The following is a 115,343-nucleotide window of genomic DNA, read 5'->3' as shown; positions in this document are numbered from 1 at the left end:
TTCGAAACAATACGGGGTTACGGTTGAACAGATCCAGACCTGGAACCAGCTATCGGGTGGCGGTGTTAACGTGGGTCAGCAATTGAAAATAATCAAGAAATAAGGCTTGTTCAAAAACCGATGATACTCATTGATACTACCTGCATCAGTGATGATGTGGCCGAAAAATTTTTTGTCTGTAATCTGGAAAAGTGCAAGGGTGCCTGTTGCGTCGAGGGCGATTTGGGGGCGCCCCTGGAACAATCGGAATTAGCGGTTCTGGACGAGATCTATCCGCTGGTAAAACCCTATCTGATGCCCGAAGGCGTTGACGCCATCGAAAAGCACGGTATGTATGAATCCGACGAAGAGGGCGGTTTTGTGACAACGACCATCGAGGGGCGCGAATGTGTTTTTGCTACATACGACAAACGCGGTATACTCAAATGCGGAATCGAGCAGGCGTATAACGACGGCAAAGTTGATTTCAAGAAACCCATTTCGTGTCATCTTTACCCGATCCGGATTACGAAATACGAAAGTTTCCACGCCCTCAATTATGATCGCTGGCCTATTTGCAGCCCGGCCTGCGACTTTGGCGAACACCTGGGCGTGGAGGTCTACAAATTTCTGAAAGAACCGCTAATCCGGATGTATGGACCGGCCTGGTACGGCGAGTTAGTAAAGGAAATTGAGGAAAAATAGGGAGCGACTTCAGGTAGTTATGGAACAGCGTGATTACTTCGAAGATGTTTATGACGTAGTCCGGCTCATTCCTTCGGGCCGCGTAACCACCTACGGAGCGATTGCCCGTTACCTGAGTCTGCGCGCGGGTGCCCGGATGGTGGGCTGGGCCATGAACGCGGCTCATGGACGGGATGTTCCGGCCCACCGGGTGGTCAATCGCATCGGTGTTTTGTCAGGGAAGCATTTTTTTGGCAGTCCAACGGCCATGCAGGAGTTGTTGATGGCCGAAGGTGTTGAGGTCCAGGACGATCGGGTTGTGCAGTTCAAGCAGGTATTGTGGGACCCCACCACTGAATTACACTAACTTCTTAAAGCAGTTTTGACCAGCGAACACTGGGCACTTCCAGAAAACAAGCCTGCATACTAATGACCAGATGATTGTAATCGTCCATTAGATTGGGCTTTTGCAAATACCCATTCGCTCCTAAACCGTAGGCTTTTTGCACCAGATCTTCCTCAATCGAGGTTGATAACATCACGGTAGGAATGTGCTTTAAAGCATAGTTGGTTTTGATGGCTTCAAGTACTTCTATTCCGCTCATCCGGTGCATATTTACATCTAAAATAATTAATCCGCACCGGGCAATTCGTTCTTCCGCATCGGCCCCATCGATCAGGCTATCCATCAATTGTTCACCATCTTCAAACTGTAGAATCTGGTGCTTGGCACCAACATTTTGAAAAGCCCGGTGAATAAATTGACGATCATCTTCGTCGTCATCAACAATGATCACACAGATTTTTCGCTGCAAAGAAGGTGAGTTCAATAACTTGGCCGACTGTGGCATTGTTGTAGTAATAAGTTCAAGATACGGTTATTCTTACTGATTAATAGAGAAAACACATCAATTGGTATCAAAAACAGAGCAGGAAATGATAAATTCTAAAAACACTAACTTATAAGTAAGAAATGGAAAGGTCTTAACTGATCTATTTTATTTTGCTCTCAGAATTAAAAATACAATTAATTAATGGATTTACAAATTTTTAAGATAACCCCGTCCGCCCAGATAGCGCATTTGGCGGGCAATCTGGCGGGTTCGCTTCTGGATGTAAGCCGATGGTTTTTTGATGGAAAATAAACGGGGATTGGGCAATACGGCAGCCATGCGGGCGGCCTCAGTTCGCGTCAGTGTTTGGGCCGAATGACCATAATACCGCCGGGAAGCGGCTTCAACGCCGAAGGTCAGCGGACCGGTTTCGGCAACGTTCAGATACACTTCCAGAATGCGTTCCTTGCCCCAGATCAATTCAATCAAAAAGGTGAAGTAGACTTCCAGACCTTTCCGAAGATAGCTCCGACCGCTCCACAAAAAAACGTTTTTAGCCACCTGCTGGGAAATCGTGCTGGCACCACGCGGCCGTTTCCGCCGTTTATTTTCTTTGATAGCATCCTGAATTTCGTCGAAATCAAACCCCCAATGGCTCGAAAAAGCCTGATCTTCCGACGCAATAACCGCCAGTGCGGCTTCTTTGGAAATGGCTTCGTAGGGCGTCCAGTCCTTATAAAGCTTGCTGTTCTGATCATCGGCTACGGCTTCCATCTTGCGCGAAATCATCAGGGGTGTAATGGAAACCGGCAGGTATTTCAGCAACACGACCCAGCCAAACGAAATCAGAAATAAAAGCGTCATCAGTTTGGCACCAACCCGAACGGCGCGTTCCAGCCACGGACGCGCACCAGCGCGCCGGGATTGACCCGAACGGGATGGAACCGGATTTGGGGTAGACGATCGCAAACGATTGACTTTAACGGGACGGGGCGTACTCATTAAACGCAAAAATAGCAAAGAGTGATGAGTTAAGAGGTACCAGTAAGGAGTTAAATCCGTCAGCGCGCGGCACGATAAGCTCCGTTTTTACGCTTAGTTCTTAACTAACAAACAAATCGGCGGCTACGCGATCGGCAAAAAGCTTTCCCGTTTCGGTTAAAGTGAGTAAATGGTTCTCCAGCAAAAGCCAGCCCTGGTTGTATAAGGTTTGTAATTCGGTTTGGCGGAGTACTTCAAAATCCGTTCCGGCCAGTGCCGTCAGTTCCCGTACATCACACCCCCATTTGGTGCGGATTCCGGTCAATAAATAGTCATTTACCTGATCGGCCTGCGACAACTCTTCGACCGTGCCGGGAATTTCACCCCGTTCAATGGCCCGAATATAGTGCGAGTTATGGGCAACATTATACTGACGACTGGGTCCGTTGAACGAGTGGGCGCTCGGACCGATACCGAGATACGGCCGTCGCTTCCAGTAGCTGCTGTTATGGCGGGCTTCCCAACCCGGGCGGGCAAAATTTGAGATTTCGTACTGCTCGTACCCTTTCTCCGCCAGCGAATTCACCAGCATCGTAAATTGTTCAGCCGCAAATTCGTCGTCCGCAGCCTGTAACCGGCCTTTTTTCTGCCAGTTTCCAAATACCGTACCCGGTTCAATGGTCAGACAGTAGGCCGAAATATGGGGCACTCCAAATGAGAGCGCTTTGGCAAGATCGTTCTGCCAGATACCGTGCGTTTCGGCAGGAACGCCATAAATCAGATCGATTGTCAGATTGTCAAACCCGGCTTCCTGCGCCAGTTGCACACAACTCCCGGCTTCCGCGGCCGAATGCGCGCGGTTCATCAAGCGAAGATTAGGCTCATGAAAGGACTGAATGCCAATACTTAACCGATTTACATACCGCCGAAAAAGCCGCAATGGTGCCATCGGATCGGGCAACCTGCCGACCAGATCATCCGGGTTGGCTTCGAGGGTAATTTCCGCATCTGACGCAATGGTATAAAACCGGTGGATCGTTTCAAAAAGCTGATCCAGTTCGGCTTCGTTCAGGAGTGACGGGGTTCCCCCGCCCAAGTAAATAGTCTCCAGATGACGGGTTGGCAAGTAGTCTTTTTGCAATTCAATTTCCCGGCAAAGCGCCGTAACCAGGGCGGTTTTTTGCTTTAAACTGGTACTAAAATGGAAGTCGCAGTAATGGCAGGCTTGTTTGCAGAACGGGATATGGACGTAAAGATGCATCGGCGAAACTACAAATCTTAGGCCGTTGAAGTTCCCGGACGAGTGGACATCCGGTTTGCGACGCAACTATCAAAGACTCTTTTCCAGAATAATCGTGGTGTGCGTGTTGGTGCCCGCAATGGTTCCAATGACATCGAAACCGTGCCGCAGATTCAGAATGAGCATGTCGCGCCATTGATTACGGGTATGCGTCCGAATGGTCTGATACCCTTTCGCCTTACACGCGTCATGTTGTCGGTTCATCAGTTCACCGGCGATGCCCCGACGGCGATAATCCGGACTAACACAGCCTAACCAGCTGTAGAAATGACCCGGTTTTCGCTGATAGCCCATTTTATACCCCACAATCGCCTGATCGTCGAGCGCCAGGAGGGTCAGCAAATGCCGGTTTCTGACGTCCTCAAATTCCTGAAGAAGCTCTTCGGATGTCTGTCCGGAAAAAACACGTTGATGCAAGTGAAGAATGCCCGGCAGAATGGCAGTGGGAGGAAACCCGTCGTAAATTTCGTAGTGAATTGGCATGCCCAAAGTTGGCACAAAACCGGCTCAAAATTTAGTGAACGGTCAAAGAAACGAAACTAACCGGGGGAGTGGCTTATTTTTCGGGGCACTTTTTGCAATGCTTCCCTTTCTTTTTCCATTTTTTGCAGCACTTTTTGAACACACAGTCCATCTCACCCATAAACGGATTTGTACCGAATTCTTTGGGTGTTGCTGTTAAAAACGGAAATTCAAACGATGTTTCAGTCATTTCATTCATGGCGCTTTCTACATTGCGCAACAAAAGTATTACTTATTTAGAATAAGTACAAATATACTTTTTAAATGGGTTACTAAAATCCCACTGCCGTTAACTCTGATTTTATGAAAGACCTGCTTTCAAGACTGAACCGACTTCGCCCCTACGCGCCTTTGCTGCTCCGGCTGGCCTTCGGTTATGAACTCATCGACGCGGCCGGCCACACGGCACTACACCCGTCCGAAGGCATTCCGGGCTACAGCGACTGGCTGAAAAGTCTGGGATTTCCGTTCCCGCTGCTGAGTGCCACCTTATCGGCTTATGCTGAATTTCTGGGAGCGATTCTGATGATTATCGGCCTCTGGACGCGCTGGGCCGCTTTTTTTCTGCTTATTAATTTTGGATTTGCTGTTTTTATGGGGCACGTCGCTATTCAGGATACGTATAAAAACGCGTTTCCGGCTATCAATTTGCTGGCAATGAGCGTATTTCTGCTCCTCAATGGACCCGGAAAACCGTCGATCGACGAAGGCTTATGAGGATTTTAAAGCTCAAATTCACCAGTCAGATACAGTTTTACCTGGCCACCGATTTCAACCCGGTCACCCAGTAATTTACACTGTAGAAAACCGCCCCGTTTTGAAACCTGCCGGGCCGTCAATTCCGTTTTGCCCAGTTTTTCGGCCCAGTAGGGAATGAGTGTCGTATGAGCCGAGCCCGTTACCGGGTCTTCGTCAATGCCGGATTGAGGGCCAAAAAACCGGGACACAAAGTCGACAGGGCCACTTTCCGTCGGATTCCCGGGCGCCGTCACAATCACGCCACGCGCCGGAATCGTCGCCAGTTCCCGGAAGTCGGGCTCCAAATCCAGAATCTGCTGTTCATTTTCAAAAACAATCAGGTAGTCGGTTTTTCCCTTCAGCACTTCCAGCGGTTTTATACCGCCCAGGCTCGCTTCCAGGGCTGGCGGCTGAATGGCAATGTGCGTGGTATCGGCCGGAAAATCCAGAATTAGCCAATCGCCTTCCCGCCGAACACGCAAAATACCGCTGCGCGAGTCGAAGGCGATATCATCCCCTTCCACGGTTTTTTCCAGAAAAAACACCACATAAGCCGACGCCAGCGTAGCATGGCCACAGAGGTCCACTTCGACGGTAGGCGTAAACCAGCGAATATGATAAGCGCCATTCCCGCCGTCGGTGGGAACATAAAAAGCCGTTTCAGCCAGATTGTTTTCAGCGGCAATACACTGCATGGTTTCGTCGGGCAACCATTCCGTCAACGGACAGACCGCAGCCGGGTTGCCGCCAAAAAGCTGGTCGGTAAACGCATCAAGTTGATAAAGGCGGATAGGCATAGTGAGTTTAGGATTTCAGCGGGTTGCTGGTGCAATTGATAATTGATTTTCTATCTTCTTCAATTGAGACACGTTAAATTCCCGTAGCGACGGAATTTTGAGCGTGGCGATGTCGAACTTAGGCTCATCAAACTCATAATCAGCCGGAACCGCTACCGTCATCATACCGGCCGCGTGGGCCGATTTCAGGCCATTCCCGGAATCTTCAAAGGCCACACAAAAGCGCGGTTCGACGCCCAACTTGCGGGCCGTTCCCAAGTAGACATCCGGGTGCGGTTTGTTGCGTTTTTCCAGGGTAGCCGAATGCCAGAGCGTAAAATACGACCGAATATTCAACCGATCGATAACGGCTTCGATCAGGTGCATGGGCGACGCCGACGCAATGGCCATCGGTATGCCGTGCTGCTGAAACAAGTCCAGAATGTCCGGAACACCCGGCATGGCTTGTGCATATTGTTCGATTTGCCCGTACACGTTCTGAATTATTTCAGCGCCCACTTCCTCCAAACTTCGGTTGGTCCACGGGTGTTTTTCGTACCAATACCGCACCACAGCATCGGTGGGCAGGCCGGTTGTTCGTTTGCACATTTCGTCGTCCATTTCCAGGCCAACCGTGCGAAATACCTCAATTTCAACATCCCGCCAATGCGGCTCCGAATCGACCAGAAGGCCGTCCATATCAAATATCGCTGCCTGAATCATTGTCTTTTCCGGTGCGGTTTTCCGGTTACGGTGGTTAGCGCGCAACATGAAGGCGTCCGTTCGCGCGGGGAACTGCACTGTAAACCGAAAACCGTCAACTCTCTTTAAATATCCGCTTGTTTAAACGGCTTAATATCAACACGTTCCCACACCTTGCCGGTAACATAAACCTCTGTCTGCAACCAGTTGTTCAGTTGCTCTTCCGAATCAAAATCCAGCAGCATCATCGAGCCGATCATCTTCCCGTCGGGGTCGAGCAAAGCGCCACCGAGGATAAAATGGCCAGCTGCTTTTAGTTGCCGTGCACCGTCGAAATGGTTCGGGCGAACCGCCAGACGCCGGTCGAGGGCCTGTTCGTCGGTATAATCGTAAGCGTGTAGAACGTAGCGCATAATTTTCAATATACGACAAAATAACACCGAAGTTGAGTCGAATAGTGCTTGTTTTTGTCCAAATCTAATCCTTTTCCTATTTTCTAGCTAATTTCATAGCTTAAAAGCGTACTAGCCTTTTATTCATCAATGAAACAACTCTTCATCGGATTGGGTTGCCTGCTGATTGTCAGGGCAACGGCCCAACCTCCGGCTCCCCTTTCCTCCCAACTCACCGTTGAAAAAATAATGCAGGACCCCAAAGTCTGGATCGGGACATCGCCCTCGGGAATTTTCTGGGCGGAAGATTCCAAAACGATCTATTTCAACTGGAATCCTGCGCAGGCGAAAGGCGATTCGCTTTATAAAATAACGCTGGGCGGAGATCGCAAACCCGTAAAAGTGGCCCCTGCCGAACGGCGAATTTTGCCGCCGGTGACGGGCGGAATTTACAACCGCGCCCGTAGGCTGAAACTCTACGAAAAAGACGGTGATTTATTTCTGCTCGACTGCAAACCGGAAAAAAATAGCGAAAATCCATTTCGGCAACTGACCAATACCGTTGAGCGGGAAAGCAACCCGGTTTTTTCGGGTGATGAGCAAAAAGTGGTTTTTGCCCGATCGAATAATTTATTCACGCTGGCGCTGGCAACGGGCGAACTCACCCAGATTACCAATCTTGATCCGGGTTCTAAAAAAGCGGACCCCAAAAGCAACGAGCAGGAAACCTGGCTCAAACGTGATCAGCTGGCACTCTTTGATGTATTGAAAGAGCGCAAAGCGAAAAAAGACGAGGGCGAAAAAATTACCAAAGCCGGCCAGCCCAGGCGCCCCAAGCAGTTCTATACAGAAGGCCGGACCGTGCAGAATCCGCAACTCAGCCCCGACGGCCGGTTTGTTACCTTTTCGCTGCTGAAGTCGGCGCAGGGAGCAAAAACCGCCCTGGTGCCGAGTTACGTGACGGAATCCGGTTTTACGGAAGATCTCACCGCCCGGACCAAAGTTGGCGCGCCATTTGGCAGCTCCGAATTCTACGTCTATGATATTGAGCGGGATACAATTCAGGCGGTTTCGACAAAAACGATTCCGGGCATCACCGATGCACCGGATTATGCCAAAACCGGCCCTTCACCGGCATCCGTTCCCGACAGCAACCGACGCGGACCATCGGCCGGCGAATCTACGGGAGATACCGCCAGGAAGACCAAAAAACCGGCAGAGCGTACCGTCACCATCAGCGGGCCAATCTGGTCGGAAGACGGCAAATACGCCGTTGTCATCGTTCGCGCTTTCGACAACAAAGACCGCTGGATTATGCGGCTCGACCCCGCTACGCGGCAATTAAAACTCCTTGATCGTCAGCGGGATGAAGCCTGGGTAAGTGGTTTCGGCCCCTTGACGGGAATGACCGGTTTTCTAGCCGATAACCAGACCTTCTATTTCCCATCTGAAGCGGACGGATATGCCCATCTTTATACGGTTAATGTAGCAACGGGTGAAAAGAAACAGTTGACAAAGGGCAAGTTTGAAGTGCAGCAGATTCAATTGTCGAACGACAAAAAACACTTCTACCTGACCACCAACGAAGTTCACCCCGGCGAGCAGCATTTTTACCGGATGGCTGTCGATGGCGGAGAGCGCGTCAAACTTACCACCATGACGGGGGCCAATGACGTAACCCTCTCGCCCGACGAAACGAAACTGGCGATTCGGTATTCGTACAGCAATAAACCGTGGGAGTTGTTTTTGATGAACCGCCGGGCGGCCCCGAATGAACCATCCCTGCAGAACAAAGGGCGGCAAAAACCGGCTCAGCCGTCGGCTCCGGTTCAGCTGACCCACTCCTTAACGCCCGAATTTCAGGCGTATCCCTGGCGCGACCCGGCCATTGTAACCATTCCGGCCCGCGACGGCCAGACCATTTACGGGCGGCTTTTCAAACCCGCCAAACCGAGTGGCAAGGCGGTTCTGTTTGTGCACGGCGCGGGGTATTTGCAAAATGCCCACAAATGGTGGAGTCAGTATTTTCGCGAATACTTGTTCCATAACTTGCTGACCGACAAGGGCTATACGGTGTTAGACATTGATTACCGCGCCAGTGCGGGCTACGGTCGGGACTGGCGGACGGGAATTTACCGGCATATGGGTGGCAAGGATTTAACCGACAACATCGATGCGGCTCAGTGGCTCGTCAAAACGCAGGGCGTGGATGCCAAACGAATTGGTTTGTATGGCGGTTCATACGGCGGTTTCATCACGCTCATGGCCATGTTTACGACGCCCGACGTATTTGCGGCCGGTGCGGCATTGCGCCCGGTTACGGATTGGGCCTCGTATAACCACGGCTATACCGCCAACATTCTGAACGAACCGTTTACCGACACGCTGGCTTACCGGCGAAGCTCACCCATTTACTTTGCAAATGGCCTGAAAGGTCACCTGCTCATTTGCCACGGCATGGTCGATGTGAACGTGCATTATCAGGATGTGGTACGACTGACCCAGCGGCTGATCGAACTGAAAAAAGAAAACTGGGAAGTAGCATCGTATCCGGTTGAAGATCACGGCTTTGTTGAACCAACGAGTTGGATGGATGAGTACAAACGAATATTAAAATTATTTGAAGAACGGCTTTAACCGACACGAACTAAGCGCTTTAGAGCGTTGTTACCTAAACGGGCGTTTTCTGACCGGGAACGCCATTTTCCTACTCTATTTTTACTCAGCATAGTCGCATGATGATTACTCGCAAGGAGTTTCTGACGTCACTCCTCCTGTCAACTACGGTCTTTTTGTCCGGTTGCACCAGCACGAAAAATGGCACCGACCCGACCCCGGAACCCGATACCTATTTAGTCAGTAGTGCCGAAATTGCTTCGTTGACCCGAACCCAGTTGGCGAGCCAGGTCAGTCAGCAGTTTCCGGCTCAGTATCAGGCGCTTCTTTCCGCCTTTCTGGTTAACGACGTCAAGGTTTACAAACTGGTGTATAATACGAAGTTGCCCGACGGAACAGCCACCAAAGCGTCGGGGGCCGTGCTCATTCCGACGTCGACCACGAAGCCCCTGGCACCCGTGCCCATGATCAGCCAGCAGCACGGCACGATTCTGAGCGATATCGATGCGCCATCGAACTTCGGCCCGAACAGTGATGCGGCTTTTGGTGGAACGCTGTTTGCGTCAATCGGTTTCATTATGGTTTGCCCGGATTACATCGGCTACGGCGAATCGAAGGCTTTTCCGCACACCTACGAACACCGCGAAGGGCTGGCAACGGCTTCGCTGGATATGATTCGGGCTGCGAAAGAATTTGTGAAGCAAAAATCGATCAAATGGGATAACCGGCTTTTTCTCACCGGCTACTCGGAAGGCGGTTATGCCACGATGTCGTTGCAGAAAAAAATTGAAGAAGAATTTCCGGCCGAATTCCCGCTGACAGCTTCCAGTATCGGTGCGGGCGCTTATCACAAGACGGCCTTCATGAAGTATATTATCAACGAAGAAACCATCGGAATTTCCAGTTATAACCGGTTGTATTTGTGGACGCTGCTGACCTACAACGATCTTTATAAATTGAATAAACCGATGAGTTATTACCTGAAAGAACCCTATGCTACGCAGGCCACTCAGAATGGTAAGAACATCACGATCAATGGCACCATCAGCAACATCTTTACCGACAGCTTTAAAAAAGCCGTGAATGACGGCACCGAAACCGGTTTTTTAAATGCAGTGAAAGACAACGATGTGTATGACTGGAAGCCTAAAACGCCGACGTATCTGTATCACGGCACCGCCGATAAACTGGTGTTTTATTTTAATACGCAGGACGCTTATGACGCCATGAAAAAGCGGGGCGCCACCAAAGTAGAAATAATGCCGATTAAAGACAAAGACCACGCCACGGCGGTTACCGATTATCTGTTAGGCACTTATATGTATTTTACCAGCTTTCAGTGACCAACGGCCAGCCAGGGAATCTGTAAAAATCCTCCTCACCAGGGAGGATTTTTTATTTTTTCCCAACAAATGGTTACGTCTGTCAGTTTATAGCATGAAAGACACAAAATAATTCCAACCAAAGTCATGAAAAAATTGTGGATAGTTGCTTTGCTGGCCGTATTCGGCTTTACAGCAAACGCGCAAACGGTGAAACAGGAAGCCAAGGAAACTGCGAATCAGGCTGGTCAAACCATCGATAAGGCGGCTGATAAAGTAGGCGATGAAGCGCGTGAAACGAAGCAGGATGTAAAAGACAAGTCCCGGAAAGCCGGTAAGAAAATAAACAAGGCAGCTGATGACGCGGGCGATGAGGTTCGGGAAACAGCAAAAGAAACGAAGCAAAAAGCGCGCGAAGCCAAACACAATGCCGGTAAGAAAATGGAAAAAACCGGTAAAAAAATGCAGGGCGATTCGTAAGCCTGAACAAGTTTAGTAAAAATGGTTAAAGAGGGTTGCGATGGAGAGTGGTTGAAACCCAAACTCCTCAAGCCATCTTTAACCATTTTTGCTATTTAATAGTCATCACTTCCCCGTCATTTTCTTGATAAAGGCTGTTTCGGCAGGAAGATAAGGTTCGCCGTTTTCTCGAAAAATATCGTGGAACCAGACGGGCGGCTCAGCCGTATAGGTTTTCTGCCACGAATCCCACGGGTAAATAGTGTTCGATTTCCCGGACACAAATCCCCAGTTAATCATTCCTACTTTCTCGGTTTTGGCGCTTGGCAGGCAGCCCGCAAATGTACTTTGTGCCGGTCGAGCCATATATTCCGTACAGATCAGAGGTCGGCCAAATTGTTTGAGGTCCCTGATCCGCTTTTCAAACTCGGCGGGTGGGGCATAATTGTGGAAGGTAATGATGTCGGAATTTTGGAACAGAAACCGGTTCATGTCATTCATCTTTTCAAGCGACGACCAATCGCCATTCCACGGTGCGGCCGTGATCGGCTGAGTTGGTTTTGCCTCCCGTGCCCACCCAAAACCGGCTTTCACCAGTTCAACACCGAGCTGCTGTTTCGTAGGTAATTCGGTTTTAATGGTGCCATTTCGGCCGTAGCTGTTGGCATTATCGTTATCGGGCTCGTTCACAATATCCCAGGCCAGCACTCGTTCGTCGGTTCGGAATGAACCCACCACATCTTTCACATAACTTCTCAGGCTCTCCCACTTGGTTTTGTCGCCCAGAATGACAGCACCAGGGCCTTGCACCCAGCCGGAATTATGACGTCCTAAAACCGGCTCATGCTGCTTGCCCAGCTTCGGCAGGGGGTCCCAGCAGGAGTCGAACAACACCAGCATGGGCCTGATCTTGTGTTTGGCGCAAAGCGCCAGAAATTGATCGATGCGCTTTTTAAAGCCTTCCGCGTCTTGTCGCCAGACCATATCATGCAGGAAAACCCGCATGGTATTCATTCCCAAATCTTCGGCATAGCCTAACTCCTTGTCGATCGTTTTAGGGTCAAAACTCTCCGCCTGCCACATTTCCAGTTGATTGATGGCATTGCTGGGCATATAATTACTTCCGACGAGCCAGGGTTGTTTAGCATACCACTCGTTGGCCTGCTTCGCCGTCCACTGCTGGGCCCTGATCGAAGGCGATAAGGCCGCCAGAATGACCACAAAAGCGATTCTGAAACTAAAGTTGATTCTGTTTTTCATAAAAAGAGGAAGTCCTGTCTTTTGTCAGACTACGAAACACGTCCGCAAGATCAAGTTTGAATGGCTTACGCAAAGGACGGAACCTCGCGCGAGGTTCCGTCCTTCTTTCGCACGCTGCCGACCACCCGGCCAGCGGGTATCAATTTGATGTTACTGAACCGAAAACCGGTATTCCGTCGTGGTTTTGTAGGTTTCACCCGGTTTGAGAACGGTACTTGGAAAGTTAGGCTGATTGGGCGAATCAGGAAAATGCTGTGTTTCCAGACAGAACGCCGACCGTTTTTCGTACGCCTTACCGCTTTTGCCCATTACTTTTCCATTCAGAAAATTGCCGCCATAAAACTGCACGCCCGGCTCGGTGGTCAGCACGTCCATGGTAATCCCGGTTTGGGGAGAAGTGACGGTGGCAATGACCCGCGGTTCGGTTGTCTGGCCACCGTTCAGCACGAAATTATGATCGAAGCCACCCCCGTTTTTGATCTGAATATGATCGGCATCCTGACGTTCACCAATGGCAACCGGTTTGCGCAGATCAAACGGTGTTCCATCAACCGGAGCCAGTTCGCCCGTTGGAATCAAGGTCGCATCGACCGGCGTGTACCGATCGGCCCTGATCTGTACCCGATGATCGGCCACGGAGCCGGAGCCTTCGCCATTCAGGTTGAAATACGAATGGTTGGTCAGGTTCACAACGGTATTTTTGTCGGTAGTCGCCTGATAATCGATTTTGATGGCGTTGTCATCAGTCAGCGTATACGTAACGTTGGCTGTCAGCGTACCCGGATACCCTTCTTCACCATCCTGAGAAACATACTGCAATTTCAGGACGTTGTTGCCAACCGGTGTAGCATCCCAGACCCGGGCATTAAAGCCTTTTTTGCCGCCATGCAGCGAGTTAGGGCCGTTATTTACGGGTAGCTTGTACGTTTTGCCATCGAGCGTAAACTGACCTTTGGCAATGCGGTTGCCATACCGGCCCACCAGCGTTCCAAAGAACGATTCCGTGGCCAGATAGTCATCGATGCTGCTATGGCCCAGCGTTACATCCAGCATTTTGCCGGTTTTATCGGGAACCAGTAAACTGACAATGCGGCCACCGTAATTCGTGATGGCGACTTTCATTCCTTTGGCGTTCGTCAAAACGAATAAATCCGTTTTTTTGCCCTCGACGTCTTTCTGGAAACGCGAACGCGCCGGCAAACCGCTTACTGAATCAGCGGCTGCTGTGCTTGTACTATCCGACATGGTGGAAGATTCTTGTTGTTTTTGGGAGTTATTACAGCCGGCCAGCATTCCCAGCAGGACGACCGAAAGAAAGTAGTGTTTCATGAGCGAGTTTAGAAGGTACTGGGTTAATACACCCGGATTATCAGACCGGATCACCGATCGGACCAAGCCGACTGTCAAATATCAAACTTATTTTGTAAAAACTATAAACCCAATTCACGTGAATTAATACCGGTATCCCTGGCCGACATGCGAAATAGCTCCAGAATCTCCTCATAACTGACTAATCGCCCACGGAGGTAATCCTGTTCTTCCGGGTCGGCAAACCCCTGTTTTTCGCGTAAATCCCGGATGTTTGCATAAACTGAGATCAATACATCCTGGAAAAAATCCATAAATTGCTGTTGCGTCATCTTCGTATGAAACTGTTAACCGTCCAACCATTTTAACCATCAAAATTATTAAATTCGTATCTTTGAGCATGAGCAACCGAGTTTCTGTTCAACTTTTTGGCATCACCCGCGAGATTGTCGGCTCGTCGGCCCTTACACTCGATCTGCCCCAACCCGGTCAGGTGGGCGAATTATTGAGTAACCTCAAGGAGCAATATCCCGCTCTAAACGGTTTGCGGTCGTTGTTGGTAGCCGTCAACGGTGAATACGCCGAAGCAGACCAGCCGCTGCATCCCAACGACGAAATTGCCCTCATCCCGCCCGTCAGCGGAGGCTAAAAATAGAACGATGAATGATGAACGATGGATGAGCTAACGCAGTAATTCATCGTTTATCATTCATAATCCAATCTCTACTATGGTTTCGATTACGACAGATCCCATCGATATGAATGCGGCCTACCAATACGTTTCGACGGATTCGGCCGGGGCCATCACTTTTTTCTTCGGAACGGTTCGCAACAGCACCAACGAGCGGCCCGTCGAGCGGCTGGAATATGAAGCGTATGACCGCATGGCGTTAACAAAAATGCAGGAAATTGCCGACGAAGCCTGCCAGCGCTGGAATGTTCGGAAATACGTGATCGTTCACCGCAAAGGTAATCTGGCCATTGGCGATATTGCCGTTTTGATTGCCGTGTCGACGCCCCACCGGGCCGATGCGTTCGATGCCTGCCGCTACATCATCGACACCCTCAAACAACAGGTTCCGATCTGGAAAAAGGAGATTTTTGAAGATGGACAGGTCTGGGTCGATGCGCATCCCTGAGGCTGTTAGAAGTCAAACTCCACGTGGGTTCGGGGTGAACGATTTTTGCTGACTTCACGCGGTTTGATCGCGTATTGCGCCATAATCGGGTAATGATCCGAAAATTTAATATCCCGATAAGTGATGTAATTGAGCGGTTCCAGAAAACGGGCGTTGTAGAACTGGTTGTCGATGCGGAGGAAACCCGGCGCTTTGTTGTAGCTAAAACCAAAGCCGCGACCGGCGTCTTCAAAGGCATTCCGGAGCACCCGGCGCAGTTTTCCGTACGTATAGCTGTAGGGCGTATCGTTGAAATCGCCACAGATAATAACCGGATGCGGACTGTTGCGGTAATATTCCTCCACTTTGACAATCTGATTCCGACGCATGGTCAGGCCCTGCCGGAGTTGCCGCAAGACGGTCCGCGTATTGCTTTTAACCTGATTCGTGGCCCGTTCATCCAGCATGCCGCCCACCCGGATTCCCATCGACTGCAGGTGTACGCTGATCACCCGAACCGTATCCTTGCCTACTTTTACATCGGCCCAAACCAGGCCGTTAAATTTATCGAAAACTTCATCCCCACGTCTGACAATCGGATAGCGCGAGAAAACCGCAACACCGAAAAATTTCCCCGGCCCGTCTCGCTCGGGGGCATGCAGGGTGGCATAATACGGATAACCGGCTTTCTCTAAACGCCGGATGGTTTTAAATACGACGGAGCTATTGTCATTATAAAATTCCTGAAAACATTTTACATCCGAAGGTTCTTTCAATACCCATTCAATCATGTTAATGGCATCATCCGGGCGCTGGGTATCGACCAGATCATACTTATTGAAACCCATCGCATTGTAGCTCATAATCTGAAGCGTCGGAAGTTTGCCGCTGTTGCTGTCCGGCCGGTTGTAGGTCAGTGTGCGTCGCCAGAAAGGAACCCCGATCAACATGGTAAGCACGGGCAAAATCGCCCGCCAGGGTCGTACCAATAGCCAGAACACGATAAAAAGCAGGTTGAATCCCCAGGCGATCGGCAGCGAAATCATCAGAATACTGGCCGTCCAGTGACCAATCGGCACTTCATAGAGCAGGTAATAAACCAGAAGTGTATACAGGAACAGCAGCAAATTCAGCGACCAGAGCAGCGACGAAAAAAACGAAGAAACCAGTACGCCAAGCCTAAGCGAAAATTTCATACGAACGAATCAGATGGGTGCGGATCAGGCAGACCGACTTTTTTCAGTAACGACAGATATAGGGCGTAGCGGTACAAAGTTACGAACGTTTGTTCGGAAAATAGCCCGTTTAATCAGCTGTAAAAAATGTTACAGGCAGTTCGGCAAATTGATTGGGAAACAATTCATAAAATACTTATCTTTGCAGCACTTATCAGCATTTGTGCATGGCAGGGAGTTTTTGACTCCCTTTTTTGTTAATTTATGGATGTAAAGGCGAAAGTCAACGAACTGTTACAGCCGTATCTGAACGAAGATCAGTATTTTGTCGTTGATATTCAGGTATCCCCTTCCCGTACTCGTGCTAAAATAACCGTCTTGCTGGATAGCGATACCGGAATCACTATTGAAGAGTGCGCAGGTATCAGCCGTAAGTTGGGCAACCAACTGGAAGAGCTGGAAGTATTTGACGGACAGTCTTTTACATTGGAAGTTTCGTCGCCGGGTGTGGACGAGCCCCTGGTTCTGAAACGACAGTACCTGAAAAACGTGGGTCGTGAAATACAAGTCTTGTTGAATGACGGGCAGATTCGCAGCGGTAAACTGGAACACATCGGTGAAGATCACATTGTGATTACGGAAACTCCGCTCAAAAAACCGAAGAAGAACGATCCGCCGATCGAACCAGCGGCCATTCCGTTTACTTATATTAAGAAGAGCACAATACAAGTTTCATTTAAATAAATGCGTATCGGTTTCAAAGTCATGTTTTCAGTTAGTTGTTTCTGTTTGTTCTGACTGGAAACCGGCAACTGAAAACCGTAAACTGAAAAACTGAAAACTGAAATTATGGATAGCGGAGTACTCATTGAGTCGTTTGCAGAGTTTGCACGGTCGAAAAATATCGACCGCCCGACCATGATCAAAATTCTGGAAGATGTATTCCGGACGATGATTCGCAAAAAATACGGCACTGACGAAAACTTTGACGTTATCATCAACGCCGAAAGTGGTGACCTCGAAATGTGGCGCACCCGCGAGATTGTGGATGACAATTCGGAAGACATCTGGGATTATGATAAAATCCCTCTGGCAGAAGCCCGCAAAATCCAGGCCGACTTTGAAGTGGGCGAAGAAGTAGCCGAAGAAGTTAAATTAGAGGATTTTGGCCGTCGGGTTGTCCAAACCGCCCGGCAAACGCTCATCCAGAAAATCAAGGATCTGGAAAAAGAAATCCTTTACGACAAATATAAAAATCAGGTTGGTGATTTACTGAACGCTGAAGTTTACCAATTGCTTAAAAATGAAGTAATTTTGCTCGACAATGAAGGCAATGAAATCAGCCTTCCCAAAAGCGAGCAGATTCCGAAAGATCGCTATCGGAAAGGAGAAACCACGAAAGCCGTCGTCCACCGCGTTGAAATGATCAACGGTACGCCCAAGATCGTTTTGTCACGGACATCGCCGGTATTTCTGGAGCGACTTTTTGAAAACGAAATTCCGGAGATTTACGACGGTCTGATTTCCATTCGCCGGATCGTTCGCGAACCCGGTGAGCGGGCGAAAGTTGCCGTCGAATCGTATGACGACCGGATTGATCCGGTCGGTGCCTGTGTCGGAATGAAAGGATCGCGGATTCACAGTATTGTTCGCGAACTGGGTAACGAAAACATTGACGTTATTAACTATACCGATAACTTTGAGTTATTGATTAGCCGGGCATTGAGTCCGGCCAAGATCAGTACGATGACAGTGGATCGTGAAGCCAAGCGGGTATCGGTTTTCCTGAAACCCGATCAGGTTTCGCTCGCCATTGGAAAAGGAGGTCAGAATATCAAGCTGGCTGGTCGGTTAGTCGGTATGGAAATCGATGTATTCCGTGATGTCGAAGGCCAGGAAGACGATGAAGACGTTGATTTGTCGGAATTCAACGACGAAATCGACAACTGGATGATCGAAGAATTACGCCGGGTAGGTTTGGATACCGCCAAGAGCGTTTTAGCACGTTCGAAAGAAGAACTCGTCCGGATGACCGATCTGGAAGAAGATACAGTTGAAGAGATTCTGGCTATTCTACGCCAGGAATTTGAGTAAAATGATGAACTATGGGGGATGAACGATGAATTAAGTCGATCCATTCATCGTTCATTATATATAGTTTATCATTAAAATGCTTTTTTCATTCTAAACCATTTGTATGGCAGAAGATAAATCCATGCGCCTTAGCCAAGTGGCAAAAATACTCGGAGTAGGTTCGTCTACTGTGGTGAGTCGTCTTTCTGCCAAAGGGATTAAGGTTGATAGTAACCCTAACGGCAAGATTTCTACGGATCAAGTGGAAATCTTGGCGAAAGAATTCGGTAATACTGAACTGTTGAATGGTGGAGCTGTTCGCAAACCAGCTTCAGAGACTTTTGTGCCCGAGCCCAAACGCCGGGAAGATGATGAGTTGCCGCAATATTTTCGTAATGAACCCGCCCGGCCCTCCCAGCCGGTGCCCCCTCAGCCTGTTGCCAATCCGGTCGTTCCCAAGCCCGTTTCTGTTCAAGAAACGCCGGTAACACCCCAACCGCAACCGGTTACTCAACCTGAACCCGTTGTAGCCGAAAAGATTACGACTCCAGAGCCGAGCCAGCCCAAACCGCAACCGGCCCCGGTAGCTCAGCCCGCCCCAATCGAAGCCCGTCAGCAGCCGACGCCGGTGGAACCCCGGGAAATTCCCGTGCCCGCACCTGCTCCCAAGCCGGAAGCAGTGGCTCCTGTACCCGTTATAGAGAATAAACCGGAACCCATTCAGCCTGTGACAACAACACCGGTTGAGCCCCCACGCCCAATCGAATCACCTCAGGTTGAAACACGTCCGCAAGTGACATCACCGGAAATTAAGGAACCCGCCCAGCCGGAAATTTCCAATCCCCGATTGCCGGGATTGACGGTTTTGGGTAAAATCGATTTAGAGAGAAAGCCCTCTCCGCAACGGTCGAACGACCCGAATGCACGGCAGCAACAACCGAACCGCAACGACGGTCAACGCACTAATGGTCCCCGACCGGATGGTTCGCGACCAGACAGTTCGCGACCCGATAACCGGCCCGGCCAGCAACCGAATCGGAATGATGGATCGCGGGACCGGCGGCCCGATCGCCCCGGCGAGCAAAACCGTCCCGGTGTTCAAGGGCAGGGTCAGGGCGGCAACCGCCCCGATCGCGACCGGAACCGGCCACAGGACAACCGGGGCCAACAACCTCCGCGTCCCGTTGAGCCACGGCCCGTTACGCCCCGGATGGAAGAAGCACCCGTTCGGCCTGAACCCGTTGTTGATCTGCCCATCGATGAGCCCATCGAAACCATCCGCGCCCGTGGCGAGCAGCTACGTGGTCTGACGGTTTTAGGTACCATCGAACTGCCTTCCGAACGCTCCAAGAAACAGAACGGACCCGTCGCTTCAACCGACGAACGCGATAAGAAACGCAAACGCAAACGCCTGCGTCGTGACCCGGTCAGTGGCGCACCGGCCGCCGGAGGAGCTCCTCAGCCGCAAGGCCCGGGAGGTGCACCCCGCACCCGTGATGCGAATGCACCGGCCAACCGTACGCAGCAACCAGGTCAGGCCAACAAGCCAGCCACGGGAACGGGCGCAGGAACCGCTAATAAAGGGAAAGCAGGAGCCCGGGGAGGCACCCGTGACCGCCGGGAAGAACCAACCCAGCGCGAAGTAAAAGATTCGATCAAGGCAACGCAGGCCCGGATGACCGGTAACAAACCGAACCGGGGTGCCGACCGTCGTCGGGATCGTCGCCAGGAACGTGCTGAACGCGAACGCGAACGGATCGACCAGGAGAACGAAGAAGCAAAAATCCTGAAAGTAACCGAATTCGTATCGGCCAACGACCTTGCGTCGCTGATGGATGTATCGGTCAACGAAGTTATTGCCACCTGTATGAGCCTGGGGATGTTTGTATCCATCAACCAGCGCCTTGATGCAGAAGCGATTACGGTTATTGCCGATGAATTCGATTACGAAGTGCAGTTTGTCTCCGCCGAAGAAGAAATTGAATCGGGCCTGGTCGATGAACCGGACAACGAAGAAGATCTGGTTCACCGCGCACCGATTGTAACCATCATGGGTCACGTCGATCACGGGAAAACTTCCTTGCTCGATTACATCCGCCGGACACGCGTTGCGGCTGGCGAAGCCGGGGGAATTACGCAGCACATTGGTGCCTATAGCGTAAAAACCACGGACGACCGCATGATTACGTTCCTTGATACGCCGGGTCACGAAGCCTTTACGGCCATGCGGGCACGGGGAGCGCAGGTAACCGACATTGTTATTATTGTTATTGCTGCGGACGACAGCGTCATGCCACAAACCCGCGAGGCAATTAACCACGCGCAGGTGGCCGGTGTGCCCATTGTTTTTGCCTTCAGCAAGGTCGATAAACCGGGTGCCAATACGGAACGAGTACGGGAAGAACTGTCGCAGATGAACATGCTCGTTGAAGAATGGGGTGGTAAATACCAGACACAGGAAATCTCGTCAAAATCCGGTTTGGGTATTTCGGAATTACTGGAGAAAGTCTTGCTCGAAGCGGAACTGCTCGACCTGAAAGCCAATCCGAATAAAAAGGCAACAGGTACCGTCATTGAAGCCGAACTTGACAAAGGTCGGGGTTATGTGACGACCATGCTTGTTCAGTCCGGTACGCTCAGACAGGGGGATATCGTGCTGGTTGGGGCTCACTTTGGCCGCATCCGTGCCATGACTGACGACATCGGCCAACGCCTGAAAGAAGCCGGACCATCGACACCCGTGCAAATCCTGGGTCTTCCCGGTGCTCCGCAGTCGGGGGATAAGTTCAACGTAATGGAAACAGAGCGTGAAGCCCGCGAAATTGCCAATAAACGCGAACAGTTATTGCGCGAGCAAAACCTGCGGACCCGCAAACACATTACACTGGAAGAAATCGGTCGCCGGAAAGCCATCGGTAACTTCAAAGAGCTGAACGTGATTGTGAAAGGTGACGTGGACGGTTCGGTGGAAGCCCTTTCGGATTCGCTGCTGCAACTTTCGACGGAAGAAGTACAGGTCAACATCATCCACAAAGCCGTGGGTCAGATTTCCGAATCGGATATTCTGCTGGCGTCGGCGTCGGATGCGATCATTGTCGGCTTCCAGGTACGGCCTTCGGTCAGCGCCCGTCGTCTGGCGGAACAGGAGCAGATCGAAATTCGCTTGTATTCCATCATTTACGATGCCATTGGCGAAATCCGGGATGCCATGGAAGGCATGCTGGCCCCAACGACCGAAGAAGTCATTGTTGGCAATATCGAAGTTCGCGATGTGTTCAAGATCAGCCGCATTGGTACCGTGGCCGGTTGTATGGTAACGGAAGGGATCATCAGACGAAACAACAAAGTCCGCGTTGTCCGCGACTTTATCGTGGTCCATACCGGCGAAATAAGCGCCCTGAAACGCTACAAAGAAGATGTCAGTGAAGTACGTTTTGGTTATGAGTGCGGTCTTAGCATTAAAAACTTTAACGATATTCAGGTAGGTGATACCATCGAAAGCTTCGAATTGAAAGAAGTGAAGCGGACGTTATAATTCACTAAGTTCGATACGATAAAAGCCTTTACTGCCATCTGCAGTAAAGGCTTTTTCAATATAGTGGCATTTTATGAAAATCCTTACTATCTCTGACCTCCACGGACGAAACAGCTGGCAGCAAGTCGATGTTACGCAGTATGATAAAGTAATTTTTCTGGGCGACTACACAGATAGTTACGAGCTTAGTGACCGGATTATCCTGGAAAACCTGCAGCAAATTATCGGGCTCAAACAGCAGTACCCCGACAAGGTGGTTTTGTTACTTGGCAATCATGACGCCCAATACCTACATTTTCCGCACTACCGCTGTTCCGGTTTTCGGTCGTCGATGCAACCGGCTCTGAGCGCGTTATTTACGGAACAGAAGTCGCTTTTTCAGATTGCCCACCAGCAAAATTCGTACGTATTTACCCATGCAGGGGTGTCTAATCGATGGCTGGCCCACTTGCCTAAAGGCGATCTAAGCTCAAAACTGGAACCAAATTTGCAGACGTTGGATCAACTGGCCACGGTGCTGAATGCAATGCACGAAGATCGGATGCTCCGAACATCTTTGTTTGATATCAGTTACTTACGGGGCGGTTATGAAGAAGCCGGAGGGCCTGTTTGGGCCGATAAACTGGAAACATCGACGGATTATATCGCGGGTTTGCATCAGATCGTTGGTCATACGCCGGTTCCCGAATTTGTAACCATTGGCGATCAAACCGGCTCAATTACCTATACGGATGTTTTGCAGACGCAGGAAGCATTCTACACGCTTGAAATAGTGAGTATATAATAGGCTTTCTCCGATTTATCGATGTAAATTGGTCAATCCGTGTCATCCGTATGCTATTCTTGCTAAATTCGTTAGAGTCAGAACAACATTGCTTTATTTGGCCGTTATAAAAGAAAATAATCGCTACAGCGAACCGTTTGAATGAGTTTCCTATATCCTTCGTTTCTGTTTGGGCTGCTGGCTGTCTCTGTCCCCGTCGCCATCCACCTGTTTAATTTTCGCCGGACTCGTCGGGTATTTTTTACCAACGTTGCCCTGCTAAAAACCGTCCAGACCGAAACCAAGTCGTTCCGGCGGTTGAAGCATTACCTGATTCTGCTGTTCCGGACGTTGTTTGTGATCTGCCTGGTGCTGGCGTTCGCGCAACCGTTTATTCCCAGCAAAAGCAAACTGGGTTTGTCACGGACCGGACTTACGAGCTTGTATCTCGATAATTCGTACAGCATGCAGAACGAGTTAAACCAGAAGCGGTATTTGGACATTGCCACCAGCAAATTGGACCAACTGCTTGGTTTGTTCCGTAACGCGACATCGCTGCAATTGATTACCAATGATTTCAGTAGTCAGGAGCAGGCCGTCGGTACCGCCGAAGCGCTGCGCGACCGGGTTACGACGGTTCGATTTGCCCATACGCCCCGCACTTTGCCCGACGTCTACCGGCGTCAGCTCAACCTGCTGGCTACGCATAACCCAACCGGACCCAATCAATTATTCTGGTTTTCCGACTTTCAGAAAAGTACCGCCGGCGATCTCTCCCGGCTGAAAATTGATACGACCAACCGGCTTTTTCTCGTCCCTCTGGAGACCCAGCCGACCAAGAATGTTTTTGTCGACTCCGTTTGGCTGAGTACCCCATTCATTCGCGAGATGCAGAATAACACGCTCAATGTTCGCGTCCGCAATAGTGGCGATGAATCCGTTCGTAATTTGCCCGTTAAGCTTTTTATCGACCAGACGCAGGTTTCAACGGCTTCCGTCACCCTGCCGGGCAAAGGAGCTGCCACGGCAACCCTTAATTTCAATGTTACCCAAAAAGGGTTTCGCCGGGGGCGGATCACGTTCGAGGACTATCCGATTACGTTCGACAACGAGTATTATTTTGTCATTCAGGCATCGCCTTCGATTCGGGTCCTTCATCTGTATGACCAGAAAACGGAAGCCAACTATATCGAGAATGTATACGGCAACGACAGTTTGTTTGTTCGCCGGAGTTTCAGTGCCCAGAATGTGGACGTTGGTCAATTGAAAACCGCCGATTTAGTGGTGCTGGAAGGCGTCAGTCAGGTGAATGGTACGCTGCGGAGCGAACTGGAGCGGTTTGTGCGACAGGGCGGGAGTTTAGTTATCATTCCCCCGACTACGCCTGATGCAACGGCCTGGTCTTCATTTCTTGCCAGTTTAGGGGTTGCCGGTTTACAAACTCAGGCTCCTCCCCTTCCGCCCACCCAACCGCTATCGGCTCCCAACCGCCAGAATCCATTTTTCCGTGACATTTTTGAGCAAACCAACCAGCAGGGCATCGAAAATCTGCCCAATGCCGTTCCGGTTTGGCAATGGCGGGTGGTGGGTGAGCGGTTGCTGACGTTGCGGAATGGAACGCCTTATCTGACGCAGTCCCGAACGGCTGGTTCGACGGGCGGACAGGTCTACATCTTTGCCAGCCCCTTGAATACCGAGTACGGTAATCTGGCTCAACATGCCCTTTTTGTGCCCATTATGTATAAAATTGCCGCACTGAGTGTCAGGCCACAGCGTACAGCGTATTCATTTGATGACAACACGATCGAAGTACCCGTCAGCAATGCATCGCCCAATTCCGTTTACAAATTGAAGCGGGACAAACTGGAAATCATTCCCATACAACGCGTCAATGGACAGCAGTTGCTGATGGAACTCCCCAAAAGCAATCAACTGAATGAGGGCCAGCAGCTGGCGTCGGGTTATTATGAGTTGCAATTGAACGGCAAGACCGAGAAATTACTGGCTTTTAATCACGGAAACCGGGAGTCGCAAATGGATTTTTACAAGCCTGACGAGCTCCGGCGCATCTTTGCCAACCAGCCGAATGTGGAGGTCTTCGACAGTATTCAGGACGATGATTTTGTGGAAGAACTGAGGCAACAAAACCTGGGCACAAACCTCTGGAAGTATTTTGTCATTGCCGCCCTGGTGTTTCTGCTGGCCGAAGTAGCGGTGATCCGGTTTATGAAGGGATAAGGTTTTATGTTTAACCCCTGTTTATTGCGCTAAGCATCACACTTTCCGTTCCCAAACCACAAAGTCAAACGCGACGGCGTGCCGCTCATCGGCTGGATGATGACGCCGGCTGATTTCCTGCCATTCCGATTTATCAAAATCCGGAAACCGGGCATCGCCTTCAAAGGAAGCTTTTACTTCCGTCAGGTACAGCCGGTCAGCAGTAGCAATCGCCTGCCAATAAATTTCGGCCCCACCAATTACAAAAGCTTCATCAATACCGGTTTTTCGGGCCTCTTCAAGTGCTTTTTCCAGCGAATCGACCATAACAACCCCTTCAGGACGGTAGTCAGGGTTGCGGGTAATGACGACATTAAGCCGGTTCAACAGCGGTTTTCCCAATGACTCGAACGTCTTGCGGCCCATCAAAACCGGGTGATGAGATGTCGTTTGTTTAAAGTACTTGAAATCGTCGGGCAAACGCCAAACCAACTCATTATCCTGACCAATAACGCCGTTTTCAGCCACGGCTGCAATTAAACTGATTACCATGGTTCAAATTTTATTCCCCCGAAAATAGTCTTCTACCATCATTTTTCGCTTGCCTTCGGCCTGTAGTTCATCCACCGACAGCCAGCCGTCGTCAGCTTTAATGAGCAGTATTTTTTTGCCATCGGAATAAGCCTCACCCGGTTCGGCAGGGAAGGGCGACTGGCCGGCCAACGAAACCGCATAGATTTTATAAATCTTCCCATTGATCCTGGTCCAGGCCGTCGGATACGGCGACATACCCCGGACAAAATTACGCACGGCTTCGGCCGGTTGAAACCAGTTGATCTCACAGGTTTCGCGGTGGATTTTGGGTGCTAATTTCAGTTCGCCGGTCTGCGGCTGCGGTTTGCGGGGGTACGTCCCCTCTTCAATGGCCCGGACGGTTTTCAGCACTAACGCGGCCCCTTTTTCCATTAACCGGTCGTGAAGGGTTCCGGCCGAATCGTCCGGGTGAATCGATTCGGTTTCCTGAAAAATCATCTGCCCGGTATCAATTTCTTTCTCGATAAAAAACGTGGTAACACCGGTTTCTCTTTCTCCGTTGATAACCGCCCAGTTGATGGGAGCAGCGCCCCGATACTGCGGCAGCAACGAGGCATGAAGGTTGAATGTACCAACCCGGGGCATGGCCCAAACCACTTCCGGCAACATACGAAATGCTACGACTACCTGTAAATCAGCTTGATAACTTTGTAATTTTTCTAAAAATACCGGATCTCGCAATTTTTCGGGTTGCAAAACCGGAATACCGGCGGCAACGGCTGCGCGTTTTACCGGCGATTCCGTCAGTTGTTGCCCCCGCCCCGAAGGCCGGTCCGGAGCCGTCACAACGGCCACGACTTGGCAGCCGTCGTCGAGCAGTTTGTTCAGGCTGGCCACCGCAAATTCGGGCGTGCCCATAAATACGATGCGAAAAGAATCACGTATCAAAACAGTAAATAGTTATTTGATCGAATTGCTGATTAGGACATTGGGAGAATGCTATGGAATTGTTATTTTTGTCTTCCTGAGTTCCACTATGAGTAGTCGAACAGCTATACATACAATTCCGCAGAAAGGCTCCTGACGCTTCCTACAAAGAAACAAGATTTTGTATGGAGAACGGTCAGCGAACCGTTCTTTTCTTTTTTGTAGCCATTTATCACCTGATAACGGGCTACAGTGGGTCTGTAGGGCCTCAGGAACGACGAAACCAAAGGCAAAGAAATTTATAGAGTAGATGTAACATGGGTAAGATTTCGTATTACACTGAAGAAGGTCTGAACCGGCTGAAAGCTGAATTGAACGACCTGAAGACCAAGGGGCGGAGCGATATGTCACGCCAGATTGCCGAAGCGCGCGATAAAGGTGACCTTAGCGAAAATGCTGAGTATGATGCCGCTAAAGATGCGCAGGGATTGCTGGAGATGAAGATTTCGAAAATGGAGGAAATTGTTTCCAACGCCCGGCTTCTGGATGAATCGTCGATCGATGCGTCGCTGGTGTCGGTTTTATCGACTGTTAAAATAAAAAATCGCAAAAACGGGGCTACGATGACCTACACCCTGGTTTCGGAAGAGGAAGCGGATTTGAAATTAGGTAAAATCTCCGTCGGTTCGCCCATTGGGAAAGGATTGCTCGGCAAAAAAGTAGGCGACACCACCGAAATTAAAGTACCCGCCGGAACCCTGGAATTTGAAGTACTCGAAATTGGCAGATAGAACTTAAAGTAAAAAGAACCGCGTGGGCAGCCCCGAACCATGAAAGTTCCCAGGAGCTTTTGATTTTTCGGGGCCGCCCACGCGGTTCATTATTCATTTATTCGCATGGCTTCTATCTTTTCCCGAATCGTTACTGGTGAAATACCGGCTCATAAAATAGCCGAAACCGACGATTACCTGGCCTTTCTGGATGTGTTCCCGATTGTTAGAGGTCATACGCTGGTTATTCCCAAAAAAGAAATTGATTATCTGTTCGATCTGGATGACGAGTTGTACGTTGGCCTGATGAGATTTGCCCGGCAGATTGCACCGGCCATCGAAAAAGCCGTTCCCTGCAAGCGGATTGGCGTAAGCGTTATTGGTCTGGAAGTTCCCCATGCCCACATTCACCTGATTCCGATGAACAGCATGGCGGACATGAATTTCAACCATAAGCTGAAAACAACCCCTGAAGAGCTGGCGGACGTGGCCGCTCAGATTCGGAGCTTCCTCTAACGGAACCCTGGTACTTATTTCAGCACGGCTTTCAACGCATTCGTCGCCACTACCGGTGACGTTTTCTCGTACAAAACCGTGTATACCATCTCCATAATCGGCATTAGAACGCCGTGGTGCCGGTTGATTTCGTGAATGCTTTTCACGGCGTAATAGCCCTCCGCAATCATATTCATCTCCATTTGCGCCGACTGCACGCTGTAACCCCGGCCAATCAGATGCCCGAACGTGCGGTTGCGGCTAAAGGGCGAGTAAGCCGTTACCAGCAAATCGCCTAAATATGCCGACGCACTCAAATCGCGTTGCATGGGATAAACCTTGTCGACAAACCGCCGGATTTCCTGCATGGCATTGGACACCAATACCGCCTGAAAATTATCCCCGTAGCCCAACCCGTGCGTAATTCCACAGGCCAGTGCAATGATGTTTTTCATCACAGCGCAATACTCCACCCCATAAATGTCGTCGAGCGGAGAAGTCTGGACGAAACGTCCGTTAAGGAATTGAGCGACTTCTGACGCAAATTCCAGGTTCTGTGAGGCAATCGTCAGATAGGATTGTTTTTCGAGCGCGACTTCTTCGGCGTGGCACGGTCCGGCAATCACGCCAATCCGACCCGACGGAACGTCAAATGCCTGCTCCGCCCAATCGGTAATCAGCTGATTTTTCTCAGGAATCATCCCCTTGATGGCCGAAATGATACTCTTCCCGGCCAGTTGCTCCGGTTTCACGCCCTGCAGGGCATCGCTGACAAAAGCCGCCGGAACCGCCAGAATGATGAACTCACTGGCCGTGAGCGCATCTTTGATTTTTGTACAAACCCGTACTTTGCGCGGACTGATCTGAACGTCGCTGAGGTAACTGGGATTATGATGAAATTTTTTGATGTGGGTGGCGTCGCGCTGACTACGCAGCCACCAGCGAATGTGATTATTTCCTTCCGACAGAATTTTAATAATCGCAGTGGCCCAACTGCCACCGCCCACGACGGTAATCCGAGCGGGTTGATTCATAATGACCGTATTCATTAAAGACGAAAGACAAAAAATTGAGAACAGAGATCGCTGACAGCCAGCCGATTAGAGCTTATCGATCATCCTTCTCTTTTCTTTGGCCTCTCAATTAAGTATCGAAAATACAAAAAACGCCCGCACCTCTAACAGGGCAGGCGTTTTCGCTTTCTCAACCTTATTGCTAAATCAAATCTATTCTTCCGGCTTCTCCGGTTTTTTCTCTTTGCCTGGGTCGCGTTTTATAACCGGATCGCCATCTTTCAGGCGCTTCGAGACCGCAATAAAGGGTCCGGATACGACTTCATCACCCGCTTTCAAACCCGATTTGACTTCGATATTTTCAAAGTCACTAATGCCGGTTTTTACATCACGTTGAACGACTTTGCCATTCTGGTGAACAAACACAATCTCTTTGACTTCTTCCTTTTTGGCCGGAGTCTGAGCCGCCGGTTTCTCAGCGTTATTGTTGTTGTCGTTATCACCCGGCTTCTGGTTCATCGCTTCCTGAGCGGCTCCCCGCGTCGTAACAGCCGCGATTGGAACGGCCAGCACCCCCGGACGACGATCCGTGATGACTTCTACGGAAGCGGTCATTCCCGGTTTAAGGGGATAGGTGCGTTTCGCCCGCTGCGCCATTAAATCCTTATACGAGCTGTTCAGTACCTTGATCCGTACTTCAAATTCGGTTACGGCATCCGTCGACATACTCGACGAAGCTGATGTTCCGGTACCGGTCAATCCGTTGGCGGTATTGGCAATTTCGGTAACGATCCCTCTGAACTTGCGCCCCGTGGTGGAGTAGGCATCGACGTCGATATCCGCCGTATCGCCCAGGCTAACGCGCACAATGTCATTTTCATTGACGTTTACCCGCACTTCCATGTTATTCAGGTTGGCAATCCGGAGCATTTCAGTACCCGCCATCTGCGACGTTCCAACGACGCGTTCGCCCAGTTCGACATTGAGTTTGGAAACCGTACCATTTACCGGCGCATAAATTGTTGTTTTGCGAAGGTTTTCCGTGGCGTCGCGCAAGCCGGCTTCGGCACCGGCGACGTTAAATTCGGCCGCTTTTATATTGGCCTGAACCGACTCGATGTCCTGTCTGGCTACGTTGTAATCGGCTTCAATCTGCTCAAAATCAGAGGCCGATATAACCTTGTCGGCCAGCAATTTCTTATTCCGGTCGTAATTGGCTTTCGCCCGAATCAGCCGGGCTTCGGACTGAGCCGCCAACGCTTTGGTCTGCAAATACTGGGCGCGGCTGGAGTTGACCGTAGCACGGGCGCGGGCCAGCAACGACTCGTAGTTGTCGGGGCGAATCTTAAGTAACAATTGCCCTTGCTTGATGGAGTCGCCTTCCGCGACATACAAGGCGATAATTTCACCCGACACATCCGGGCTGATTTTCACCTCTACTTCAGGCTGCACTCGCCCCGAAGCGCTCACCCGTTCAATGATATCTACTTTTTTGACAGCCGTAAAATCAACTTCGGTCGGTTTGGCTTTACCGATCAGGCCGGTTTGCTTGGCGGCTACGAGGCCACCCACCAACAGAATAACAATACCACCCAGTATCCACCAGATGCGGTTCGATTTGCGTTTCATAGAGATGAACGATGAATAATGAGAATGAATAGGATACCGAATACGCAAAACTAACAGCGCTTGCAAATTATTCAATATTCATGATTCATCGTTCATTATCCGTTAAAAAGACAAAGGTTTGTTTTGGTAAAAGTCAAGAATCTTGGTCCGGAATACGTAGTCAAACTTGGCCTGAACCAGATTGGCACGGGCTTTATCCAGGTTATTTTTAGCAATGTTGTAATCCACCGAGTTCAGCGCCCCGGCATTGAATCGGCTTTCGGCAGCCTGGAACGCTTTTTCCAAGGATTCGACCTGAATCTGGGTGGCCCGGTAGCGGTTAGCTCCTGCCAGCATATTGGTATAGGCGGTTTCAATATTCTGACGGAGAGTTAATTTGGTATTATCAACCGTAAGCTCCGATGTTTTCTGAGTAATTATTGCGTTGGTAATCCGGTTACGAGTTACAAACCGACCAAAAATCGGGATGTTCAGGTTCAGCGAAGCACCACGGTTCAGGTTATTATTCAATTGTTCACCATACGTGAAATTCTCATTTCGATAAGCCGTATTGACGACCAAAATCGTACTTTGAACACCATTCACAATAACGTTGAGCGGATCTAGCCTTGTTCCGTTCTCAAACTGTTTCTGTCTGCCCACACTTGAATATAAGGTGCTAAGGCTTCCGTTCAATGTCAATGTCGGTAATAGTTGGGCCTTCGCCACTTTTACACCCTCCACATCACTCCGTACCCGCAATTCGGCGGCTTTCACGTCCGGCATAAACTGGAGAGCCGTTTCATAAACTGCCTGGGCAGTAGCCGAATACGGCTCCAAAGTAGGATCGTCAAACTGGTATTTTTCGACTTCCAGCGTACCGGGTGTCGGCGCACCGCTATTTCCGGCAGGCAAATTCATGGCCTGTAATAAGGCCAATTTGGCTAGATCCAGGTTATTCTGTGCATTAACAATCGCCAGTTCATCGTTGGCAACTTGAGCCCGAAGATCGTATAATTGAGCTTCGGCCAACGTACCGGCATTCACTAATTTTGTGGTGCGATCCAATTGCCCACGGCTTGTTTCGACCTGACGGCGGGCAATGTCGAGTTGTTCCTGATACGTCAGAACGTTCAGATAGTTTTGCACAACCAGAATCGAAACGTTATTCTGAATGGCTTTTAGATTCATCTGGGTCGATTGCAGAAACAAATCGTTTTGCTTAATCGCCCTTTGCACGGCAAACCCATTGAATACGGTTAACTGGCCCGAAACCTGGTAGTTATTGGAGGAAACCGACGATTCCACAAATTCGTTGGTTGCCGGGTTAATATTCCGACCAGAGCTGAATGACTGACTTGCGAAGCCGTTCACGGTCGGGAAAAGGTTCATTCTCGATTGCCGAAGCTGCAACTCACTGCCCTGCACATTCAATTGCCCCTGCTTGATCTGCAGGTTATTCTGCAACGCTATGTCGATACACTGCCGCAGCGAATACCGCTGGGACGCCGGAACCGTCTGATTGCTCTGAACCGTTGTCTGGGCATTCGTTGCGTTTACGATAAGCCCCAGTAGCGATGCCAGGATCGTAATTCTAAACCGGATCGCCCGACTGTTGTAAGTAGTAAATCGCTTCATGGTTGTTCAATGTTACAAAGTATCTTGCGTACTCATTAACTATTTTAGATAAACGGTGAAAATGCAAATGAACGTGGTTTTAAACGGGGATGTACTGCCGGAAGCCTCTGTTTTGCTTTCGCCAAACGACCGGGCCTTTCAATACGGTGACGGACTTTTTGAAACCATCCGTTACGAAAAACAGGAAATCCAATTCTGGCCGCATCATTATGATCGGCTTATCCGCGGCATGACGGCGCTTTCACTCCAGGCTCCTCCCCAATTTGACCTTACTGTACTCCAGGCTCAGATTATCGAACTCCTCCGGACCAACAACCTGATCGACCAGCCGTCACGAATTAAACTCCAGGTCTGGCGACAACCCGGAGGCCTATACACGCCAACCAATTTTCAAACTTTCTACCTGATAACCGCCCGATCGGGTCCGGCTTTTGCCATCACGGAAAAAGCCAGAGTTGGTTTTTTCGACGCCATCCGGTTATCACCTTCGCCGGTTTCTGCCTACAAAACGCTCAATGCCCTGCCCTACGTGCTGGCGGGCATTGCCAAACGGGAGCAGAATGCCGACGATATGATTCTGCTGGATGCCCACGGGCATATGTCCGAGTGCATTGCGTCCAACCTCTTCTGGCTGCGGAACGACCAGCTCTTTACGCCCTCGCCCGACAGCGGCTGCATTGAAGGCATTCTGCGTCGACAACTTCTTCGTCTGGCTCCGCACCACGGCCTGACGGTTCACGAGGGCCTTTTCCTGCCAGCCGTTTTGGCCAGCGCCGATGCGGTATTCTGTACCAACGTCACCGGTATTCAGTGGATTCGGCAACTCGGCAACGCGCTGGTCAAGCCGACACAGCACCAGCGCATGAATGCGGTGTTTGCGGATTTATAATCACCCGGTGTTTTTAGCCGCGCTCCACGGACGGCACCTGAAAGGATTCCAGCCAGCCGTCTTTCAACCGCAAAATCCGGTTTCCGTATTCGGCGTTCACTTCCGAGTGTGTGACTTGTACAATGGTTACGCCATCTTCCTTATTCAGTTTTTTAAACAATTCCATGATCTCCTTCGCGTGGTCGGAGTGTAAATTACCGGTGGGTTCATCGGCAAAAATCACCTTCGGGCCGGAGGCAACGGCGCGGGCAATGCCGACCAGTTGCTGCTGACCGCCCGATAATTGCGTCGGAAAAAGGTCTTTTTTAGCCACCATATTGAAGCGGTCGAGCAGTTCGGCCACCCGGCTTTTTCGTTCCGACGACGACAGCCCTTTGTACAGCAACGGCGTTTCGATGTTTTCATACACCGTCAACTCGTCGATCAGGTGATAGGCCTGAAACACAAACCCGATGTAGTTCCGGTGTAATTCGGTGCGACGTTTCTCCGACAATTTCTGAACCGGCTGGTCAAAAAACAGGTACTCCCCTTCCGACGGCTCTTCCAGCATCCCCAGAATGTGAAGCAGCGTGGATTTGCCCGATCCCGATGGCCCCATGATGGAGACAAACTCGCCTTCGTTGATATCCAGCGTGATATTACGAAGCACGTACGTCTTACCGAAACCGGCGGGGTAGTACTTGGAAACGTTCTGTAGTGAAATCATAATTTGGTATAGTTGAAAATCTGTAAATCCTTTTTAATAAGGTAAGAATGAAGCGTTAAACGGGTCGCCTAAACCGCAGAGGACGCGTACTTTTAATTCTTCATTTTTAACTCTTTATTCACTCCGCAAACTGTCGGCCGGATTCGACAAGGCGGCCCGGTAGGTTCGGACTCCGATGGTCAGTCCACCGAGGCCCAGCAGCAAACCGATGCAACCGCCCAGCGTTTCGAAACCGATCGAAACATGATAGGCAAAATTAATCAGAAAAGCCATTCCGGCCAGATACCCCAGCGGGATGGCAATCGCTCCGGCAATGAGCAGTAATTTAACAAAATCCCACGACAGCAGCCAGATAATTTGTCGAACCTCCGCGCCCATTACTTTCCGGATGCCCACTTCCTTGATGCGGGTTTCGGTCGTATAGGTAACCATACCCAGCAAGCCCAGACAGGCAATCGAAAACGCCAGACCCGTCAGCAGACTCATGAAATCAATGTCGTCTTCGTGGCTGTGTCGCTGGTATAAAAAGTCATTATACCATTGGCCCACAAATGGATCGTACGGATTCAGGCGTTTCCAGATGCGTTGAATGTCGGCCAAGGCGGATGCTTCTGCCCCGCTGGCAATTTTCACATTCACGTACCGGAACTGCCTGGGCTGGTAGCTTAAAACAAGCGGTTTGATAGCCCAGTTGAACGTCGTAAACCGGAAATCTTTCAATACCCCGGCAATGGTCACTTCCGTATTCCCCAGCCAGAGCGGTTTTCCGACCATCTCCCGCGGATTGCCCAGCCGGAAAGCTTTGACAGCCTCTTCATTGACCAGAACAAACCGACCCAGAGAGCCCTCTCCGTTGGTGTCAGTAGCCATCTCCGGCAAATTCTGGCCCGCCAGTAACGTCAGGTCCATGTTGGCGACAAAATTCTGATCGACGGCAAAAACGAAAGCCCGGGTCGAATCGCCCCCCGAATACTGTTGGCGCACAGGCCGCCAATCTCCGCCATGACCGCCAAACAGTTCCGATGTGGCCGATACCCGTTCGACACCGGGAATTCGATTCAACTCATTCGCCAGCCGCTGATACGGAACATCGTTCAATGGAATATTCAGTACGTTTTCACTGCGAAAACCGTAGTCGGCCGTGGCCATGTAATTCTGTTGCCGCGCCATCGACAGGAGCGCAATCATGGCAATCAGCGCGATGGAAAACTGCGCGACAATCAGCGATTTGCGCAGCGTAATTCCTTTAAAAACCTTTAAACCCGTCTGGCTCCGCAACACCTGGGCGGGCCGGAAACCGGACAACACCCGCGCCGGAACAAAGCCCGCCAGCAAACCCGCTGCGATGCTGAATCCGACAAAAACCGCCCACATCGTCCCGTTCAGTTCCACCCCGCCAATGAGCCACTGCTGCACAAACGGCATGGGCTCGATCAGCAACAAAAGAAGGTAGGCAACGCCCAGAGCCAGTACCGATAAGACCACCGACTCAGCCATGAACTGAGCCATCAGCTGCCAGCGCACTGCCCCGGACACTTTCCGGATACCAACTTCGCGGGCGCGGCTCAGTGATCGGGCCAATGTCAGGTTGACGTAATTGAAAACCGCCAGCAGTAACGTCACTAACCCCACCCCCATCTCGGTGGCCAGTTTGCCCCAGGTTTGCTCCCAGGTGCCCATCGCCAGGTCTTCGTGGGAGGGTGAAAGGGTGGTCATCGACTGCGCCCGAAACGTATAGCCTTTTTCGGACTTGAAACGCAGGTCTTTCGTGTTTCTGGCAGCAATGGTCGGCAAGGCTTTTTCGAATGACTCGACCGAGGTACCTTCTTTCAAACGAACGTACGTGTAGCCTACCGCATATTGTCTCCAATCGGTCTGCTGTTGTTTCCGGTCTGGCGTTGAAAGAGTGGACATTGAAAGCACCAGACTGAAACGAAGGTGTGAGCGGATTGGCAGGGGCTGAAATACGCCCGTAACCGTTATTTCGCCGAGTTCCTTGTGGTGAATGACTTTGCCAATCGGGTTCGACAGACCAAAAAACTTTTCGGCGGTTTCCGGTGTCAATACGGCGGTATTCGGCTCCGTTGCCGGTTGGCCCGATGCGAGTTTATAACCCAAAACCGTGAAAAAAGCCGGATCGACGGCACAATAGGATTCCTGCAGTATTTTCCGATCGACTGTAAATTCGGCATAGTCCCGAATCACCCGGGTGGCCTGATCGACAAAACCGTACTCCCGTTTCAGCACGTCGGCCAGCGGCAAGGGTGTGGTAGCAAAGGCCGTGGTCTGGTTGTCGTTACCCGTCACATCGGTAAGAATGCGGTAGGTTCGCTCCGGATGCGGATGAAAATTACCGTAATCGAAGGCACCTTTGATGTCGATCAACGCCAGCAAACACACCATGATTCCTGATGCCAGACCGACCACATTGATCACGGAAAACAGTTTGTGTTTCCAGAGATTGCGAAAAGCGATGACGACGTAATTGCGAAACATAACAGTGTTGGATGAACGGAATACTTATAAATACTCAAGGCTTATGCCAGAAAACCAAACAGCTGATAATTAGTCAACTAAGCGCATAAAAAACAAAAGAGTGTCCGTCACCGGACACTCTTTTGTTCACAAACGGACAGGAAAGGCAGTTAAGAATTAAGCGTTAGGAGTGAAGAGTTGGCTGACGCACAAAAGCACGCGTCAGCCAACTCTTCACTCCTAACGCTTAACTTTTAACTACCTGTTTACGTGTACGCTGCCGCTGCCGGCGGATATGCGGACGGGAACTCCGCCACCGTTCAGACGGCCCCGAACGCGGTCTTTTTCAACCGTTCCGTCAAATTTGCTCAGGGGAATATCGACCCGGTTTCCCGACAGATCTAAATCGATTCCCTGATCGAGGGGCATTTTGACATTGACGCTGCCCGGACCACCCGACAAACGAACGTATTCGCCCAATTTTGTAATTTCAACGTCCATACCGCCCCCGCTGGTGCTGGCTTCGACGCTGCCCGAAATACCGGACAACCGAACCGAACCGCCCGACGTACCGGCAACCAGTTCGCCCTTGATGCCTTCGCCCCTGACGCTGCCACCACTGGTGTGGGCATTGACCCGGCCGCTTAGGTTGGTCAGATTGACACTCCCGCCCGACGTCCGTAAATCCAGATTGCCATCGGAATCTTCGGCGTGAATCGAGCCGCCACTTGTAGCAACGTCAATGTCTTTCCGGCAATGATCGAGGTGAATGCTGCCGCCCGACGTCCGGCCTTTGATCAGGCCCTCAACGCTGGTCAGATGCAGGCTCCCTCCGCTGGTGGTAAAGTTCTGGCTGCCCACCAGATTACTCAGCCGGATACTGCCGCCACTGGTGTGCAGATCGGTAGCGAAGCTTTTGGGAGTATATACTTTGAATGAAATGTTGATCGAACGCTTCCAATCCCAGTTGTCCCGGTTTTTGCGTTTGGCCGTCGCAACGACCGTACTTCCTTCAACGCCTAGTTTGATCTCATAGTCTTTCAGCCGCTCTTCAATTTCTTCTTTGGAGAGTTTGTTGCTCGGCCAGTTATTGCCCCGAACGTACATTTCAACTTTTACGCCGTTCGACGGGCTTCCGCCTTCCACCGAAATACTCCCGCCGGAGGTCTCTACCCGAACGGTATTTAAACTACCTGAGAAGTTTTTGGTGTCGTACGGAGTTTCGTCTTTGTCCTGGGCCAGCCCCCTGAAGGTCAGGAGTACGGCAAAAAGTGTAGTTAATAGGAAAAGTGAACGTTTCATGGTATTTGTGTTTGAGATTGTTTGAGAGTTTGGTGAAAAGATGCGGAATGAATCTCCGGAGTTGCATCGTTCTCCTTCGATGATTTCTCAAAGAATATACCAAAACCGATAACACCCTATTTTTCAATCAGTTACTAAAAATAAATTCTCCGAGGTTGTCCGGGAACGGACGACAGATAAGTCGACCCGAAGGCCCGGACCACCGACGCAGCGGGGCTTATTCACTCCGGAGGCTCTTCACCGGATTCGTCAAAGCGGCTTTGACGGACTGGAAGCTCACCGTTACAAAGGCAATCACGACGGCCACCATACCGGCCACCACGAACACCCACCACGGAACATCGATCTTGTAGGCAAAGTCTTTGAGCCACTGGTTCATGCCGTACCAGGCAATGGGCGTGGCAATCAGAATGGCAATCAAAACCAGCCGGAGGAAATCTTTCGACAGCAGGCCGACGATGCTGGTGGTGGTAGCTCCCAGTACTTTCCGGACCCCGATTTCCTTGGTGCGCTGCTCGGCCATAAAAGCCGCCAGCCCGAACAGGCCCAGACAGGCAATCAGAATGGCCAGTACGGAAAACGTCAGCACGATCTGGCCGACGCGCTGTTCGGCGCGGTACATGGCATCGAAACTATCATCCAGGAACGAGTAACTAAACGGCATTCCCGGCGCCATTTGTTTCCACTTGGCTTCGATCTGTTTCACCACGACCGGAATATCCTGGCTGCTGAGCCGGAAGGATATGGCGCCCAGACTCGGGTCCAACATCAACGCCACCGAACCAATATTCTGCCGCAGCGACTCAAAGTGAAAGTTTTTTACAACGCCGATAATCGTGTAGGTTTTGAAAACTTTTCCCGCATCGTCCATCATCCGCCACACCCGTTTCCCGATGGGATCTTTAAAGCCGAAAACCTTCACGGCGGTTTCATTCAAAATGATTCCGGTTGAATCGGCCCCAAAATCACGCGAGAAATTCCGGCCTTCTTTCAGTTCCATGCCCAGGGTCGGGATATACTCATAATCGACACCCCACTGTTGCGTCGAAACCGCTTTATTCTGATCAAGCTGGCCTTCCGGAAACAACGGGCTATCGCTCCGGTTGGAGGGCACGGGCAAAAAGCCGGACACGGACCCGTTTGCCACTCCGGGCAGTTTCCGCACCTCCTCCTTGAAAGCCTGCGTCTGATTTCCCAGCGCGTAGGCTTCGTTGATGGTCAGCACCTGATTGCGGTTGAAACCAACTTTGGTCGTTTGAATAAAATTGATCTGGCGGTAGACCACCATCGTTCCCACAATCAGAATCACCGACATCATGAACTGGAACACCACCAGCCCGCTCCGCAAACCGGCGCTTTTCAACCCCAGATTGATCCGGCCTTTCAACACGCTGATGGGTCGGAACGACGACAGGAAAAAAGCCGGATAACTCCCCGCCAGCAAACCGACACCCAACGGCAGGATGAGCAAAACCGGCAGAAACCGCGGAATAAACAGCTTATCGATGGTGAGTTGTTTGCTTGACATGTCGTTAAAGAATGGCAACGCCAGCGCCACGATCACCAGCGCCAACCCCATCGACAGGATGGCCATCAGAACCGATTCGGTCATAAACTGCCCGATCAACTGCCGCTGTACTGAACCCAGCACTTTCCGAACGCCCACTTCTTTCGCCCGGTTGGCCGAACGGGCCGTCGAGAGATTCATGAAATTGATGCAGGCAATCAACAAAATAAAAATCGCCACCGCCGAGAACGTATAGACATACTGAATATCACTGTTGGGGGCCAGTTCGATGTTCTGCTTGGAGTGCAGGTGGATGTCGGTCATCGGAATGAGGGCGTAGTTGATCCGGTTTCCGGATTTGCGCAACTGCTCGATCGTTGTGCCAACAAACTCCTGAGCCTGCGGCCCCACGTACTTCTGTATGATGGTTTCAAAATTCTGATTAAACTGCTGGGGATCAACACCTTCTTTCAGGAGAACATAGGTTTGATGGTTGTTGCTCAGCCAACGCCCCCACTCATAATTGTCACTCCGCATGCAGACAAAAAAATCGGTGCGGAAATGGGAGTTGGCCGGTATGTCGCGCATAACGCCCGTCACCCGATAGGTAAACTTATTGTCGAACAGCAGCGTTTTCCCGATTGGATTCTGATTCCCGAAATGCCGTTTGGCCGCCGATTCACTGATCACCACCGTATTGGGTTCCACCAGCGCCCGTTTCGGATTGCCGCTCACCAGCGGCAGCGTAAACACATCGAACAGCGTCGAATCCGCATACAGGATGTCGTTTTCCCGCAGGTTATTCGTCTGCCCCGTCTGCTTGACGAGAAACGTGCCCCGCCCGTGTAACCGGACGAAGTTTTCAACCTGTGGGTAATCTTTCAGCAAGGTCGGCCCCATCGGATCGGGCGAAGTAGCCATGTGCATGTCATTACCGCCAAATTTGATGTCGGTATTGATCCGGTAAATCCGGTCGGCTTTCTCATGAAACCGGTCGTAGCTCAGTTCGTCGACAACGTAAAGCATGATCAACAGGCAGCAGGCCAGCCCCAATGCCAGTCCAAAAATGTTGATGAAGGTAAACCCACGGTGTTTGCGCAGGTTGCGAATGGCGATTTTGAGGTAATTACGGATCATGATGTACCCACGGATGTTAGCCCGTGTTTTTGGGATGATTAAAAACGTTCGTTTGACCAGACTCACACGGACTTTAGTCCGTAGGTACGTTATTCGGAACGAAGTGACTTAACCGGGTTGGCGATGGCGGCTTTGACGGATTGATAAACCACGGTGGCCCAGCAGATCAGCAGTGTGAGCAGGCAGGCCACGACGAAAATCCCGACGCCGATGTCGGTTTTGTACGGAAAATGCTGCAGCCAGCGATCCATCGAATACCAGGCAATCGGGATGGCGATGGGAAACGAGAACAGCACCAGTTTCGTAAAATCTTTGGAAAGCAGCAGCACCACGCTGGACACCGAAGCGCCCATCACTTTGCGCACCCCGATTTCCTTCACCCGCTGCTCGGTCGTGAACGTGGCCAGACCAAACAAACCCAGACAGGCAATCAGGATGGTTAGTGCCGAAAAGGCCGTAAAAATCCGGCCGCGCAGTTCATCCGCTTTGTAGGCCGACTCGAAATCCTGATCCAGAAACCGGTATTCAAACAGGCGATCCGGGTAGGTTTCGCGCCATTTCCGACCGATAAACTCGACGGTTTTGTCGGCGTTTTTCGCGTCGATTTTAATGTGAATCACTCCGTTGTTCGGGCGATACAGGATGATCATCGGCTCGATGGGCATGTAGAGCGACTGCTGGTGGAAATCCTTCACCACGCCCACGACCTTTGCCGCCGGCGGAGCGGGCTGACCGGCCTGCGGCAAACCGCCCAGCAGCACTTTCTTGCCCAGCGGCTCTTTCCAGCCCATGCGTTTCACGGCGGCCTGATTCACCAACACGCCGTTGGCCGTATCGGCGGGAATCTTATCGGAAAAATCACGCCCGCTGACCACCTTCATCCCCATCGTTTGCAGGAAATCGTGGTCGATAACCATCGGTTTGAAGCCCATTTCTTTCAGCCCGGCGTTGGATTCGACGCCGAAGATAGTACGCCCGCCAATGTTGCTGGTGGGCGACGACGCCGTGGCGATGCTGCGGACATTCGGATTGGCCAGCAGGTCGTTGCGCAGCCGGTTGTAGCGATCGCGGGGCTGGCGGTCCTGATAATCAATCGTTAACACCTGTTCCCGATCATATCCCATATCCTTGTCACGCATGTAATTCAACTGCTCGTAGACGATCCAGGTACAAATCAGCATGATCAGCGAAATGGCAAATTGAACCACAACCAGCGTTTTCCGGAAAAAACTGCCGCCTTTGGAATTGAACGACCCCTTCAGAACCGTCGCCGGTTCAAACGAAGAGAGGTAGAAAGCCGGGTAGCTGCCGCTGACGAAACCCGTAAATACCACGATGACCAGCGCAATCAGCAGAAAGGTCGGGCGCAACAACTCCCGAAACTGAATCTCCTTGCCCGAAACCGTATTGAAAAACGGCAGCAGGAGGGCGACCAGCACAAAACTGGCCGTCAGCGCCAAGACCGTCATTAATACCGATTCGGTCAGGAATTGGGCCATCAGCGCACTCCGGAGCGACCCCATCACTTTCCGCAGCCCCACTTCCTTCGACCGTTTGGCCGAGCGGGCGGTGGCAAGGTTCATGTAATTGATGCTGGCCAGCAGCAACATGAAAAAGGCGACGGCGCTGAAAATGTAGACGTAACTGATGTCGCCGTTGGCTTCGCCGTCGAGTTTAGAATACAGGTGAATGCTCGTCAGGGGCTGCAGCTGGTACGTAATCTTGATGCCCATCCGCTTGAAGATCGACGCCATGTTTTTGTCGTACAGCTGTGGAAACTTGCTTTCCAGAATTTTCGTATCGAAGTTTTTCGGCAAAACCAGGTAACTGACGATGTAAAAACCGCCCCAGCCGTCGGCCTTCCGCTCGTTCGGACTCAGCGACAGGAGCGCATTGAACGTAAAATGCGAGTTTCGGGGTACATTTTCAATAACGCCCGTCACCTGATACGAGGTAGTATCGTTGGTTTGCAGCGTCTGGCCCAGTGCAGGGCTCTCACCAAAAAATTTCCGGGCGGTTTTCTCCGTCAGCACCACGCTGCCGGGTCGGGCCAGCGCGGTTTTAGGGTCGCCCTCGATAAATTTGTGGGTAAACACGTCGAACACCGTGGAGTCGGCCGCGTAGATGTCTTCTTCATAAAACCGCTTCTCGCCCTTCCGGAAAGCTACCCGACCGTTGGGAAAAAACCGCACGTAGTTTTGTACAAAAGGATAGTCCTGTTTCAGGGATTTTGCCAGCGGGGGCTGGGTGCTCTGCCACTTGTTAATCTTGTCGGGTTCGGTGATGTACGAGACGATGCGGTAAATCTGATCTCCTTTTTCATGATGCCGGTCGAAACTCAATTCATCGGTCACGTAGAGCAGCAGCAACAGGCCGCAGGTGACGCCAATGGTCAGGCCCAGAATATTGATCAGGCTGTAAAATTTATCCTTCAGAATACTCCGCCAGGCGATGGTCAGGTAGTTTCGTAACATAGAATCAGCAGAAAATAGGTTAGGTACCTGCACCTGTTCAACTTTCATGCCGCGCCATTAAATAGACTGATTAACAGATAGATACAAGATGAATCTTCTTTATTTTGTCCGAAATCGTACAATGCATTGTCCGCGGGAGTACAAGCCTGATGGCCGCTGTTCGGCCACTCACCGGAATCCACTCCACCGAATCCGGCAACCAGCCCGGCTTGTTCATCGGTGACGTATCACTTTGGCAAACCGTTTACTCATTTACGAACCGTTGGTATTCGACCGGACCCGGCGCATTTAATGCCTTTGGAACCAGTAATCGGCTCTCCATTAGTTAACTAGGAAATTTAGTTTGATTTTGGGGTAGAGTCATTGAAAAGGGATCGTTCCAAGCAATTGACAATCAGCCGCCTATCTGGCTCAATTTTTGCCACTCTTAACTAGTTACGTCTTGGTAAGGTGCCAAAATAGGAACTTATAGACGTGCTATTCAGCGTGTATGGATTTTCTTGACGAAACCCTTCGGGCTCAACAATTGGAGAGTTTTCAGGAGGTAATTCCCGTAGCGGTATTGTATTGTGTGCCCGTGTTTCAAAACGACCAGGTAGTGGATTTTCGCTTCGTCTGGGGCAACCGAACGGCACTTGAGCTGTCGGCATTGACTTCCAGCGAGTTTGGCCTCATGACCATGCTCAGGCTCTTTCCTCATTTTGTCGATACCGGTATTTTCAGGCGCTACGTCCAGGCGTGGGAAACGGGTGATAACCAGCGATTTGAGCGTCCACACCCGATTAAAGATCAAATCCGCTGGGTCGACGTTACGGTTAGTAAAAAATACGACGGAATTATCATTACGTCGCTGGATATTACCGAATCCAAGCTCATTCAGCAGGAACTGGAGCGCCAGTCGGAATTGCTTAAAACGATTGTCGAGCAATTACCCGCCGGACTGGCTCTGTTTCAACCCGTTCGCAATGCGGCCGGTGAAATCAATGACTTCCGGTATGTATTAACGAATACGGCCAACGCCCGAAACCTGGGTCTTTCGGCGGAACAGCTCACGAACCGGAATTTGCTGGAGGTCTACCCATCTGCCGGGGAGCAGGGCACTCTGGGACGCCTAAAACACGTGCTTCAAACGGGGACGCCGATCCATTATGAGCTTGATTATAAGGTCAATGGCCTTACGCTGTGGATAGAAGGGCATATGACACGCGTCGATGATACCGTGTTGCTGACCTACCTGGATAATACGGCCTTGAAGCAACAGCAAAAGGTGCTTCAGCAACAAGCCGATCTGTTGCAACAAAAAAATGAGGAGTTGCACCAATCCAACCGGGCGCTCATGCGGACGAACCAGCGGCTTCAGGGTTTGCAAGCCATCGAACGGGCCTTGCACAACCGCAATCTGACCGGGCAGGAGCCCGAAATAGCCGCCTTGTTGCACATCCGGGAGTTGGTTCCCTGTGAGCGGCTGGCGGTTTTCCGGTTTGACGACACCACCGGCCTGGCGCAGACGGAACGATGGCTGGTCGGCAAAGAAATGGACGCCCGTACGGGTTCCGGATTGCCCAGCCAGTTGTTTAAAATTGAGCCACTTCTGAGTGGAAACCCCTGGATAATTGATCACTTACAGCCGGATTCCGCCGGTATTCCCCCGGAAATGGCCCTCTACCAGCGAGGATTCCGGTCGCTGATCGTCATTCCGCTGTTCAGTCAGGAGCAATACATCGGTGCCTTTGTCCTGATGGACTACAAGCCCCATTTTTTTACGGAAGAACACCTCCAGATCGCCCGCGAAGTGGCCAGTCAGTTGGCGATTGTCCTCTACCAGCAACACCTCAGCAAGCAGCTTCAGCAGCACACCGAACAACTCGAACAGCGGGTGGCGGAACGGACCCGGGAAATCGGGCAGCTATCCGCCTTGCAGAATGCCATTCTCAAACACGCTGGCCAGGCCATTGTATCTACCGACATCCACGGCGTTGTTCAGACGGCCAACCCGGCCAGCGAAAAATTAATGGGCTACCGGGTCGAGGAACTCATCGGCAAAGTCTCGCATGTTGAATTTGCTTCATCAGATAGTCCAATTCCGCTTATTTCGTACCAGCCGCGGGAAGTAGCCAGACCAACATCCGAGTTGTTCGGCGCAGTGCTGGCCACCCAGAATTACTTCCACAGTGAATGCATTGCGGTGGGCAAGAATGGCGAACAAGTACCTATCCTACTGGTGACCAGTACGTTACAGGACGAAGAGGGCACCATTATCGGGTATGTAGGTATTGCAACGGACATTTCGGCGATGAAAGCGGCCGAAGAAAAACTACAACAGAAAAACCGGGAATTGAATACGTTCTTCGAGGGTGCCCTCGACATGCACTGCATTTCCGACAGTCAGGGGAAGATTTCAAAAATCAACCAGGCTTTTCAGGCTGCGCTGGACTATTCGGAAACCGAGTTGATGGCCATTCCTTTTCTGCATTTAATCCACCCCGATGAGCAGAAATTTGTCTTTCAAAATCTCCTGTCGGGCATTCTGCAACGGCCCGTTCGCAACCAGATCAACCGGTTCCGGAAAAAAGATGGTTCTTACCGTACCATCGAGTGGAACGCCGTTGGAATTGATAATCTGGTGTATGGTTCCGCCCGCGACATTACCGAACGGCAACAGGCCGAGACCCAGTTGCGAAACGTAAACCAGCGGCTTCAGCTGGCGACTCAGGCCGTTGGCCAGGGAATCTGGGAAGATGATCTGGTGACGAACCAGCTGTTCTGGGACGATCGCATGTGGGAAATGCACGGTATGGAACCCGGCCGATCCGACTGGACTTTGCAGGAGTATTTAAAAATGGTCCATCCGGACGATCTTACCAATTTCATCAGGCGTACTCACCTGGGAACACCGGCAGAAAGGATCACCAACATGAGCCGCATTATCCGACCGGATGGCAGCATAATCTACCTGGAATACAACGGTCTGCTGGTTAAAAATCAGGAAGGCCGTTCGGTTCGGGTCATTGGCGTGGCCTGGGATGTGACCCAGCGAAAGCAGGCCGAGGATGCCTTGCGCGACAGTGAACAGCGGTTTCGGGAGATTGCCGAAAATGTGGATGAAGTCTTCTGGATTCACTCCGTGGAGCCGTTCGAGTTGCTGTATATCAACCCGGCTTATGAACGCGTATTTGGCATTGCATCGCCCCACCCCCGCGGCACCCACGCTTTTCTGGAGACGATTGTGGAAGAAGATCAGGCTGCGGTGATGATCGAATTTGAGAAATACCGGCAAGGGCAGGAAGTCACCATCCAGTGTCGGGTGAAGGGGACGCACCGGGCCGCCCGCTGGATCGATATTCGAACGTTTGTCATGAAAGACAGCCAGGATAACCCCGTGCGGTACATCGGAATTGCCAATGACATCACCAGCCAGAAAGAGAAAGAACGGGTGTTGCAACAGTCGCTGGAACGGGAACAGGAGCTCAGCAAGCTAAAATCGCAGGTCGTTTCCACCGCTTCGCACGAGTTCCGAACGCCCCTCACCACGATTCAAACCAGCGTCGATTTAATTCACCTGTTTTTGGAACAACCCCTGGAGACGGCCAAACCGTCCATCCAGAAATACCTGAAGGTGATTGAGGAGCAGATTCTGAACTTTACCGGGTTGCTTACGGACATGCTCACCATCGGCCGGATTGAAGCGGGAAAAGTCACTTTTAATCCTACTTGGGTCGATGTTCTGCCCTTGTGTCAGGGCGTGATTGCCAGCCATTTCAGCCATCAGGCCGACCGGCGATCGGTCCTTGTTTCGATCGACGACCCCTCCTGCCGCGCTTATCTGGACGAAAAGCTGATGAGTCACGTATTGGTCAATTTACTTTCCAATGCTTTTAAGTTTTCAAAAGGCGATCCCCGGCTGACGATCAGTTCTCAGGATAGGCAATTGATTATTCAGGTTATCGACGAAGGAATCGGGATTCCGGCAGGGGATCTTCCGGCTTTATTCCAGACTTTTTTTAGGGCCGGCAATACGGCAACCATCCAGGGAACGGGACTCGGTTTGGTCATTGCCCGGCAGTTTGTGGAGCTTCACGGCGGTACGCTTACGGTTCAAAGTGAAGAAAATACAGGATCGACTTTTACGGTTGTTTTACCCATCGAACAAAACAGTCCGGCCCTCAAACCGGTGTAGGGCGGGTTTCGTGTTTGCAGTTTACCCCATTTGGCTCCTATGGCTACAAAAATACTACTCATTGAAGATGAAACCCCTATCCGGGATAATGTGACCACCTTACTAAGCTTAAAAGGATATGAAGTTTCGTCGGCTCCCAATGGCCGGGAAGGCATCAGCATGGCGATGCTGGGAAAGCCTGATTTGATTCTTTGCGATATCATGATGCCGGAGATGGATGGCTATCAGGTGCTGGATGCGATTCGGAGCAACCAGTCGCTGGCAACGGTTCCGTTCATTTTTCTGACGGCCAAAACGGAAGATATCGATGTGCGCCGGGGCATGATTTCGGGCGCCGATGATTACCTGACCAAACCGTTCACCCTCGACAGTCTGCTGCTGGCCATCGAGAGCCGGCTCCAGCGGGAAGCCCTGCGGGAAGCCGACTTGCAGGATCGGCTCGACGAACTCCGCCGGACCATCACCAGCGTCTCCAACCACGAATACAACACCCCGCTGAGTGGCATTCTCGGTTTTGTTACGTTGCTCATGGATCATTACAATGAGTTCGATCAGGAAGACAGCCTGTCGATGCTGGCGATGATCAAGGCTTGTGGTCTGCGCCTGAAACGATCGCTGGACAACCTCCGACTGATTGAGGAGTTGCAGCGTATCCAGCCGGCGACGTCCTCCTACGCTTTTTATACCACCGGTATTTCGATGCTGGATACCGACGTGCTGGATCAACAAATTGACAAAGTAAATGACCGGCACGATCAGGAAATCCATTGCCTGATCGACGTAGACAGTGCTCACATTCAACTTTCGGAAACGAGCCTACGAATTGTTCTGGACGAATTGATTGATAATGCCCATAAGTTCTCGGATGGATCGCGTCCTATTCAAATCACCGGTCGTCCGGAAAATGACCAGTATCGGCTGACGATTCTGAATTTTGGACAGCGATTTAATCCGGAAGATATTCCCCGGATTGCTCCTTATGTGCAATTCGACCGCAAAAGCTACGAACAACAAGGCTCGGGGCTGGGCCTTTCAATCGTCAAGAAGTTGCTGGAGTTAAACAACAGCACCCTGGCGATTGAAAGTCTGCCCACCGGCGAAACCTCAGTAACTATTCTTTTCCAGCGGAGCTGACCGGCTGATTAGTCACTTCGCAGGCTCTTTACGGGATTCATCAAAGCCGCCCGGATGCTTTGGAATGAAACCGTCAGGAAAGCAATCAGAACGGCCAGGCCGCCCGCCAGCGCAAACACGTCCCACGAAATACCGACTTTGAATTCAAAGTTCTGGAGCCACTCGTTCATCGCATACCACGCCACCGGCGAAGCAATCAGCAGCGCCACCAGCACCGGTTTCAGAAACTCTCTCGACAACAGGAGCACAATACCGGATACCGATGCGCCCAGCACTTTCCGAACGCCAATTTCCTTCGTGCGTTGCTCGGCCGTAAAAGCCGCCAGCCCGAACAAGCCCAGGCACGCAATGATGATCGCCAGAAAGGTTGCGGTTCCGATGAGCTGGCTCGTCCGGGTTTCGGCCTGGTAGGCCTTTGCCAGCGTCTCATCCAGAAAACTGTATTCAAAAATCCGATCGGGGAACGTCTCCATCCAGGCTTTTTCGATGTGCGCCAAAACGCCCTTCAGCGCTTCCGCGTTCGGCTGATCCGTCTGGAGTTTGATGCCAGCCTGGTAAAAATTAGTGGGTACAACCTGAATCAGGGTCGGGTCGATTTTCTGGTGCAACGAGTTGACGTTAAAATTTTTGGCAACGCCAATAATGGTGGCAAATTCCTGCCCGTCACCATAATAGACTTTCTCCCCGATCGCATCGGCCGGTTTGGCAACCCCCATCCGGTTCAGAAAAACTTCGTTGGCAATCACCTTGAAAGAAGTGCTATCCCGATCCTGAAGGCCCGCTCCGGCGAGCAACTGAATGCCATAGGTGGATAGATAATGCGAATCGCCCATCTTCAACTGGGTTTTGATATCGACGGCTTTCGTACCTTTCCGGTATTGCATGCCCTGCATCCAGTTGCTTTCGGCCGACGCGCTGTTGAACGAGAAACTGACGTCTTTTACCTGCGACGACTCCGCCAGCCGATTCCGCAACGTTTGCAGTTTTGCCGGACTGTTATCCGGTAATCCCACCGTAATAATCGCGGCTGTGTTGAAACCCAGGTCGGCATTTTTGAAAAAAGAAAGCTGCTGATTGATCAGTAACGTACTGGTAATGAGCACCAACGAAACCGTAAACTGCACCACCACCAGCCCCTGCCGCAGCGTAATCGTCTGCCGCCCCTGCGGCATTTTGTTGTTTTTCAACGCCCAGATCGGGGCCATGCCCGACAAGCGGAACGCCGGATAAATTCCGGCTAATAAGGTGGTCAGTATAAAAAGGGCGGTCAGAAACGCGACGGTTTTTCCCGAAAACAAATCGGCCGACGTCAATGGAATTCCCAGCAGATCGACCACCGTCGGGAGGCCCAGCCACGCTACCAGAATCGACAGCAGCGTGGCCGCAAAGGTCACCATACCGGCTTCTGTCAGAAACTGATAAATCAGCGACAGCCGGTTGCTGCCCACCGCCTTCCGGATACCGATTTCTTTGGCCCGCTTGAAAGCCTGGGCGGTGGTCAGATTGATGAAATTGATACAGCCGATCAACAGCACAAACACGCCGATCAGCGAGAGAATATTGAGCAGTTTCAGGTTGGCCGACCGACCGCCTAAATTGTGGCCGTAATGTATTTCTGCCAAAGGAGTCAGCGCAATTGCCTGGTCTTTAGCCGCTTTCTCGTCCCGGTATTTGGTCAGAATGGCCGCCGAGCGTTGCGTCACCTGCTCCGGTTTTGTATCTTTTTTCAATAGGATAAAGACCTGAAAATTATCATTCCAGCCATTCCACCGATTCAGATCGTAATCAGGCATACTGGTTTTAACGGACGGAAACGAAACGAGAAGATCGAATGGAAAACTGGTGGTTTTGGGGTAATCTTCCAGCACTCCCACCACCATCAAATCCGGCTTGTTGTCGAGCCGGAGCGTTTTGCCCAGAACGTCGGACGTTCCAAAATACGTTTCGGCCAACGCCCGCGTCAACACCACGGTATTGGGTTCTGACAAGGCCGTTCGGGCATCACCGGCCAGCCACCGGTAATCGAGCAGCCGGAATAGTTCATTGCCGGCATAAACCAGCGAGGTTTTAAACCGGTTGCCGGTTGATGGGATCGACACCGTGCTGCCGCCGATTTGCAGCAACGGAACCACCAGCTCGGCTTCCGGCACATCGTTCCGCATGGCATTTGCCATCCCGCTGTACGTTCCCGGATAGGTAAACTTGTCGTTTATATTGTAATTTCCGACGCGGTAAATCCGGTCGCCCTGGGTCTGGTAGTGGTCGTAACTGGTTTCGTGGGCAACGACCAGAAAAATGATGAGGGCGCAGGTCAGACCCAATACCAGCCCCAGGAGGTTGATGGTTCCAAAAGCCAGATTCCGACTCAGGTTCCGCCCGGCAATTTTGACATAGTTGCGTATCATAGCAGGACTTAGTAAAAAAGGTGAAGGGTAATCAGTTGATTTTGACTGAGCAAAGGGCCGCAGTAACTTCAGCACACTCAGGCCATACCGCCAGCGGGCCTTGCGCTCGCCCACGGTTGTGACCCAGTATTCGTAGAGTTCCAGCAAATCGCCCTGCACTTCTTCGACGGTGTTGGGATCGCCCCACCAGTCCAGTAAGGTCGAGGCCCAGCGGGGCGGTTTCATCTTTTTGGTGAAGAGTTATGAGTTAAGAATGAAGAGTTAAAAGTTATGAGTTCGGAAAAGTAGCATTGCCAATCATTGACGGTTCGTTCATAACTCTTAACTCATAATCCTTTATTCCGACCGCAGCGACTTTACCGGATTCATCAAAGCCGCTTTGATGCTCTGGAAGCTAACCGTCAGCAGCGTAATGGCCAATGCGCCGGCACCCGAGACGGCAAAGATCCACCACGAAATCTCCGTTCGGTACTGGAAGTTTTGGAGCCAGGTCGCCAACGAATACCAGGCGATTGGCGTGGCAATACCGAACGCGATGACCACCAGCTTCACAAAATCTTTCGACAGCAATCGCCAGAGATTGAAGACCGACGCGCCCAGCACTTTCCGAACGCCAATCTCTTTCGTGCGTTGTTCCGCCGTGAACGATGCCAGTCCGAACAGACCGAGACACGAAATGAAAATGGCCAGACCGGCGAAGAAACCCGCTAATTTGCCAATCCGCTCTTCGGCGGCAAACTTCAGGGCGTATTCCTGATCGGCAAATTTGTAGTCGAAAGGCGCATTCGGAACCAGTTTTCGGAAAACCGCTTCAATTTTGGGTAAGGCCACCGCGGTACTTACGTTCGGATGGATGCGGATGTTGATCCAGTCATGGTAGTTCTCCATCAGAAATACCGTCGGAACCGTTTTTTCGTAGGGCGACATCGCTACCATGTCTTTCACGACCCCCAAAACCGTGTAAGTTTCGGCCTTCCGCCAATTGGTGGCCCAGACCAGGGTTTCCCCGACCGGGTTTTTCAAGCCGATCATTTTGGCAAACGACTCGTTAATGACCAGGCCCGACGAATCGGTCGTGCGGCCCCGTTCAAAATCCCGGCCCGCCCTGAACTCCCAGCCCACGGTTTTGCCGTATTCCGGGGTCACCGAGAGGGTGCCGCAACCGTTCGGACAGGGAATTTCGTTGCCTTTTCGGGAAAAACCGCCATTCCACATCGTTATGTTGGTTACCGAACTTCGTGACTCCGCGACTTCCGAGACAACGCCGGTGTTTTTCAACTCCGTCCGGAATAGCTCATACTTGCCCGAAAACTCCGCCGTTTTCTTCTGAATCATCAGCAGGCCGTCCCGGCTATAGCCCACCGGACGGTTTTTGGCGTACTGAATCTGGCGATACACCATACTGGTGCCGATGATGAGCGTCACCGAAACCGTGAACTGGAGAACGACCAACACCTGGCGGGGAATCGTGGCGAAACGCCCGACCCGAATCACCCCTTTGAGCACTTTAACCGGCTGAAAAGAAGACAGATACAGTGCGGGATAACTGCCCGCTACAAAACCCGTCAAAAGCGTAAAACCAACACTGGCCAGCCAGAAGTACAGATTCGTCCAGGGAACACTTAACTGCTTGGCCGCGACGTCATTAAACCAGGACAAGGAAAGCGTTACCAACACCAGCGCCCACACAAAGGCCAAAAGAACGACCAGAAATGACTCGCTAAAGAATTGACCGATCAACTGCCCCCGGAGCGAGCCAACGGCCTTGCGAATACCGACCTCTTTGGCGCGTTTTTCGGAGCGGGCCGTACTGAGATTCATGAAATTGATACACGCCAGCAGCAACACAAACACCCCAATCAGGCCGATGAGCCAAACGAATTGAACCGGTCCCGTATCGTCCATATTGTAATGCCCATGCAAATGCCAGTCACGCATCGGGAGCAGGTGAATCTGCGGCTGTCGGGCAATTTGTTCCTGCTGGCCTTCCAGTCCCTTCAGTTTATTTAATTCAATGTCCTTAATGAGGGCAGAAACCCGATCAAAATCCGTATTGGGCTGAATCTGGGCGTAGATAAACAGGAACCAGTTGTCCCACTGCTGCTCCTTCACCCAGGGGTTGACTGACGTCCATAAGTCGAAGGGAGCCAGGAACTTGATGTCATGAAAACCGGTGTTGTGGGGTAAATCTTCATAGACGCCCGTTACTTTCGCATCCATTTTTGTATTGATCCGAACGAGCTTGTCGAGCGGATCGGCCTTTCCAAACAGAGCCTCGGCGGCCGAGGCCGAAAGCAGGATCGAATGCGGATCGTTCAGCCCGGCCCAGGTGCCCCGGAGCATTTTCAGGCTGAGCATTTCCGGCGCACCGGCTTCGATAAATTGACCTTTTTTGGTAAGTTTCGTGTCTCCGGCCGCCAGAATATAGTCGTCCGGCTGCTGCGAAATCAGAATGTGTTTGAAATAGCTCTGGTAATTGGCTTTGAGTTCAGTCGCCAGCGGATACGGCAGTGAGGTTCCTGAATACCGGGTTCCCTCCTTTCGAATGCCGCGCTCGGTAACCTGCGCAATACTGTCGTAGTTCTGGTGGTAGGTGTTGAACGACAATTCATCATAAATCCAGAGGCCATTGAGCATGGCAACGGCCATGCCCACCGCCAGTCCGCCCATGTTGATCCCCGAATAGCCTTTGTGTTTGACCAGGTTGCGGAAGGCAATTTTCAGATAGTTTCGTACCATAGCAGGATGTAGAAAAAACGGATTCGAATAGGCTTCTTTTCGTTTGGCAAAAGGCCGCAACAACTTCACAACACTCAGGCCATACCGCCAGCGGGCCTTGCGCTCACCCCCGGTTTTGACCCAGTACGCATACAGTTCCAGCAAATCACCCTGGACCTCCTCCACGGTGTTGGGATCGCCCCACCAGTCCAGTAAGGTCGAGGCCCAGCGGGGCGGTTTCATCTTTTTAGTGAAGAGTTAAGAATGAAGAGTTCGGAAATGTAGCATTGCCAATCATTGATGGGTCGTTCATAACTCATAACTCTTAACTCTTTACTCTGAGCGTAGCGAGCGAACCGGATTCGTCAAAGCCGCTTTGATGCTCTGGAAGCTGACGGTTAGCAGGGTGACGAGCAGTGCGCCGGCACCCGAGACGGCAAAGACCCACCAGCCTATTTCGGACCGGTAATCGTACTTTTGCAGCCAGTTGTTCATAAAATACCAGGCCGTAGGCGTAGCAATGCAAAAGGCGATGACAACCAGCATAACGAAGTCTTTCGACAGCAAACTCCAGAGACTCAACACATTGGCACCCAGGACTTTCCGGATTCCGATCTCCTTGGTTCGTTGCTCCGCGACGAACGAGGCCAGGCCGAAAAGACCCAGGCAACTGATAAAGATCGCCAGGCCCGCAAAGAAGGTTGCCAGCTTGCCAACCCGTTCTTCAGCCGCAAACTTTTTCCCAAATTCGACATCGGCAAATTCGTATTCGAACGGCGCGGACGGAATGTGTTTCTTGAAAACCGCTTCGATGGCGGTCAGGCATTCGGCGGCACTTCTGGACGGGTTCAGTTTCAGGTTGATCCAGTTTACGTTGTCATAATCCAGCATATAGACCGTTTGCTTTACGGGCTCGTAGGGTGACTGCATCAGCATGTCTTTGATCACGCCCACCACCTTGAACTCTTCCCTATTTTTGCCTTCGCCCCAGCGAATAATGGTACCGACGGGATTCTTGATGCCCATAAATTTGACCGCTGCTTCGTTCAGAACGACCGAGGAAGAATCGGATGTAAAGTCCCGCGAAAAATCCCGGCCGTCCTTGAACTGCCAGCCGACGGTTTTTCCGAAGTCGTGGGTTACCCAGATCGTTGCGAAGTCAGTATCCAGGTTGGGATCTTTGCCCGGCCAGTGAAAACCGCCATTGTTCGACCACACGCCGGTGAGTGGACTGGATGATTCGGCCAGTTCCTGAATAGCCCCCGCCCTTTTGAGGTCCGTTCGGAGAACCTCAAACTTCCCGTAAAAATCCGGCGACTTCATTTGAATCATCACCAAACCAGCCCGATCGTAGCCAATGGGCCGGTTTTTCGAATATTGAATCTGATTATAAACGATGATGGTGCCGATGATCAGGGCCAGCGAAACCGTAAACTGCACCACTACCAGTATTTTTCGGGGCAAAGCGGCAAAACGTCCCGCCCGAAAGGTCCCTTTTAGTACTTTGACGGGCTGAAACGACGACAGATACAGCGCGGGGTAGCTACCGGCAATGAAACCGGTAAATAACGTGAATCCAATCCCGATCAGCCAGAACTGGGGGCTCGACCAGACCATCGTGATCCGTTTGGCGGCCATCTCATTGAACAAGGGCAAAACGAGCCACACCAGCCCCAGCGCCAGCACAAAAGCACAGGTTACCACCAGCAGTGATTCGCTAAAAAACTGGCTGATCAATTGGCTGCGCACGGAGCCGACGGCTTTGCGAATGCCGACTTCCTTGGCGCGTTTTTCGGAGCGGGCCGTGCTCAGATTCATGAAGTTGATGCAGGCCAGCAGCAGCACAAACAGGCCGATAAATCCAAACAACCAGACGTATTCGATCAGCCCGCCGGTTTGTACGCCATTTTCCCAATTCGACCGCAGACGCCAGTCGGACATGGGATGAAGGAAAATTTCCGCCTTATATTTCTTGTCTTCCGGCGCAACCCGGTTGAGTTTCGAATGGATAATGTGCCGATTAGCCGCTTCAAAATCGGTCTTGTCCGCAATCTGAGCAAAAATCTGAAACGAATTATCATCCCACCGGCTTTCGTCCCTGTCCCGTTTGATCCAGTTTTCCGAGGTAACATACAACGCCCAGGGAGCGATAAACGTCAGATCGCGAAATTGGGCGTTAAAGGGAATATCTTCATAAACACCGGTTATTTTCGCATCCATTTTGTTGTCGATCCGGATCAGTTGATTCAGCGGATCCCGATCGCCCAGAAGCGCTCTGGCTGTGGATTCGGAAAGCAGAATGGAGTTGGGTTCTTTCAGGCCGTCGTACGTTCCCTTCAGCATGTGCAGCGAGAGCAGCCGGGGCGCATCCACATCCATGAAGTTTCCGGTTTTAGTAACCTTTTTCTCCCCCAGCGACAAAAAATGACTGCCCTCCCAGGAAGACATGACGACGTATTTGAAACTGTGACCATACCGGTTCTGAAGCTCTTTGCCCAATGGAAAGGGCATCGCCGTTCCGGTATAGATTTTTCCGTTGCTGGTCTGGTGTTGCATCACCTGAGCGATGCGGTCGTAGTTTTTGTGGTACTTATTAAACGACAGTTCATCGTAGATCCACAAACCGATGAGCATGGCAACGGCCATACCGGTAGCCAGCCCGCCGATGTTGATGGCTGAATACCCTTTGTGCTTAACCAGATTCCGCAGGGCAATTTTGAAATAATTTCGTATCATATCCGGATTCAGAAAAAAGGGTGATGACTCGTTTTCTTTTAATTTAGCCCATGGCCGCAGTAACTTCACAACACTCAGGCCATACCGCCAGCGGGCCTTGCGCTCGCCCCCGGTTTCGACCCAATACTCGTAGAGTTCCAGCAAATCGCCCTGCACTTCTTCGACGGTGTTGGGATCGCCCCACCAGTCCAGTAAGGTCGAGGCCCAGCGGGGTGGTTTCATCTTTTTGGTTAAGCGTGAAGAGTTAAGAATTAAAAGTTAAGAATGAAGAGTAAAGAGTTCGGAAAAGTAGCATTGCCAATCATTGACGGGTTGTTCTTAACTCTTAACCCTTAATCCTTTATTCCGAGCGTAGCGAGCGAACCGGATTCATCAAAGCCGCTTTGATGCTCTGGAAGCTGATGGTCAGCAACGCGATGCCGATCGCCAGCAAACCCGCCAGCGCAAATACCCACCACTCGATATCGATCTTGTAGGCAAAATCCTGGAGCCAGCGGTTCATGCCGTACCAGGCAATCGGCGAGGCAATCAGAATGGCAATACCGACCAGTTTCAGGAAGTCTTTCGACAACAGTGCCACGACGCTGGCCACCGACGCACCCAGCACCTTCCGAACGCCGATTTCTTTGGTGCGCTGCTCCGCCGTGAACGTCGCCAGCCCGAACAAACCCAGGCAGGCGATGAAGATGGCGATACCCGAGAAGCCGATAAAAAGCCCGCCTTTCTGTTCATCGGAGCGGTATTGTTCCGCAAAAATCTGGTCCAGAAAGGTGTATTCGAACGGCTGGTTGGGGTTGACCTCTTCATAAACCGCCTTCACATACGCCAACGCAGCCGGTATGTTCTGTGGCGACACCCGAATCAGCAGGTTGTCGCCCCGGTCGGGGTGTAAAACCAGGACCAGCGGTTCAATTTTGTTGTGCAGGGAGCGCAGGTGGAAATCACGGATGACCCCGGCAACCGGTATTTTTTTCGTATCGAACTCGATGAGTCCGACGGTACGGTTTTTCCAGCCCAGCCGCTTGAGCATGGCTTCGTTGACGAGCACCGCTCCGGCCGAATCACTGGCCAGGTCGGGCGAAAAATTGCGTCCTTCTTTTAGCTTGATTTGCAGTACGTTGAGAAAATCGTGGTCGACGGAAAAGTACTCGGTGCTTACCGACTGTTCGGTTCCCCCCGCATAAAAGCTGAACGTGCTTTTGTCGTTTATTTCGCCCCCCACCGCACCGTTGGTTAAACTCACGCCTTTGATGACCGGGTTTTGCTGGAGTTTACTTTTCAGAATGGTGATCGTTTTCTGAACAGACGGTATTTTGAGCGGAATGGAGAGCACCTGCTCCTGATTGAATCCCAATTGGGTGTGCCGCATAAACTGCAACTGGCGGTATACGATGATGGTCCCCACAATCATGACCATCGAAATGGTAAACTGCACGACCACCAGCGATTTCCGTAGCAAAGCGCCTTTGCCGCTGGTTGTAAAGGCCCCTTTCAACACGGCGGCCGGTTTGAAGCGGGAAAGAATGAAGGCCGGGTAAAGGCCACTGACAAACCCGATTACCAACGCAAAACCGGTGAGTTGCAGAACCGTCCGGATATTCCACAGATCGATGGTCAGCGTTTTGGCGGTCATCAGATTGAAACCGGGTAAAAGCGCATAAAGCAATACCAGACTGGCCACCAAAGCCAGAAACGACAACAACATGGATTCGGCCAGAAACTGCCCCATCAACTGAAACTGAAGGGAACCGATCGCTTTCCGAACCCCGATTTCCTTGGCGCGTCCGGCCGACCGGGCGGTGGCCAGGTTGATGTAGTTGACCACCGCAATCAGCAAAATAAACAATCCAATCGCCGAAAACGTGTAGACATACGCCAGATTGCCGCCGTTCTCCTCGCCCATCAGATGCGTTGACCGAAGGTGCATATCGGCGAGCGGTTGAAAGGTGATGTCGAATTGAACTTTCTTGCCGACAACGTCGCCAATGGTTCGGGCGATGTATTTTTTGTAAAAACCGGGCATTTTGGCTTCCAGCTTCCCACGATCGCTGTCCTGATTCAGCAGGACATACGTCATCGAGTTAAAACTGTCCCACTTGCTCTGGCTGATGCCGTTTAGTTTCTCATTGGAATACGGCAGAATGGCTTCAAATTTCAAATGATGATTGGCGGGGGCGTCTCGAATCACGCCAGCGACCGTAACGGGCACCTGGTCTTTCACCAGGACCACTTTACCCAGTAGGCCATCGGTTTTGCCAAACAGATTAACGGCCAGTTTTTGCGTCAGAACGACGCTGTTGGGACTCAGAAGGGCCGTTTGCGGGCTACCCTGAATAAATTCGTAATCGAAAAATGTGAACAGTGTCGAGTCGGCGTAAATAATATTCTTTGCGTACAACACGTTTTCGCCCGCCCGGAACAAGGTCTCGTTTCGGGTTTGTACCCGCAGAACCTGCCTGATTTCCGGATACTCCCGCTGCAAGGCGGGTCCCATCGGGGCGGATGCGACGCCAAGCTTGTACTCGTTTCCTTCCCATTTGATGTGCAGGTTGAGCCGGCTGATGCGGTTGGCGTGCTGGTGATAGCGGTCGTAGTTCAATTCGTCACGAACGTACAGGCTCAACAGAATGGCACACGTCATCCCGACGGCCAACCCCAACAAGGTCAGGGTGCTGTACGCCTTGTTTTTAACCAGTGTTCGGAAAGCGATTTTCAGGTAGTTCCGGATCATATCAGGATTCAGAAAAAAAGGTGATGCGTATTCATTCGACCGTTTCGGCTTCGCCAGGGGCCGCACTAACTTCAACACACTCAGGCCATACCGCCAATTGGCTTGGCGTTTGCCGGCGGTTTGGACCCAGTAATCGTACAGTTCCAGCAAATCGCCCTGCACTTCTTCGACGGTATCGGGATCACCCCACCAGTCCAGCAGGGCGGTGGCCCAGCGGGGTGGCCGGTGGTTTGGTGAGTTGGTGGGGTTCATAGTTTGATCGTATTTTTCACCCGCCCATCAATTGCAGCGTTTGCGGGGGCAGCGCATCCCACAACTGCTCGCGAATGCTTTTTACGTCCACCAGGGCTTTTCGGCCAGCCGCCGTTACACTAAAAAACCGCTTCCGGCGACCACCGCGCTCGGCGGTTGCGCCACTCATTTTCGATGACAGGTATCCCTTTTCCTCCAGCCGTTGCAGCGTCGTGTGAACCGTACTGAAGCCCACCGCCCGTCCGGTTTTCTGCTCGATTTCCTGCGTGACGGTCACGCCGTACGCACTTTCGTCCAGAACGGCCACCGTCAGTAAAACCACTTCTTCAAACTCACCCAAAAAAGCCCTTTTCATGGCGTATCTATATGATATGATAATGTCGATCAAATGCAATGCCAACTAACAAAAAAGGCCTTGAATGGCCTTAAAATGCAGATCCCAGAATAAGTCGATTGCGAAGATGTCCGCTTTTGGACAATGACTTTGCCAAAAACGGACAATGGGATTGCCGGCCGTTTTGGTACCATCGCATCCGGAATAATGACGTGGCTCCGCCGATGGTCAGCCTTCGTTATTCCGGATGCGATGGTCTACTTTTTTATTCCGAACGCAGCGACTTCACCGGATTTGTCAAAGCGGCTTTGACGGATTCGTACGAAACCGTGAGCAGGGTAATCCCCGCCGTTAGCAAAGCAGCCAGGGCAAAAATCCACCAGCTCAGTTCGATCCGGTATTCGTATCCCTGAAGCCAGGTGTTCATGAGCCACCAGCCCAGCGGAGCGGCAACCAGAAAGCCGAGCAAAACCAGTTTGCCGAACTCCCGTCCAAACAGCCACAGCAGTTGAGCGGAAGTGGCACCCAGCACTTTCCGAACGCCGATTTCTTTCGTCTTCGACTCGGCCATAAAGGCCACCAAACCGTAGACACCCAGACAGCCCATCAGAATGGCTACGAGCGAAAACACCTGAATCAGCCCGAGCAGAATCCGTTCGGTCAGGTAAAATTCATTCACCAGATCGTCTACAAAAGCCGCCCTGAAAACACTTTGCGGAAACTGCTGATTCCAGACGTCTTCCACCGCCTGTACCGTTGTCGTCAGCGTAGCCGGCGTTAGTTTCAGAGCCGCCATGGCAAAATCCGCAGGACGATTGAGCAGAGCCGTTGGTGGAATGCGGCCGTGTAGTTTGCCCACCTGAAAATCGCTCACCACGCCCACAACGGTTTTGTCACTGCCAAAAACCGCAAGCCGTTTGCCCAGAATCTCGCCGGGCGAATGCAGGCCCAACTGGCTGATCATGGCCTGATTGACCAGCGCTTCGTTGTTGGTCGAATCGTTGGTCTGAAAGTTGCGCCCGGCAATGAGCTTTAGTTTAAACAACGACACATAGTCTTTGTCACCGGTTTTAACGGTAACCGGAAATTTCTCCGGTTCGGGGTGGCGGTCGTAGGTAAACGGAACCGGCGGTCGGCGATACGAAGCGGGGGGATCGCCCGCCAGCGCCACTTGTTCAACACCGGGAATTTGAGCCAGTTGTTCGCGCAGCGTCTGCTGCTGGCCCGGGTTGGTGGTCGGCACCGGCACGGTCAAAACCGATTCTTTATTAAAACCCAGATCGGCCTGCTGCATATGCCGCACCTGGCGCGTCACGACGATGGCCCCAATGACGAAAAGCTGCGTAATGAAAAACTGCCCGACCACCAGTCCGCGCCGGACCGACACCCCGCCGACCTGCTGCGTCGTCATCCGCCCGCGCAAAGCCGCTACGGGGTTAAACTGGGACAAAACCACGGACGGATAAAATCCTGCCAGCAGAATGACCCCCAGCACCAGGCCGCTAAACCACAGCAGCGAACCGGGCCGAAACACATCCAGCACCGACAGATCGGCGTTCAGTTTCGCCAGGGCGGTATTCAACAACGGCAGGTTGAGCTGAGTCAACAGCAACGCCAGCCCCACGGCAGCCAGCACGACCAGGGTCGTTTCGGTCAGAAACTGCCCAATCAACTGACCACGCGTACTCCCGATGGCTTTCCGCACGCCCACTTCCTTCGACCGTTTGATAGCCCTGGCCGTGGCAACGTTGATAAAATTGATACAGGCGGCCATAACCAGAAACAGGCCCACGATGATGAGGGCGTATAGAATGGGTCGCGGAGCATGACCGCCATACTGGGGATTATGGTTGAGGTCGCTCAGGGGCAACGCTCGAAAATCAAACCGCTTTGCTTCCGGTGCGGCCAGGTATTTCCGGCGAATGGCGGCAAAAGCACGGGCCAACTGCGCAGCGGACGCGCCTTCCCGAAGCGCCACAAAACACAGCGTGTTGGGGCCGCCCCACTGCTGCAGAAAGTGCGAGTCGCCCGTTAAGCCGGGGAGTGTCGCGTAGGAAACCAGCACTTCGAGCGGCAGTTTGGTATTGGACGGCGGGTTTTTGATGAGGCCCGTAACCGTCAGATTCGTCTGGTTATCAAACCGTAAGGTCCGGCCAATCGGGTCGGCATCATCGAAGTATTTCCGGGCGTAGCGTTCCGACAAAACAACGGTGTTCGGGGCGGTCAGGGCGGTTTTGGGGTTACCCTTTGCCCATTTCACATCGAAAACCTCAAAAAATTGCGGCTCGACAAAGCCGATGTTGCGCGACTCTTCAAACTTCTTCGCCAAACCACCTTTTCCATCGGGCGTTCCGATGATTTTTCGGAACGCCAGTTCCAGGCGGACGGCAGTTTCCACGAACGGGTAATCCCGGCGCAACACATCGCCCAGTGGCCGGGGTGTGGCATCGCTCGGAACCAGGTTGTCATGCCGAATGTCGGTCACAATCCAGTAGGTGCGATCGGCCTTGGTGTGATAGCGGTCAAAGCTGAACAGCCAGTTGACGAGCAGAAAAATCGTCAGGCCGCTTGCCAGACCGACGGACAATCCGACCGTACTGATGACGCTCGAAAGCCGGTTGCGCCAGAGATTCCGCAGCGAAATTTTAAGGTAATTACCTAGCATAGTTGGGTTTAGAATGGAAGTTGAAACGTAATGATCCGGTTTACGCCTGACGGCAAAGGGCCATCCGGCCGGGGGTTTTAAAAAACCCAGCACATCCCACCAATACCGCCAGCGGGCCCGCCGTTCGCCAACTCGCCGAACTTGATAGGCAAACTCCTCGTGCAAATCCCCCAGAACCTCCTCCAGCCGGTGGGGAGCGCAGAAGACTTGCAGCAGACGGTCGGCGAGTTGGGGCGGTTTCATAGTTTTTTTAGTAGTGATGGGAGCGCGGATGAAACGGATCAAAAAACGGATTTTAATCGGTGCAAATCGGTGCAATCCGCTCAATCCGTGTTTCCATCATTTTTTCGTTATTCGCTTTTCAGACTCTTTACCGGATTCATCAGGGCGGCTTTGATGCTCTGGAAACTCACCGTCAATAACGTAATAAGTAACGCCCCGAAACCGGCAGCAACAAAAATCCACCAGGAAATTTCGGTCCGGTATTCGTATTTCTGCAACCATTCTTCCAGAAAACCATACGAAATGGGCGCAGAAATCAGACAGGAGATGATTACCAAAACCACGAAATCTTTTGATAATAAAACCCAGAGATTGGCCACCGAGGCCCCCAGCACCTTCCGAACGCCAATTTCTTTGGTGCGCTGTTCGGCCATAAATGATGCCAGACCAAAGATTCCCAGACAGCTGATAAAGATGGCCAGACCCGCGAAGAAACCCGCCAGTTTGCCGATGCGTTCCTCAGCCGCAAATTTGGCCGCAAACTCCTGATGGGCAAACTTGTACTCGAACGGCGCATCGGGATTGATCTTTTTGAATACCGTCTCCAGTTTTTCCAACGCCATTCCGGCACTCAGCGCCGGATTCAGTTTGATGTGAATGGAGTTCAGCGTCCGTTCGTGGGTGTTCATCATAAAAACCGTCGGCACCACCGGATCAAAAGGTGATTTCATCACCATGTCTTTCACCACCCCGATTATTTTCCAGTTCTGACCGTGCCAGCGAATGGTTTCGCCGACCGGTTTTTTAAGTCCGGTTTGTTTAACGGCCGCTTCGTTGAGGACAAACGTCATTGAATCCGTCGGAAACTGGCGGGAGAATTCGCGGCCCTCCTTAATTTTCCATCCCACCACATCGCCGAATTCCGGGGTCACACAGATGGTTCCAAAAGCGGAGGTCTGATTCGGATTCTTACCCCGCCATTCCAGGTTATTGGCCGATGACCAGATGTTGGTGGCCGGACTCGACGCTTCGGCCATGTTGGCAACGGCTCCGGTGGCCAGCAACTCGTTTCGGAGTATATCATATCGACCCTGAAGTTCGGGCGTATTCATGGCGATGTTAATCAATCCTTCGCGGTTATAACCGATCGGACGGTTTTTGGCGAATTGAATCTGTCGGAAAACAATGAGCGTTCCGATGATGAGCGTCACCGAAACCGTAAACTGAACCACCACCAGCACTTGGCGGGGGATAGACGCCAAACGCCCCATAGCAAACCTCCCTTTCAACACGTTAACAGCCTGAAAAGAAGACAGATAGAGCGCCGGATAGCTACCCGCTACAACGCCCGTAAAAAGACTAAAGCCGAGGCTCAACAACCAGAACCGGGCATCCGACCACCGCATGGTCATCTGCTTGTCGGCCACTTCGTTAAAAACCGGCAGCACCAGTTGCACCAAAGCGAAGGACAGCACAAACGACAGGGCCACGACCAGAAACGATTCGCTAAAAAACTGGCCGATAATCTGGCTGCGCTGCGAACCAATTGCTTTCCGAATGCCAACTTCCTTCGCCCGTTTCTGCGAACGGGCGGTGCTGAGATTCATGAAGTTGATGCACGCCAGCAACAGCACAAAAACGCCAATGAGGCCAAAAAGCCAGACAAACTGAATGCGTCCGCCAGTGCTCACCCCGTTTTTAAACTCCGAATACAAATGCCACCGGCTCATGGGATGTAAAAAGAGGGCCGGTTGCGATTTACTTTCCGTATGGTGGCGAAAGACGTCCTTAATTTTCCGGGAAACATCGTCAAACCGGCTGTTGGGATTGAGTTGCGCAAAAATCTCGAAGGAACTGCTGCCCCAGTTATTCATGTACGAATGGTCCGTATCATCGGAGAAAATCAGTTCGATGGGTGCCACGAAACCCAGGCCCTTGAGCAAGGTATTGTGCGGCAAATCTTCGTAGACGCCCGTGACCTGCACCGTGTATTTGTTGCCGACTTTAATGGTTTTATGCAGCGGATCAGTGTCACCAAAAAGGGCTTTGGCGGTTGATTCGGAAAGCAAAATCGAAGCCGGATCTTTCAGACCAAGGCGCGTGCCGCTGCGCATTTTCAGGGTCATCATTTCCGGGAACTCCGGTTCGGCAAAGCTCCCGCCCCGGGTAAATTTCCGATCCTGAAACGCCAGAATCTGCTCCGCCCAGGAATAAGCCACGACGGATTTGAAGTCGTCCGGGTAGTTGGTCCGCAGTTCCCGGCTCAACGGAAATGGCAATGCCCCATAGGTTTCGATGCCCTGTTCGAGCGTCTGGTTTTCCAGCACCTGCGCAATCCGGTCGTGGTTCTGATGATACGTATCGAATGATAACTCATCATAGATCCACAGGCCAATGAGTATGGCAACGGCCATACCGACCGATAATCCACTGATATTGATGGTCGAATAGCCTTTGTTCTTGATGAGATTCCGCCAGGCAATTTTGAAATGATTCCGGAGCATAATCGGGTTCGTTAGCTGTGTTGTTGAATAGTCTTTCTTAATAGCAAACGGTTTGATGAATCCCAGCACATCCCACCAATACCGCCACTTGGCCCGCCGTTCGCCAACTCGCCGAACCTGATAAGCAAACTCCTCGTGCAAATCCCCCTGAATCTCCTCCAGCCGGTTGGGAGCACAGAAGAGTTTAAGCAGACGGTCGGCGAGTTGGGGCGGTTTCATAGTTTTTTAGCGGTGATGGGAGCGCGGATGAAACGGATCAAAAAACGGATTTTAATCGGTGTAAATCGGTTCAATCCGCTCAATCCGTGTTCCCATCATTTTTTCGTTATTCGCTCTTCAGACTCTTCACCGGATTCATCAAAGCGGCCTTAATCGCCTGATAACCCACTGTGAATAAAGTAATGAACGTGATCGACAGTCCGGCAATGACGAATACGCCCAAACCCAGATCGACGTGATACGCGAAGTTGTGCAGCCATTGACTGAGCGCCCAGCCAATGAGGGGAAAAGCGATCAACAGCGCCATTCCCAGCAGCTTCATGAAATCCATCGACAGCATGACGGCGACGTTGCCGACCGTGGCACCCACCACTTTCCGGATGCCGATTTCCTTTTGCCGCCGTTGGGCCGTAAAGGCCGCCAGCCCGAACAATCCCAGGCAGGAAATCAGGATGGTAAGTCCGGCAAAATACCGGGATAAAACCCCAATCCGGCGTTCGGCCGCATAGAGGGCTTTGTAGTTTTCGTCCAGAAACTGGTAGTCAAAAACAAGGCCCTGATGATAGGCTTCGAATACCTTCTGGATTCGGGCAATGGTCTGCTGTTCAGCCCCGCTCTGAATTTTCACCATAATGTTGGGCATAACGGGGTAGACCTGAAAAAAACAGGGTTTTACGGTTGAATAGAGCGATTCGAAATTAAAATCCTTCACCACGCCCACAATTTGCCGTTCGCGATCCCAGAACTTGACGGTTTTGCCGATTGGATCTTTCAATCCCATGCTTTTAATGGCCGCTTCGTTGAAGATAATCTCCCGATCCGAGTTCTGGTTATTGGAAAAACCGCGCCCTTCTTTCAGTTCCATCCCGAGTGTTTCCATGAAATTATAGCCCACTTCCAGGTTGGAAAAATCAATGTCTTTACCCGGCGGTTTTCCCGGCCACTGAAACCCGGAAATGGCCCCGTGATCGCCGGTCAGATTGTGGTAATAACTCGACGCGTTGACTACGCCGGGACTATTTTTAACTTCACCCAGAAAGGCTTCGGCGGATTTCAGCTTGACGGAATCCATGGCCAGCGGAATCTCGAAATGGATGATATGATCGCGATTGTAGCCCAGGTTTTTGGTCTGGATGTAGTCGATTTGCTGGTAAACCACCAGCACCGAGACGATGAACAGAATCGAAATTGTGAATTGAAAAACCACCAGTCCTTTTCGGACCAGCAATTCGCCAACCGACGTTTTGAGTTTTCCTTTCAACACCGCCGTTGGATTGAAACCCGAAAGGTACAAAGCCGGATAACTGCCCGAAATGAGGCCGGTTAGCAAGGTGATGCCCAGAATGGACCCGATCAGCGTGGCGTCAAATTCGAAATGAATGTGTTTTCCGGTAATGATATTGAATTGAGGAAGCAGCAAAACCACCCAAAAAGCCGCCAGAAGCAGCGATAGAAAGGTCATCAGAATGGATTCACCGAGGTATTGAACAATGAGCGAACTTCGAAACGCACCAACTACTTTCTTGATGCCTACTTCTTTAATCCGACCGGAAGCTTTCGCCGTCGACAGGTTCATAAAATTGATGCAGGCAACGATTAGGATAAAGACAGCGATGATCGAAAATAACCGCACGTATGCAATTCGTCCCCCCGCCTGATGGCCGTTTACAAATTGCCCGTGGAGGTATTTATCGGAGTATTTAATGGCGAATAATTGCGTCTTGGTTTTGTCTTTGGTCTGCAAGAAGTCCCTGATTTTGGCATTAAACTGGCCTATATCGGTTCCTTTTCGTAAAATCAGGAACGTGCTGGGATCGCTGTTTCCCCAGTTTTCCATACCCGGCCGTCTGACAAAGAAGACGTTAAAACTGAAGATCAGATCAAACTGCTCGGTTGAATTAGCCGGGCTATTCTCGAAAATACCGCCCACGCGGTACGTCCCGGTAAACTCTGCATTATCCCATTTGACGGCCTTACCGATAACATCTTTCGTGTTACCAAACAGCTTGACCGCCATCTCTTCGGAAAGCGCGACGGTGCTATTATCCGCGAAAATACTGTTTCTGTCGCCCTGCAAAAAGGGACAGGTAAAGACCTTGAAGTAATCTTTCCCAACAAACTGCCCTCCTGCTTTCAGGCGGTTTTCGCCCGCAGAAATCACGCCTTTGCTGGCAAACCAGGAAGCCGGAACAACCGTTACCGCGTGCTCAACTTCGGGCATTTCGGCGGCCAGGGCATCCGCCAGCAAACCGGGTGTATGGTTGATGGTTTCCACAGCGTCTCCGTGGAAATGATTGGCCATTACCTGAAAAAGCTGATCGTCTTTTTCGTTGTATTTATCAATGTGGAGTTCATCATTCACCCACAGATAAATCAGTAAGGTACAGGCCAGGCCGGTGGACAAACCGATCAGATTGAGCAGGGTAAACTGGCGGTCTTTCACCAGATTCCGCCAGGCGATTTTGAAGTGATTCCGGAGCATACCAGGGTTCGTTAAATACGTTATCGAATACGCAGTTTCTTTCCTTTTCATCACAAACGGTTTGAAAAATCCCAGCACCTCCCGCCAATACTGCCAGCGGGCCCGCCGGTAGCCCAGGCGTTTCACCTGCCAGGCAAACTCCTCGTGCAAATCGCCCTGCACCTCCTCCAGCCGGTGGGGAGCGCAGAAGAGTTTCAGCAGACGGTCGGCGAGTTGGGGCGGTTTCATCGTTTTTTTAAGGTGATGGGAACGCGGATGAAACGGATTCGACGGATCAAAACGGATTTTAATCGGTTCAATCCGCTCAATCCGTGTTCCCATCACCTCTTATTCACTTCTCAAACTTTTCACCGGATTTACCAAAGCCGCTTTGATGCTCTGGAAACTGACCGTCAGCAAGGCGACGGCCACGGCCAGAAAACCGGCCAGCACAAACACCCACCATTCCAGATCGATCCGGTACGCAAAATCTTCCAGCCATTGATTCATGGCGTACCAGCCAATGGGCGTGGCAATGACAATGGCGACCACGACGAGCCGCAGAAAATCTTTGGAAAGCAGCGCCACGATGCTGGCGACGGAAGCGCCCAGCACCTTGCGAACACCGATTTCTTTGGTGCGCTGGAGTGTGGTGAAAGCCGCCAGCCCAAACAGACCCAGGCAGGCGATGAATACCGCCAGCCCCGCGAAAATGCCGAACAGTTCCCCAATCCGCTGCTCCGACTGGTACATCTGGTTAAACCGCTCATCCAGAAACGAATACGAGAACGGGTTATCAGTTTCGGCTTTCCACTTCTGTTCCAGCGTTTTAAGCAAAGCCGGTACATGATCCGTCCGGATGCGCAGAGCCAACTGATACCCATCTCCGCCGTACAGCATGATCATGGGTGCAATGTGCTGGTGTAGCGACTCAAAATGAAAATCCTTCGTTACCCCGACGACCGTATACGTCCGGCTGTCGCCCGGACTGCCGTCGCCCACGGTTGCGATGCGCTGCCCAATCGGGTTTTTCCACCCAAACTGACGGACGGTGGCTTCGTTGACCAGCACCGCAGCGCTGTCGCCCGAAAACGCTTTGGAGAAGTTGCGGCCCAGCGCCAGCCGAATGCCCAGGGTCGCCAGATACTGATCATCGATCCGGTAGGTTCTCAGCCGGTAAGGACTCGTTTCAGCCGGGGCATTTACGTCCCGAACACCGTCGAAACCGCTGTTGGAGTTTCCGGCGGGCAGATACCCCGCCAGACTGACACGGGTGATTTGCGATTGTTTCGCCAGGTCGGTTTTGAACGCATTCAGTTTATCCCCCAACACATACGTGTCGTGCAGAATCAACACCTGTTCCTTGTCGAAACCGACTTTCTTGTTCTGGATAAACCGCAATTGCCGATAGACCACCAGCGTTCCGATGATCATACCGATGGAAACGACGAACTGGATGGTAACCAGTGTATTCCGTAACCAGCCACTCCCAACGCCCAACTGGAGCCGCCCTTTCAACACACTGATGGGTTTGAACGACGACAGAAAAAAAGCCGGGTAACTACCCGCCAGCAGCCCGACCAGCAGACAACCCGCCAGTGTGTACGCAATCATGCGGCCATTGAGAAGGGTCCCGATATCAAATTGCTTGTTAGCCAGTTGGTTGAAAGTCGGCAGTACGGCAACCACCAGCCCGCAGGCCACCACAAGCGCCAGAAACGTAATCAACACCGATTCGGACAGGAACTGGCGAATCAACTGCTGCTGCACGGAACCCAGCACCTTGCGAATACCGACCTCTTTGGCCCGGTTGGCCGACCCCGCCGTCGAAAGGTTCATGAAGTTGATACACGCCAGCAAGAGGATAAAAACCGCAATGGCCGAGAAAATGTAAACGTATTTCTCATCGCTGTTCGGCTCCAGTTCACCCTCCCGGTCCGACTTCAGATGGATGTCGGTAACAGGCTGGAAATTAAATTCGAACCGGTCGCCTTTGCGGACGTATTCGTCGTAGCTCATGCCGAGAAATTCCTTCAATTCCGGGCCGAGATACGTCCGGACCATCTGCGTACTTTGAGCCGCCAGCTTCTCAACCGGATAGTCTTTCCGCAGCAGGAAGTAGGTGTTTGCCCCGCTCGATAGCCACTTTTCACGCGCGTGAAGCGAGCGGTAGGAGTTAAAAAAGTCGTAATGAAAATGCGAGTTGGACGGTACATCCCGGCAAACGCCCGTGACCCGGAACAGGCCCATGGTCCCCATCGTCAGGCTTTTACCGATGGGGTTCTGAGTGCCAAAATACTTCCGGGCGGTCGATTCGGTGAGGACGACGGTATTGGGTTCGGTCAAAACCGTCTTGCTATTCCCTTTCAACAACGGGATCGAAAAAACCGTAAAAAAACTGGAATCCGTAAACACCACCCGTTCTTCCTTGAACCGTTCGTTGCCGTTTTTGATCACAAACGTCCCCTGCTCTTCCAGACGCGTAAAGGCTTCCACACCCGGATAATCGTGCTGGATGGTGGGTCCGGCGGGGGCGGGAGCATACGCGATCTTCAGTTCCTTCCCGCCAATACTGCCCCGCAACGTCATGCGAAAAATCCGGTCGGCTTTTGTGTTGAATTGGTCGTAGCTCAACTCATGCTGCACGAACAGCACAATGAGCAGGCAGGTGGCCAGACCCACCGCCAGTCCGGCAATGTTGATGGCGGAGAAAGCTTTTTTACGCCAGAGATTTCGCCAGGCGATTTTGAAATAGTTCTGAAGCATACTTGGGCTGATTAAAGTTGATGTCGAATGGTCTTTTGATCTTCTTTTCATCGCAAATGACAGCGTAAATCCCAGCACCTCCCGCCAATACCGCCACCGGGCCCGCCGGTAGCCCAGGCGTTTTACCTGCCAGACAAACTCCTCGTGCATATCGCCCTGCACCTCCTCCAGCCGGTGGGGAGAACAGAAGACTTGCAGGAAGCGGTCAGCTAAACGGGGCGGTTTCATCTTTTTGAGTTATGAGTGAAGAATGAAGAGTTAAAAAATGCGTCAGCTAACCGTACGGGCAGCCCCGTCTTCATTCTTTATTCCGAGCGTAGGGAGCGAACCGGATTCATCAGGGCGGCTTTGATGCTCTGGAAACTCACCGTGAGCAGAGCAATCAATACCGCCAGACTACCCGCCACGGCAAACACCCACCATTCGATGGTAATCTGATACGCAAATCCCTGCAACCACTGACTCATCGCCCACCACGCCACCGGCGATGCAATGACGATGGCGATGGCCACCAGCTTCAGGAAATCCTGCGAGAGCAGCCCGACAATGTTGGCCACCGACGCGCCCAGCACCTTGCGAACGCCAATTTCTTTGGTGCGTTGTTCGGCGGTAAACGTGGCCAGCCCGAACAGACCCAGGCACGAGATGAAGATGGCCAGGAAGGCAAAATACGTCGATAACTTACTGACAACCTGTTCACTCTGGTATTGGCGGGCGTATTCCTGATCGGTAAAGGAATACGTAAACGGAAACGTTGGGTTCAGCTTTTTGCAGACGGTTTCGATCTGCGCCAGGGCTTCGGCGGTTTTACCGGCCTCAATCCGGACGATCACATTCCCGGACCGCTGACGGGTATTGAGGTGGGCAATCAGCGGCCGGATGGTGGTGTGCAACGACTGAAAATGAAAATCGTTCAACACCCCGATGATGGTTCCCTTTCGTCCTCCCCAGTTGATGGTTTGACCAATGGGATGTTTGTAGCCGATCACCTTCAGGGCCGCTTCATTGATCAGGTAACCGGAGGAATCTGCACCAAATTCTTTCGAGTAATCCCGGCCTTCCCGCAGACGGATGTTCATGGTCTTTACAAAATCATACCCAACGCTAACGGGCGTAAACCGGACTTTATCATTGGGATCGCTCCCCGCCCAGGAGATGCCTTCGGTTCCTGCGCCATTCGACGCCGGTGACGCCGTCATGTGCGAGACATTTTTTACACTTGGAATCTGCAAAAGCTCCCGGTTCAGGATGTCAAAGTTCTTTCCCAAATCGCCCTCCAGCGGAAAATAAATGAGATTTTCACGGTCATAGCCTAAATTCTTGGTCTGCACGTACTCCACTTGCCGGTAGATAATGATCATGCCGACCATCAGAAGAATGGAAAGCGAGAACTGGAAAACCACCAGCCCCTGCCGCAACCAGGTCGATTTGGCATCGAATTTCAAGGTGCCTTTCAAAATCCGGATTGGGTTTAGGGATGACAGAAAAAAGGCGGGATAACTCCCGGCAATCAGGCCCGTTACCAGCGTTAAACCCACCAGAATTGCCCAGGATGAAAGGCTGTCGAATGGCAACGTAATTTGTTTGTCCGTCAGGCTGTTAAATACCGGCAAGGTTAGTCCAACGAACAGAACCGCCAGCACAACGGAGAAAGCCGTCAGCAGCATCGCTTCGCCCACAAACTGCCCGATCAGAATCGAACGCATCGCTCCAACGACCTTCCGCACCCCCACTTCTTTCGCCCGTTTGGCCGAGCGGGCCGTGGCCAGATTCATGAAGTTGATGCAGGCAATGAGCAGAATAAATACCGCCACGAAGCTAAACAGACGAACGTATTCGATGCGACCGCCGTCGATCTCGGCATTTTTGAAAGTGCTGTTGAGGTAATATTCGTGGAAGGGCTGCATGGCCAGTTCGGTGTGAAAAGGCTTGTTCCCGTCCCGGTTAAATTTGTCCAGCAGATGCCTGATTTTCGCGGCCACTTTCGCCGGATCCGCATCTGCGCGAAGCATAAAAAACGTGAGTGGATCGGTGCTGTCCCAGCCTTTGGCCCAGTCGTTTCCGTCGGCCACATAGGCGTCCCAATTGCGGAGGCAGTCGAACTTCAGGGTGCTGTTTGGGGGAAGATTTTCAAAAACCGCCGTTACCCGCAAATCCGTGCGGTTGTCGAACCGGATGGGTTTGCCCATGGCGGCTTCGGGACTCCCGAAAAAGACCTCGGCCATGCTTCGGGAAATGGCCAGACCGTTGCGGTCTTTCAAAGCCGCTTCGGGCGTCCCCTGCAACAGTTTGAAGCTGAACATCTTGAAGAAATCCGGCCCGACGGTATTGGTGGCCTGTTTGTTAATTTTTGTACCCACCGAAAACGTCTGGTCACTCACCCACTCGTAGGGCGTCGAATACTGAATTTCGGGAATCGACTTTTTCAATTCCTCCGCCAGCGGGCCGGGTGTCCAGATGACGCCCTGCAGTTTCCCGCTGAAAAACTCCCGCATGTAAATCCGGTATAACTGGTTTTTGTTGGCGTGAAACGCATCTACACTCCGCTCGTCCTGCACCCAGAGCATGATCAATAGACTGCACGCCATGCCCAGCGCCAGCCCGAGCATATTGACCGCCGAGAACGTCTTGTTCCTGACCAGATTCCGAAAAGCGATCTTTAAATAGTTGCGTATCATACTGGTAGTCAGTTGATTCGTTGTTGAATACGGTTTTCGCTTTACAGCAAAGGGCCACCCAGCCGGGGGTTTGAGAAATCCCAGCACCTCCCGCCAATACCGCCACCGGGCCCGCCGGTAGCCCAGGCGTTTCACCTGCCAGGCAAACTCCTCGTGCATATCGCCCTGCACCTCCTCCAGCCGGTGGGGAGCACAGAAGAGTTGCAGCAAGCGGTCGGCTAAACGGGGCGGTTTCATCTCTTTTAGTTAAGAGTTATGAGTGAAGAATGAAGAGGTCGGAAAAGTAGCATTGCCAATCATTGACGGGTCGTTCATAACGCTTAACTCTTAACTTTTAACTCCTACTTATTCCGAACGCAGGGAGGTTACCGGATTCATCAGGGCGGCTTTGATGCTTTGGAAACTGACCGTTAGGGCGGCCACGATCACCGTTGCCAGCAGCGCGATTCCGAAAATACCGGGCGTGATGTCGATCTTGTAGGTAAAATCCTGCAACCAGTTCGTCATCACCCACCAGGCCACCGGCGTCGCGACGATGAAAGCCACGGCAATGAGCCGGGCGAACTCCTTGCCAAACAGCCACAGGATGTTGCCGATGCTGGCACCCAGCACCTTGCGAACCCCAATTTCCTTCGTTTTCTGAGCGGCCATAAACAACACCAGCCCGTAAAGACCCAGACAGCCGATTACCACCGCAATACCGGCGAAGAAATTGACCAGTTTGGCCATCGTTTGTTCCTGAACGTAGTTTTCCTGCAATTGCTCATCGACGAATTGCGCGGTGAAATAACTGTCCGGATAGATCTGGTTATAGTCTTTTTCCAGCTGGCGGATGACCCGCTCAAAATTGCCGTTGTGCAATTGCAGACTGGCGTAATAATAATTGGTCGCCCGGGTGGTCATAAAAAGCGGATAAATTCCACTTTTCAGATCGCGTTCGTTGAAGTCTTTCACCACGCCCACGATTTCCAGGTTCCCGGACGCATGCAGGATTTTGCCCAGCACCTGAGCCGGATTCCGAATTCCCAACTGTTTGACGAAGGTTTCATTGACCAACGCTTCCCGCGACGTATCCGAAGGCTGCAGATTCCGACCGGCCAGCAGTTTCAACCCGTACACATCGACGTAAGCGGCATCGATATGTTTTTGCTGGGGCGTAAATTTTTCCGGTTCGGGCCGGGTATCGAATTTGATAAACGTCTGGCTGATCCAGCCCGTCTGGGGCGGTCCGCTCATGGAATAACTCAATTTTTCGACCTCGGGAATGGCCATAGCCCGGTGGCGGAAGTCCTCCATTTTGCCGAGATCCTGCTTGGGCGAAGCAGGCAACCGAACCGTTAGAATGGCTTTTTGCCGAAAACCGAGATCTTTCGTCTGGATGTACTGCAACTGGCTGGCCACCACGATCATGCCCACAATCAGCATCTGTGAAATCGCAAACTGAGTAACGACCAGACTCCGGCGGATGGAAAAACCGCCCACCTGCCGGGAGGTGATTCGCCCGGCCAGAGCCAACGCCGGTTTGAAGCCCGTCAGAACCAGGGCGGGATAAAAACCGGACAGGAAAATGACCCCAATCACGATGAGCACCAGCCAGCCAATGACGGATGGATCGTAGTAGAATGTAAACCGGAACACCCCGTGTAAATATTCCTTTGCCAATTGCTGACCGAGTTGAAAAAACAGGAGCGCAACGGCCGTGGCGGTGAGGGTTAGCAAGGCGGTTTCGCCAATGAATTGCCAGAACAACTGGGTCCGCGTACTGCCCAGCACTTTCCGAACGCCCACCTCCCGGGATCGGTTCAGGGCCTGCGCCGTGGCCAGATTGACAAAGTTGATACTGGCCGTGATGAGCAGAAAAACGCCGATGGCAAACAACGACCAGATCAGCCCCGAACTGACGCCCCCGGTTTCGGTCGAGAAATGAATGTCGCGTAGGGGCTGCATCGGAAACCGGGTATCCTTGATGCCGTGCGGTTTGTATTTTTTCACAAAAGCCAGCATCTGCCGGTCCCAGTCGGCTTTCGTAAAGTGGTTGTCCAGGCTCACAAAGCACTGAACACTGCTGTCAATATTGTCAAAACCGTCGTTGAGCGGGCGACCATGAAATTCGGGCAGACTGGCCCAGGATACCATGATGGGATAGGCGAAGTCGGTATTATCCCGGTAGTCGGTAAACACGCCAACGATCCGGGCATTCAGCGTTGCATTGATTTTGAGGATCTTACCGATGACCTGCGTCGTCCCAAAATACTTGGTGGCATTTTCAGCACTCAGAACCACGGTGTTGGGTTGCGCCAGTTCCGTCGGACCGCCCGCCAGCCATTGGTAATCGAAAATTTTGAAATACGACGGCTGCACGAAGGCGCCCACGCGGTGAGCTTCCTTGAATTTCCGGTCGGGTCCACTGGCTGCGGGAATAGCGACTAAGGGGTCCCGATAGAGCTCGATCATCGCCAGATTTTCAATATCCGGATGGTCGTTCTTCAGGGCTTTCCCCAGTTCATAAGGCACGCCGGTTGCATTAAAATGGCCTTCGGGCGTAACAAACTCCGTGGTCACCCGGTAAATGGCATTGTATTTCTGATGGTGTTTATCAATGGTATAATGGTAGCGAACGAGCGCAAAAATCAGCAGCGCGGCACCTATGCCCAACGCCAGCCCGGTCACGTTAATAAAGGCGTAGGTCTGGTTTTTAACCAGATTTCGGCGGGCAATTTTGAAATAATTCTGAATCATATCCGATCTTACTAAAAGGGTTGACGAATCGTCTTTTGGTTTACGCTTTACGGCAAATGGCTTGAAAAATCCCAGCACCTCCCGCCAATACCGCCAGCGGGCCCGCCGTAGCCCCAGACTTTTCACCTGCCAGGCAAACTCCTCGTGCAAATCACCCTGCACCTCCTCCAGCCGGTGGGGAGCGCAGACGAGTTGGAGCAGGCGGTCAGCTAAACGGGGCGGTTTCATCGTGCTTTTTGCTATCGAATAAGATGGGAACACGGATTGAGCGGATTAAACGGATTCGCACCGATTAAAATCCGTTTTGATCTGTCCAATCTGTTCAATCCGCGTTCCATCATCTCTTCATTATTCGCTTTTCAGACTTTTTACCGGATTCATCAGGGCGGCTTTGATGCTCTGGAAACTGATGGTCAAAACAGCCACTGCGACGGTCAGCACGCCCGTCAGCGCCAACATCCACCACTCCATCTCAATCGCGTAGGCAAAGCCGTTCAGCCATTGCCCCATCGCCCACCAGGCCAGCGGTGAAGCCAGCAGCGTTGCGATGACCACCAGCCGGAGGAAGTCTTTGGAAAGCAAAATGACAACGCCCGAAACCGTGGCCCCCAGCACCTTCCGAATGCCCACTTCTTTGGTTCGCAGTTGAGCCGCGTAGGCCGATAAACTGAAAAGCCCCAGGCAGGAAATGAAAATGGCAAAAACCGCAAAGACGTTCAGCACATGGCCCACGCGCTGTTCCGAATCGTAGAGCCGGGCCAGTTTTTCGTCCAGAAACGTATAGCTGAACAGACTTTCGGGGGAAAGCCGGGACAGCGTAGAGCGGGCAAACTGCACCGTTTCGGGCAGCTTATCGCCGTGTATTTTCAGTAAGAAGTAGTTCGCCTGATCCGGATACTGAACCACCACCAGCGGTTCGACGGCGGTATGCAGCGAAGCAAAATGAAAATCGTTGACCACCCCCACGACCTCCCCCGTATCGCCGTAGGATACTAGTTTCTGTCCGATGGGCTCCGTCAGCTTCAGGGCTTTCACAGCCGCTTCGTTCAGGATAATGGGGAAGTGCGCGTTGTTGGTTTTCCGAACAAAATTCCGGCCGGTTTTCAGACCAATTTTCAACACGGGGAGCGTATGTTCATCGGCCCACATAAACCGCATCTGACTCGCATCTCCGGCTTTTCCCACTGGGGTGATCATATCCGTGCTAAACCGGTCACCCGGCAAAACCGAAATCAGCGCCACATCCGTAATGGCCGGATTTTTCAACAACTCATTTTCGATGGTATTCCTTTTTTCGTGCATTTCCCGTCCGTAGAGTTTGACGGCTACCACCTGTTCCTGATCGAAGCCGAGCTTCTTGTTCTGGAAAAACCGCATTTGCCGGTATACCACGATGGTACTGAAAATCATGAAAACCGAGACGGCAAACTGAAACACAATCAGCCCTTTCCGCACCAGGGTCACCGACGAAACCGGGCTTCTATTGCCTTTCAGGGACGTAACCGGTTCAAAACCGGAAATAAACCACGCGGGATACAGACCGGCCACCAGACTGATCAGGCCCGCCAGAAGGAGCATGATCAGGCCGTTGGAAGGCGTGACCAACTGGCTGAAATGCAGGTTTTTGGCCGTAAATTCATTGTAAAATGGAATGGCCACCCAAAACACCAGAAGGGCCACGACCGAGGCTGTCAGCGTCAGCAGGAAGGATTCGCCCAGAAACTGTTTCAGTAACTGCTCTTTGCGGGCACCGAGAACTTTCCGCACGCCCACTTCCTTCATCCGGTTGAAAGCCTGAGCCGTAGCCATGTTGATGAAGTTGACGGACGCTACCAGCAGAATAAACAAAGCCGCTACCGAGAACACGTACACGTACAGAATGTCACCGTTGGGCCCCATTTCCTTTTCCAGCTTCGAGTGCAGATGAATCTCCGTAATCGGCTGAAGGTGCGTCTTTCGGGTGGCCAGAATTTCGTTCCGGTTTTCGCCTTTGGCTTCGTAGAACTTCACCATAAATTCCGGAATCCGCTGCTCAACGTCCGAACGCGACACCTGGCTGTTCAACAGCACGTAATTATAAAATCCGGACCAGCCCCGGTTTGTCAGCGACTCTTTATCGGCATACGTGGTCATCGAAATGAGGTAGTCGAATTGCAGGTGCGTCGGGAAGGGAAAGTCGCTGACCACCCCCGTCACGGTCAACGGTCGTTTGTCCAGATCGTCCTGGATAAGCTTGCCCAGCGGTTCGTCGTTGCCGAAGTATTTTTTGGCCATTGCCTCGGTCAGCACAATGGCGTTCTGCTGTTTCAAAGCCGTTCGCCGATCGCCCTTCACAAACGGCAGGTCAAAGACATCCACTGCGGTTGAATCGGCATAAAACCCCTTTTTCTCTTCAAATTGCCGGGGTTCATGGCCCGCTGGCGTATAGCTGAATACCCGGTCCGGATACGGGCGGTGAAACCGGACGACGGTTTGAATGGCGGGAATCGCCTGTTTCATTTCGATCCCCAGAATGGGCGAAGTAGCCGCCCACCGCCGGCTTTTTTCGCCGATGTTCTCCGAATTAATCCGGTAAATGCGGTCGGCTTTCGCAAACCCCTTATCGTAACGCAGTTCTTCTTTTACGTGCAGGATAATGAGCAAACCGCACGCCAGGCCCAACGCCAGTCCAGTGATTGTAAGCGTGCTGTTGAGACGGTACCGAAGCAGGTTTCGCCAGGCAATTTTGAAGTAATTCCGGATCATCATCGGGTTCGTTCGATCTATTGTTGAATATTCTCTTGACCTTTTTCCCGTCGCAAACGACAGTATAAATCCCAGCACATCCCACCAATACCGTCCCCTCGCCCGCCGTTCACCCACCCGCCGAACCTGGTACGCAAACTCCTCATGCAGATCGCCCTGCACCTCCTCCAGCCGGTGGGGAGCGCAGAAGAACGTGAGCAGACGGTCGGCGAGTTGGGGCGGTTTCATCTTTTTTAGTTAAGAGTTATGAGTTAAAAAATGCGTCAGCTAACTCTTCACTCTTCATTCTTAACTCTAAATTCTTCATTCCGAACGCAGGGAGCGGACCGGATTCATCAGGGCGGCTTTGATGCTTTGGAAACTGACCGTCAACAGGGCAATTCCCACCGTCAGCAAACCCGCCACCGCGAACATCCACCATTCGATCCTGATCTGGTAGGCAAAGCCCTGTAACCACCGGTTCATGGCATACCCGGCAATTGGAAAGGCAATGAGCATGGCAATGGCGACCGGTTTCAGGAAGTTGGCCGACAGCAGCGCCACGATACTGGGAACCGAGGCTCCCAGCACCTTGCGGACGCCAATTTCTTTGGTGCGCTGTTCGGCGGTAAAAGCCGCCAGCCCAAACAAGCCCAGACAGGAAATGAAAATGGCCAGAAACGCAAAGGCATTGGCCAACTGGCTGACCACCTGCTCACTGTTGTACAATTTGGCGTATTCCTGATCCGAAAACTGGTAGGTAAACGGAAAATTGGGATTCAGTTCTTTGCAGATTTTTTCCAGACTGGCCAGGGCTTCTTTGGTTTTGCCGGCTTCCGTCCGAACCAGAATACTGCCCCATTTTGTGTTTTCATCCAGCCGGACAATCAGCGGTTCGATGGCCTGGTGCATGGAAGTGAAGTGGAAATCTTTCAGCACGCCAATAATTTTACCCTGCCGGTTTCCCCACCACATCGGCTGCCCAATCGGGTTTTTATAGCCAATTTTCTTTACAGCCGCTTCATTGACCATAAAGCTGAGCGAATCGGTGCCGAATTCCCGGGAGAAATCACGGCCTTCGGCGAGTTTCAGGTTCATGGTTTTCAGGAAATCAAACCCCACCACGGCATCGGCGAACGGTACGGACAGACTGGGCTCTTTGCCAACCCAGCTGATGTCACCCACGTGGTGGCCAATCACGGTCGGCGATTCTTTCATTCTCGAAATGGTCCGGATGCCCGGCAGTTGACCCGCCTGTTCCTTGAACAGATTGTATTTTTTGACCAGTTCGCCCTCTAATGGAACATACAGCAGGTTTTCGCGATCATACCCGATATTTTTCGACTGGATATAGCCCATCTGCCGGTAAATCACGATCATGCCCACAATGAGAATAAGGGAGAGCGAAAACTGAAAAACCACCAGAGTTTTCCGGAAAAACGTCACGCCCGATCCCGACGACAGGATGCGCCCTTTCAAGGCCCGGATTGGGTTCATCGACGACAGAAACAGGGCCGGATAACTCCCCGATACCAAGCCGGTCAGGACCAGCAAGGCGACCAGACTGGCCCAAAAAACCGGCTGCCCGACCGGCAGAACCAACTGCTTGCCGGTCAGCGCGTTGAAGGCGGGCAGGAGAATCAACACCAGCGAAACCGCGAGGATACCCGAGAAAAACGCCAGCAAAACGGCCTCTCCCATAAACTGCCCGATCAAGGCGGACCGAACCGCTCCGACGACCTTCCGCACGCCCACTTCCTTCGCCCGCCGGGTGGACCGGGCCGTGGCCAGATTCATGAAATTGATGCAGGCAATGAGCAGAATAAAAACCGCCACGAGACTGAAAAGCCGGACGTATCCGATGCGCCCGCCGTCGACCTGGCCGTTTTTAAACGTGGCATTCAGGTACTTTTCGGGATAGGGTTGTAAGGCAAGTTCGGTGCGCGATCCTTTGGTTTTGGGTATGTACTGGTAAATAAAATCCTTGATTTTGGCTTCGACTTTTGCCGGGTCGGCCCCCGGACGAAGTTGCACGAGCGTTTCAGGGCTTGTATTTGACCAGTTATGAACCCACTGATTTTCTTTCACATACGCCTTCCAGCTTCGCAAAAAGTCAAATTGCTGCGACGAATTGGCGGGCAGATTCTCAAAAACCGCCGTTACCATCAGATCGTCGCGGTTTTCGTAGCGAATCGATTTACCCAGGGCTTTTTCGGGCGTTCCAAAAAACAGTTCCGCTATTTTTCGGGAAATGGCAACGCCTTCCGGCGTCGTCAATGCCGTTTCGGGCGTTCCCTGCACCAGCGGATAACTGAACATGCGGAAGAAATCGGCCCCGGCAAACGACCCGTCGGCTTTGCTCACTTTCGCGCCCGCTTCCAGGGTGACGGTTCGGCTCCGCTCCAGACCGCTGGCCAATTCAACGTCGGGAATCACCCGTTTTAATTCCTCCGCCAGCAGTCCCTGGGTTTCATACGCTGCCTCTACTTTGCCGTCGTAATACCCGCGCTCATAAATCTGAAAAAGCCGGTTGCCATTGGCGTGAAACCCGTCGACGCTGCGTTCGTCCTGCACCCACAGCAGAATGAGCAGACTGCACGCCATGCCCAATCCGAGCCCCACCATATTGATGGCCGAAAACGCTTTGTTGCGAACCAGGTTCCGCCGGGCAATTTTGAAATAGTTACTGATCATCGTTGGGTTCATTGCATTCGTTGTTAAATGTTCATTGGGACGCAATACCGTCTGTTTTCGTTTGATCGCGAACGGTTTCAGAAACCCCAGCACGCTCCACCAATACCGGCCCCGGGCCCGCCGTTCGCCCACCCGCCGAACCTGATACGCAAACTCCTCGTACAAGTCGCCCTGCACCTCCTCCAGCCGGTGGGGAGCGCAGAAAAATTCGAGCAGTTGGTCGGCGAGTCGGGGTGGTTTGGTCATACGGATAAATGATGAACTGCGCAGCGGATTTCGGAAGGTGTATCCATTCCTTTTTACAGACTCGTAGCCGGTTTGAACGGATTCAGCAGCCGCGTCCATAAGGTGGCGCGGACATCCTGGATCTCCTGCAAGGTCCGGCGGCCATAGGCCGTCACCGTAAACAGCCGTTTCCGCCGGCCCCCGCGCTCGGCGGTAGGCTCGCCCATCTCCGACTTCAGCATGCCTTTATCTTCCAGCCGTTCCAAAGCCGCATGGACCTGATTAAGTCGCACCGAGCGGCTGGTCTGCTCGCTAATTTCGTGGGTGATCGCAACGCCGTACGCTCCGCCTTCCATGACGGCCACGGTTAGTAATACGATTTCTTCAAACTCGCCCAAATAGCTGCGTTTCATCGCTGTCAATTAGTTCTATCTTTGCTGATCAAATGCCTTGCCAACTTACAAAATCGGCCTCAGAAGCGGTTTTAAAGGGGTTGGAAGCCGCGAGATTGTACGATTTCGGACAGTCGCTGTCCGGTGGTGAACAGCCGAACCGGTTAGAAAATCCGGCAAAACCGCTTATTACCCTATCCGTAAATCCATCCGTATCTCATGGCAAAAAATCACCAACTTGCCGGCCAACGCATCCAGGCGGTTTTGCTCCTTTTCTGGGCTCTTTATTTCTCGATGGTGCTGTGCAGCAACAGCACCGATGCGCTCAAAGCGCTCGGTTTGCTGCCGTCCGGCTGGACTTTTGTTTCCGGAAATTTTGAACTGGTTCGTACCGTTGTCGGGATTTACCATTCGCCGACCTGGCTGGCCGGGCTTTTCTTCGCCGGTGTGCTCGTTTGGCAGGGCGTGGGAGCGGTTTTACTCTGGCAGGCTTTCGTGGCAATCCTTCGCCAAACGCCGGCGCAGCAAGCCGCAGCCTACCGCGCGCTGACGGTGACGACCGGTTTATGGGCGGCTTTCATTCTGTCCGACGAATTCTTTCTGGCCTTCGAAACACCCGGTTTGGAATCCACCCATTTCAGCCTCCTGATTGCAGAAATAGCAACGTTCATTGCCATCAAGCAGTAAGAGATGTTTGGATTTTCCAGGCCATTTTTTGCAGGCATTAAATCACAAAACGCCATTTGAATGAATAAGAATGAATGCCCACGCTGGGATTCTCCCTAGCAGTCAGGCTCTTGCCACTCCCAACCACTTCAAGATCCTGACATTTTCATCCTGACAAAAAATAATTCACTGAAAATTTGCGCAACCATGTGATTGCATTTATATTTGCAATTATGTGGTTGCAAATGAGTTAAAAATGGAAATAAGAAGAGACATTTTTCAAGCTATTGCCGACCCGACAAGACGAGCAATTATAGCATTGATTGCCATACAGGCCATGACACCAAATGCCCTTGCCGAACATTTCCAGACAAGCAGACAGGCGGTATCAAAGCATATTAAAATATTGACAGAATGCCAACTGGTCAGACAGGAACAACAGGGCAGGGAAATTTACTACTCACTTGAAATTGAAAAGATGAGAGAGATCGATAAATGGATTGACCAATTCAGAAAAATTTGGGAAACCCGCTTCAATCAACTTGACGACGTATTATCAACCATTAAAAACCAGAAAAAATGAACGATTTATTATTTGATTTTACACTGGACAAATCAAAAAAAACGGCATTTATAAACCGGGAATTTGATGCCGATCTTTCGCTGGTATGGGATGCTTTTACCAAACCTGAAATTCTTGATCAATGGTGGGCACCCAAGCCCTGGTCCTCAAAAACAAAAGTGATGAATTTTGAACCGGGCGGAAGAAGGTTCTATGCTATGGTCAGCCCGGAAGGACAGGAACGTTGGTCCATTCAGAAATACACGTCGATTAGCCCGAAAACCAATTTTAAATTTCTGAATGCTTTTGCCGACGAGAATGAAAATCCTGAATTGCCGGGTTCCGAATGGGATCTGAATTTTATTGAAGGAAATGGAAAGACAAAAGTGAGCGTTACGATTTATAATGAATCCCTTGAACGCATGGAGAAGATGATTGAAATGGGCTTCAAAGAAGGTTTTATGATGACATTGAAAAATCTGGAAGGCCTGTTGGCAACCTTATCGCAAAAATGATCTTCGTTTTCTTAATTCTTCATTCTTAACGGGATCAGGTTCTCCGCTTGCTCACCGCTTCCATCAAACCACGCATATAACCGAGCGCGTAGAGCGTTCCGATGGTGCTGTAACCGGGGTTCTGGTTGCTGTCGCCGTACATCGTCGGCACGTGATCGGGACGAATCGGCCCTTTGAAACCGACGGCGTAATAGGCTTTCATGGCCTGGTACATGTCGATCATGCCCTCATCGTGAAAGGTTTCCTCGAAGGCAAACTTGCCGCCCCGCACATTCCGGAAATGGACGAAATGGATTTTCCGGCGCTTTCCGAAGTACTCGATGAGGGTCGGAATATCGTCGCCCATCAAGGCAAAATTGCCCTGACACATCGTAATGCCATTGCTCGGGCTCGGATACAGATCCAGCAAACGTTTGAAGGAATCGACGGTATTCATGATGCGGGCAATGCCCCGGATGCTGTCCACCTGCGGATCGTCGGGATGCATCGCCAGTTTCATCCCGACCTTCTCGGCTTCGGGCACCACGGCTTTGAGGAAGTATTCCAGATTTTTCCACAGCGTTTCCTTCGACACTGCGCCGTATTGGGTCAGCGGCAAATCCTTGATCGCTTCATAATCGAAAGCCGTCACCAGCGCCCCTCCCCGACCCGGACGGTCGTTCTGCGTGCGGTACCAGCCAATCACCGGCATCCAGTTGTAGCAAATGGTGTCGATTCCGGCCTGCGTCAGGCTTTTCATCAACGTAATGAAGTTGGCGATTTCCTCGTCCCGACCCGCCAGCCCGAGCTTGGTTTTTTCGCCCAGCGAAGGCGGCCCTTCGATAACGCTTAATTTCAGGCCCACTTTCTCCCAGGCTTCTTTCACCGCCAAAACCGCTTTGGGCTCCCAGGGCTTGACGTCCTTCAGGCCGACCATTCCGGGATTGATACCGCCCACCGCTCCAAAAACCGCCATCTGCTTCGTGAGCGCGATTTTCTGCTCATTCATCCCGCTGAAATACGCTTCACACAGCTGCATGCCGGCATCTTTGAGTGGCCCTGAATCGGCAGGCGGCTTTGCTCCATTCCGCTTCGGAGCGGCCGAAGCCGAAGGAATACCGCCCACCGTGAGGGCAGCCAGAGAAGTCCCTTTTTTAAGAAAATCGCGACGTGAAGTTTCCATAAAACCGAAAGAAAATCCCGGCACGCTTTTACCTATAACGATGAACGATGGATGATGTGCGTCAGCCCATTCATCATCCATCATTCATCATCCATCATTCATTTCTGACCCATCATTCCGTCTTCAGGCTTTTCACCGGATTCATCAGGGCGGCTTTGATACTTTGGAAACTGATGGTCATCAGGGCAATGATGAGGGAAGCCAGAACGGCTGCGGCAAACATCCACCATTCGATGTCGATGCGGTTTTCAAACTTTTTCAGCCAGTTGTCCATCGCCCACCACGAAACCGGAAGGGCCACCAGCGACGACAGCAGCACCAGCAGCAGGAAATCTTTCGAAAGCATCAGCACGATGTTGGAAATGCTGGCGCCCAGCACTTTCCGGATGCCGATTTCCTTCGTGCGCTGCTCGGCCGTGAAAGCCGCCAGCCCGAACAAACCCAGACAGGAGATAAAAATGGCCAGAAACGCGAAGTAATTCGCCAGTTTGCTGATGATGTTTTCACTCTTGTAGTTGTTGCCAAACTCCTGATCCGTAAACTTATACTCGAATGGGTATTTCGGATTGAATTTTCGGAAGGTCTTTTCCAGGCTGGCCAGCGCTTCGCGGGTCCGGCCGGCTTCGGCCCGAACCAGCACCACGCCGGAGAATTCGTTCCGCTGCATGTGCAGAATCAGCGGCTCGATGGCCACGTGCAGCGAATTGATGTGGTAATCCTTCACCACGCCCACAATGATGCCCTTCCGGCCCCAGAACGTCATTTCCTTGCCCACCGGATCTTTAAAGCCGATCTTCCGGGCTGCGGCTTCGTTGATCAGGTAATTGGTGGTGTCCGTGCTGTAGTCGGGTGAAAACGCCCGGCCTTCTTTCAGCCGGATGTCCATCGTCTTGAGGTAGTCGTAATGCACGGCGGTCTGGTTGAACAAAATCCGTTGCGTGGTGTCTTTCCCCGGCCAGGTGACACCGATGGTGGAACTGCCCACTTCCAGCGGGTCCGACCACGAAGTGGAAACCGCCTTGATGCCCGGCTGCGTCAGAAGCTCGCTGCGGAAGGTTGGGTAGTTCTTCTGCAAATCGCCTTCCAGCGGCATGTAAACCAGATTTTCTTTATCGAAACCCAGATTTTTGGTTTGGATGTACCGAATCTGGCGGTAAATAATGATCATTCCCACAATCAGAATAATGGACAGTGAAAACTGAAACATCACCAGCCCCTTGCGGAAGAGCGTCGCGCTGGGTTTGAATTTAAGAACCCCTTTCAACACAACGACGGGTTTTAGCGACGACAGGAACAAGGCCGGATAACTGCCCGACACGACACCCGTTACGAGCGTCAGTCCCAGCAGAACCAGCCAGAAAACCGGATCGGCGAACCGGAAGGTGAGTTTCTTTTCGGTAAGCTCGTTAAAAATCGGCAGCAGCAGCACCACCACCAGCAGGGCAACAAACAGGGCCAGAAACGAAATCAGCAGCGATTCGCCCACAAACTGGCCCATCAGCGAAGACCGTTCGGCCCCCACCACCTTCCGTACGCCCACTTCCTTCGCCCGCTTGACCGAGCGCGCCGTGGCCAGATTCATGAAGTTGATGCAGGCAATGAGCAGGATAAAAACCGCCACGATGATAAACATCCGGACGTATTCGATCCGACCGCCATCGAGCTTCCCGCTTTTGAAATTGGAGTGCAGATAGGCTTCGCTGCTTTTTTGCAGAAACAGCTCGATGTTGTTGGTTTGCCTGTTCGTTTTCTGCTTGATGTAGTCCTTGATTTTGGCCGACAGCTTGTCCGGATCGGCTTTTTTGCTCAGCAAAACGAACGTTCGGGGGCCATTGTTTCCCCATTCTTTTACCCACTTGTTGTTTTTGACAAACCGCTCCCACGAAACCAGGTAATCGAATTTCAGCGAGCTGTTTTCCGGCAACGCCCCCATCACCCCGGTCACCATCATGTCGTCGGTATTGTCCACACGGATGGTTTTTCCCAGCGCATCCTGGTTGGGAAAATACTTGTGAGCCAGTTTTTCGGAAATTACAATACCGTCTGGCCGCGCCAGGGCGGTGCGGGCGTCGCCCTGTTTAAGCGGAAACGAGAAGATGGTCAGGAAATCACCGCTGGCATAGCGACCGTTTTCTTTGCCAAATGTAGTGCCCACCGTCAGCAGGATGTTTTGCTCCCACGTCATCATGGCGGCTTTCTCGACTTCCGGAAAATCTTTCTTCAGGTTTTCGGCCAGAATACCGGGTGTCGCGGGCGTTGAGCTAACGTCCTGCCCGGCCCAGGCCTGATTTTCCATGACCCGATAAATCCGGTCGTCATTCGCGTGAAACCGGTCCATCGCCAGTTCGTCCTGCACCCACAGCAGAATAACCAGACTACAGGCCATGCCCAGCGCCAGGCCAAGGATGTTGATTAACGAAAACGTTTTGTTGCGTTTCAGATTACGCCAGGCGATTTTGAAGTAGTTGCGAAACATAGGCTGGAGATGATTAGCGCAGAAAATGAAAAGTGTTTAAAAGATGTTTTTCCAACCCCGATAGTTGCACAAGGCGGCAAGAATAGTAGCTGACTGTCAACCCCTTACAACAGGAGTATCCTAACCAGCAATCCAGAAAGGACTGCGTATCGTTAATATCAAAAACGCTCCCAACCCTGACCACTCAGCACTATGAAAACCATCGCCCGACTTTTCGATCATTTCGACCGCCTGGACACCCGCATGAACCGCTGGTTAGTTACCTACAGCATTCCTATTTTACGGGTCAGCCTGGGCCTGGTTTTTCTGGGTTTTGGTGTGTTGAAATTTTTTCCCGGTATCAGCCCAATCGAGGTTTTGGCTACGAAAACGACGACCGTTCTCACCTTGGGTCAATTGCGCGGACACGGTGCGATGGACCTTGTGGCCACGCTCGAATGCATCATCGGTATCTGTTTTATTTCGGGTCGGTTTCTGCGCGTCGGCGTCTGGCTGATGGGGGCGCAGATGCTGGGGGCGATGTCGCCCCTGGTGCTCTATCCGGCCGAGCTTTTCCCCGGACCACTCCACGCCCCCACCCTGGAAGCCCAGTATATCATCAAGGATATCGTTTTGATAGCCGCCGGTCTGATTATTGCCTCTACCTGGACCGGAGCCCGGATCGTTGCGGAACCCCAGAGCATGAAAAGCACCTTGTTCAAACGAATACCAGGTGTGTATAAACCCGATGCCATTTTCAAACCCAGTCTGTCACAAGCCATCCGCCAAAACTAGCTGTGCGTGCACGGGACTCTCCGGCGAATAACCGTTTTTTACTCACTCTTCAGGCTCTTCACGGGATTCATCAGAGCGGCTTTCACCGACTGGAACGAAACCGTCAGCAGGGCAATGAAAACGGCGAGCGCCCCGGCCAGCACAAACACCCACCAGTCGATGTCGATCCGGTAGGCAAAATCCTGCAACCATTTATCGATCGCATACCAGGCGATGGGCGACGCAATGAGGATGGCAAACAGCACCAGCTTCAGAAAATCCCGCGAAAGCAGCGCAATAATACCGGCTACTGAAGCGCCCAATACCTTGCGAATGCCTATTTCCTTGACGCGCCGTTCCGCCGAAAACGAAGCCAGTCCGAACAGGCCCAGGCAGGAAATGATGATCGCCAGCGAAGCCAGAATGCCCACGATTTCGCTCACCTGACCGTCGGCCCGGTAAAGCTCGGCAAAATGCTCATCCAGAAAGGAGTAGTCAAACGGTTGGTCGGGCGCGAGTTTCGCCCAGACGGATTTCGCGTAGGCAACGGCGGCCGGCGCATTTTTTCCGTTGATCCGAATCGACATTTCACTGTAGCCCCAATCCTTCTGGTCGAAGATGCAAAGCGTTTCAATTTTATGGTGGAGCGAGTTGAAATTAAAATCTTTTGCCACCCCGACAATTCGCCCCAGTGAATCCATTCCGCCGAAGCCGAAGTTCCGCCCGATCAGCGATTGTATCGTAGCTTTGGGTTGTTCTTTCAGCAGTTCTTTGGCCAGTGTTTCGTTGATAATATATGCTCTGGCGTTATCGGTTTTGCTGTCTTTTAAAAAATTCCGACCGGCGATAATGGGGATTTTATAGAGCGTCAGATAGTCCGGATCGACAATTATCTGCGACGTGGCCAGTTCGCGAACCGGTCCATCACCGTGAAATTTAACCCCGGTCTGGTGCAGGTTATTGCCGAGCCGTTGCTGCGAACCCGTAACGCCTGTGATCAGTGAATTCGACAGAAGCTCCTGTTTAATGGCGTCGTATTTCGGATTTGTGTTGGCATTTAAGGGAACAACAATCACCTGATCACGGGAAAAACCGGGGTCCTGGTGTTCCATATACCGCAGTTGTTTTACGACAAAAGCCGTCGCAATAATCAGAAAAACCGCTCCGGTAAACTGGCCGATCACCAGCATATTCCGGAATGAACCTTTGTTTTTACCAAGTTCCAGGCTGCCTTTCAACACTTTGGTAGGCTGATACGACGAAAGGAAAAAGGCGGGATAACTGCCGGAAATGACACCGATTAAAACAGCGAACGCGATAAATAAAATCAGGAGCAAGGGATTTGTAAACACGGCTAAATCCAGTTCCCGCTGACTTAATTCGACGACAAAGGGCAGAAATAATTTAACCAGTACGATCGCAAATACCAAAGCGATAAAAGACAATAGAATGGATTCGCCGATAAATTGACCGGCCAACTGCGTTCGTTCGGCCCCAACCGATTTCCGAATACCGACCTCTTTCGCTCTGCCGGACGATTTCGCCGTGCTCAGATTCATGAAATTGATGCAGGCAATCAGCAATACGATAATGGCAATGACCGAAAAGATGTACGTGTAATTTTTATCGAATTTCTGGAAATTGAGGTAATCATGCGTAATCGACACCGAGTTATCGTGCACTTCATTCAGGGGTTGGAGAAACAATTCGTAAAATTTCCAGCCTTCACCATTCATGTGTCTTTTGAGGAATGCCGGAAACTTTTTCTCCAGGGCCGCGATGTCGGTATTGGGAGCCAGTTCCAGATAGGTCACCAGCCAGTTTCCACCCCAGTTGTTCATCGCATCGGGTTTAACAAACGTATTGAACGAGAATACCCCATCGAACTGTAAATGCGATGTTTTGGGCGTATTTTCAAGAATACCGGTCACTTTAAACGCGATGGTGTCGGAATCATACCGCACGAGGGTTTTGCCGATCGGGTTTTCTTTTCCGAAGAAATTAGCCGCGCTTTCTTCCGTCAATACCACGCTATTCGGGTTTTTCAGGATCGTTTCCCTGTCGCCTTTGAGTAGTTTAAAATCAAAGATTTGCAGAAAAGAAGAATCAGCCCACAACATCTGGGGCATGACGATCTTTTTAGTTCCGTACGTTAACCGCACTTTCTGATTGGGCCGAACGCGGACAAAATTGCGGATTTCCGGGTATTCTTTGGTCAGCGTTGGCCCCATCGGAAACATGGATAACGCCACATTTTGCGGTGCTACCATACCCGGAAATTTCTGCACTTCATCGAGCCGGTAAATATTCTTTTTGTGAATTCCGTCGAAACTGTTTTCGTACGTCACGAACAACAGGATCAGAATACAGGCCGCCATTCCGATGGCGAGTCCAATGATATTAATGGCTGAAAAAACCTTGTTTTTCCACAAATTCCGCCAGGCGATTTTGAGATAGTTTTGTAGCATTTTTAGTTAAGAGTTATGAGCTGAAAATGAAGAGTTAAGAGTTAAAAACAGGAATGGTGATTTTTAACTCTTAACTCTTTATTCCGAACGCAGTGAGGTTACCGGGTTTGTTAGTGCGGCTTTGACCGACTGGAACGAAACCGTCAGCAGGGCGATCAATCCGGCCAGACCACCCGCCAGGGCAAACACCCACCATTCAATGGCAATTTTGTACGTGTATTCCTCTAAAAACCGGCTCATGGCGTACCAGCCAATCGGCGCGGCAATGGCAAAAGCAACCAGAACCAGTTTCAGGAAATCTAGGGACAACAGCGAAACGATGCTGGCGACAGTCGCTCCCAACACCTTCCGAACGCCGATTTCTTTCGTCCTCTGCGTGACGACGAACGACACCAATCCGAACAAACCCAGACTGCCAATCAGGATGCCGACGGCGGCAAAGAGCGTGAGGAAGTTGGTCAGTTTGCGTTCGTCGTCGTAGAAAGCCCGAATGTCCTGATCCAGAAAGTTGGCTTCAAAATAATAGTTCGGAAAAAGCGCTTTCCAATGTTGTTCAATGTGTTGCAACGCTTTGGGCTGCTGCCTGGCGTCGATCCGGATACTGGCCTGCTGAAAATTCCAGTCGGCATACAGGAAAACGTGCGGCACAATACTCGACCGCAGGCTTTGCGAATGGTAGTCTTTGACGACGCCCATGACCGTAAACGGCTGATTTCCATCCAGGTTGATTTGTTCACCAACGGCTTTTTCGGGATTCGGATACCCCAAATCCCGGGCGGCTTTTTCGTTGATCACCGCGACGGTATTCGTATCCGCCCGGGTCCACGACCGACCGGCGATGAGCGGTATTTTAAAAAAGTGGAAGTAATTCGTATCGACGTATTGAACGCGGAACTGGTATTCGCCATTGGGCAGGTTGCGGTGATGCACGGATCGCCACCACCAGTTGTGGTTGCTCGACGGGGTGGTCAGCGCAAAAGCCACATCCTTCACCTCCGGATGCTGGAGCAACTGCTGCCGGAATCGCTCCCGCAAAACGCCGTTGCCTTTGTCCGGCATCGTCACCGTTACAATCGCTTTCTTATCGAAACCCAGGTCGGTTTCGTAAAAATACCGGATTTGCTTGCTACCGATCAAGGTACAGATGACCAGCACCTGGGCCATGACAAACTGCGTCACCACCAACGAGGAGCGCAGCGAAACTCCCCGGGGTCGGGGGATGTAAAACCGCCCCCGCAACACCTTCACCGGCTGAAAACCGGACAGCACCAACGCCGGATACAGACCCGCCAGAAACGTGACGACGATGCCCAACACCAGCAGAAACCCGATAGCCCCGGCATCCCAGACGGTCGACTGCGCAACCTGCGTGTTGAGCAACTGGTCGGCATACCGGATCAGTTGCGTAGCCAGCAAACTGCCCAGGCCGATGGCGGCAAAAACCAGAAAAGCCGTTTCGCCAAAAAACTGAACCATCAGCTGCTTCCGGCTGCTGCCCAGCACTTTACGGACGGCAATTTCGCGGCTTCGCTGAACGGCCTGCACCGTGGCCAGATTGACAAAATTGATGCAGGCAATGATCACCAGAAACAGACCGATGGCGGCCAGCGTGTTGAGCATCCACTGCGGAATGACGTAATTGAACGGATCGGGGTCAGTTTCCGTGTTGCGGTGAACCTCGGTAATCGGCAAAAGTTCAAACCCGGTCAGGGCGGAGTATTTCTGGTGCTGGCGGGCCAGTTGCTTCAGAGTTGCTTCGACGGCGGAGGGCGAAACACCCGGTTTCAGAACCACGTAGCCGTGGTGCATCGAATCGCCCCCACCCCAGTATTCTTCGTTGGTATACTCGTGTTCGATCCGTTTCAGCGTCTCGCGGGACGCCAGCACCTGAAACTGAAATTCCGAATTGACGGGCGCTTTGCGGATGATGCCCGACACCACCAGATCGATCTGGTTGTTAAACCGGATGGTTTTGCCCAGCGGATCATCGGTGTTAAAAAACCGCCGGGCTGTCGGTTCGTCCAGCACCACCTGATAGGGCTGACTGAGCGACTGCTGCGGGGAGCCTTTCACCCAGTCCACATCGATCATTTCCAGAAACCGAGGTGGCGCAAAGAAGAGGTGTTTAACGTTGAAAATCGCTTGCCCCACTCGCAAACCCTTGGAACCGTAGCCGTAGGCGTTGGCCGCCACTTCGACTCCCGGAACCTGTTCGTTAAGTGCCTTGATCACGCCCTGGGGAACGGAGGTTCCCTTCTCGCCGAACTTGTCGACAGCAATCAGCCGGTAGAGCCGGTCGGCGTTGGCGTGATACCGGTCGAAGCTGTATTCAAACCGCACGATCCAGAACAACACGATGGCAACACCCAGCCCCAGCGTCAGCCCGGTGAGGTTGATGAGGGCGTAATTCCGGTTACGGAGCAGGCTACGGCCGGTGGTTTTGAGGTAATTGCGAAGCATGTGCTTTTTGAGTCTGTTTGTTTACCGAAATCCTGCAACCCGATCTGAATTGATGGGAACGCGGATTGAACCGATTGGGCGGATTTTCACGGATAAAAATCAGTTTTAATCCGTTTCATCGGCTCAATCCGTGTTCCGATCTCATTCCGACCGCAGGCTCTTCACCGGATTCATCAAAGCCGCCCGAATGCTCTGGAAGCTAACGGTTACCAAGGCAATCGTGCCCGCCATGACACCCGCCAGGGCGAACATCCACCACTGAATAGCAATTTTATACGCGAAATCCTGAAGCCACTTGTCCGTAAAATACCAGGCAATCGGGGCGGCAATCAGGAGCGCGATCAGCACCAGTTTCAGGAACTGGAACGAGAACAACCCGAAAATGTGGGAGATCGATGCGCCCAGGGCTTTCCGAATCCCCACTTCCTTCTTCCGCGACTCGGCCATGAAAGCTACCACGCCGTATAAACCCAGACAACCGATAAAAATGGCGATACCGGCCAGCAACCGGAACAGCGTATACAGGCGTTCCTCGGCCGCGTAGAAATTGGCGATGGTCTTGTCCAGATAATCGTATTTGAACAGAAAGTCCGGGAAGGTCGCCGACCAGGCCGCTTCGACTGCCGCCAGTGTTTTGCTTACCTGCGTCGAATTACCCGAAATCTGAATACCCAGATTTCCATAGGCGTCACGGTGCGTTGTTAGAATACACGGTTGGGTTTCCTGATGCAGCGAAAAGGTGTTGAAGTTTTTGACCACACCGACCACCGGAATGCGCCGACCGTTTACCTCGATCAGTTTACCCAGAATCTGATCCGGTTTTCTCATACCCAGTTTGACCACAAAACGCTCATTTACAACGGCTTCACGCATCGTGTCCGCCGGCAGATTGATGCGTCCGGCAATCAGTTTCAGGCCGTAGGTGTGGATGTAGGACGTGTCGGAAGGGCGCATGACAACGCTGTAATCTTCCTCTTTTTCGCGGTTTTCGTAGCGAAAACCGGTCCACCAGTTGCCGCGGGCCGAGGGCGACGAAATTCCGAAACTCATCGATCCAATGCCGGGCAGCCCCGTCAGTTTGGCCCGCAACGATTCGAGTTGACCCGGTTTTTTCTCCGGAATGGGAATCATCACGATGGCATCTTTGCGAAAACCCAGATCGGCATTCCGGAAATAATCCATCTGATTATATACAATTACGGTACCGATAATCAGCGTCTGCGAAATCGTAAACTGAAGCACAATCAGGCTCCGGCGGAGCGTCAACTGCCCGCTGCCCGACCCACGAATCTTGCCTTTCAAGGCTAAAACCGGCTGATAACCAGACAAAACCAAAGCCGGATAGAAGCCCGCCAGAACCGTTGTGAATACCGCCAATAGCAGCACAAAACCCAATACCGTCGGATCATTCAACAGCGTCGTTGGTAACTTCACATTGAGTAATTCGGCCACCGAAGACAAGGAGACGTTAGCAATCAGTAACGCCAGCACGACGGCCAGTCCGGTCAGAAAACCGGTTTCGCCCAGAAACTGCCGGACCAGTTGCGTCCGCGAACTGCCCAACACTTTCCGAACGCCCACTTCTTTCGACCGACGGATGGCCTGGGCCGTCGCCAGATTGACGAAGTTCACACAAGCCGTTACCAGCAGAAAAAGCCCGATCAGCGCCATCGCCCAGATCATGGATTTGCTGATGGTTCGTTCGCTGTAGTTACTCAATTCGGTGCTGTAATGAATTTCGGTCAGCGGGTCCAGTTCGTAAAGCTGGTTCCTGGCGTCTTCGCCTTTCACGTATTTATGAAGAAAAGGAACCAGTTTGCGTTCCATCGCTTCCGCCGTGGTATTTTTAGGTAACATCAGGTAAAGTTGCGCCCCCGTGTAGGAGGAATTCCAGTCGTCCCAGTTGGTGTTGGCACCGTACTGCTTCAGGGAGGCAAACGACACCAGCATTTTGAACGGAATGCTGCTCGTAACCGGCGGGTTTTGCACCACGCCCGACACCAGCACATCCAGTTTGTTATTCATTTTCAGCTTTTTGCCCATCGGATCGGCGTCTCCAAAATACTTGCGCGCCAGCTCCTCCGACAGCACTGCCGTACCCGGACGATTCAAGGCCGTGGCCGGATTCCCGCTGATCCACTGGTAATCGAACAAACGGAAGTATTCCGGCTCGGCGAAGGCAACAACCCCATTCGCTTCCTGAAACCGGCGCATGGTTCCTTTGGTCCGGGTATCTTCGGCGGCAATCAGCGGACCGCGAATGTCATGGATGAACGTCAATTGGTGTTTCAATTCGGGGAAATCATTGCGCAATGCAGCCAGCAACGGAAGCGGTATGCCCACATTAAAACCTTCTTCCGGTTTCGTAAAATGCCGAACCATCCGGTAGGTCCGGTCGGCGTTGGCGTGGTGCCGGTCGAAACTCAGCTCATACCGAATCACAATGAATAACAGCAGACAACACGCCAGGCTCAGCGTCAGGCCGACGACGTTGATCACGGAATAATTCCAGTTGCGCCGAAAAGCGCGAAGGGCAGTCGTGAGGTAATTTCTTAGCATTGTTGTTTGAGTTGTGAATGAAGCGTGAAGAATTAGGAGTTAGGAGTGATGAGTTAACAGTTGGCGACCCCGTCTTAACTCATCACTCTTAACGAGCTATTCCGAGCGCAGCGAGGTCACCGGATTCATCATGGCCGCTTTAATGGACTGATAACTCACCGTCAGAAAGGCAACCAGTACCGCCATGGCCCCCGCCGTTGCAAATAGCCACCACGACAGGTTGGCCCGGTATTGAAACGTTTCCAGCCACTGCGAAACCGCCCACCACGCCAGCGGAGACGCCAGCACCAGCGCGATGAAAACCAGTTTCAGAAAATCCTTTGAAAGCAGGGTGACAATACCGCCAACGCTGGCTCCCAGCACTTTCCGAACACCAATTTCCTTCGTCCGCTGCTCGGCCGTGAAAGCCGCCAGTGCGAACAAACCCAGACAGGAAATCAGGATGGCCAGCGTTCCGAAGTAATTGATGAGCGTATTGACCTGTTGTTCACCACGGTACAACTTCTCGTAGGCATCATCCAGAAAATGATACTCAAACGGGTAGTTGGGATTGAATTCCCGCGAGATGCGTTCCAGGTCATCGATGGCTGCGGTGGTTTTCCCTTTCTCCGTCCGCACCAGCAAATAGCTCGTATTGCCGGGAATCAGGGTCAAAATCAGGGGTGTAATCGGACTGTGTAGCGATTGCAGGTGGAAATCTTTCATCAACCCGATAATTGGCCCTTTGCCCATCCAGAAACCCACCTGCTTGCCCACCGGATTCTTCATACCCATCATTTTAGCAGCCGCTTCATTGATGATGTACGACGCCGAATCCGCCTTTCGGGCACTCGAAAAATCCCGACCCTCCACGAGTTTAATATTCATCGTCTTGATAAAATCATAGCCCACGGACATGGTCGCTGCGTTGGAGTTCTGATCCGGTTTTTTACCCGGCCAGGTCAAATCGCCGGAGGTGGCCTCAATATTGACGGGTAAACTCATGGTCACCGACGCCGAAGCAATCGACGGGGTGCGAATCAGTTCCTGCCTAAAAGCCTCCATCTTGTTGTAGGTGTCCCCTTCCAGCGGCACATACAGGACGTTTTGCCGGTCAAGACCCAGGTTTTTCGTGCGGATATACTCCATCTGGTTCGCCACCGCGAGCATGCCGATGATCAGAAAAATGGACAGGGTAAACTGGAAAATTACCAGCGTTCGGCGGAATAAAACCGCTCCGGAACCAAACCGCAGCGTTCCTTTCAGAATGCGGATCGGTTGCAGCGACGACAAAAACAAAGCCGGGTAGCTGCCCGACACAAAACCGGTGATCAACACCAGAATCAGGATGCACAGCCACAGGGTCGGGTCTGCCAGGTTCAGCGTGAGGTGTTTGAAAAAAACAGCATTGAAAGTTGGCAAAACTACGCTCACGATGCCCAGGGCCAGAAAAACCGCCAGCAAACTCGTCAAAACCGATTCGCTCATAAACTGTCCGATCAACGAAGACCGCAAGGCTCCCACCACTTTCCGGACACCCACTTCCTTCGCCCGCATGGCCGAACGGGCCGTGGCCAGGTTCATGAAATTAACGCAGGCAATGAGCAGAATAAACAGGGCTACCAGGGCAAAAATCCGCACGTATTCGATCTTGCCGCCAACGGCCTTCCCGTTCTCATACTTAGCGTATAAATGCACATCTTTTAGGGGCTGAAGAACCGGCACCGGCACTTCCTTCCAGTTCGTATTGCGCCGGTAAATGTCTTTCATACGGGCCTCGGCTTTGGCCGGTTCGGCCTTGGCATCCAGCCGGACGAAGGTCATAAACGAGTTGTTCCCCCATGTTTTTTTCCAATCCTCCTCCTGCACATCGTAATTGATGATCCAGTCGAACTGAAAGCTTGAGTTGCCGGGCAAATCTTCGAGGACGGCTCCAACGGTATAATACGTTTTGTTATCAAATTGCAGGCGTTTTCCGAGCACATTGGTCGTGCCGAAAAACTTCTCCGCTACGTTTCGGGTAATAATAATCTGGTCGAGTCTGGAATGCGCCACCAGCGGACTTCCGGCAACGGCGGGATAGTCGAAAAGCAGAAAGAAGTCTTTCGTTGCAAAAAAGCCCTGTTGTTTCACCGATTTCTCGCCCACTTTCAGGAGCTTTTCCTCCGGAAACTGCACTTTGGCCGCGTACATGACTTCCGGCACATCGCGTTTCAACACCTCAGCCAGCGGACCCGGTGTAATGCTACTGGTATAAATGGTTCCCCCTTCGGTGCTATTGGTCCGTACGTAAAAGATGTCATCGAGATGGGGCAAAAACCGGTCGTAGCTCAGCTCATCACTGACCCAAAGGCCAATCATCAGGCTGCACGACATGCCCAGGGCCAAACCAAAAATATTGATAAACGAGAAGAGTTTGTTTTTCAGCAGGCTCCGCCAGGCAATTTTGAGGTAACTTTTCAACATGGTTTCAGGAAATGAAAGTGCGCATCAATCCCTACTCCCAAATGATGTACCAGAATAAGCAACAAGCTAACTACCAATATCTTAACCTAAAGTAAATAAAATAAAATGTCCGCAAACGGACGATTTTACGGCCATTTGCGGACAGAAGAAAACACCCTTTATCCGGGAAACTTCATTTTACCATAAATTCAACCCGGCGGTTTTTCGCCCGGCCGGCTTCGTCGGTATTATCGGCAACGGGCTTCGTTCCACCGTAGCCTTTGGTTTCAATACGCTGGTCGTCAATACGATTTCGGATCAAATACGTCGCAATTACTTTGGCCCGGTTTTCGGACAAGGCCAGATTCAGGCGCGGATCGCCGACGTTATCGGTGTGCCCGCTTATTTCGATCCGCAGATCCGGGTTCTTCGTCATGGCCTGCACCAGTTTATCCAGTTCCGCGTACGATTCCGGCAGGAGACGGTATTCGCCTTTTTCGAAGAAAACCTGATTCAGCACCAGTTTGTCGCCGGTTTTCAGGCCTTCAAAACGGTCGGGTATTTTAGCGGGGGGCGCAACCTTGGCGACCACGGTATCTTTCGGAACCTTCTGAACAACCGGCGGTTTACGGACCACGACCGGTTGGAGTTGGGGTTTTACCGGGGCTGGTTTTGGCACGACCACCGGTTTGGCCACAACCACCGGTTTCGGGGGCTCGGCTTTAAACAAAAACGCACTGGTAATAAGACCGGGGCCGGTTTGATTGGGCGGTATCCAAAAGAGGCTGATGCTTCCGCCCAACGGATCATTGAAATAATCGACCCGCAAGTCGTAATACTGGCCCGCTTTCAGACTAATCTCACCCCTGAACGTCTGATTATCATTCAGTCGCCAGACATCGATAACTTTTTTGCCGCTCACCCAAAGCCGGATCCCATCGTCGACGTTAGCCGTAAATTTGTAGATTCCGGTGGTGGGAGCGTATAACTTTCCGGTCCAGCGTACGGAATAATACGACCGCCCAAGCCCCGGCCCCGGGCGGCTGCCTTCCCAGTCAAAGTTGATCTGCGGATCAATTCGGGTGAACACTTTCCGCTCGAAATTCGTCCCGTCGAAATACTCACCCTTTAATCCGTTTCCGGTTGTCGTCTTCGGTTGGCCGTTTGCGCTTTGCACGCTCAACAAGCCAATCAGCGCCCCAATCAAACACCTCGCGACCATAGCTTCAGCAGTTAAGTTTCGGATGTATTAAAGATAAAGGCGAGCGGTTTTTAATGGTAACGTTTTGGTACAGACGGCTTTTATTCCGTTAAGAGTTAAGAATTATGGGTTATGACGGGAGCGCCCGCGCAGGACGAAAGACATTGTTTGGGTGAAGGAGATGGAAAGCGATGTTTGGGTGAGGAATGGAAGACATTGTTCGGGTGAAGGATGGAGGCCTTTCCTGTGGATCGTGAATCGCCCGTGCCCGTGCAGGATGGAAAGCGTCGTGTGGGTGAAGGCCGGAGGCCTTTCCTGCTAATAGAAAAATGGCCTCTGGGTAGTCAAAGCTCCGGAGGAGCGGCCTAAAAGACACGTTCAGACCGCTCCTCCGGAGCTATCGGTATAATGGGTAACCCGCTTTCTATTAACAGGAAAGGCCTCCGGCCTTCACCCACACGACGCTTTCCATCCTGCACGGGCACGGGCGATCCACGATCCACAGGAAAGGCCTCCATCCTTCACACGAACAACACCTTCCATTCTGCACGGGCGCTCCCGTCATAACTCTTCATTCATCACTCATAATTCATAACTCATAATTCCTACCTCCACCTCCTATTCATTCCGAGCGCAGCGAGGTCACCGGATTCATCAAAGCGGCTTTGATGCTTTGGAACGAAACCGTCAGTAACGCAATAAGAATCGCCAGACCACCCGCCAAGGCGAATACCCAGATACGCAGACCAATACGGTAGTCGAATTGCGAGAGCCAGTCGTTCAGGAAGTAGGCGGCAACGGGCGACGCCAGCAAACAGGCAATGATCACCAGCCCGACAAACTCGCGGGAAAGCAGCCCCCACAGACTGGCGACGCTGGCACCCAGCACTTTCCGGATACCGACTTCTTTGGTTCGTTGCTCGGCCAGAGAAGCGGCCAGCCCGAACAGGCCCAGGCAGGAAATAAAAATGGCCAGAACCGCGAAGACGCCCGCCAGTTTTCCGATCAGTTCCTCCTGCCTGAACTTGCGGTTATAGGCGTCGTTGACAAACTGATAATCAAAAGGAAATGCCGGATTGAATTTCTGAAAAACAGGCTCGATTCGGGCCAGGGCTTCGGTTGTCGTCAGGTGGGGAGCCAGCCGGAAAATCACGTAGCTTTCAAACGGCCGTCCGGTGATCAGAATGAGCGGATTGACGGGTGTGTAGGGCGATTCAATGATCGAGTTTTCGACCACGCCCACCACGCGCAACTTCGTAGTGGGATCCCAAACAAAGTTCAACTCCTGATTCAACGGATTTTTCAACCGCATGGCCTTCACGGCGGCTTCGTTGAGAATGGCCGATACCGAATCCGTACCGTTGGCGTAAAAATCGCGACCGGTTTTCAGCTTGATTCCCATTGTTTTCAGGTATTCCGGCGAAGCGGCAATGAGATTGAGCCGCATGATTTCGTCGGGTGCTTTCCCCGGCCAGTCAACCCGCGTGTCGCTCGTAATCGTCGTGGCCGGGCTGGACGCTTTGGTGACGCTTTCAACGGCACCCGAACCGAGCAATTCATTCCGAACGGCCTCGTAATTTCTCGCCAGATCGTTGGTCAGCGAAACCGTCAGCAAGCGGTTGGGATCGTAGCCCAGCGGGCGGTTTTTCGCGTATTGAATTTGCTGATAAACCAGAATCGCACTGATTATGAAGGCAATACAACCCGTAAATTGAGCCACAACCAATACCTTGCGCGGCCAGTTGGCATTTCGTCCGACGCGAACACTTCCTTTCAGAACCCGCACGGCGTTGAACGAGGAGAGATAGAAAGCCGGATAACTCCCCGCCAACAGCCCGGTCAGCGCCGTAAAGCCCAGCGAGAGCAGCCAGAAACCGGGTTTGGACCACGGAAACGCGAGTTGCTTTTGGGTGATTTCGTTGAATACCGGCAGAAAAACCAGCGTCAGAACCAACGCCAGCCCGAGCGCCAGACCGGCGATTAACAGCGATTCGCTCAGAAACTGGCCAATGAGCTGCGACCGAAACGATCCGATGGCTTTCCGAACACCCACTTCCCTGGCCCGTTTTTCGGAGCGGGCCGTGGCCAGATTCATGAAATTGATGCAGGCAATGAGCAAAACCGCCAGACCGACAATGCCAAAAAGCCGCACGTACCGAATGAAACCGCCGGTATTTTTCCCATTTACAAATTCGCCGTACAAATGCCATTTTGTAACCGGATGCAGAAAAGCCTCGAAAACCGACTCGGGATTGTGCCGCTTGATAATACCGCGCAGTTTCTGGTTCACTTTCTCCGGATCAGCGTTCGGATGCAGCTCAACCAGGTATTCGATGACGTTGTTGTTCCAGTTGGTCCGGCTGTCTGCCACCCAGGGGGCGTTGGCTTCCAGGTGGCTGAAGGGTACCAGAAAATGAAAATCCCAGGCGGTATTGGTCGGCAGTTTTTTCAGTACGCCGGTCACTTTCAGGTCAAAAGTGTCGTTGAGCCGAACGGTTTTTCCTAGGGGATCCGTCTGCCCAAAGAGCGATTCGGCGGTTTGTTCGGTCAGGACAATGGAGTTTGGTTCCCGCAAGGCCGTCGCCGGACTGCCCTGCAACAGTGGCAGATCGAACAGCTGAAAAAATTCACTTCCTACATTTTGCCCTTTCCGAATCAGCTTTTTATCCCCCACTTTTAGTCCATCTTCCGGTCGCCAGTTGATCAGTGATTCGGTCACCCGCTTGATTTCCGGAATCTCGGTTCGGAGCACATTCCCCAGTGGCAGGGCGCCGTTAGCCTGGGTGGTAGTTTCGCCGTTGGCCGTCCGGTTGAGCATGATCCGGTACAGATTCGCTTCGTTTTTGTAAAACCGGTCGAACGTCAGTTCATCCCAGACCCAGATGCCAATCAGCATGGCGACCGCCATGCCCACCGCCAGCCCCAGGATGTTGATAAAGCTAAATCCTTTGTTTTTTCGCAGAGTACGCCAGGCGATTTTAAGATAATTCTGTACCATGAGGGGTCCGTTTTGATTGCGTTTCAAGGTACGGACAACCCCATAATTGAGAGAGTTAAAAAAAGTTAAGAGTGAAGCGTTAAGACGGGCCGCCCGTTTTAACGCTTCACTCTTAACGCCTTATTCCGAACGCAGTGAGGAAACCGGGTTCGTCAAGGCGGCTTTGATGCTTTGGAACGAAATTGTTGCCAGCGCCACCAGGATGGCGGCTCCACCCGCCAGCGCGAAGACCCACCACTCCAGATCAATCTTGTACTCGAAGTTCTGTAACCACTCCCGGGTGGCATACCAGGCAATCGGCGAGGCAATCAGAAAAGCCACCAGCACCAGTTTCATGAAATCTTTCGAAAGCAGCGTCACGATGCTGCCCACCGAAGCCCCCAGCACTTTGCGGACACCGATTTCCTTCGTCCGCTGTTCGGTCATGAAGGTGGCCAGACCGAACAAGCCCAGGCAGGCAATGAAAATCGCCAGCAGCGACGCCGTAACGAAGATTTTTCCGTATTGCTGTTCGGTCTGGTACTGCTTGTTGTAATTTTCGTCTACGAAGAAAAACTCGAACGGATTGCCGGGATACGTCGCTTTGTAGAGCCGCTCCAAAGCCGCCATTTTCGTCTGAATCTGATCGGTGCCCAGCTGAATGGTGAGCCAGTTGCCGTAGTGGCTGGGCATGAAAATAATGGGATCGATGGCTTGCCGGAGCGACTGGTGATGGTAATCTTTCACGACTCCGACGATTTCAAAGGCTTGCCCCCAGTTGATGATTTTGCCCACCGCGTCGGCGGCCGACGGGAAACCCAGTCGCCGGGCTCCGGTCTCGTTCACCATCAATTTACCGCTTTTTACGTAGCCCGCTTCGCATTCGGTGGTCAAAAAATTACGGCCGGCGGCCAAGGCAATTCCGTACGTCGTCAGATACCGGTGATCGATGAAGCCCATCGAATACACTATTTTGTCAGCCTCCGCCTGCGGATTTTGCTTGACAATACCGCTGGTCGAAAAATTGTAAAAATTTCCCGGGACGGTTCCTGTACTGGAAAAGCTTTTGATGTAGGGCAACTGTTCCAGTTCGTGTTGAAAAGCCGACGTCCGCGCCTGAAACGAGTCATCTTTCCCGACTTCCGGCCCATGAATAACCACGCGCTGGTCCAACCGAAGGCCCAGGTTCTGGTTTTGCATAAACTGCAATTGCCGGTACAGGACGAACGTACAGATAATGAGCACCACCGACACACTGAACTGAAAGACCACCAGCGATTTCCGCAGCGCACCGCCTTTGGCACTGTTGCCAAAAGCACCTTTCAGGGTTTGAAGCGGCTGGAAGGACGACAGCGCAAAAGCCGTGTAACCGCCCGAGGCCAGTGCTCCAAAAAGAAGCAGGCCCAATCCGATGAGCCAGAAACCATTGGAAGTCAGAATGCTAAGTGACAAGTCTTTTTTGATCAGGTCATTAAATACCGTCTGCAATCCGCTGATCAGCAGAATCGCCAGACCAAAACCAAGCAGATTGAGCAGGAACGATTCACCCAGAAACTGCCCGATCAACTGTTGCTGTCCGGCACCGACCACTTTCCGAACGCCCACTTCTTTCGCCCGTTTCAAGGCTCCCGCCGTCGAGAGGTTGATGTAGTTGAACCAGGCAATGGCCAGAATCAGCACGGCAATACCGCCGAGTAAATAGACAAAAGCCAGTTTACCCGTGGTCGGGTACGAATCGCTGAGCGACGCGCCCAGGTGGATGTTGGCAGCAGGTTGCAGCACCATGCGGTTTTCCTCCTGCGGGCGGATTTTCTTTTTCAGCGCATCAAATTTATCCTCCAGCTTCCGGTAATCCGTTCCGGTGGGCAACTGTAAATACGTCATCAGGTACGCTCCGTCGAAACTGTCGAGCCGGGCCCAGCCGTTGCCATTGAGGTTGGCGGGATTGGCCAGGGTTTGCAGCGAAAACACCATACCGAACTGCATATCCGAATTTTGAGGCATGTCGGCATACACCGCCGAAACCGTAAAAGGCGTTGTTCCAAACTGATTGTTCATCGTCACCAGCTGCCCCAGCGCCTTCGCATCGCCGAAATACTTGCGGGCGTAGGATTCGGACACGGCTACCGTGTTGGGACGGGTCAGAGCCGTAGCCGCATCGCCCTCAACCAGCGGAAAGGTGAACAGGGTAAAAAAACTGGCATCGGCATAGGCAACATCGGTTTCCCGGAAGGCTTTCGGTGACAGACGGTTTTTTCCGTCAGAGGCCGAAACGATACCGGAAATCGAATTGTCGACCACCCGGCAGTAGTTTTTTACTTCGGGAAATTGCTGCTTCATCAGCGTTGCCACCGCCGGAGCCATATCCGGCCAGACCTCGCCCGCTTTGTTTTGCCACAACATCCGGTAGAGCGTCGGCAGGTTGGTATGGAAGCCGTTGACGCTTTTCTCAAAACTGATGTATTCCAGAATCAGCACAAAAGCGGCAATACCGAGCGCCAGCCCGGCCATGTTGACTCCCGAAAAAACCTTGTTTTTCCAGAGGTTTCGGAACGCAATTTTGAAGTAATTTTTGAGCATGGCCGTTCAGGGTTTTAAAATAGCTGCTACATCTAGTCCAAACGATGTACCAGAAATTATAAACTCTTTATTATCAGAAAGTTACACAAATCAAATTACACCCTATTGTCCGCAAACGGACGGCCCGTTTTTCGCTTTCGGACAAGCCTCTGAAAACGTATATAGCGACGTATAGAGGTGGTCTGACTGGAGCAGGCATTCAGCAGCAAACTATTCATTTTTGGGGTAAAATCTCTATTTTTAGGCCATCTTCGCCGTTGGCCTTCATCACCAGATCCATGACTCAGCTTCTCAGACTAGCCGCTTTTCATTTCGGTATCGCTTTCGCTACCTGTTCTTTCCTCTACGCTCAGGAATCCGTTGCCGTTGAAAAACGCTATACGGATGAAATCAAAGCACTGGCGAATCGCCCGGCGGTGAAGGCGGTTTTTCAGAATTTTACCGACTGGGAACCGCAAACGAAACAGGACCTCATCAGACTCACCGAAACTCCGGCTCCGCCGTTCAAGGAAGCGGTGAAAGCCCGAAAATATGCCGCGATGCTGAAAGAAGCGGGCATCGATTCGGTCTGGATCGATGAAATCGGGAATGTAATCGGTAAACGCAACGGCCGCTCCGGCAAGAAAACCGTGGTAGTCGAAGCGCATCTGGACACGGTTTTTCCGGAAGGCACGGACGTGAAAGTGAAACAGAAAGGCGATACGCTCTACGCGCCCGGCGTGGGCGACGACACCCGCGGATTAGTCGCCATTCTGACGGTTTTAAAGGGTTTGGAAAAAGCAAAAATCGAAACCGATGCGGACGTCTGGTTTGTCGGGGCGGTCGGCGAAGAAGGGCTGGGCGACTTACGGGGCGTCAAGCATCTGTTCAAAACAAACGGTTCCAAAATCAACTCGTACATCGCCGTCGATGGCGACGGCATCAGTGAAATTGTGCACCGCGGACTGGGTTCCTACCGCTACCGGGTCACCTTCAAAGGGCCGGGTGGGCATTCCTACGGCGCATTCGGGATCGTAAACCCGCACAGTGCGCTGGGAAAAGCCATTTATTACTTCACCAGCGAAGCCGATAAATTTACCCGCCAGGGCATCAAAACCACTTACAGCGTGAGCGTGATTGGCGGAGGCACGTCGGTGAACGCCATTCCATTTGAGTCTTGGATGGAAATTGATATGCGGTCCGAGAGTCCCGAGCGGCTCAACGGCATCGATCAGCTGCTGCAAGCCGCCGTGCAGCGGGCGTTGAAAGAAGAAAACGGATTGAAACGCAGCGGGCCCGATCTGACGGTCGATGTAAAGAAAATCGGCGACCGCCCTTCCGGCAGAATCGAGCCGACGGTGCCGCTGGTGCAACGGGCGATGGCGGTTTCCAGACACCTCGGTGCCACTCCCCAACTGGACGTTTCATCGACCAACGCCAATACACCGATTTCGCTGGGCGTTCCCGCTGTAACGATTGGCAGCGGTGGCAAGGGCGGAAACGTCCACGCACTGAACGAGTGGTGGCTGAACGACAAAGGCGTTCTGGGTCTGCAAAATGTCCTGCTGGTATTGCTGGCAGAAGCGGGCGTGGCCAACTAGGGACTGGATTCTAAGCAGAATCTAATCACCTCATTACAGTCTAAATGCCACGATTACAGTACCTTTGGGCCGGAAACGTCCACTCGCTTCATGACCACACTGATCCTTATCGTCTTTGTAATTGGCTATACGTTAATCACCCTTGAGCATCCCATCCGGCTGAATAAAACCGCTACGGCCTTGATTACCGGCGTACTATGCTGGACGATCTACATCCTGTCCGTACCGGAAACCGAACCCGTTCTGGCAGAACTGGGCCATCACCTGACCGATATTGCCCAGATCCTGTTCTTCCTGATGGGCGCCATGACGATTGTGGAACTGATCGATATTCACGACGGCTTTTCCATCATCACCGACCGCATTGCCAGCCGAAATGCGCGGCTACTGCTCTGGTTGATTTGCGGTCTGACGTTCTTTCTGTCGGCCATGCTCGACAACCTGGCCTCGGCCATTGTGATGGTATCGGTGACCCGAAAACTGGTTAAAGACCCGGAACAACGGCGGCTGATGGCCGGGATGATCATCATTGCTGCCAATGCCGGGGGTGCCTGGTCGCCCATCGGTGATGTTACCACCACCATGCTCTGGATTGGCGGTCAGGTCACCACCATGAACATCATATCACAACTGTTTCTGCCCAGTTTGGTCGGTTTGCTGGTGCCGCTGCTCTGGCTGACGTTCACCATCAAACCGACCGCAGAAACTGAGGTAGCCACGAACAAGAAAGGCATCAGCCGACCCTACGTTACCCCGCTTCATCGGCGCGACCGGGCCACGATGTTTTACACCGGCCTTACAGCCATCCTTCTCGTTCCGATTTTTAAAACCATCACCCACCTCCCGCCCTACATGGCCATGATGCTGGCTTTAGGAGCCGTTTGGGTTGTTTCAGAGGTGATTCATGCCGACAAAGATGAAGAACACCGCCAGCGATTTACGGCGGCTTATGCCCTCAGCAAAATCGACATTCCCAGTATTATGTTCTTTCTGGGTATTCTGCTGGCGGTCGGAACGCTGGAAGCAACCGGTATTTTACAGGATATCGCCACATCTCTCAACGAAACCGTGGGCGACCTCGATGTCATTATTCTGATCATCGGACTCGCTTCGGCCATTGTCGATAACGTCCCGATTGTGGCGGCTGCGATGGGCATGTACGACCTGACGACGTATCCGGCAGACGCCAAAATCTGGGAATTACTGGCCTACAGTGCCGGTACGGGCGGTAGTTTGCTGGTTATCGGCTCGGCCGCCGGAGTGGCGGTTATGGGTATGGAAAAGCTGGAATTCGGCTGGTATCTGCGCCGGATCAGCGGTCTGGCCTTCCTTGGGTATGTCGCCGGTGCATTGACGTATTTTGGCATTTACGGACTTACTCACTGAGTCAGACCGGCCACGTTTCCCGGCGATAGGCACTGTCCCAGAAAACGTATTCCAGCCGGGACGACGTTAAATACGCTTCGACCATGCGGTTTCTGACGGATTCGGAAGCCTGTTCGCCCAGCCGGTCGCAGCGGGCGAGCATTCTGGTAACCGCGACCGCAAATTCTTCTCCGGCGTAGGCATCGATCCAGTTCTGGTACGGATTGGGCGTCGTCTGGTTGGCGTAAATGGCATCGCCGACCCGCTTATAAATCCAGAAACACGGCAGCAAAGCCGCCACGGCCACCTCGTAGGATTCATACGCGCTGCTCGCCAGGAGGTAATTCGTGTAGGCAAAACAACCGGGGGCCTTGCCGCTCGTCAACTCAATTTTATATTCCGCGAAGTAGCTTTCGTGCAGGGCGCGTTCTACCAGAATGGCGTTTTGGGCAAATTGCAGGAACTCCAGCAACTCTCCGCTCGTGGACGACCGGGTGCCCGCTACGGCCAGCGCCCGCGCAAAATCCGCCAGATACAGCGAATCCTGGTAAATGTAAAATTTGAACGTTTCGACCGGTAAGGCCCCGGTTTTCAGTTCCTGATTAAACGGATGTGCCAGTATTTTTTCGTAAACCGGCAACGCGGCATTCCACACCTGTTCAGTAAATTTCATGAGCGGATTTGCATTGGTTTTGGGGCATAGGAATGATTCAGCGGGCCGGAACCCTGCCCGGTCGTGATGTCTTTTCCGGCCTGAATAGCACCAGAAACGTACGCTTTCGCCAGCGAAACAGCCTCCGTCAGCGCGTGGCCCAACGCCAGATACGTAGCAATCGCCGACGAAAGTGTGCAACCGGTTCCGTGGACATTTTTACTGGCAATGTATTCTGATTCAAACACCTGCGTTGCTTCGCCCCGAACCGCCAGCACATCATAGAGCCGGGCCGCAACAAGATGCCCGCCTTTCAGCAATACCGCCCGGCAACCCTGTGCGATTAGCTCTTCGGCCGCTTCCCGCATCTGGTCAACCGATTCGATCGGTTTTTTCAGTAGCATTCGGGCTTCGTCCAGGTTGGGCGTAATCAGGGTGGCGCGGGGAAAAAGCTGGGTTTTCAGCACACCGACGGTTTCGTCGAGAATCAGTTTCGCGCCACTCGTCGCCACCATCACCGGATCGAAAACCACGAACGGCGGCTGAAAACGGTCCAGAACACCGGCAATCACCTCCACCACATCGACGGTATTGATCATCCCGATTTTTACGGCGTCGATGGTGATGTCCTCAAAAACCGCTTCCAGTTGTTCCCGCAAAAAAGCCGCCGGAACGGCGTGAATCGCCCGGACACCCTGCGTATTCTGGGCGGTTAGCGCCGTAATGGCCGCGGTTCCATAGGCCCCCAAAGCCGCAAACGTCTTTAAATCAGCCTGAATGCCGGCCCCACCGCCACTGTCCGAGCCTGCAATGGTCAATACCGTTGGATAGCGTTTCATACGATTTTATTCAGGGCGTTTTGGATCGTGTTTTTCAGTTGGTAAGCCGCCGTTCGGGGCGATTCGGCACTACAGATCGCGGAAATAACCGCAATGCCGTCCGCTCCGTTTTCAATCGCTTCGGCGGTATTCTCCCCATTCAATCCGCCAATGACCACCAGCGGATGGCGGCTGTTGGCGCGCACCCATTGCAAACCCGCCAGTCCCCACGGCTCGGCGTGATCGGTTTTGGAAGGCGTCGCGTACAACGGACTCAGAGCCAGATACGTAAGCTCCCAATTTTCGGCCTCCCGAACGTGTTCCTTCGTTTCGGCCGATAAACCGATGATTTTTCCGGGCGGCAGCAGGGCACGTACGGTTTCGTAGGGCAGGTCGCTTTGTCCGATGTGAACGCCGTCGGCATCGCTGGCCAGCGCCACATCGACCCGATCATTGATGATCAGCGGAACGTTATACGGTTTCAACAACGCTTTCAGACGGATGGCCCGGTCCACAAACGCCCGCGTGCCGAGCGATTTTTCGCGCAGTTGCACCATCGTAACGCCCCCTCTGACGGCTTCCTCGACGACCCAAAACAGGTCGCGGCCCCGGCAGGCAGGTTCATCGGTTACTAAATAGAGTTGCATAGTTTAACTTGACAACAGAGGTGAGACAAGAGAATAGAGATGCGGTTCACCATTGACTTGTTCAAGGTGTCTTTTGTCTCACATCTCTACTCTTTATCTGACGCATTTATCGCACCCGCGCCAGTTCAACGAGTTTTTCAGACGTCAATTCAAAAAGTGCATCCAGAAAGGCGATCTGGAAACTACCGGGCGCGGTGGCTTTGCTAAAAGCCAGTTGTCCGCAAACGCCCATCGTTGCCGCAGCCGTAGCAGCCGCCAGAAACGAATCCGGTTGAACCGCGCAAAACGCCCCGGCAATGGCCGACGCCGAGCAGCCCATGCCCGTCACTTTGGTCATGAGCGGATGGCCGTTTTCCACGTACGAAACCCGGTCTTTCTGCACAATGACATCGATGGCCCCGCTGACACTGACGACGCAGCCGAACCGCTCGCTGAGGGCGTGGGCCGCGTCCAGGCTGCTCATCGACGACGCCGTACTGTCGACACCTTTGGTTTGCCCGCCCAAACCGGCCAGCGCCAGAATTTCGGAGGCATTGCCGCGAATCACCGCAGGCGGTGCGGTTTCCAGCAGTTCGGCCAGCACGGTATTTCGGTAGTGGGTTGCGCCCGCACCAACCGGGTCCAGCACAATCGGTTTTCCGAGGTCGGCGGCTTTTTTCATCGCCAGTTTCATAGCCTGCACCCAGGGTGCGGAAAGTGTCCCGATGTTGATCACCAGAGCGCCGGCAATGCCCGCCATTTCTTCGACTTCCTCGATGGCGTGGGCCATCACCGGCGACGCACCGACGGCCAGCAGGGCATTGGCGGAGTAATTCATCACCACGTAATTCGTGATGTTATGCACCAGCGGAGCCACAGCCCGCAGGGCGTTCAAATCGTGTTCGAGGGTCGTATTCACCAATACCGGGTTTTGATGTGAGCAAAAGCTGAATGGACGCGTGGGTGCGTTCCCGATACGGAAATCCAAAAGAAAGAAGCGAGCGTTCTCTCCAGCTTTTCCCTACGACAGTCTCAACTGTGTCAGGTTCGAAGGGTATTATCTCAGTCCGCGCAGGACACCCCCAAAGCCATTCATGGCCGCTAAAGTAACGGTTTACGAGTAAGCCGGAAAATGATTTTTCGTTTTTCTTGTCGGCGTGGGGTGATGTTGAACGGTATTTCTGTTCAGCCGACATAAAAGTATGGTTGAAAACCCTCAATGCGTATGGAAGCCGTTGCCGAACCACAGCTTATTTGAAGGCTAAAGCGAAGGGTACGTGGCTAAGACGCTGGTCATCGAATTAGCCGAAAAGCCCTGGAAGGGCGTTCTGTTAATAGCACCATTGATCACCCACGTGTCTTGGAAGCTCCGGAGGAGCGGCCTAAGCGTGTTTTCAGACCGCTCCTCCGGAGCTTCCAAAACACGTGTGGACCCGTTTCTGGACTATTAACAGGAAAGGCCTCCGGCCTTCACGCGAACGACGCCTGACATTCCTGACTCCTCACGCTTGACTTATACCTCCTCATTCTTTACTCGTAACTCATTACCCTCCACTAACAATTCTTCACTCTTACTTATTAACTCTTAACTCCTTATTCCGAACGCAGTGACTTCACCGGATTCATCAAGGCCGTCCGGATGGCGTGATAACTGACGGCAGCCAGCGCCACAAGGAAGCCCAAACCGCCCGCCAGGGCAAAAATGGACCAGTTCAGCGAAATTCGGTAGGCAAAACTAGCCAGCCAGCGGTTCATTAGCCACGTCGATACCGGGATGGCCAGCACAAAAGCTACGGCGACGAGCGTCAGCGTCCGGCGGTTGAGCAATAGCCACAATTGACTGACTGTCGCGCCCATCACTTTCCGGATGCCCACTTCCCGCATGCGGTTGATGGCCTGAATGCCCGCCAGCCCGAACAGGCCCAAAGCCGCAATCAGCAAGGCAATGCCGGTGGCGAGCTGGGTCAGCGTGGTCCAGCGTTGGTAGTCGCGGTAACGCGCTTCCAGATCCTGATCCAGAAAGGAGTATTCGAAGGGCTGCCCGTCGGAAAGCTGCGGCCAGTCGCGGGCGATGCGGGTTACTTTTGCCGGCAGATTTCCGGGCGTCAGCTTCAGGTAAAAAACACCCTGAAAGTCAAGACCCAGTTTGTAATAGGCCGGCTGAATAGCTTTCGTCAGCGGTTCGATGTTGTGGTCGTTGACCACGCCGATCACCGTCCGGCCGTCCAGGGTTTCCAGCGGTTTGCCGAGGATGAGTTCATCGCCCAGCAACTTGGCCAGCGTTTCGTTGATCACCACCGCCTTGACGCTTTTTGCTGTATCCGACCGAAAATCCGGCGAAAAGAGCCGACCCTCTTTCACCTTAATTCCCAGAAGGGTAAAGAAATTGTAATCGATCGACTGCTGAAGCGCCCAGTATTGCTGTCCTTTAATTTTGGTTCCGTTGCGGTTAAAAGCATCTTCGCCGTAGCCGCCCGCACTGCTGGCCACCAGCAACACGTCCGGATTGGTGGCCTGATAACGCAACAACCGCTCATAAATTTTGGGGCCGCTGCCGTCTTCGAATTTTTGCAGGTTTTTAACCTTGAGAACCAGTTCTTTCGTCAATCCGAGTTCTTTTTCCTGCACAAAATTCAACTGTTTATGCATCGTAATGGCCGCCGTCACCAGCACCAGCGACAGCACAAACTGCGTCCCCATCATTCCCTGAATCACGAGCGGATTGATTTTATAGGTGCGGTTTTGACCCAGAAACAAGTTGGGCTGTAAGCGCGCGAACAGCAGCGCCGGATAGATTCCCGCTACCAGACTGACCACCAGCACCATGCCCAGTAATCCCAGCAAATTGCCGGTTTGCAACACGTCGAAAACCGCCAGCGCCCGGTCGGTCAACTGATTGAACGTGGGCAGCAGAATGAAGGCCAGCAGCAGGCTGATGACCGATGCCAGGCCGACGACCACCACGGTTTCGAGCCAGAGTTGCACCGCCAGCTGCTGCGGAGCCGCCCCCACCACTTTCCGAACGCCCACTTCCTGCAACCGCCCCGCCAGTTTCGACAGCGAGATGATGATGTAATTCAGACCGGCCACGAGCAGAATCAGCAGGCTGATGGACACCAGCAGGTAGACATTCGTTGGCGAAACCGTGCGGTTCCAGCGTTCATTAAACGAAAAATGCGTGTCCGTCAGCGGGCGAATGGTCAGTAAAAAGCCGTTGTTGGTCAGGCGGCTTTTGTGCTCGGGCGACGCGCCTTTCAACAAATCCTGAATCAGTTCGTTGAAGAGCTGCGGCCCCAGCGATGCCAGTTTCGCGGTTACCTGCGGCAGAGCAGCGTTGCGACTGAGCTTGCCGAGCGTGTAGACGTTGCTGGTGTTGTAGCGTTGTTCGAGCTGCCGGGTGTAATAGTCATCGCTCTCCAGCCGCACCACCAGTTCCGCACTCAGGGCGGTGTTCGACGGCGGGTTTTGCATCACGCCCGATACCGTGTAGAATTTACCATCGTACTGAATGGCCTTGCCGACCGGATTGGCGTTGGCAAATAATTTCTGCCTCAACCGCTCGGAAATAACCGCGTTGTGCAATCCAGCCAGCACCTGCTGCGGTTGGCCGATCGCCAACGGAATCGAGAAAAACGTGAAGTAATTGGAATCGGTTTGCAGAATCGCCTTTTCATATACGGCATTCGTTCCGTATTTCACCACACTTTCGGATAGTCTACCCATTCGGATAACGTCCTGAAATTCCGGCATTTGCTGCTTGATCTCGATCCCGAAAACGACCGAAAAAATCAAGCTCCGGTGTTCCTCGGCCGGAAAAAACGGCAAATTCAGCGGATGCTGTTTGGGCTTGCCTTCAAAATCGAACAAGTCGGTCGATTCAAACCGGTAGATGCGGTCGGCGTCGGCATAAAACCGGTCGAACGATCGTTCGTGCCGCACAAAGGCGTAAGTCAGCAGCCCAAAGGCCAGGGCAACGGACAGGCCCGTTACGTGAATGATTGAATAAACCGGATCGCGTCGGAGACTGCGGAGGGCGACTTTGAGGTAATTCCGGAACATGGGTCAGGGCGGTTTTGGCCACTTTTCGGGCAACTTTCAAAGAGACACGCTTTGGTATTCCAACGTTGCAGCGTCGGTTCGCCGAAGGGTAAATAAAAACCCCGACTGAAGCGAATCACGTTCAGTCGGGGTCCATGTATGTCAATACCGGTTAAGCGGTTGAGTTGTCAGGTTTATTTCCGGGCGTTCGACAGGCCCAGATTCCGCTCCGTTTCGGCAATGATCTGCTGTTTTTCGGTTTCGCTTTTGCCCTGCAGATTGATCGTCCGCTCGAAAACGTGTTCCTCGCCGTCGAGTTTGTACTCATATTTCAGCTTTACCCGATTATTTTCAGCATCCTCGATGACGGTTTTGGTGTAGGGTGTTCCGTCGGGTGCCACAATGACGTTTTTCGGCAAATTACTATCCTCGTTCCTCGACCGGTTGCCGGAATTACCGGTTCCTCTGGCCACCACCGCCACTTCGCCCGACTCGTAGCGCGTCGGTCTGACACCACCCCGGGGTGCCACCGGCGGTTTTGGAGCGCGGGGCGGACTCACCACCACATGCACACCCAGCGAATCCTGAATCGAGCTGATGAGCGCGTCCTTTTCCTCCTTGCTCATTCCCGACGCGTCGAATTCCTGGTCGTAATGAATAGCGCGGCTGGACTGTTCGACGTCGATCTTTATACGCAACGTTTTGCCGTTGTCGTTGATGCTCCGGCTGATCGACGAGCGTTCCTGCCCAAGGGCCGCGACACTGATTCCGAAGAGTGCGAGGGTAATTGCTGTTTTCATGTGCGTTTACTGTTTGTCTTGAACTGGGATACGCAGATTAACTAATTAAGAGGATTGGACTGCGTTAACGAATCATAGGTAATCCCGCTACGGCGGACCGTTTTCATCCGTGTAATCCCGGTTCAGAATTATTCTGATTTTAAACTTTGAACCGGATTCATCAACGCGGCCTGAATGGACTGAAACGACACGGTCAACACGGCAATCAGTATGACCAGACCACCCGCTGCTGCGAAGATCCATCCTTCCAATCCGACACGGTACGCGAAATCCTGCAACCAGCGATCCAGCGCATACCAGGCAACCGGAGCAGCAATGAAAAAGGCAATTATAACTAACTTGAGAAAATCCTTGGAGAGCAATAATACCACGTTAACGACGGATGCGCCTAAAATCTTGCGTATGCCAATCTCTTTTGTTCGTTGCCCGGTTGTAAAGGTAATAAAACCGAATAGTCCTAAACAAGAAACCAGGATGGTTAATGTTGCGAAACCATTAAAAACTGTTGCCAACACCCGATCTTTCTGGTATTGAGCCTCAAACGACTGGTCCAGAAACGCATAATCGAACGGATACAGCGGGTAATGCTTCTGCCAGATGGCTCTCACAACCGGCAACTGGCCGCCCTTCAGGTGCAGCATGACGGTGCTGGCCGGAAAGGTGTTGTATACCAGCACCAGCGGCTCGATCAGGTTGTGCAGGGATCGGTAATGGAAATTTTTCACCACGCCAACCACCTCCCCTTTGTAATTAAACCCGCCGATGGTTTGCCCGATTCCGTCCTTCCACCCCGCCATTTTGACAAAGGCTTCGTTGACAATAAAACCGCCAGACCGGTCGGCCTTCGATTGAGACGACAGGTTTCGCCCGGTCTTGAGTTTCATGTTCAGCAAGGGCAGAAACTGATCGTCGACAAACAGGTAGTTGCTCATGATTTCCCGTTTTCGTCCATTCGTTACAATGTTGGTAGACGCCATCGGCATCAGACCCGAGGGCTGCAAACCGGAGCCCACCGTGACCGCGCCGACTTCACTGCGGTTTTTCAAACTGGTGGCAAAGGCGGTGGCCGCGACCCGCGCCGTCGAATCGTCGGGCAGGTAAACACTCAGAATTCGGTCTTTCGTAAAACCCAGATCTTTCGTTTGCAGAAAGGTCATTTGCCGGTAAATCACCAGCACACCGGTAATCATGCCAACGGCGAGGATGAACTGAAAAACGATCACTGATTTACGGAACCACGCGCCTTTTCCGTAGCTGCCAATCCGGAACACCGGACCGCGGCCTTTCAGCACCTCCACCGGGCGGTAATTGGACAACACAAAAGCCGGATACAAACCGCCCGCCAGGGTGATGAGAAGCCACGTAAAACCAGTCAGCAGCACGGCTTCTGACAAGACGATTGACAGGCGAATTTGTAACAGTTCGTTGAAAAATGGACTGCTGGCATACACCAGCACCACGGCGATACTGACCGAAAAACCGCTCAGCAGGAGTGATTCAAACAGAAATTGCCGGATTAACTGGCCGCGCTGTGCGCCGTTGGCTTTCCGAATTCCGACTTCTTTGGCCCGTTCGGTGGCTTTGGCGGTCAGCAGATTGATGTAATTCAGCACGGCAATGGTCAGGACGAAGACCGACAGGAAAGCGAACAGATAGC

At 52.1% G+C, this 115,343-nt stretch carries 76 protein-coding genes and 1 riboswitch (2 of these 77 running past the window's edge); of the genes, 25 read left to right on the top strand and 51 right to left on the bottom strand.

Annotation, left to right across the window (positions count from 1 at the left end):
• The 3 genes in view from EHT87_RS23755 to EHT87_RS23745 are tightly spaced (at most 19 nt apart) and all read left to right on the top strand, a layout consistent with a single transcriptional unit that may run on beyond the window.
• A protein-coding gene (locus EHT87_RS23755) for a LysM peptidoglycan-binding domain-containing protein (protein ID WP_124909164.1) crosses the window boundary here: on the top strand, positions 1–103 show its 3' portion. The gene continues 2,186 nt to the left of window position 1, outside the view; only the last 103 of its 2,289 coding nucleotides appear in the window; the start codon falls outside the window, past its left edge; its stop codon occupies positions 101–103.
• Between the two features lie 17 nt (positions 104–120).
• Positions 121–684 (top strand): DUF3109 family protein, encoded by a 564-nt coding sequence (locus tag EHT87_RS23750; protein WP_124909163.1) that lies wholly within the window; start codon positions 121–123, stop codon positions 682–684.
• Positions 685–703: 19 nt separating this feature from the next.
• The gene (locus tag EHT87_RS23745) at positions 704–1,030 is read left to right on the top strand and encodes an MGMT family protein (protein WP_124909162.1); all 327 of its coding nucleotides are present in this window, start codon (positions 704–706) and stop codon (positions 1,028–1,030) included.
• A 4-nt stretch (positions 1,031–1,034) separates the two neighbouring features.
• On the opposite strand, the gene EHT87_RS23740 is transcribed toward EHT87_RS23745, so the two are convergent.
• The 4 genes from EHT87_RS23740 to EHT87_RS23725 all read right to left on the bottom strand — a co-directional run bounded on the left by EHT87_RS23740 (position 1,035) and on the right by EHT87_RS23725 (position 4,260).
• Positions 1,035–1,460 carry a response regulator gene (locus EHT87_RS23740; RefSeq protein ID WP_221622071.1) on the bottom strand — a complete coding sequence of 142 codons (426 nt, stop codon included), beginning with the start codon at positions 1,458–1,460 and terminating at the stop codon, positions 1,035–1,037.
• Positions 1,461–1,703: 243 nt separating this feature from the next.
• Positions 1,704–2,498, bottom strand: coding sequence for a monofunctional biosynthetic peptidoglycan transglycosylase (mtgA, locus tag EHT87_RS23735; RefSeq protein ID WP_124909160.1), 795 nt, complete (start codon positions 2,496–2,498; stop codon positions 1,704–1,706).
• Between the two features lie 100 nt (positions 2,499–2,598).
• Positions 2,599–3,738 carry a radical SAM family heme chaperone HemW gene (gene hemW / locus EHT87_RS23730; RefSeq protein WP_124909159.1) on the bottom strand — a complete coding sequence of 380 codons (1,140 nt, stop codon included), beginning with the start codon at positions 3,736–3,738 and terminating at the stop codon, positions 2,599–2,601.
• A gap of 69 nt (positions 3,739–3,807) precedes the next feature.
• Positions 3,808–4,260: a GNAT family N-acetyltransferase gene (locus tag EHT87_RS23725; protein ID WP_124909158.1), complete on the bottom strand. Its 453-nt coding sequence runs from the start codon at positions 4,258–4,260 to the stop codon at positions 3,808–3,810.
• A 342-nt stretch (positions 4,261–4,602) separates the two neighbouring features.
• Here EHT87_RS23725 and EHT87_RS23715 point away from each other — a divergent pair, with 342 nt between their 5' ends.
• Entirely contained in the window at positions 4,603–5,016 is a 414-nt protein-coding gene (locus EHT87_RS23715) for a DoxX family protein (protein ID WP_124909156.1), read from the top strand.
• Positions 5,017–5,021: 5 nt separating this feature from the next.
• Here the strand turns inward: EHT87_RS23715 and EHT87_RS23710 are convergent, their stop codons facing one another.
• The 3 genes from EHT87_RS23710 to EHT87_RS23700 form a co-directional block, all read right to left on the bottom strand.
• Positions 5,022–5,834, bottom strand: coding sequence for a PhzF family protein (locus tag EHT87_RS23710; RefSeq protein ID WP_124909155.1), 813 nt, complete (start codon positions 5,832–5,834; stop codon positions 5,022–5,024).
• Between the two features lie 15 nt (positions 5,835–5,849).
• Positions 5,850–6,536, bottom strand: coding sequence for a hexitol phosphatase HxpB (gene hxpB / locus EHT87_RS23705; RefSeq protein WP_124909154.1), 687 nt, complete (start codon positions 6,534–6,536; stop codon positions 5,850–5,852).
• Positions 6,537–6,640: 104 nt separating this feature from the next.
• Positions 6,641–6,928, bottom strand: coding sequence for a YciI family protein (locus EHT87_RS23700; protein WP_124909153.1), 288 nt, complete (start codon positions 6,926–6,928; stop codon positions 6,641–6,643).
• A 129-nt stretch (positions 6,929–7,057) separates the two neighbouring features.
• Here EHT87_RS23700 and EHT87_RS23695 point away from each other — a divergent pair, with 129 nt between their 5' ends.
• From EHT87_RS23695 to EHT87_RS23685, 3 genes are all read left to right on the top strand, one after another.
• Positions 7,058–9,544 (top strand): S9 family peptidase, encoded by a 2,487-nt coding sequence (locus tag EHT87_RS23695; protein WP_124909152.1) that lies wholly within the window; start codon positions 7,058–7,060, stop codon positions 9,542–9,544.
• Positions 9,545–9,642: 98 nt separating this feature from the next.
• On the top strand, positions 9,643–10,866 hold the full coding sequence (locus EHT87_RS23690; RefSeq protein ID WP_124909151.1) for an alpha/beta hydrolase family protein: 1,224 nt from the start codon (positions 9,643–9,645) through the stop codon (positions 10,864–10,866).
• Positions 10,867–10,992: 126 nt separating this feature from the next.
• Positions 10,993–11,325: a hypothetical protein gene (locus tag EHT87_RS23685; protein WP_124909150.1), complete on the top strand. Its 333-nt coding sequence runs from the start codon at positions 10,993–10,995 to the stop codon at positions 11,323–11,325.
• Positions 11,326–11,430: 105 nt separating this feature from the next.
• Here EHT87_RS23685 and EHT87_RS23680 read toward each other — a convergent pair whose 3' ends face one another.
• The 3 genes from EHT87_RS23680 to EHT87_RS23670 all read right to left on the bottom strand — a co-directional run bounded on the left by EHT87_RS23680 (position 11,431) and on the right by EHT87_RS23670 (position 14,204).
• Positions 11,431–12,564, bottom strand: coding sequence for an endo-1,4-beta-xylanase (locus EHT87_RS23680; RefSeq protein ID WP_124909149.1), 1,134 nt, complete (start codon positions 12,562–12,564; stop codon positions 11,431–11,433).
• Positions 12,565–12,714: 150 nt separating this feature from the next.
• Positions 12,715–13,893 (bottom strand): aldose epimerase family protein, encoded by a 1,179-nt coding sequence (locus tag EHT87_RS23675; protein WP_221622070.1) that lies wholly within the window; start codon positions 13,891–13,893, stop codon positions 12,715–12,717.
• 101 nt (positions 13,894–13,994) lie between these two features.
• Positions 13,995–14,204, bottom strand: a complete 210-nt coding sequence (locus tag EHT87_RS23670; RefSeq protein WP_124909148.1) for a hypothetical protein — start codon at positions 14,202–14,204, stop codon at positions 13,995–13,997.
• A 68-nt stretch (positions 14,205–14,272) separates the two neighbouring features.
• On the opposite strand from EHT87_RS23670, the gene EHT87_RS23665 reads away from it, so the two are divergent.
• Together EHT87_RS23665 and EHT87_RS23660 are read left to right on the top strand one after the other, a co-directional pair.
• Positions 14,273–14,521, top strand: coding sequence for a MoaD/ThiS family protein (locus EHT87_RS23665; protein WP_124909147.1), 249 nt, complete (start codon positions 14,273–14,275; stop codon positions 14,519–14,521).
• A 79-nt stretch (positions 14,522–14,600) separates the two neighbouring features.
• Positions 14,601–15,011 carry a molybdenum cofactor biosynthesis protein MoaE gene (locus tag EHT87_RS23660; protein ID WP_124909146.1) on the top strand — a complete coding sequence of 137 codons (411 nt, stop codon included), beginning with the start codon at positions 14,601–14,603 and terminating at the stop codon, positions 15,009–15,011.
• A 5-nt stretch (positions 15,012–15,016) separates the two neighbouring features.
• Here EHT87_RS23660 and EHT87_RS23655 read toward each other — a convergent pair whose 3' ends face one another.
• On the bottom strand, positions 15,017–16,186 hold the full coding sequence (locus EHT87_RS23655) for an endonuclease/exonuclease/phosphatase family protein (protein WP_124909145.1): 1,170 nt from the start codon (positions 16,184–16,186) through the stop codon (positions 15,017–15,019).
• A 243-nt stretch (positions 16,187–16,429) separates the two neighbouring features.
• Between EHT87_RS23655 and rimP the strand changes: the two genes are divergently transcribed.
• From rimP to EHT87_RS23630, 5 genes are all read left to right on the top strand, one after another.
• Complete coding sequence (gene rimP, locus EHT87_RS23650; RefSeq protein ID WP_124909144.1) at positions 16,430–16,909, top strand: ribosome maturation factor RimP; 480 nt, start codon at positions 16,430–16,432, stop codon at positions 16,907–16,909.
• Positions 16,910–17,014: 105 nt separating this feature from the next.
• Positions 17,015–18,259, top strand: coding sequence for a transcription termination factor NusA (nusA, locus tag EHT87_RS23645; protein WP_114409919.1), 1,245 nt, complete (start codon positions 17,015–17,017; stop codon positions 18,257–18,259).
• 322 nt (positions 18,260–18,581) lie between these two features.
• Positions 18,582–21,773: a translation initiation factor IF-2 gene (gene infB, locus EHT87_RS23640; protein WP_445477678.1), complete on the top strand. Its 3,192-nt coding sequence runs from the start codon at positions 18,582–18,584 to the stop codon at positions 21,771–21,773.
• A 73-nt stretch (positions 21,774–21,846) separates the two neighbouring features.
• On the top strand, positions 21,847–22,557 hold the full coding sequence (locus EHT87_RS23635; RefSeq protein ID WP_124909142.1) for a metallophosphoesterase: 711 nt from the start codon (positions 21,847–21,849) through the stop codon (positions 22,555–22,557).
• A 141-nt stretch (positions 22,558–22,698) separates the two neighbouring features.
• A complete protein-coding gene (locus tag EHT87_RS23630; RefSeq protein WP_124909141.1) occupies positions 22,699–24,774 on the top strand; it encodes a BatA domain-containing protein in 2,076 nt (691 codons plus the stop codon).
• Between the two features lie 36 nt (positions 24,775–24,810).
• On the opposite strand, the gene EHT87_RS23625 is transcribed toward EHT87_RS23630, so the two are convergent.
• Entirely contained in the window at positions 24,811–25,305 is a 495-nt protein-coding gene (locus tag EHT87_RS23625; protein ID WP_124909140.1) for a dihydrofolate reductase, read from the bottom strand.
• 3 nt (positions 25,306–25,308) lie between these two features.
• A complete protein-coding gene (gene fmt, locus EHT87_RS23620) occupies positions 25,309–26,232 on the bottom strand; it encodes a methionyl-tRNA formyltransferase (RefSeq protein ID WP_262707761.1) in 924 nt (307 codons plus the stop codon).
• 299 nt (positions 26,233–26,531) lie between these two features.
• Between fmt and greA the strand changes: the two genes are divergently transcribed.
• Positions 26,532–27,005 carry a transcription elongation factor GreA gene (greA, locus tag EHT87_RS23615; protein WP_124909139.1) on the top strand — a complete coding sequence of 158 codons (474 nt, stop codon included), beginning with the start codon at positions 26,532–26,534 and terminating at the stop codon, positions 27,003–27,005.
• A 105-nt stretch (positions 27,006–27,110) separates the two neighbouring features.
• Positions 27,111–27,500 carry an HIT family protein gene (locus tag EHT87_RS23610; RefSeq protein ID WP_124909138.1) on the top strand — a complete coding sequence of 130 codons (390 nt, stop codon included), beginning with the start codon at positions 27,111–27,113 and terminating at the stop codon, positions 27,498–27,500.
• A gap of 14 nt (positions 27,501–27,514) precedes the next feature.
• On the opposite strand, the gene EHT87_RS23605 is transcribed toward EHT87_RS23610, so the two are convergent.
• From EHT87_RS23605 to EHT87_RS23595, 3 genes are all read right to left on the bottom strand, one after another.
• Positions 27,515–28,513, bottom strand: coding sequence for an NAD(P)H-dependent glycerol-3-phosphate dehydrogenase (locus tag EHT87_RS23605; RefSeq protein WP_124909137.1), 999 nt, complete (start codon positions 28,511–28,513; stop codon positions 27,515–27,517).
• Between the two features lie 192 nt (positions 28,514–28,705).
• Positions 28,706–30,121, bottom strand: a complete 1,416-nt coding sequence (locus EHT87_RS23600; RefSeq protein ID WP_124909136.1) for an efflux RND transporter periplasmic adaptor subunit — start codon at positions 30,119–30,121, stop codon at positions 28,706–28,708.
• A 102-nt stretch (positions 30,122–30,223) separates the two neighbouring features.
• Positions 30,224–31,738 carry a TolC family protein gene (locus EHT87_RS23595; RefSeq protein WP_124909135.1) on the bottom strand — a complete coding sequence of 505 codons (1,515 nt, stop codon included), beginning with the start codon at positions 31,736–31,738 and terminating at the stop codon, positions 30,224–30,226.
• A gap of 67 nt (positions 31,739–31,805) precedes the next feature.
• On the opposite strand from EHT87_RS23595, the gene EHT87_RS23590 reads away from it, so the two are divergent.
• Positions 31,806–32,627 carry an aminotransferase class IV gene (locus EHT87_RS23590; protein WP_124909134.1) on the top strand — a complete coding sequence of 274 codons (822 nt, stop codon included), beginning with the start codon at positions 31,806–31,808 and terminating at the stop codon, positions 32,625–32,627.
• Between the two features lie 13 nt (positions 32,628–32,640).
• Here EHT87_RS23590 and EHT87_RS23585 read toward each other — a convergent pair whose 3' ends face one another.
• From EHT87_RS23585 to EHT87_RS23565, 5 genes are all read right to left on the bottom strand, one after another.
• Positions 32,641–33,333 carry an ABC transporter ATP-binding protein gene (locus EHT87_RS23585; protein WP_124909133.1) on the bottom strand — a complete coding sequence of 231 codons (693 nt, stop codon included), beginning with the start codon at positions 33,331–33,333 and terminating at the stop codon, positions 32,641–32,643.
• 114 nt (positions 33,334–33,447) lie between these two features.
• Positions 33,448–35,829 carry an ABC transporter permease gene (locus EHT87_RS23580; protein ID WP_124909132.1) on the bottom strand — a complete coding sequence of 794 codons (2,382 nt, stop codon included), beginning with the start codon at positions 35,827–35,829 and terminating at the stop codon, positions 33,448–33,450.
• Positions 35,830–36,066: 237 nt separating this feature from the next.
• The gene (locus EHT87_RS23575; RefSeq protein ID WP_124909131.1) at positions 36,067–37,110 is read right to left on the bottom strand and encodes a DUF4097 family beta strand repeat-containing protein; all 1,044 of its coding nucleotides are present in this window, start codon (positions 37,108–37,110) and stop codon (positions 36,067–36,069) included.
• A 217-nt stretch (positions 37,111–37,327) separates the two neighbouring features.
• Positions 37,328–39,754 (bottom strand): ABC transporter permease, encoded by a 2,427-nt coding sequence (locus EHT87_RS23570; RefSeq protein WP_124909130.1) that lies wholly within the window; start codon positions 39,752–39,754, stop codon positions 37,328–37,330.
• 89 nt (positions 39,755–39,843) lie between these two features.
• On the bottom strand, positions 39,844–42,228 hold the full coding sequence (locus EHT87_RS23565) for an ABC transporter permease (RefSeq protein WP_124909129.1): 2,385 nt from the start codon (positions 42,226–42,228) through the stop codon (positions 39,844–39,846).
• Between the two features lie 490 nt (positions 42,229–42,718).
• On the opposite strand from EHT87_RS23565, the gene EHT87_RS23560 reads away from it, so the two are divergent.
• Both EHT87_RS23560 and EHT87_RS23555 read left to right on the top strand, forming a co-directional pair.
• The gene (locus EHT87_RS23560; RefSeq protein WP_124909128.1) at positions 42,719–46,405 is read left to right on the top strand and encodes a PAS domain S-box protein; all 3,687 of its coding nucleotides are present in this window, start codon (positions 42,719–42,721) and stop codon (positions 46,403–46,405) included.
• Positions 46,406–46,444: 39 nt separating this feature from the next.
• Positions 46,445–47,539: a hybrid sensor histidine kinase/response regulator gene (locus EHT87_RS23555; RefSeq protein ID WP_124909127.1), complete on the top strand. Its 1,095-nt coding sequence runs from the start codon at positions 46,445–46,447 to the stop codon at positions 47,537–47,539.
• Positions 47,540–47,547: 8 nt separating this feature from the next.
• Here EHT87_RS23555 and EHT87_RS23550 read toward each other — a convergent pair whose 3' ends face one another.
• From EHT87_RS23550 to EHT87_RS23485, 14 genes are all read right to left on the bottom strand, one after another.
• Positions 47,548–50,169 carry an ABC transporter permease gene (locus tag EHT87_RS23550; protein WP_124909126.1) on the bottom strand — a complete coding sequence of 874 codons (2,622 nt, stop codon included), beginning with the start codon at positions 50,167–50,169 and terminating at the stop codon, positions 47,548–47,550.
• A gap of 111 nt (positions 50,170–50,280) precedes the next feature.
• The gene (locus EHT87_RS23545) at positions 50,281–52,905 is read right to left on the bottom strand and encodes an ABC transporter permease (protein ID WP_124909125.1); all 2,625 of its coding nucleotides are present in this window, start codon (positions 52,903–52,905) and stop codon (positions 50,281–50,283) included.
• Between the two features lie 90 nt (positions 52,906–52,995).
• Positions 52,996–55,620, bottom strand: coding sequence for an ABC transporter permease (locus EHT87_RS23540; protein WP_185716333.1), 2,625 nt, complete (start codon positions 55,618–55,620; stop codon positions 52,996–52,998).
• Between the two features lie 118 nt (positions 55,621–55,738).
• Entirely contained in the window at positions 55,739–58,381 is a 2,643-nt protein-coding gene (locus tag EHT87_RS23535; protein ID WP_124909124.1) for an ABC transporter permease, read from the bottom strand.
• A gap of 16 nt (positions 58,382–58,397) precedes the next feature.
• Complete coding sequence (locus EHT87_RS23530) at positions 58,398–58,736, bottom strand: PadR family transcriptional regulator (RefSeq protein WP_124909123.1); 339 nt, start codon at positions 58,734–58,736, stop codon at positions 58,398–58,400.
• Between the two features lie 244 nt (positions 58,737–58,980).
• A complete protein-coding gene (locus EHT87_RS23525) occupies positions 58,981–61,623 on the bottom strand; it encodes an ABC transporter permease (RefSeq protein WP_221622069.1) in 2,643 nt (880 codons plus the stop codon).
• A 107-nt stretch (positions 61,624–61,730) separates the two neighbouring features.
• Positions 61,731–64,325 (bottom strand): ABC transporter permease, encoded by a 2,595-nt coding sequence (locus EHT87_RS23520; protein WP_124909122.1) that lies wholly within the window; start codon positions 64,323–64,325, stop codon positions 61,731–61,733.
• Between the two features lie 106 nt (positions 64,326–64,431).
• Positions 64,432–67,035 carry a permease prefix domain 2-containing transporter gene (locus EHT87_RS23515; protein ID WP_221622068.1) on the bottom strand — a complete coding sequence of 868 codons (2,604 nt, stop codon included), beginning with the start codon at positions 67,033–67,035 and terminating at the stop codon, positions 64,432–64,434.
• A 99-nt stretch (positions 67,036–67,134) separates the two neighbouring features.
• Positions 67,135–69,780 (bottom strand): ABC transporter permease, encoded by a 2,646-nt coding sequence (locus tag EHT87_RS23510; RefSeq protein WP_124909121.1) that lies wholly within the window; start codon positions 69,778–69,780, stop codon positions 67,135–67,137.
• A gap of 77 nt (positions 69,781–69,857) precedes the next feature.
• Complete coding sequence (locus tag EHT87_RS23505) at positions 69,858–72,467, bottom strand: ABC transporter permease (RefSeq protein ID WP_221622067.1); 2,610 nt, start codon at positions 72,465–72,467, stop codon at positions 69,858–69,860.
• 108 nt (positions 72,468–72,575) lie between these two features.
• Positions 72,576–75,197, bottom strand: coding sequence for a permease prefix domain 2-containing transporter (locus EHT87_RS23500; RefSeq protein ID WP_221622066.1), 2,622 nt, complete (start codon positions 75,195–75,197; stop codon positions 72,576–72,578).
• A gap of 120 nt (positions 75,198–75,317) precedes the next feature.
• Positions 75,318–77,942: an FtsX-like permease family protein gene (locus tag EHT87_RS23495; protein WP_221622065.1), complete on the bottom strand. Its 2,625-nt coding sequence runs from the start codon at positions 77,940–77,942 to the stop codon at positions 75,318–75,320.
• A 75-nt stretch (positions 77,943–78,017) separates the two neighbouring features.
• A complete protein-coding gene (locus EHT87_RS23490; protein ID WP_221622064.1) occupies positions 78,018–80,633 on the bottom strand; it encodes an ABC transporter permease in 2,616 nt (871 codons plus the stop codon).
• 53 nt (positions 80,634–80,686) lie between these two features.
• Positions 80,687–81,025, bottom strand: coding sequence for a PadR family transcriptional regulator (locus tag EHT87_RS23485; protein WP_124909120.1), 339 nt, complete (start codon positions 81,023–81,025; stop codon positions 80,687–80,689).
• 198 nt (positions 81,026–81,223) lie between these two features.
• Here EHT87_RS23485 and EHT87_RS23480 point away from each other — a divergent pair, with 198 nt between their 5' ends.
• The 3 genes from EHT87_RS23480 to EHT87_RS23470 all read left to right on the top strand — a co-directional run bounded on the left by EHT87_RS23480 (position 81,224) and on the right by EHT87_RS23470 (position 82,747).
• Complete coding sequence (locus tag EHT87_RS23480) at positions 81,224–81,691, top strand: hypothetical protein (protein WP_124909119.1); 468 nt, start codon at positions 81,224–81,226, stop codon at positions 81,689–81,691.
• A 241-nt stretch (positions 81,692–81,932) separates the two neighbouring features.
• Complete coding sequence (locus tag EHT87_RS23475) at positions 81,933–82,253, top strand: ArsR/SmtB family transcription factor (protein WP_124909680.1); 321 nt, start codon at positions 81,933–81,935, stop codon at positions 82,251–82,253.
• Positions 82,250–82,747, top strand: coding sequence for an SRPBCC family protein (locus EHT87_RS23470; protein WP_124909118.1), 498 nt, complete (start codon positions 82,250–82,252; stop codon positions 82,745–82,747). Before EHT87_RS23475 ends, EHT87_RS23470 begins: the two co-directional genes overlap by 4 nt.
• Before the next feature lie 34 nt (positions 82,748–82,781).
• Here EHT87_RS23470 and EHT87_RS23465 read toward each other — a convergent pair whose 3' ends face one another.
• Both EHT87_RS23465 and EHT87_RS23460 read right to left on the bottom strand, forming a co-directional pair.
• Positions 82,782–83,909, bottom strand: coding sequence for a mannonate dehydratase (locus EHT87_RS23465; RefSeq protein ID WP_124909117.1), 1,128 nt, complete (start codon positions 83,907–83,909; stop codon positions 82,782–82,784).
• Positions 83,910–84,021: 112 nt separating this feature from the next.
• The gene (locus EHT87_RS23460; protein WP_124909116.1) at positions 84,022–86,385 is read right to left on the bottom strand and encodes an ABC transporter permease; all 2,364 of its coding nucleotides are present in this window, start codon (positions 86,383–86,385) and stop codon (positions 84,022–84,024) included.
• A gap of 192 nt (positions 86,386–86,577) precedes the next feature.
• Between EHT87_RS23460 and EHT87_RS23455 the strand changes: the two genes are divergently transcribed.
• Positions 86,578–87,159 (top strand): DoxX family protein, encoded by a 582-nt coding sequence (locus tag EHT87_RS23455; RefSeq protein ID WP_185716332.1) that lies wholly within the window; start codon positions 86,578–86,580, stop codon positions 87,157–87,159.
• A gap of 38 nt (positions 87,160–87,197) precedes the next feature.
• Here the strand turns inward: EHT87_RS23455 and EHT87_RS23450 are convergent, their stop codons facing one another.
• The 7 genes from EHT87_RS23450 to EHT87_RS23420 form a co-directional block, all read right to left on the bottom strand.
• Positions 87,198–89,606 (bottom strand): ABC transporter permease, encoded by a 2,409-nt coding sequence (locus tag EHT87_RS23450; protein WP_124909115.1) that lies wholly within the window; start codon positions 89,604–89,606, stop codon positions 87,198–87,200.
• Between the two features lie 78 nt (positions 89,607–89,684).
• Positions 89,685–92,066, bottom strand: coding sequence for an ABC transporter permease (locus EHT87_RS23445; RefSeq protein ID WP_124909114.1), 2,382 nt, complete (start codon positions 92,064–92,066; stop codon positions 89,685–89,687).
• 141 nt (positions 92,067–92,207) lie between these two features.
• Positions 92,208–94,625, bottom strand: a complete 2,418-nt coding sequence (locus EHT87_RS23440) for an ABC transporter permease (protein WP_124909113.1) — start codon at positions 94,623–94,625, stop codon at positions 92,208–92,210.
• A gap of 96 nt (positions 94,626–94,721) precedes the next feature.
• Positions 94,722–97,070: an ABC transporter permease gene (locus EHT87_RS23435; protein WP_124909112.1), complete on the bottom strand. Its 2,349-nt coding sequence runs from the start codon at positions 97,068–97,070 to the stop codon at positions 94,722–94,724.
• 172 nt (positions 97,071–97,242) lie between these two features.
• Complete coding sequence (locus EHT87_RS23430; protein WP_124909111.1) at positions 97,243–98,271, bottom strand: OmpA family protein; 1,029 nt, start codon at positions 98,269–98,271, stop codon at positions 97,243–97,245.
• Positions 98,272–98,872: 601 nt separating this feature from the next.
• The gene (locus EHT87_RS23425) at positions 98,873–101,248 is read right to left on the bottom strand and encodes an ABC transporter permease (RefSeq protein WP_124909110.1); all 2,376 of its coding nucleotides are present in this window, start codon (positions 101,246–101,248) and stop codon (positions 98,873–98,875) included.
• Between the two features lie 120 nt (positions 101,249–101,368).
• Complete coding sequence (locus tag EHT87_RS23420; RefSeq protein ID WP_124909109.1) at positions 101,369–103,807, bottom strand: ABC transporter permease; 2,439 nt, start codon at positions 103,805–103,807, stop codon at positions 101,369–101,371.
• Positions 103,808–104,085: 278 nt separating this feature from the next.
• On the opposite strand from EHT87_RS23420, the gene EHT87_RS23415 reads away from it, so the two are divergent.
• Both EHT87_RS23415 and nhaD read left to right on the top strand, forming a co-directional pair.
• Entirely contained in the window at positions 104,086–105,387 is a 1,302-nt protein-coding gene (locus EHT87_RS23415; RefSeq protein ID WP_124909108.1) for a M20/M25/M40 family metallo-hydrolase, read from the top strand.
• 90 nt (positions 105,388–105,477) lie between these two features.
• Positions 105,478–106,773 carry a sodium:proton antiporter NhaD gene (gene nhaD, locus EHT87_RS23410; RefSeq protein ID WP_124909107.1) on the top strand — a complete coding sequence of 432 codons (1,296 nt, stop codon included), beginning with the start codon at positions 105,478–105,480 and terminating at the stop codon, positions 106,771–106,773.
• 1 nt (position 106,774) lies between these two features.
• Here nhaD and tenA read toward each other — a convergent pair whose 3' ends face one another.
• The 7 genes from tenA to EHT87_RS23375 form a co-directional block, all read right to left on the bottom strand.
• Positions 106,775–107,425 (bottom strand): thiaminase II, encoded by a 651-nt coding sequence (gene tenA, locus EHT87_RS23405; RefSeq protein ID WP_124909106.1) that lies wholly within the window; start codon positions 107,423–107,425, stop codon positions 106,775–106,777.
• On the bottom strand, positions 107,422–108,243 hold the full coding sequence (gene thiD, locus EHT87_RS23400; protein ID WP_124909105.1) for a bifunctional hydroxymethylpyrimidine kinase/phosphomethylpyrimidine kinase: 822 nt from the start codon (positions 108,241–108,243) through the stop codon (positions 107,422–107,424). Before thiD ends, tenA begins: the two co-directional genes overlap by 4 nt.
• On the bottom strand, positions 108,240–108,869 hold the full coding sequence (gene thiE, locus EHT87_RS23395; RefSeq protein WP_124909104.1) for a thiamine phosphate synthase: 630 nt from the start codon (positions 108,867–108,869) through the stop codon (positions 108,240–108,242). The genes thiD and thiE overlap by 4 nt, the downstream gene beginning before the upstream one ends.
• 106 nt (positions 108,870–108,975) lie before the next feature.
• Positions 108,976–109,767 carry a hydroxyethylthiazole kinase gene (thiM, locus tag EHT87_RS23390; RefSeq protein ID WP_124909103.1) on the bottom strand — a complete coding sequence of 264 codons (792 nt, stop codon included), beginning with the start codon at positions 109,765–109,767 and terminating at the stop codon, positions 108,976–108,978.
• A gap of 82 nt (positions 109,768–109,849) precedes the next feature.
• Positions 109,850–109,942: riboswitch (TPP riboswitch) on the bottom strand.
• Between the two features lie 499 nt (positions 109,943–110,441).
• Complete coding sequence (locus EHT87_RS23385; RefSeq protein WP_124909102.1) at positions 110,442–112,907, bottom strand: ABC transporter permease; 2,466 nt, start codon at positions 112,905–112,907, stop codon at positions 110,442–110,444.
• Positions 112,908–113,080: 173 nt separating this feature from the next.
• Positions 113,081–113,686 carry a hypothetical protein gene (locus EHT87_RS23380; protein ID WP_124909101.1) on the bottom strand — a complete coding sequence of 202 codons (606 nt, stop codon included), beginning with the start codon at positions 113,684–113,686 and terminating at the stop codon, positions 113,081–113,083.
• A gap of 128 nt (positions 113,687–113,814) precedes the next feature.
• Positions 113,815–115,343 carry the 3' portion of an ABC transporter permease gene (locus EHT87_RS23375; RefSeq protein WP_124909100.1) on the bottom strand. 841 nt of this gene lie beyond the right edge of the window, so only the last 1,529 of its 2,370 coding nucleotides appear in the window; the start codon falls outside the window, past its right edge — the gene reads right to left on this strand; it ends in the stop codon at positions 113,815–113,817.

The sequence above is a fragment of the Larkinella knui genome, assembly GCF_003858645.1.
Taxonomy (GTDB): Bacteria; Bacteroidota; Bacteroidia; order Cytophagales; family Spirosomataceae; genus Larkinella; species Larkinella knui.
The sequence above is the reverse complement of the archived record's forward strand: the minus strand, read 5'-3'. Positions and strand labels throughout refer to the sequence as shown.

What these genes read in the sequence shown, in the direction of transcription:
- EHT87_RS23750 (WP_124909163.1), top strand. Translation starts at nt 121, where the DNA reads ATGATACTCATTGATACTACCTGCATCAGTGATGATGTGGCCGAAAAA.
- EHT87_RS23745 (WP_124909162.1), top strand. Translation starts at nt 704, where the DNA reads ATGGAACAGCGTGATTACTTCGAAGATGTTTATGACGTAGTCCGGCTC.
- mtgA (WP_124909160.1), bottom strand. Translation starts at nt 2,498, where the DNA reads ATGAGTACGCCCCGTCCCGTTAAAGTCAATCGTTTGCGATCGTCTACC.
- hemW (WP_124909159.1), bottom strand. Translation starts at nt 3,738, where the DNA reads ATGCATCTTTACGTCCATATCCCGTTCTGCAAACAAGCCTGCCATTAC.
- EHT87_RS23725 (WP_124909158.1), bottom strand. Translation starts at nt 4,260, where the DNA reads ATGCCAATTCACTACGAAATTTACGACGGGTTTCCTCCCACTGCCATT.
- EHT87_RS23715 (WP_124909156.1), top strand. Translation starts at nt 4,603, where the DNA reads ATGAAAGACCTGCTTTCAAGACTGAACCGACTTCGCCCCTACGCGCCT.
- EHT87_RS23710 (WP_124909155.1), bottom strand. Translation starts at nt 5,834, where the DNA reads ATGCCTATCCGCCTTTATCAACTTGATGCGTTTACCGACCAGCTTTTT.
- hxpB (WP_124909154.1), bottom strand. Translation starts at nt 6,536, where the DNA reads ATGATTCAGGCAGCGATATTTGATATGGACGGCCTTCTGGTCGATTCG.
- EHT87_RS23700 (WP_124909153.1), bottom strand. Translation starts at nt 6,928, where the DNA reads ATGCGCTACGTTCTACACGCTTACGATTATACCGACGAACAGGCCCTC.
- EHT87_RS23695 (WP_124909152.1), top strand. Translation starts at nt 7,058, where the DNA reads ATGAAACAACTCTTCATCGGATTGGGTTGCCTGCTGATTGTCAGGGCA.
- EHT87_RS23690 (WP_124909151.1), top strand. Translation starts at nt 9,643, where the DNA reads ATGATGATTACTCGCAAGGAGTTTCTGACGTCACTCCTCCTGTCAACT.
- EHT87_RS23685 (WP_124909150.1), top strand. Translation starts at nt 10,993, where the DNA reads ATGAAAAAATTGTGGATAGTTGCTTTGCTGGCCGTATTCGGCTTTACA.
- EHT87_RS23680 (WP_124909149.1), bottom strand. Translation starts at nt 12,564, where the DNA reads ATGAAAAACAGAATCAACTTTAGTTTCAGAATCGCTTTTGTGGTCATT.
- EHT87_RS23675 (WP_221622070.1), bottom strand. Translation starts at nt 13,893, where the DNA reads ATGAAACACTACTTTCTTTCGGTCGTCCTGCTGGGAATGCTGGCCGGC.
- EHT87_RS23670 (WP_124909148.1), bottom strand. Translation starts at nt 14,204, where the DNA reads ATGACGCAACAGCAATTTATGGATTTTTTCCAGGATGTATTGATCTCA.
- EHT87_RS23665 (WP_124909147.1), top strand. Translation starts at nt 14,273, where the DNA reads ATGAGCAACCGAGTTTCTGTTCAACTTTTTGGCATCACCCGCGAGATT.
- EHT87_RS23660 (WP_124909146.1), top strand. Translation starts at nt 14,601, where the DNA reads ATGGTTTCGATTACGACAGATCCCATCGATATGAATGCGGCCTACCAA.
- EHT87_RS23655 (WP_124909145.1), bottom strand. Translation starts at nt 16,186, where the DNA reads ATGAAATTTTCGCTTAGGCTTGGCGTACTGGTTTCTTCGTTTTTTTCG.
- rimP (WP_124909144.1), top strand. Translation starts at nt 16,430, where the DNA reads ATGGATGTAAAGGCGAAAGTCAACGAACTGTTACAGCCGTATCTGAAC.
- nusA (WP_114409919.1), top strand. Translation starts at nt 17,015, where the DNA reads ATGGATAGCGGAGTACTCATTGAGTCGTTTGCAGAGTTTGCACGGTCG.
- EHT87_RS23635 (WP_124909142.1), top strand. Translation starts at nt 21,847, where the DNA reads ATGAAAATCCTTACTATCTCTGACCTCCACGGACGAAACAGCTGGCAG.
- EHT87_RS23630 (WP_124909141.1), top strand. Translation starts at nt 22,699, where the DNA reads ATGAGTTTCCTATATCCTTCGTTTCTGTTTGGGCTGCTGGCTGTCTCT.
- EHT87_RS23625 (WP_124909140.1), bottom strand. Translation starts at nt 25,305, where the DNA reads ATGGTAATCAGTTTAATTGCAGCCGTGGCTGAAAACGGCGTTATTGGT.
- greA (WP_124909139.1), top strand. Translation starts at nt 26,532, where the DNA reads ATGGGTAAGATTTCGTATTACACTGAAGAAGGTCTGAACCGGCTGAAA.
- EHT87_RS23610 (WP_124909138.1), top strand. Translation starts at nt 27,111, where the DNA reads ATGGCTTCTATCTTTTCCCGAATCGTTACTGGTGAAATACCGGCTCAT.
- EHT87_RS23605 (WP_124909137.1), bottom strand. Translation starts at nt 28,513, where the DNA reads ATGAATCAACCCGCTCGGATTACCGTCGTGGGCGGTGGCAGTTGGGCC.
- EHT87_RS23600 (WP_124909136.1), bottom strand. Translation starts at nt 30,121, where the DNA reads ATGAAACGCAAATCGAACCGCATCTGGTGGATACTGGGTGGTATTGTT.
- EHT87_RS23595 (WP_124909135.1), bottom strand. Translation starts at nt 31,738, where the DNA reads ATGAAGCGATTTACTACTTACAACAGTCGGGCGATCCGGTTTAGAATT.
- EHT87_RS23590 (WP_124909134.1), top strand. Translation starts at nt 31,806, where the DNA reads ATGAACGTGGTTTTAAACGGGGATGTACTGCCGGAAGCCTCTGTTTTG.
- EHT87_RS23585 (WP_124909133.1), bottom strand. Translation starts at nt 33,333, where the DNA reads ATGATTTCACTACAGAACGTTTCCAAGTACTACCCCGCCGGTTTCGGT.
- EHT87_RS23580 (WP_124909132.1), bottom strand. Translation starts at nt 35,829, where the DNA reads ATGTTTCGCAATTACGTCGTCATCGCTTTTCGCAATCTCTGGAAACAC.
- EHT87_RS23575 (WP_124909131.1), bottom strand. Translation starts at nt 37,110, where the DNA reads ATGAAACGTTCACTTTTCCTATTAACTACACTTTTTGCCGTACTCCTG.
- EHT87_RS23570 (WP_124909130.1), bottom strand. Translation starts at nt 39,754, where the DNA reads ATGATCCGTAATTACCTCAAAATCGCCATTCGCAACCTGCGCAAACAC.
- EHT87_RS23565 (WP_124909129.1), bottom strand. Translation starts at nt 42,228, where the DNA reads ATGTTACGAAACTACCTGACCATCGCCTGGCGGAGTATTCTGAAGGAT.
- EHT87_RS23560 (WP_124909128.1), top strand. Translation starts at nt 42,719, where the DNA reads ATGGATTTTCTTGACGAAACCCTTCGGGCTCAACAATTGGAGAGTTTT.
- EHT87_RS23555 (WP_124909127.1), top strand. Translation starts at nt 46,445, where the DNA reads ATGGCTACAAAAATACTACTCATTGAAGATGAAACCCCTATCCGGGAT.
- EHT87_RS23550 (WP_124909126.1), bottom strand. Translation starts at nt 50,169, where the DNA reads ATGAAACCGCCCCGCTGGGCCTCGACCTTACTGGACTGGTGGGGCGAT.
- EHT87_RS23545 (WP_124909125.1), bottom strand. Translation starts at nt 52,905, where the DNA reads ATGAAACCGCCCCGCTGGGCCTCGACCTTACTGGACTGGTGGGGCGAT.
- EHT87_RS23540 (WP_185716333.1), bottom strand. Translation starts at nt 55,620, where the DNA reads ATGAAACCACCCCGCTGGGCCTCGACCTTACTGGACTGGTGGGGCGAT.
- EHT87_RS23535 (WP_124909124.1), bottom strand. Translation starts at nt 58,381, where the DNA reads ATGAACCCCACCAACTCACCAAACCACCGGCCACCCCGCTGGGCCACC.
- EHT87_RS23530 (WP_124909123.1), bottom strand. Translation starts at nt 58,736, where the DNA reads ATGAAAAGGGCTTTTTTGGGTGAGTTTGAAGAAGTGGTTTTACTGACG.
- EHT87_RS23525 (WP_221622069.1), bottom strand. Translation starts at nt 61,623, where the DNA reads ATGAAACCGCCCCAACTCGCCGACCGTCTGCTGCAAGTCTTCTGCGCT.
- EHT87_RS23520 (WP_124909122.1), bottom strand. Translation starts at nt 64,325, where the DNA reads ATGAAACCGCCCCAACTCGCCGACCGTCTGCTTAAACTCTTCTGTGCT.
- EHT87_RS23515 (WP_221622068.1), bottom strand. Translation starts at nt 67,035, where the DNA reads ATGAAACCGCCCCAACTCGCCGACCGTCTGCTGAAACTCTTCTGCGCT.
- EHT87_RS23510 (WP_124909121.1), bottom strand. Translation starts at nt 69,780, where the DNA reads ATGAAACCGCCCCGTTTAGCTGACCGCTTCCTGCAAGTCTTCTGTTCT.
- EHT87_RS23505 (WP_221622067.1), bottom strand. Translation starts at nt 72,467, where the DNA reads ATGAAACCGCCCCGTTTAGCCGACCGCTTGCTGCAACTCTTCTGTGCT.
- EHT87_RS23500 (WP_221622066.1), bottom strand. Translation starts at nt 75,197, where the DNA reads ATGAAACCGCCCCGTTTAGCTGACCGCCTGCTCCAACTCGTCTGCGCT.
- EHT87_RS23495 (WP_221622065.1), bottom strand. Translation starts at nt 77,942, where the DNA reads ATGAAACCGCCCCAACTCGCCGACCGTCTGCTCACGTTCTTCTGCGCT.
- EHT87_RS23490 (WP_221622064.1), bottom strand. Translation starts at nt 80,633, where the DNA reads ATGACCAAACCACCCCGACTCGCCGACCAACTGCTCGAATTTTTCTGC.
- EHT87_RS23485 (WP_124909120.1), bottom strand. Translation starts at nt 81,025, where the DNA reads ATGAAACGCAGCTATTTGGGCGAGTTTGAAGAAATCGTATTACTAACC.
- EHT87_RS23480 (WP_124909119.1), top strand. Translation starts at nt 81,224, where the DNA reads ATGGCAAAAAATCACCAACTTGCCGGCCAACGCATCCAGGCGGTTTTG.
- EHT87_RS23470 (WP_124909118.1), top strand. Translation starts at nt 82,250, where the DNA reads ATGAACGATTTATTATTTGATTTTACACTGGACAAATCAAAAAAAACG.
- EHT87_RS23465 (WP_124909117.1), bottom strand. Translation starts at nt 83,909, where the DNA reads ATGGAAACTTCACGTCGCGATTTTCTTAAAAAAGGGACTTCTCTGGCT.
- EHT87_RS23460 (WP_124909116.1), bottom strand. Translation starts at nt 86,385, where the DNA reads ATGTTTCGCAACTACTTCAAAATCGCCTGGCGTAATCTGAAACGCAAC.
- EHT87_RS23455 (WP_185716332.1), top strand. Translation starts at nt 86,578, where the DNA reads ATGAAAACCATCGCCCGACTTTTCGATCATTTCGACCGCCTGGACACC.
- EHT87_RS23450 (WP_124909115.1), bottom strand. Translation starts at nt 89,606, where the DNA reads ATGCTACAAAACTATCTCAAAATCGCCTGGCGGAATTTGTGGAAAAAC.
- EHT87_RS23445 (WP_124909114.1), bottom strand. Translation starts at nt 92,066, where the DNA reads ATGCTTCGCAATTACCTCAAAACCACCGGCCGTAGCCTGCTCCGTAAC.
- EHT87_RS23440 (WP_124909113.1), bottom strand. Translation starts at nt 94,625, where the DNA reads ATGCTAAGAAATTACCTCACGACTGCCCTTCGCGCTTTTCGGCGCAAC.
- EHT87_RS23435 (WP_124909112.1), bottom strand. Translation starts at nt 97,070, where the DNA reads ATGTTGAAAAGTTACCTCAAAATTGCCTGGCGGAGCCTGCTGAAAAAC.
- EHT87_RS23430 (WP_124909111.1), bottom strand. Translation starts at nt 98,271, where the DNA reads ATGGTCGCGAGGTGTTTGATTGGGGCGCTGATTGGCTTGTTGAGCGTG.
- EHT87_RS23425 (WP_124909110.1), bottom strand. Translation starts at nt 101,248, where the DNA reads ATGGTACAGAATTATCTTAAAATCGCCTGGCGTACTCTGCGAAAAAAC.
- EHT87_RS23420 (WP_124909109.1), bottom strand. Translation starts at nt 103,807, where the DNA reads ATGCTCAAAAATTACTTCAAAATTGCGTTCCGAAACCTCTGGAAAAAC.
- EHT87_RS23415 (WP_124909108.1), top strand. Translation starts at nt 104,086, where the DNA reads ATGACTCAGCTTCTCAGACTAGCCGCTTTTCATTTCGGTATCGCTTTC.
- nhaD (WP_124909107.1), top strand. Translation starts at nt 105,478, where the DNA reads ATGACCACACTGATCCTTATCGTCTTTGTAATTGGCTATACGTTAATC.
- tenA (WP_124909106.1), bottom strand. Translation starts at nt 107,425, where the DNA reads ATGAAATTTACTGAACAGGTGTGGAATGCCGCGTTGCCGGTTTACGAA.
- thiD (WP_124909105.1), bottom strand. Translation starts at nt 108,243, where the DNA reads ATGAAACGCTATCCAACGGTATTGACCATTGCAGGCTCGGACAGTGGC.
- thiE (WP_124909104.1), bottom strand. Translation starts at nt 108,869, where the DNA reads ATGCAACTCTATTTAGTAACCGATGAACCTGCCTGCCGGGGCCGCGAC.
- EHT87_RS23385 (WP_124909102.1), bottom strand. Translation starts at nt 112,907, where the DNA reads ATGTTCCGGAATTACCTCAAAGTCGCCCTCCGCAGTCTCCGACGCGAT.
- EHT87_RS23380 (WP_124909101.1), bottom strand. Translation starts at nt 113,686, where the DNA reads ATGAAAACAGCAATTACCCTCGCACTCTTCGGAATCAGTGTCGCGGCC.